This window comes from Lelliottia sp. (assembly GCF_045627565.1).
Lineage (GTDB): Bacteria > Pseudomonadota > Gammaproteobacteria > Enterobacterales > Enterobacteriaceae > Enterobacter.
Genome location: NZ_JAZQNX010000001.1, coordinates 114,100 through 226,449, shown reverse-complemented (window position 1 = coordinate 226,449; position 112,350 = coordinate 114,100). Strand labels below are relative to the sequence as shown.

The 112,350-nt window shown below is 52.7% G+C and carries 116 protein-coding genes, 2 tRNA genes, 1 other RNA gene and 3 pseudogenes (2 of these 122 cut by a window edge); 60 read left to right on the top strand and 62 right to left on the bottom strand.

What is annotated here, in order from left to right; genetic code table 11:
• Positions 1-1,202 carry the 3' portion of a phosphoenolpyruvate synthase gene (gene ppsA / locus ACKI5T_RS01180; RefSeq protein ID WP_012017139.1) on the top strand. Its footprint begins 1,177 nt before the window's first position, so 1,202 of the gene's 2,379 nt are visible here — the last part of the coding sequence; its start codon lies beyond the left edge, outside the window; its stop codon occupies positions 1,200-1,202.
• A gap of 78 nt (positions 1,203-1,280) precedes the next feature.
• Here the strand turns inward: ppsA and rprA are convergent.
• Positions 1,281-1,388, bottom strand: an RNA gene (gene rprA / locus ACKI5T_RS01175) — antisense sRNA RprA.
• A 184-nt stretch (positions 1,389-1,572) separates the two neighbouring features.
• Positions 1,573-2,688 carry an AI-2E family transporter YdiK gene (gene ydiK, locus ACKI5T_RS01170; RefSeq protein ID WP_407434998.1) on the bottom strand — a complete coding sequence of 372 codons (1,116 nt, stop codon included), beginning with the start codon at positions 2,686-2,688 and terminating at the stop codon, positions 1,573-1,575.
• 323 nt (positions 2,689-3,011) lie between these two features.
• Here ydiK and ACKI5T_RS01165 point away from each other — a divergent pair, with 323 nt between their 5' ends.
• The 6 genes from ACKI5T_RS01165 to fdnI all read left to right on the top strand — a co-directional run bounded on the left by ACKI5T_RS01165 (position 3,012) and on the right by fdnI (position 11,508).
• A complete protein-coding gene (locus ACKI5T_RS01165) occupies positions 3,012-6,068 on the top strand; it encodes an FAD-binding and (Fe-S)-binding domain-containing protein (protein WP_407434996.1) in 3,057 nt (1,018 codons plus the stop codon).
• Complete coding sequence (gene menI, locus ACKI5T_RS01160) at positions 6,065-6,475, top strand: 1,4-dihydroxy-2-naphthoyl-CoA hydrolase (protein ID WP_012017142.1); 411 nt, start codon at positions 6,065-6,067, stop codon at positions 6,473-6,475. The genes ACKI5T_RS01165 and menI overlap by 4 nt, the downstream gene beginning before the upstream one ends.
• A 95-nt stretch (positions 6,476-6,570) precedes the next feature.
• Positions 6,571-6,765 (top strand): YdiH family protein, encoded by a 195-nt coding sequence (locus ACKI5T_RS01155; RefSeq protein WP_012017143.1) that lies wholly within the window; start codon positions 6,571-6,573, stop codon positions 6,763-6,765.
• Between the two features lie 161 nt (positions 6,766-6,926).
• A complete protein-coding gene (fdnG, locus tag ACKI5T_RS01150; protein ID WP_407434994.1) occupies positions 6,927-9,977 on the top strand; it encodes a formate dehydrogenase-N subunit alpha in 3,051 nt (1,016 codons plus the stop codon).
• A gap of 12 nt (positions 9,978-9,989) precedes the next feature.
• On the top strand, positions 9,990-10,877 hold the full coding sequence (fdxH, locus tag ACKI5T_RS01145; protein ID WP_407434992.1) for a formate dehydrogenase subunit beta: 888 nt from the start codon (positions 9,990-9,992) through the stop codon (positions 10,875-10,877).
• Positions 10,870-11,508: a formate dehydrogenase-N subunit gamma gene (gene fdnI, locus ACKI5T_RS01140; protein WP_407434990.1), complete on the top strand. Its 639-nt coding sequence runs from the start codon at positions 10,870-10,872 to the stop codon at positions 11,506-11,508. The genes fdxH and fdnI overlap by 8 nt, the downstream gene beginning before the upstream one ends.
• A gap of 61 nt (positions 11,509-11,569) precedes the next feature.
• On the opposite strand, the gene fdhF is transcribed toward fdnI, so the two are convergent.
• From fdhF to ycgZ, 4 genes are all read right to left on the bottom strand, one after another.
• On the bottom strand, positions 11,570-13,720 hold the full coding sequence (gene fdhF / locus ACKI5T_RS01135) for a formate dehydrogenase subunit alpha (RefSeq protein ID WP_407434988.1): 2,151 nt from the start codon (positions 13,718-13,720) through the stop codon (positions 11,570-11,572).
• A gap of 203 nt (positions 13,721-13,923) precedes the next feature.
• Positions 13,924-14,202 (bottom strand): biofilm/acid-resistance regulator YmgB/AriR, encoded by a 279-nt coding sequence (locus ACKI5T_RS01130; protein WP_186754264.1) that lies wholly within the window; start codon positions 14,200-14,202, stop codon positions 13,924-13,926.
• 36 nt (positions 14,203-14,238) lie between these two features.
• Positions 14,239-14,559: a hypothetical protein gene (locus ACKI5T_RS01125; protein WP_407434985.1), complete on the bottom strand. Its 321-nt coding sequence runs from the start codon at positions 14,557-14,559 to the stop codon at positions 14,239-14,241.
• Positions 14,560-14,655: 96 nt separating this feature from the next.
• Positions 14,656-14,895 (bottom strand): regulatory protein YcgZ, encoded by a 240-nt coding sequence (ycgZ, locus tag ACKI5T_RS01120; protein ID WP_012017150.1) that lies wholly within the window; start codon positions 14,893-14,895, stop codon positions 14,656-14,658.
• 342 nt (positions 14,896-15,237) lie between these two features.
• Between ycgZ and ACKI5T_RS01115 the strand changes: the two genes are divergently transcribed.
• Both ACKI5T_RS01115 and ACKI5T_RS01110 read left to right on the top strand, forming a co-directional pair.
• A complete protein-coding gene (locus ACKI5T_RS01115; RefSeq protein WP_407434983.1) occupies positions 15,238-16,458 on the top strand; it encodes a diguanylate phosphodiesterase in 1,221 nt (406 codons plus the stop codon).
• Between the two features lie 187 nt (positions 16,459-16,645).
• Positions 16,646-17,383, top strand: coding sequence for a MerR family transcriptional regulator (locus ACKI5T_RS01110; protein ID WP_407434981.1), 738 nt, complete (start codon positions 16,646-16,648; stop codon positions 17,381-17,383).
• A gap of 30 nt (positions 17,384-17,413) precedes the next feature.
• Here ACKI5T_RS01110 and ACKI5T_RS01105 read toward each other — a convergent pair whose 3' ends face one another.
• Positions 17,414-17,686 carry a YqjD family protein gene (locus ACKI5T_RS01105; RefSeq protein WP_012017153.1) on the bottom strand — a complete coding sequence of 91 codons (273 nt, stop codon included), beginning with the start codon at positions 17,684-17,686 and terminating at the stop codon, positions 17,414-17,416.
• A 371-nt stretch (positions 17,687-18,057) separates the two neighbouring features.
• Here ACKI5T_RS01105 and sufA point away from each other — a divergent pair, with 371 nt between their 5' ends.
• From sufA to ACKI5T_RS01070, 7 genes are all read left to right on the top strand, one after another.
• Positions 18,058-18,426: a Fe-S cluster assembly scaffold SufA gene (gene sufA / locus ACKI5T_RS01100; RefSeq protein WP_012017154.1), complete on the top strand. Its 369-nt coding sequence runs from the start codon at positions 18,058-18,060 to the stop codon at positions 18,424-18,426.
• 8 nt (positions 18,427-18,434) lie between these two features.
• Positions 18,435-19,922 (top strand): Fe-S cluster assembly protein SufB, encoded by a 1,488-nt coding sequence (sufB, locus tag ACKI5T_RS01095; RefSeq protein ID WP_133632395.1) that lies wholly within the window; start codon positions 18,435-18,437, stop codon positions 19,920-19,922.
• A 16-nt stretch (positions 19,923-19,938) separates the two neighbouring features.
• Positions 19,939-20,685: a Fe-S cluster assembly ATPase SufC gene (gene sufC, locus ACKI5T_RS01090; protein WP_059178153.1), complete on the top strand. Its 747-nt coding sequence runs from the start codon at positions 19,939-19,941 to the stop codon at positions 20,683-20,685.
• Positions 20,660-21,931 carry a Fe-S cluster assembly protein SufD gene (sufD, locus tag ACKI5T_RS01085; RefSeq protein ID WP_407434978.1) on the top strand — a complete coding sequence of 424 codons (1,272 nt, stop codon included), beginning with the start codon at positions 20,660-20,662 and terminating at the stop codon, positions 21,929-21,931. Before sufC ends, sufD begins: the two co-directional genes overlap by 26 nt.
• Positions 21,928-23,148: a cysteine desulfurase SufS gene (sufS, locus tag ACKI5T_RS01080; protein ID WP_407434976.1), complete on the top strand. Its 1,221-nt coding sequence runs from the start codon at positions 21,928-21,930 to the stop codon at positions 23,146-23,148. The genes sufD and sufS overlap by 4 nt, the downstream gene beginning before the upstream one ends.
• Before the next feature lie 14 nt (positions 23,149-23,162).
• On the top strand, positions 23,163-23,579 hold the full coding sequence (gene sufE / locus ACKI5T_RS01075; protein WP_012017159.1) for a cysteine desulfuration protein SufE: 417 nt from the start codon (positions 23,163-23,165) through the stop codon (positions 23,577-23,579).
• A gap of 98 nt (positions 23,580-23,677) precedes the next feature.
• Positions 23,678-24,691 (top strand): L,D-transpeptidase family protein, encoded by a 1,014-nt coding sequence (locus ACKI5T_RS01070; RefSeq protein WP_407434974.1) that lies wholly within the window; start codon positions 23,678-23,680, stop codon positions 24,689-24,691.
• A gap of 64 nt (positions 24,692-24,755) precedes the next feature.
• On the opposite strand, the gene ACKI5T_RS01065 is transcribed toward ACKI5T_RS01070, so the two are convergent.
• From ACKI5T_RS01065 to ACKI5T_RS01050, 4 genes are all read right to left on the bottom strand, one after another.
• The gene (locus ACKI5T_RS01065; protein ID WP_012017161.1) at positions 24,756-24,992 is read right to left on the bottom strand and encodes a major outer membrane lipoprotein; all 237 of its coding nucleotides are present in this window, start codon (positions 24,990-24,992) and stop codon (positions 24,756-24,758) included.
• Positions 24,993-25,299: 307 nt separating this feature from the next.
• Positions 25,300-26,721 (bottom strand): pyruvate kinase PykF, encoded by a 1,422-nt coding sequence (gene pykF / locus ACKI5T_RS01060; RefSeq protein WP_012017162.1) that lies wholly within the window; start codon positions 26,719-26,721, stop codon positions 25,300-25,302.
• A gap of 378 nt (positions 26,722-27,099) precedes the next feature.
• The gene (locus ACKI5T_RS01055; RefSeq protein WP_407434971.1) at positions 27,100-28,245 is read right to left on the bottom strand and encodes a trans-sulfuration enzyme family protein; all 1,146 of its coding nucleotides are present in this window, start codon (positions 28,243-28,245) and stop codon (positions 27,100-27,102) included.
• Positions 28,246-28,255: 10 nt separating this feature from the next.
• Positions 28,256-29,626: a pyridoxal-phosphate dependent enzyme gene (locus ACKI5T_RS01050; protein WP_407434969.1), complete on the bottom strand. Its 1,371-nt coding sequence runs from the start codon at positions 29,624-29,626 to the stop codon at positions 28,256-28,258.
• A 398-nt stretch (positions 29,627-30,024) separates the two neighbouring features.
• On the opposite strand from ACKI5T_RS01050, the gene ACKI5T_RS01045 reads away from it, so the two are divergent.
• The 4 genes from ACKI5T_RS01045 (at position 30,025) to fumD (ending at position 32,871) form a co-directional block, all read left to right on the top strand.
• A complete protein-coding gene (locus ACKI5T_RS01045) occupies positions 30,025-31,047 on the top strand; it encodes an ATP-binding cassette domain-containing protein (RefSeq protein ID WP_133632386.1) in 1,023 nt (340 codons plus the stop codon).
• Positions 31,040-31,708, top strand: a complete 669-nt coding sequence (locus ACKI5T_RS01040) for a methionine ABC transporter permease (RefSeq protein ID WP_012017166.1) — start codon at positions 31,040-31,042, stop codon at positions 31,706-31,708. Before ACKI5T_RS01045 ends, ACKI5T_RS01040 begins: the two co-directional genes overlap by 8 nt.
• A gap of 36 nt (positions 31,709-31,744) precedes the next feature.
• On the top strand, positions 31,745-32,557 hold the full coding sequence (locus ACKI5T_RS01035) for a MetQ/NlpA family ABC transporter substrate-binding protein (protein WP_407434966.1): 813 nt from the start codon (positions 31,745-31,747) through the stop codon (positions 32,555-32,557).
• 104 nt (positions 32,558-32,661) lie between these two features.
• A complete protein-coding gene (gene fumD, locus ACKI5T_RS01030) occupies positions 32,662-32,871 on the top strand; it encodes a fumarate hydratase FumD (protein ID WP_012017168.1) in 210 nt (69 codons plus the stop codon).
• Positions 32,872-33,010: 139 nt separating this feature from the next.
• Here the strand turns inward: fumD and ACKI5T_RS01025 are convergent, their stop codons facing one another.
• Positions 33,011-33,265, bottom strand: coding sequence for a hypothetical protein (locus tag ACKI5T_RS01025; RefSeq protein WP_407434964.1), 255 nt, complete (start codon positions 33,263-33,265; stop codon positions 33,011-33,013).
• A gap of 34 nt (positions 33,266-33,299) precedes the next feature.
• Between ACKI5T_RS01025 and ACKI5T_RS01020 the strand changes: the two genes are divergently transcribed.
• On the top strand, positions 33,300-33,731 hold the full coding sequence (locus ACKI5T_RS01020; protein WP_407434962.1) for an autotransporter domain-containing protein: 432 nt from the start codon (positions 33,300-33,302) through the stop codon (positions 33,729-33,731).
• A gap of 12 nt (positions 33,732-33,743) precedes the next feature.
• Here the strand turns inward: ACKI5T_RS01020 and ACKI5T_RS01015 are convergent, their stop codons facing one another.
• The 5 genes from ACKI5T_RS01015 to ACKI5T_RS00995 all read right to left on the bottom strand — a co-directional run bounded on the left by ACKI5T_RS01015 (position 33,744) and on the right by ACKI5T_RS00995 (position 37,624).
• Positions 33,744-34,430 (bottom strand): amino acid ABC transporter permease, encoded by a 687-nt coding sequence (locus ACKI5T_RS01015; protein WP_407434960.1) that lies wholly within the window; start codon positions 34,428-34,430, stop codon positions 33,744-33,746.
• Positions 34,427-35,203 (bottom strand): amino acid ABC transporter permease, encoded by a 777-nt coding sequence (locus tag ACKI5T_RS01010; RefSeq protein ID WP_407434958.1) that lies wholly within the window; start codon positions 35,201-35,203, stop codon positions 34,427-34,429. Before ACKI5T_RS01010 ends, ACKI5T_RS01015 begins: the two co-directional genes overlap by 4 nt.
• Entirely contained in the window at positions 35,203-36,018 is an 816-nt protein-coding gene (locus ACKI5T_RS01005) for an amino acid ABC transporter ATP-binding protein (protein WP_407434956.1), read from the bottom strand. The genes ACKI5T_RS01010 and ACKI5T_RS01005 overlap by 1 nt, the downstream gene beginning before the upstream one ends.
• Position 36,019: 1 nt before the next feature.
• Positions 36,020-36,850: an ABC transporter substrate-binding protein gene (locus tag ACKI5T_RS01000; RefSeq protein ID WP_407434954.1), complete on the bottom strand. Its 831-nt coding sequence runs from the start codon at positions 36,848-36,850 to the stop codon at positions 36,020-36,022.
• Positions 36,851-37,483: 633 nt separating this feature from the next.
• Complete coding sequence (locus ACKI5T_RS00995; protein ID WP_072241814.1) at positions 37,484-37,624, bottom strand: hypothetical protein; 141 nt, start codon at positions 37,622-37,624, stop codon at positions 37,484-37,486.
• A 127-nt stretch (positions 37,625-37,751) separates the two neighbouring features.
• On the opposite strand from ACKI5T_RS00995, the gene ACKI5T_RS00990 reads away from it, so the two are divergent.
• Together ACKI5T_RS00990 and ACKI5T_RS00985 are read left to right on the top strand one after the other, a co-directional pair.
• Positions 37,752-38,543, top strand: a complete 792-nt coding sequence (locus tag ACKI5T_RS00990; protein ID WP_407434952.1) for an MBL fold metallo-hydrolase — start codon at positions 37,752-37,754, stop codon at positions 38,541-38,543.
• Positions 38,544-38,615: 72 nt separating this feature from the next.
• Complete coding sequence (locus ACKI5T_RS00985) at positions 38,616-39,251, top strand: carbonic anhydrase (RefSeq protein ID WP_059178136.1); 636 nt, start codon at positions 38,616-38,618, stop codon at positions 39,249-39,251.
• 135 nt (positions 39,252-39,386) lie between these two features.
• Here the strand turns inward: ACKI5T_RS00985 and ACKI5T_RS00980 are convergent, their stop codons facing one another.
• The 4 genes from ACKI5T_RS00980 to mdtK form a co-directional block, all read right to left on the bottom strand.
• On the bottom strand, positions 39,387-40,997 hold the full coding sequence (locus ACKI5T_RS00980) for an FAD-NAD(P)-binding protein (protein ID WP_407434950.1): 1,611 nt from the start codon (positions 40,995-40,997) through the stop codon (positions 39,387-39,389).
• Between the two features lie 163 nt (positions 40,998-41,160).
• A tRNA-Val gene (locus ACKI5T_RS00975) sits at positions 41,161-41,237 on the bottom strand.
• Positions 41,238-41,241: 4 nt separating this feature from the next.
• Positions 41,242-41,318 (bottom strand) — tRNA-Val (locus ACKI5T_RS00970).
• A gap of 153 nt (positions 41,319-41,471) precedes the next feature.
• Positions 41,472-42,845 carry an MdtK family multidrug efflux MATE transporter gene (mdtK, locus tag ACKI5T_RS00965; protein ID WP_407434948.1) on the bottom strand — a complete coding sequence of 458 codons (1,374 nt, stop codon included), beginning with the start codon at positions 42,843-42,845 and terminating at the stop codon, positions 41,472-41,474.
• Between the two features lie 227 nt (positions 42,846-43,072).
• Here mdtK and ACKI5T_RS00960 point away from each other — a divergent pair, with 227 nt between their 5' ends.
• Both ACKI5T_RS00960 and ACKI5T_RS00955 read left to right on the top strand, forming a co-directional pair.
• Positions 43,073-43,711, top strand: a complete 639-nt coding sequence (locus ACKI5T_RS00960; RefSeq protein WP_407434946.1) for a riboflavin synthase subunit alpha — start codon at positions 43,073-43,075, stop codon at positions 43,709-43,711.
• 458 nt (positions 43,712-44,169) lie between these two features.
• Positions 44,170-45,447, top strand: coding sequence for a PTS ascorbate transporter subunit IIC (locus tag ACKI5T_RS00955; protein WP_012017179.1), 1,278 nt, complete (start codon positions 44,170-44,172; stop codon positions 45,445-45,447).
• Between the two features lie 142 nt (positions 45,448-45,589).
• On the opposite strand, the gene cfa is transcribed toward ACKI5T_RS00955, so the two are convergent.
• Complete coding sequence (gene cfa / locus ACKI5T_RS00950) at positions 45,590-46,738, bottom strand: cyclopropane fatty acyl phospholipid synthase (protein ID WP_407434944.1); 1,149 nt, start codon at positions 46,736-46,738, stop codon at positions 45,590-45,592.
• A gap of 291 nt (positions 46,739-47,029) precedes the next feature.
• On the bottom strand, positions 47,030-48,235 hold the full coding sequence (gene punC, locus ACKI5T_RS00945; RefSeq protein ID WP_407434942.1) for a purine nucleoside transporter PunC: 1,206 nt from the start codon (positions 48,233-48,235) through the stop codon (positions 47,030-47,032).
• A 112-nt stretch (positions 48,236-48,347) separates the two neighbouring features.
• Here punC and punR point away from each other — a divergent pair, with 112 nt between their 5' ends.
• Positions 48,348-49,259 carry a DNA-binding transcriptional activator PunR gene (gene punR / locus ACKI5T_RS00940; RefSeq protein ID WP_235135426.1) on the top strand — a complete coding sequence of 304 codons (912 nt, stop codon included), beginning with the start codon at positions 48,348-48,350 and terminating at the stop codon, positions 49,257-49,259.
• Positions 49,260-49,277: 18 nt separating this feature from the next.
• Here the strand turns inward: punR and purR are convergent, their stop codons facing one another.
• Positions 49,278-50,303 (bottom strand): HTH-type transcriptional repressor PurR, encoded by a 1,026-nt coding sequence (gene purR, locus ACKI5T_RS00935; RefSeq protein ID WP_407434940.1) that lies wholly within the window; start codon positions 50,301-50,303, stop codon positions 49,278-49,280.
• Between the two features lie 296 nt (positions 50,304-50,599).
• Between purR and ACKI5T_RS00930 the strand changes: the two genes are divergently transcribed.
• Positions 50,600-50,689 carry a YnhF family membrane protein gene (locus ACKI5T_RS00930; protein ID WP_040075924.1) on the top strand — a complete coding sequence of 30 codons (90 nt, stop codon included), beginning with the start codon at positions 50,600-50,602 and terminating at the stop codon, positions 50,687-50,689.
• 164 nt (positions 50,690-50,853) lie between these two features.
• Positions 50,854-52,020, top strand: coding sequence for an MFS transporter (locus ACKI5T_RS00925; protein WP_407434937.1), 1,167 nt, complete (start codon positions 50,854-50,856; stop codon positions 52,018-52,020).
• 36 nt (positions 52,021-52,056) lie between these two features.
• On the opposite strand, the gene sodB is transcribed toward ACKI5T_RS00925, so the two are convergent.
• Positions 52,057-52,638, bottom strand: coding sequence for a superoxide dismutase [Fe] (gene sodB / locus ACKI5T_RS00920; RefSeq protein ID WP_186754236.1), 582 nt, complete (start codon positions 52,636-52,638; stop codon positions 52,057-52,059).
• Positions 52,639-52,760: 122 nt separating this feature from the next.
• Positions 52,761-53,531: a C40 family peptidase gene (locus ACKI5T_RS00915; RefSeq protein WP_407434935.1), complete on the bottom strand. Its 771-nt coding sequence runs from the start codon at positions 53,529-53,531 to the stop codon at positions 52,761-52,763.
• A gap of 338 nt (positions 53,532-53,869) precedes the next feature.
• On the opposite strand from ACKI5T_RS00915, the gene grxD reads away from it, so the two are divergent.
• Positions 53,870-54,217 (top strand): monothiol glutaredoxin 4, encoded by a 348-nt coding sequence (gene grxD / locus ACKI5T_RS00910; protein ID WP_133632367.1) that lies wholly within the window; start codon positions 53,870-53,872, stop codon positions 54,215-54,217.
• A gap of 44 nt (positions 54,218-54,261) precedes the next feature.
• Here grxD and rnt read toward each other — a convergent pair whose 3' ends face one another.
• From rnt to eptA, 5 genes are all read right to left on the bottom strand, one after another.
• The gene (gene rnt / locus ACKI5T_RS00905) at positions 54,262-54,924 is read right to left on the bottom strand and encodes a ribonuclease T (protein ID WP_407434933.1); all 663 of its coding nucleotides are present in this window, start codon (positions 54,922-54,924) and stop codon (positions 54,262-54,264) included.
• Positions 54,925-55,021: 97 nt separating this feature from the next.
• A complete protein-coding gene (gene gloA, locus ACKI5T_RS00900; RefSeq protein ID WP_059178124.1) occupies positions 55,022-55,429 on the bottom strand; it encodes a lactoylglutathione lyase in 408 nt (135 codons plus the stop codon).
• 99 nt (positions 55,430-55,528) lie between these two features.
• Entirely contained in the window at positions 55,529-56,626 is a 1,098-nt protein-coding gene (locus ACKI5T_RS00895; protein WP_407434931.1) for an alkene reductase, read from the bottom strand.
• Between the two features lie 53 nt (positions 56,627-56,679).
• Complete coding sequence (locus ACKI5T_RS00890; protein ID WP_407435134.1) at positions 56,680-57,279, bottom strand: TetR/AcrR family transcriptional regulator; 600 nt, start codon at positions 57,277-57,279, stop codon at positions 56,680-56,682.
• A gap of 38 nt (positions 57,280-57,317) precedes the next feature.
• Complete coding sequence (eptA, locus tag ACKI5T_RS00885) at positions 57,318-58,946, bottom strand: phosphoethanolamine transferase EptA (protein ID WP_407435132.1); 1,629 nt, start codon at positions 58,944-58,946, stop codon at positions 57,318-57,320.
• Between the two features lie 146 nt (positions 58,947-59,092).
• Between eptA and ACKI5T_RS00880 the strand changes: the two genes are divergently transcribed.
• The 3 genes from ACKI5T_RS00880 to sodC all read left to right on the top strand — a co-directional run bounded on the left by ACKI5T_RS00880 (position 59,093) and on the right by sodC (position 60,877).
• Complete coding sequence (locus ACKI5T_RS00880; protein WP_133632365.1) at positions 59,093-59,332, top strand: DUF1289 domain-containing protein; 240 nt, start codon at positions 59,093-59,095, stop codon at positions 59,330-59,332.
• 48 nt (positions 59,333-59,380) lie between these two features.
• The gene (locus tag ACKI5T_RS00875) at positions 59,381-60,277 is read left to right on the top strand and encodes an aldo/keto reductase family oxidoreductase (protein ID WP_407434929.1); all 897 of its coding nucleotides are present in this window, start codon (positions 59,381-59,383) and stop codon (positions 60,275-60,277) included.
• A gap of 81 nt (positions 60,278-60,358) precedes the next feature.
• On the top strand, positions 60,359-60,877 hold the full coding sequence (sodC, locus tag ACKI5T_RS00870; RefSeq protein WP_407434927.1) for a superoxide dismutase [Cu-Zn] SodC: 519 nt from the start codon (positions 60,359-60,361) through the stop codon (positions 60,875-60,877).
• On the opposite strand, the gene ACKI5T_RS00865 is transcribed toward sodC, so the two are convergent.
• Genes ACKI5T_RS00865 through ACKI5T_RS00855 form a run of 3 tightly spaced genes read right to left on the bottom strand, consistent with a single transcriptional unit; the run spans position 60,856 to position 63,988 of the window.
• Positions 60,856-62,889, bottom strand: a complete 2,034-nt coding sequence (locus ACKI5T_RS00865) for an FUSC family protein (RefSeq protein WP_407434925.1) — start codon at positions 62,887-62,889, stop codon at positions 60,856-60,858. The two genes, sodC and ACKI5T_RS00865, sit on opposite strands and share 22 nt — an antisense overlap.
• Positions 62,889-63,749, bottom strand: a complete 861-nt coding sequence (locus tag ACKI5T_RS00860; RefSeq protein ID WP_407434923.1) for an efflux RND transporter periplasmic adaptor subunit — start codon at positions 63,747-63,749, stop codon at positions 62,889-62,891. The genes ACKI5T_RS00865 and ACKI5T_RS00860 overlap by 1 nt, the downstream gene beginning before the upstream one ends.
• Before the next feature lie 2 nt (positions 63,750-63,751).
• On the bottom strand, positions 63,752-63,988 hold the full coding sequence (locus ACKI5T_RS00855; protein WP_012017198.1) for a DUF1656 domain-containing protein: 237 nt from the start codon (positions 63,986-63,988) through the stop codon (positions 63,752-63,754).
• Positions 63,989-64,168: 180 nt separating this feature from the next.
• Here ACKI5T_RS00855 and slyA point away from each other — a divergent pair, with 180 nt between their 5' ends.
• Positions 64,169-64,609 (top strand): transcriptional regulator SlyA, encoded by a 441-nt coding sequence (slyA, locus tag ACKI5T_RS00850; RefSeq protein WP_012017199.1) that lies wholly within the window; start codon positions 64,169-64,171, stop codon positions 64,607-64,609.
• Between the two features lie 34 nt (positions 64,610-64,643).
• Here the strand turns inward: slyA and ACKI5T_RS00845 are convergent, their stop codons facing one another.
• Both ACKI5T_RS00845 and slyB read right to left on the bottom strand, forming a co-directional pair.
• Positions 64,644-66,005, bottom strand: a complete 1,362-nt coding sequence (locus tag ACKI5T_RS00845; protein ID WP_407435130.1) for a GGDEF domain-containing protein — start codon at positions 66,003-66,005, stop codon at positions 64,644-64,646.
• Positions 66,006-66,200: 195 nt separating this feature from the next.
• Positions 66,201-66,668 (bottom strand): outer membrane lipoprotein SlyB, encoded by a 468-nt coding sequence (slyB, locus tag ACKI5T_RS00840; protein ID WP_012017201.1) that lies wholly within the window; start codon positions 66,666-66,668, stop codon positions 66,201-66,203.
• A gap of 254 nt (positions 66,669-66,922) precedes the next feature.
• Between slyB and anmK the strand changes: the two genes are divergently transcribed.
• From anmK to pdxY, 5 genes are all read left to right on the top strand, one after another.
• A complete protein-coding gene (anmK, locus tag ACKI5T_RS00835) occupies positions 66,923-68,047 on the top strand; it encodes an anhydro-N-acetylmuramic acid kinase (protein WP_407434920.1) in 1,125 nt (374 codons plus the stop codon).
• Positions 68,048-68,143: 96 nt separating this feature from the next.
• Positions 68,144-68,467: a C-type lysozyme inhibitor gene (gene mliC, locus ACKI5T_RS00830; protein WP_059178111.1), complete on the top strand. Its 324-nt coding sequence runs from the start codon at positions 68,144-68,146 to the stop codon at positions 68,465-68,467.
• 57 nt (positions 68,468-68,524) lie between these two features.
• The gene (gene pdxH / locus ACKI5T_RS00825; protein ID WP_407434918.1) at positions 68,525-69,181 is read left to right on the top strand and encodes a pyridoxamine 5'-phosphate oxidase; all 657 of its coding nucleotides are present in this window, start codon (positions 68,525-68,527) and stop codon (positions 69,179-69,181) included.
• Positions 69,182-69,306: 125 nt separating this feature from the next.
• Positions 69,307-70,581, top strand: a complete 1,275-nt coding sequence (gene tyrS / locus ACKI5T_RS00820) for a tyrosine--tRNA ligase (protein WP_407434916.1) — start codon at positions 69,307-69,309, stop codon at positions 70,579-70,581.
• Positions 70,582-70,644: 63 nt separating this feature from the next.
• Entirely contained in the window at positions 70,645-71,505 is an 861-nt protein-coding gene (gene pdxY / locus ACKI5T_RS00815) for a pyridoxal kinase PdxY (protein WP_407434914.1), read from the top strand.
• Between the two features lie 56 nt (positions 71,506-71,561).
• On the opposite strand, the gene gstA is transcribed toward pdxY, so the two are convergent.
• The 12 genes from gstA to blr all read right to left on the bottom strand — a co-directional run bounded on the left by gstA (position 71,562) and on the right by blr (position 81,954).
• Entirely contained in the window at positions 71,562-72,167 is a 606-nt protein-coding gene (gene gstA, locus ACKI5T_RS00810; RefSeq protein ID WP_235135443.1) for a glutathione transferase GstA, read from the bottom strand.
• Positions 72,168-72,276: 109 nt separating this feature from the next.
• Entirely contained in the window at positions 72,277-73,785 is a 1,509-nt protein-coding gene (gene dtpA / locus ACKI5T_RS00805) for a dipeptide/tripeptide permease DtpA (RefSeq protein WP_407434912.1), read from the bottom strand.
• A 619-nt stretch (positions 73,786-74,404) separates the two neighbouring features.
• A complete protein-coding gene (gene nth, locus ACKI5T_RS00800; RefSeq protein WP_407434910.1) occupies positions 74,405-75,040 on the bottom strand; it encodes an endonuclease III in 636 nt (211 codons plus the stop codon).
• The gene (locus ACKI5T_RS00795; protein ID WP_133632350.1) at positions 75,037-75,723 is read right to left on the bottom strand and encodes an electron transport complex subunit E; all 687 of its coding nucleotides are present in this window, start codon (positions 75,721-75,723) and stop codon (positions 75,037-75,039) included. The genes nth and ACKI5T_RS00795 overlap by 4 nt, the downstream gene beginning before the upstream one ends.
• 2 nt (positions 75,724-75,725) lie before the next feature.
• Positions 75,726-76,346 carry an electron transport complex subunit RsxG gene (gene rsxG / locus ACKI5T_RS00790; protein WP_407434909.1) on the bottom strand — a complete coding sequence of 207 codons (621 nt, stop codon included), beginning with the start codon at positions 76,344-76,346 and terminating at the stop codon, positions 75,726-75,728.
• Between the two features lie 9 nt (positions 76,347-76,355).
• A complete protein-coding gene (gene rsxD, locus ACKI5T_RS00785) occupies positions 76,356-77,408 on the bottom strand; it encodes an electron transport complex subunit RsxD (protein WP_407434907.1) in 1,053 nt (350 codons plus the stop codon).
• On the bottom strand, positions 77,409-79,622 hold the full coding sequence (gene rsxC, locus ACKI5T_RS00780; RefSeq protein WP_407434905.1) for an electron transport complex subunit RsxC: 2,214 nt from the start codon (positions 79,620-79,622) through the stop codon (positions 77,409-77,411). It lies immediately after the preceding gene.
• Positions 79,615-80,193 carry an electron transport complex subunit RsxB gene (gene rsxB / locus ACKI5T_RS00775; RefSeq protein ID WP_407434903.1) on the bottom strand — a complete coding sequence of 193 codons (579 nt, stop codon included), beginning with the start codon at positions 80,191-80,193 and terminating at the stop codon, positions 79,615-79,617. Before rsxB ends, rsxC begins: the two co-directional genes overlap by 8 nt.
• Positions 80,193-80,774, bottom strand: coding sequence for an electron transport complex subunit RsxA (gene rsxA, locus ACKI5T_RS00770; protein ID WP_012017215.1), 582 nt, complete (start codon positions 80,772-80,774; stop codon positions 80,193-80,195). The genes rsxB and rsxA overlap by 1 nt, the downstream gene beginning before the upstream one ends.
• 76 nt (positions 80,775-80,850) lie before the next feature.
• Positions 80,851-81,291: a DUF2569 domain-containing protein gene (locus ACKI5T_RS00765; protein WP_407434901.1), complete on the bottom strand. Its 441-nt coding sequence runs from the start codon at positions 81,289-81,291 to the stop codon at positions 80,851-80,853.
• Positions 81,292-81,378: 87 nt separating this feature from the next.
• Positions 81,379-81,594 (bottom strand): transcription modulator YdgT, encoded by a 216-nt coding sequence (ydgT, locus tag ACKI5T_RS00760; RefSeq protein WP_041689386.1) that lies wholly within the window; start codon positions 81,592-81,594, stop codon positions 81,379-81,381.
• Positions 81,595-81,828: 234 nt separating this feature from the next.
• Complete coding sequence (gene blr, locus ACKI5T_RS00755) at positions 81,829-81,954, bottom strand: division septum protein Blr (RefSeq protein WP_252688551.1); 126 nt, start codon at positions 81,952-81,954, stop codon at positions 81,829-81,831.
• Positions 81,955-82,200: 246 nt separating this feature from the next.
• Between blr and ACKI5T_RS00750 the strand changes: the two genes are divergently transcribed.
• The gene (locus tag ACKI5T_RS00750; RefSeq protein ID WP_407434899.1) at positions 82,201-83,241 is read left to right on the top strand and encodes an oxidoreductase; all 1,041 of its coding nucleotides are present in this window, start codon (positions 82,201-82,203) and stop codon (positions 83,239-83,241) included.
• A gap of 34 nt (positions 83,242-83,275) precedes the next feature.
• Here the strand turns inward: ACKI5T_RS00750 and add are convergent, their stop codons facing one another.
• From add to malX, 3 genes are all read right to left on the bottom strand, one after another.
• On the bottom strand, positions 83,276-84,274 hold the full coding sequence (add, locus tag ACKI5T_RS00745) for an adenosine deaminase (RefSeq protein WP_407434897.1): 999 nt from the start codon (positions 84,272-84,274) through the stop codon (positions 83,276-83,278).
• A gap of 97 nt (positions 84,275-84,371) precedes the next feature.
• Complete coding sequence (locus ACKI5T_RS00740; RefSeq protein ID WP_407434895.1) at positions 84,372-85,544, bottom strand: MalY/PatB family protein; 1,173 nt, start codon at positions 85,542-85,544, stop codon at positions 84,372-84,374.
• A gap of 50 nt (positions 85,545-85,594) precedes the next feature.
• Positions 85,595-87,187, bottom strand: coding sequence for a maltose/glucose-specific PTS transporter subunit IIBC (gene malX, locus ACKI5T_RS00735; RefSeq protein ID WP_407434893.1), 1,593 nt, complete (start codon positions 87,185-87,187; stop codon positions 85,595-85,597).
• A 177-nt stretch (positions 87,188-87,364) separates the two neighbouring features.
• Here malX and ACKI5T_RS00730 point away from each other — a divergent pair, with 177 nt between their 5' ends.
• Positions 87,365-88,393: a Mal regulon transcriptional regulator MalI gene (locus tag ACKI5T_RS00730; protein WP_407434891.1), complete on the top strand. Its 1,029-nt coding sequence runs from the start codon at positions 87,365-87,367 to the stop codon at positions 88,391-88,393.
• Positions 88,394-88,459: 66 nt separating this feature from the next.
• On the opposite strand, the gene ACKI5T_RS00725 is transcribed toward ACKI5T_RS00730, so the two are convergent.
• The gene (locus ACKI5T_RS00725; protein ID WP_407434890.1) at positions 88,460-90,004 is read right to left on the bottom strand and encodes a YdgA family protein; all 1,545 of its coding nucleotides are present in this window, start codon (positions 90,002-90,004) and stop codon (positions 88,460-88,462) included.
• 101 nt (positions 90,005-90,105) lie between these two features.
• Positions 90,106-91,281: a mannose-6-phosphate isomerase gene (manA, locus tag ACKI5T_RS00720; RefSeq protein WP_407434888.1), complete on the bottom strand. Its 1,176-nt coding sequence runs from the start codon at positions 91,279-91,281 to the stop codon at positions 90,106-90,108.
• A 199-nt stretch (positions 91,282-91,480) separates the two neighbouring features.
• Between manA and fumA the strand changes: the two genes are divergently transcribed.
• The gene (gene fumA / locus ACKI5T_RS00715; RefSeq protein WP_407434886.1) at positions 91,481-93,127 is read left to right on the top strand and encodes a class I fumarate hydratase FumA; all 1,647 of its coding nucleotides are present in this window, start codon (positions 91,481-91,483) and stop codon (positions 93,125-93,127) included.
• Between the two features lie 138 nt (positions 93,128-93,265).
• Positions 93,266-94,660 carry a class II fumarate hydratase gene (gene fumC / locus ACKI5T_RS00710; protein ID WP_407434884.1) on the top strand — a complete coding sequence of 465 codons (1,395 nt, stop codon included), beginning with the start codon at positions 93,266-93,268 and terminating at the stop codon, positions 94,658-94,660.
• On the opposite strand, the gene tus is transcribed toward fumC, so the two are convergent.
• Positions 94,661-95,590 (bottom strand): DNA replication terminus site-binding protein, encoded by a 930-nt coding sequence (gene tus, locus ACKI5T_RS00705; RefSeq protein WP_407434882.1) that lies wholly within the window; start codon positions 95,588-95,590, stop codon positions 94,661-94,663.
• A 240-nt stretch (positions 95,591-95,830) separates the two neighbouring features.
• Between tus and nikA the strand changes: the two genes are divergently transcribed.
• Genes nikA through nikR form a run of 6 tightly spaced genes read left to right on the top strand, consistent with a single transcriptional unit; the run spans position 95,831 to position 101,126 of the window.
• On the top strand, positions 95,831-97,402 hold the full coding sequence (nikA, locus tag ACKI5T_RS00700; protein ID WP_407434880.1) for a nickel ABC transporter substrate-binding protein: 1,572 nt from the start codon (positions 95,831-95,833) through the stop codon (positions 97,400-97,402).
• Positions 97,402-98,346, top strand: a complete 945-nt coding sequence (gene nikB, locus ACKI5T_RS00695; protein WP_407434878.1) for a nickel ABC transporter permease subunit NikB — start codon at positions 97,402-97,404, stop codon at positions 98,344-98,346. The genes nikA and nikB overlap by 1 nt, the downstream gene beginning before the upstream one ends.
• A 38-nt stretch (positions 98,347-98,384) precedes the next feature.
• Positions 98,385-99,176: a nickel ABC transporter permease subunit NikC gene (gene nikC, locus ACKI5T_RS00690; protein ID WP_407435128.1), complete on the top strand. Its 792-nt coding sequence runs from the start codon at positions 98,385-98,387 to the stop codon at positions 99,174-99,176.
• Positions 99,176-99,940: a nickel import ATP-binding protein NikD gene (gene nikD, locus ACKI5T_RS00685; protein ID WP_407434877.1), complete on the top strand. Its 765-nt coding sequence runs from the start codon at positions 99,176-99,178 to the stop codon at positions 99,938-99,940. Before nikC ends, nikD begins: the two co-directional genes overlap by 1 nt.
• Positions 99,937-100,743 carry a nickel import ATP-binding protein NikE gene (nikE, locus tag ACKI5T_RS00680; RefSeq protein WP_407434875.1) on the top strand — a complete coding sequence of 269 codons (807 nt, stop codon included), beginning with the start codon at positions 99,937-99,939 and terminating at the stop codon, positions 100,741-100,743. Before nikD ends, nikE begins: the two co-directional genes overlap by 4 nt.
• Positions 100,725-101,126, top strand: a complete 402-nt coding sequence (nikR, locus tag ACKI5T_RS00675; RefSeq protein ID WP_012017233.1) for a nickel-responsive transcriptional regulator NikR — start codon at positions 100,725-100,727, stop codon at positions 101,124-101,126. Before nikE ends, nikR begins: the two co-directional genes overlap by 19 nt.
• A 6-nt stretch (positions 101,127-101,132) precedes the next feature.
• On the opposite strand, the gene rstB is transcribed toward nikR, so the two are convergent.
• Entirely contained in the window at positions 101,133-102,431 is a 1,299-nt protein-coding gene (rstB, locus tag ACKI5T_RS00670) for a two-component system sensor histidine kinase RstB (protein WP_407434873.1), read from the bottom strand.
• Positions 102,432-102,456: 25 nt separating this feature from the next.
• Positions 102,457-102,666 (bottom strand): annotated as a pseudogene (locus ACKI5T_RS00665) (site-specific integrase); the annotation flags it as partial.
• A gap of 584 nt (positions 102,667-103,250) precedes the next feature.
• On the opposite strand from ACKI5T_RS00665, the gene ACKI5T_RS00660 reads away from it, so the two are divergent.
• On the top strand, positions 103,251-103,940 hold the full coding sequence (locus ACKI5T_RS00660) for a VIT family protein (RefSeq protein WP_407434871.1): 690 nt from the start codon (positions 103,251-103,253) through the stop codon (positions 103,938-103,940).
• A gap of 256 nt (positions 103,941-104,196) precedes the next feature.
• Here the strand turns inward: ACKI5T_RS00660 and ACKI5T_RS00655 are convergent, their stop codons facing one another.
• The 4 genes from ACKI5T_RS00655 to ACKI5T_RS00640 are packed head-to-tail and all read right to left on the bottom strand — an operon-like array spanning position 104,197 to position 106,964.
• A complete protein-coding gene (locus tag ACKI5T_RS00655; protein WP_407434869.1) occupies positions 104,197-104,817 on the bottom strand; it encodes a tetratricopeptide repeat protein in 621 nt (206 codons plus the stop codon).
• Positions 104,814-105,620 (bottom strand): SDR family oxidoreductase, encoded by an 807-nt coding sequence (locus ACKI5T_RS00650; protein ID WP_407434867.1) that lies wholly within the window; start codon positions 105,618-105,620, stop codon positions 104,814-104,816. Before ACKI5T_RS00650 ends, ACKI5T_RS00655 begins: the two co-directional genes overlap by 4 nt.
• Entirely contained in the window at positions 105,607-106,272 is a 666-nt protein-coding gene (locus ACKI5T_RS00645; RefSeq protein ID WP_407434865.1) for a TenA family transcriptional regulator, read from the bottom strand. Before ACKI5T_RS00645 ends, ACKI5T_RS00650 begins: the two co-directional genes overlap by 14 nt.
• Positions 106,269-106,964, bottom strand: coding sequence for an AMP-binding protein (locus ACKI5T_RS00640; protein ID WP_407434863.1), 696 nt, complete (start codon positions 106,962-106,964; stop codon positions 106,269-106,271). The genes ACKI5T_RS00645 and ACKI5T_RS00640 overlap by 4 nt, the downstream gene beginning before the upstream one ends.
• On the opposite strand from ACKI5T_RS00640, the gene ACKI5T_RS00635 reads away from it, so the two are divergent.
• The 10 genes and pseudogenes from ACKI5T_RS00635 to ACKI5T_RS00590 all read left to right on the top strand — a co-directional run.
• A complete protein-coding gene (locus ACKI5T_RS00635; protein WP_407434862.1) occupies positions 106,959-107,180 on the top strand; it encodes a hypothetical protein in 222 nt (73 codons plus the stop codon). The two genes, ACKI5T_RS00640 and ACKI5T_RS00635, sit on opposite strands and share 6 nt — an antisense overlap.
• A gap of 122 nt (positions 107,181-107,302) precedes the next feature.
• Positions 107,303-107,794: an Hcp family type VI secretion system effector gene (locus tag ACKI5T_RS00630; RefSeq protein ID WP_407434860.1), complete on the top strand. Its 492-nt coding sequence runs from the start codon at positions 107,303-107,305 to the stop codon at positions 107,792-107,794.
• Positions 107,794-108,342, top strand: coding sequence for a DUF2778 domain-containing protein (locus ACKI5T_RS00625; protein ID WP_407434858.1), 549 nt, complete (start codon positions 107,794-107,796; stop codon positions 108,340-108,342). The genes ACKI5T_RS00630 and ACKI5T_RS00625 overlap by 1 nt, the downstream gene beginning before the upstream one ends.
• Entirely contained in the window at positions 108,326-108,598 is a 273-nt protein-coding gene (locus ACKI5T_RS00620; RefSeq protein WP_407434856.1) for a hypothetical protein, read from the top strand. The genes ACKI5T_RS00625 and ACKI5T_RS00620 overlap by 17 nt, the downstream gene beginning before the upstream one ends.
• A 229-nt stretch (positions 108,599-108,827) precedes the next feature.
• Positions 108,828-109,079: a hypothetical protein gene (locus ACKI5T_RS00615; protein ID WP_407434854.1), complete on the top strand. Its 252-nt coding sequence runs from the start codon at positions 108,828-108,830 to the stop codon at positions 109,077-109,079.
• A 384-nt stretch (positions 109,080-109,463) separates the two neighbouring features.
• Positions 109,464-109,649, top strand: a pseudogene (locus ACKI5T_RS00610) (phage major capsid protein); the annotation flags it as partial.
• Positions 109,650-109,702: 53 nt separating this feature from the next.
• Positions 109,703-110,086 carry an HK97 family phage prohead protease gene (locus tag ACKI5T_RS00605; protein ID WP_407434852.1) on the top strand — a complete coding sequence of 128 codons (384 nt, stop codon included), beginning with the start codon at positions 109,703-109,705 and terminating at the stop codon, positions 110,084-110,086.
• A gap of 13 nt (positions 110,087-110,099) precedes the next feature.
• Positions 110,100-110,318, top strand: a complete 219-nt coding sequence (locus ACKI5T_RS00600) for an HNH endonuclease (RefSeq protein ID WP_407434850.1) — start codon at positions 110,100-110,102, stop codon at positions 110,316-110,318.
• Between the two features lie 264 nt (positions 110,319-110,582).
• Entirely contained in the window at positions 110,583-110,936 is a 354-nt protein-coding gene (locus tag ACKI5T_RS00595) for a phage terminase small subunit P27 family (RefSeq protein WP_407434848.1), read from the top strand.
• Between the two features lie 11 nt (positions 110,937-110,947).
• Positions 110,948-111,214, top strand: a pseudogene (locus ACKI5T_RS00590) (terminase large subunit); the annotation flags it as partial.
• Between the two features lie 91 nt (positions 111,215-111,305).
• Here the strand turns inward: ACKI5T_RS00590 and ACKI5T_RS00585 are convergent.
• The gene (locus ACKI5T_RS00585; protein ID WP_407434846.1) at positions 111,306-111,665 is read right to left on the bottom strand and encodes a hypothetical protein; all 360 of its coding nucleotides are present in this window, start codon (positions 111,663-111,665) and stop codon (positions 111,306-111,308) included.
• A gap of 43 nt (positions 111,666-111,708) precedes the next feature.
• Between ACKI5T_RS00585 and ACKI5T_RS00580 the strand changes: the two genes are divergently transcribed.
• Complete coding sequence (locus ACKI5T_RS00580; protein ID WP_407434844.1) at positions 111,709-111,945, top strand: cytochrome b; 237 nt, start codon at positions 111,709-111,711, stop codon at positions 111,943-111,945.
• Positions 111,946-112,243: 298 nt separating this feature from the next.
• On the opposite strand, the gene uspF is transcribed toward ACKI5T_RS00580, so the two are convergent.
• Positions 112,244-112,350: the 3' end of a universal stress protein UspF gene (uspF, locus tag ACKI5T_RS00575; protein ID WP_059178076.1), read on the bottom strand. It continues 328 nt past the right edge of the window; only the last 107 of its 435 coding nucleotides appear in the window; its start codon lies beyond the right edge, outside the window; the stop codon is at positions 112,244-112,246.

Below are 112,350 nucleotides of genomic sequence, written 5' to 3'. Positions count from 1 at the left end.
TGACGGACATGACCGACCCGGACTGGGAACCGATCATGAAAAAAGCCGCGGCTATCGTCACCAACCGGGGTGGTCGCACCTGTCACGCCGCAATCATCGCGCGTGAACTGGGCATCCCGGCCGTCGTGGGCTGTGGTGACGCCACCGAGCGCATGAAAGATGACGAAAAAGTCACCGTCTCCTGCGCCGAAGGCGATACCGGCTACGTGTATGCCGATATTCTGGACTTCAGCGTGAAAAGCTCAAGCGTCGATACCATGCCGGATCTGCCGCTAAAAATCATGATGAACGTCGGTAACCCCGATCGTGCCTTTGATTTTGCCTGTCTGCCTAACGAAGGCGTGGGCCTGGCGCGTCTGGAATTTATTATCAACCGCATGATCGGGGTGCATCCGCGCGCGCTGCTGGAGTTTGACGACCAGGACGCCGCGCTGCAAAACGAAATTCGCGAAATGATGAAAGGCTACGACTCACCAAAAGAGTTCTACGTAGGGCGTCTGACCGAAGGGATCGCCACACTCGGGGCGGCGTTCTATCCGAAGCGCGTGATTGTGCGTTTGTCAGACTTTAAGTCTAACGAATATGCCAATCTGGTTGGCGGTGAACGCTACGAGCCAGAAGAAGAGAACCCAATGCTGGGCTTCCGTGGCGCTGGCCGTTACGTGTCTGACAGTTTCCGCGACTGTTTCGCCCTGGAATGCGACGCGGTAAAACGCGTGCGCAATGAAATGGGTCTCACCAACGTCGAAATCATGGTGCCGTTTGTGCGTACCGTTGAGCAGGCGAAAGCGGTAGTGGAAGAGTTAGCGCGTCAGGGACTCAAGCGCGGCGAGAACGGGCTGAAGATCATCATGATGTGCGAAATTCCGTCCAATGCCCTGCTGGCAGAGCAGTTCCTGGAACATTTCGACGGCTTCTCTATCGGCTCCAACGATATGACGCAGCTGGCGCTGGGTCTGGACCGCGATTCTGGCGTGGTATCAGAGCTGTTCGACGAGCGTAATGACGCGGTGAAAGCGTTGCTGTCGATGGCGATTCGCGCGGCGAAGAAACAGGGCAAATACGTCGGGATTTGTGGGCAGGGTCCTTCCGATCACGAAGATTTTGCCGCATGGCTGATGGAGGAGGGGATCGATAGTCTGTCCCTGAACCCAGATACGGTGGTGCAAACCTGGCTGAGTCTGGCTGAACTGAAAAAATAATCTCATCTTGAATAAGCCCGGCGGCGTCATGCTTGCCGGGCTTTTTTTATGTCCTGGTGCGCACTCGCCAAAAAAAGCATAAAAAAAAGCCCATCGTGGGAGATGGGCAAAGACTACACACAGCAATTCGTTGTTTCACTCAGGGGATTTCCATGCTTATAAATCAAGGTGTTGATTTATAACCGTGAGCTAATAGTAGGCATGCTACGTTTTTGCGTCGATCAGATTCGTCTCAATAGTTTAAGAGGCGTGAAGATTTTGCGAGGGGAATGACGCAGTTAGGCGTGACGCAGCGGGTCAGACTCGTTTTGCGTATCAAAATTGATTAGTTTGGCTTATGTGTCAGGCGGGTTGCCCCGCCTGTAGAGAATTACTGCTTGTTTTTATCTTCCAGCGTTTCGAGTTCGTGCAACACCACATCCGGGTCGGTGGCCGGGGGCGGAATCTCATGCACCCATGCTGAGAACAAACGCCAGGTCACGGCCAGCAGAACCGGACCGATAAACAGACCAATCATGCCGAAAGCAATCAAACCACCAATCACGCCGGACAGAATCAGAATTAGCGGCAGATCGGCACCCATGCGAATCAGCATCGGTCGGATAACGTTATCCATCGTGCCGACCACGCAACTCCACACCAGCAGCACCGTGCCCCAGGTCGTATCGCCGCTCCAGTAAAGCCAGATAATGCAGGGGATCAGCACCAGCAGTGGCCCCAGTTGCACCAGACAGGTGAGGATCATGATGACCGTGAAAATGGTCGCATAAGGAACGCCAGAAATCGCCAGACCAACACCGCCGAGAACCGCTTGCACCAGCGCAGTCACCACCACACCTAGCGCCACGGCGCGTACCGCCTGTCCTGCCAGCAACACGGCTGCATCACCGCGCTGTCCTGCCAGGCGCGTGGCGAAATAACGCACACCGAGTGCCACCTGTTCGCCACGCCAGTAAAGCAGGGCGCTGAAGACCAGCATCAGGGCGCAATGCATCACGAAGCGGCCAACATGTGCCGCCTGACCCACAAACCAGGTGGTTGTGGTGCCGATATACGGCCGGACCTTGGTCATGATCGCGCTGCCGCCCATCTCCAGCAGGCTATGCCAGCCGCTGTAAAGCTTGGCGCCAATCACCGGCACACTGTTCAGCCAGGCGAGATCCGGAATGGTCATTTCGCCGCTGGTCACCGAGCGAATCACCGGCCCGCTGGTATCGACCAGACTGTTTACCAGCAGCGCAATCGGAATAATGAACACCAGGAAAAGAAACAGCGTCATCACCACAACCGCCAGTGAGCGACGACCAAACAGCAGTTTTTGCAGACGAATAAACAGGGGCCAGGTGGCGATAACGACCGTTCCGGCCCACGCAAAACCCAGCACAAACGGGCGTACAATCCATAGGCACGCAATAATGATGATGGCTAAAAACAGCACCGACAGCAGAATTTGCGCAACGTCCCTGGGCTGACGAAGATTGACCATATATAAAATTTACCTTTAATGAACACCAGCCGCGCTGGCGAAAACGTAAAACGCATCACTCTAATCATTAGTGATTTCAGCGGTTTTTGACAGTCGGATTCTGCCCGTAATTCTGCCGAGCGTATAAGAAAAAAATGTGATACAAACATTCAGACACAACGCAAACGATTATCTCCCGTCATATTTCATGCTGTAGGTGCGTTGGTTGGGTGCGTTTATCCCCGTTAAAGCATTAGCTCTACGCCAGGGTCCACGCCGTTACCAGCCGCAATCAGTGCGAACTATCCAGGGAGTTCACCACTTAATAATTAGGGTCGACAGTAATGATCCCATTGATTTCTCAGGCACCCGGCGTCGTTCAGCTGGTACTGAATTATTTGCAAGCACTGGAGCAACAGGGTTTTACAGGTGATACCGCCACTAGTTACGCCGACAGGCTAACGATGGCGACCGACAACAGTATCTATCAGTTACTTCCCGATGCCGTCGTTTTTCCGCGTTCTACCGCAGACGTGGCGCTTATTTCGCGTCTGGCAGCGCAGGAACGTTTCGCGTCGCTGGTCTTTACCCCACGCGGCGGCGGAACCGGCACCAATGGTCAGGCCCTGAATCAGGGCATCATCATTGATATGTCGCGCTATATGAACCGTATTATTGAGATCAATCCCGAAGAGGGTTGGGTGCGTGTTGAAGCGGGCGTGATAAAAGACCAGCTCAACCAGTTCCTGAAACCTTACGGCTATTTCTTCGCGCCGGAACTTTCGACCAGCAACCGCGCCACCATTGGCGGCATGATTAACACCGATGCCTCCGGGCAGGGGTCGCTGGTTTACGGGAAAACATCCGATCACATTCTGGGCGTCCGTGCGGTGCTGTTGGGCGGCGATATTCTCGATACTCAGGTGATGCCGGTTGAACTGGCTGAAACGCTCGGGAAAGACAATACCGCGGTCGGGCGAATTTACCGTACCGTGCTGGATAGCTGTCGCGATAACCGTCAGCTCATTATCGATAAATTCCCGAAACTCAACCGCTTCCTGACCGGTTACGACCTGCGTCATGTCTTCAATGACGATCTCAGTGAATTTGATTTAACCCGCATTCTGACCGGGTCCGAAGGCACGCTGGCGTTTATCACTGAAGCGCGTCTGGACATTACCCGGCTGCCGAAGGTGCGCCGTCTGGTCAACGTCAAATATAACTCTTTCGATTCCGCACTGCGCAATGCGCCGTTTATGGTCGATGCGCGTGCACTGTCGGTGGAAACCGTTGACTCTAAAGTGCTCAACCTGGCGCGGGAAGATATTGTCTGGCATTCGGTCAGCGAGCTGATTACCGACGTGCCGGATAAAGAGATGCTCGGGCTGAACATCGTTGAATTTGCGGGCGATGACGCGGATCTGATTGAAAGTCAGGTGTCGACGCTATGCAACCGTCTTGATGAGCTGATCGCCACGGGCGAAGGCGGCGTGATTGGCTGGCAGCTGTGCAACGATCTCTCGGGCATCGAGCGCATTTATGCGATGCGTAAAAAAGCGGTCGGTCTGCTGGGCAACGCCAAAGGGGCGGCCAAGCCGATTCCGTTTGCGGAAGACACTTGCGTACCGCCGGAGCATCTGGCGGATTACATCGTTGAGTTTCGCGCGCTGCTCGACGGCCATGGCCTGAGCTACGGCATGTTTGGCCATGTGGATGCGGGCGTGCTGCACGTCCGTCCGGCGCTGGATATGTGTGATCCTCAGCAGGAGATGCTGATGAAGCGCATCTCTGACGAGGTCGTCGCGCTCACGGCGAAATACGGTGGTCTGCTGTGGGGCGAGCACGGTAAAGGGTTCCGCGCAGAGTACAGTCCGGCATTTTTTGGCGAGCAACTGTATGGTGAACTGCGCAAAGTGAAAGCGGCGTTTGACCCGGATAACCGCATCAATCCGGGCAAGATTTGCCCGCCTGAGGGCGTTGACGATCCGATGATGCAGGTCGACGCCGTGAAGCGTGGCACCTTCGACCGGCAGATCCCGATCGCGGTGCGTTCATCCTGGCGCGGCGCGATGGAGTGCAACGGCAACGGTTTGTGCTTTAACTTCGATGTGAAAAGCCCGATGTGCCCGTCGATGAAAATCACCAGCAATCGCATTCACTCCCCGAAAGGGCGCGCGACGCTGGTACGCGAATGGCTGCGTCTGCTGGCGGATCGCGGTGTCGATCCGCTTAAGCTGGAAAACGCGCTGCCGGAAAAACGCGCGAGCCTGCGCACGCTGATTGAACGCTCCCGAAACAGCTGGCATGCCAGTAAAGGCGAGTACGATTTCTCGCACGAAGTGAAAGAGGCGATGTCCGGCTGTCTGGCCTGTAAAGCCTGCTCGACGCAATGCCCGATCAAAATTGACGTGCCGGAGTTCCGCTCGCGCTTCCTGCAACTTTATCACTCTCGCTATCTGCGCCCGATGCGCGATCATCTGGTGGCGACGGTTGAAATCTATGCCCCGCTAATGGCGCGCGCGCCGAAAACCTTCAACTTCTTTATCAATCAGCCGCTGGTGCGCAAGCTGTCCGAAAAGCATATCGGCATGGTCGATCTGCCGCTGCTCTCCACGCCGTCTCTGCAACGCGAGCTGGTCGGACACCGTTCGGCCAATATGACGCTGGAGCAGCTGGAAACCCTGAGCGACGAGCAAAAAGCCAAAACCGTGCTGGTGGTGCAGGATCCATTTACCAGCTATTACGATGCACAGGTGGTCGCCGACTTTGTGCGCTTAGTGGAACGCGTGGGCTATCAGCCGGTGGTCCTGCCGTTCTCACCGAATGGCAAAGCGCAGCATATTAAGGGTTTCCTGAATCGGTTTGCCAAAACGGCGCAGAGAACGTCTGACTTCCTGAATCGCGTTGCGCAGCTTGGGATGCCGATGGTGGGCGTCGATCCGGCGCTGGTGCTGTGTTATCGCGATGAATACAAACAAACGCTCGGCGATAAGCGCGGCGATTTTAACGTCATGCTGGTACACGAATGGCTGCCAGCGGCGCTGCAACATGTTGCGACGCAGGAGACCAGCGGCGAATCCTGGTATCTGTTTGGCCACTGTACCGAAGTGACCGCGCTGCCTGCTGCACCTGCGCAGTGGGCGTCTATCTTCGCCCGCTTTGGGGCGAAGCTGGAAAACGTCAGCGTTGGCTGCTGCGGCATGGCCGGGACGTATGGGCATGAAGTGAAAAATCACGCCAATTCACTCGGGATTTACGAGTTATCATGGCATCAGGCGATGCAGCGTTTGCCGCGTAACCGCTGTCTGGCGACGGGATATTCCTGTCGCAGCCAGGTGAAACGCGTCGAAGGTAGCGGGGTTCGCCATCCGTTGCAGGCTTTACTGGAGATTATGGGATGATCTGGAAACGCGAAGTCACGTTACACGCGCTCAATGCCATGGGCGAAGGCAACATGGTCGGGTTGCTCGATATTCAGTTTACGCGTATTGGCGCAAACGATATTGAGGCCACCATGCCCGTGGATCACCGCACGCATCAGCCGTTCGGTTTGCTGCACGGCGGGGCGTCGGTGGTCCTTGCCGAAACGCTGGGATCGGTTGCCGGGTATCTGTGTACCGAGGGCGAGCAAAAAGCCGTCGGGCTTGAGGTGAACGCCAATCACATCCGGTCTGTGCGCAGTGGACGCGTGCGGGGAGTGTGCCGGGCTTTGCATGCGGGAGGCCGTCATCAGGTGTGGCAAATTGACATTTTCGATGAGCAGGATCGTCTGTGCTGCTCTTCACGGCTGACGACCACCGTGGTTTAAGTAACGGTAAACATCTGCAACAAATTGTCTCTGGTCAAAAAGTGGGCAGTAAAAAGTGTTATACTGGTCAGGTTTTGTACACAAGAGAGGATGTTATGGATACCGAATTGAACCCAGCCATACTGGCAGTAGAATTTTTACGTCGCGATAAGAGCAACTTGTCTCCGGCACAGTACCTGAAAAAGCTTAAACAGCTTGAACTGGAATTTGCCGACTTGCTCGCGCTCTCTTCGAATGAATTAAAAGAAGAGATCTATTTTGCCTGGCGGTTGGGCGTTCACGTCCATTAATGTTCGATACCTGATAAAAAGGTCGCTGAGGCGGCCTTTTTTGTTTTTTACTCCCATGTGATCTCACCTCTTATAACCACAAATAGATAATGGTTTATCCAGCTTAATAACCCTATAATCTCCGTCCCTTTTCCCGTCTTAAGTTTTAAGCTGGAGGATACATGGAGTTTAGCCGGAGGCAGTTCTTTAAGATCTGCGCGGGCGGTATGGCAGGAACAACTGTTGCATCTCTCGGATTTTTATCATCTTTTTCCGCGATCGCGGAAACACGTCAATACAAACTCTTAAAAGCAAAAGAGACGCGTAATAACTGTACATACTGCTCAGTGGGCTGCGGCATGATCATGTATAGCCTCGGAGACGATGCCAAAAACGTCAAAGAAAGTATCTATCACGTCGAAGGCGACTCGGATCACCCGGTCAGCCGTGGCTCGCTTTGCCCGAAAGGGGCAGGGGTACTGGATTACATTCACAGTGATACCCGCTTGCTATATCCCGAATACCGCGCGCCAGGGTCTGATAAATGGCAGCGCATTTCATGGGATGACGCCATTGAGCGCATCGCCCGCCTGATGAAAGCGGATCGTGACGCTAACTTTATCGAAAAGAACGCCCAAGGGCTGACGGTCAACCGCTGGACGACCACGGGCATGCTCTGTTCGTCGGCGGCCAGCAATGAAACCGGTATTCTCGACGGAAAATTTGCCCGCGCGCTGGGCATGGTGGCGATCGACTGTCAGGCGCGCTTGTGCCACGGTCCAACCGTTGCCGCGCTGGCACCGACCTTTGGTCGCGGGGCGATGACCAATAACTGGGTTGATATCAAAAATGCCAACGTGGTGTTGATCATGGGCGGCAACGCGGCGGAAGCCCATCCGGTCGGCTTTAAATGGGTTGTTGAAGCGCAGACCAAAAACGACGCCACGGTGGTAGTGGTCGATCCGCGCTTTAACCGCAGCGCGGCGGTGGCCGATCTGTATGCGCCTATTCGTGCCGGGTCTGACACTGCGTTTCTGCTGGGGGCCATTCGCTATTTGATCGCACATGACGCCATCCAGCACGAATACGTCCGCGCCTACACTAACGCCAGCCTGATTATCCGCGACGACTATGCGTTCGATGACGGTCTGTTCAGCGGCTATGACGCCGAAAAGCGTCAGTACGATAAATCGAGCTGGTTCTATCAACTGGACGAGCAGGGCCACGTGCAGCGTGACGATACGCTTAGCCACCCGCGCTGCGTCTGGAATCTGCTTAAAGCGCACGTCGATCGCTATACGCCGGAGATGGTGAACCGCTTGTGCGGCACGTCGATTGATGATTTCAACCGCATTTGCGCGATCCTCGCCAGCACCAGCGTACCAGACCGCACCGCGACAATCTTGTACGCACTGGGCTGGACGCACCACTCGGCGGGGGCACAGATAATACGTGCGGCGGGTATGTTGCAACTGCTGCTGGGCAATATCGGCATGGCAGGCGGCGGCGTCAACGCCCTGCGCGGTCACTCCAATATTCAGGGCTACACCGATCTGGGGTTGCTCTCGACCAATCTGCCGGGTTACATGCCGCTGCCGTCCGAAAAACAGCCGGATTACCAGACCTATATCTCGCAGATCACGCCGCCATCGCTGGGGCTGAACGAAGTGAACTACTGGCAAAACACGCCGAAGTTTTTTATCAGCATGATGAAAAGCTTCTGGGGTGAGCATGCCACGGCGGACAACAACTGGGGCTACGACTGGTTGCCGAAATGGGATCGTTTGTATGACGTAATGACCCAGGCCAAGCTGATGCTCGACGGCAAAATCAACGGTTACATCGTTCAGGGCTTTAACCCGCTGGCGGCGTTCCCGGATAAAAACAAATCGTCCCGCGCGCTCTCGAAGCTCAAATACATGGTGGTTATCGATCCGCTGGTCACCGAGTCGTCGACCTTCTGGCAGCATCACGGTGAGATGAACGACGTGAATCCGGCAGATATTCAGACCGAAGTCTTCCGCCTGCCATCGTCCTGTTTTGCGGAAGAAGACGGCTCGATTGCCAACTCTGGCCGCTGGCTGCAATGGCATTGGGCGGCTGCTGAGCCACCGGGTGAAGCGATGCACGACGGCAAAATCCTTGGTCGTCTGTTTACGCGCCTGCGCGAACTCTATCAGGCCGAAGGCGGGGCAAACCCGGCGCCGGTGCTGAACATGTCCTGGGATTACAAAAATCCGCGCGATCCGCATCCGGAAGAGATTGCCCGCGAAGCCAACGGCATGGCGCTGGTGGATTTGTTTGATGACAAAGGCCAACTGGTGGCGAAAAAAGGCCAGCAGCTCAGCAGTTTTGCGCAGTTACGCGATGACGGCACCACCAGCAGCTTCTGCTGGGTGTACTGCGGAAGCTGGACCGAGCAGGGCAACCAGATGGCGAACCGCGATAACAGCGATCCGTACGGGCTGGGCTGTACGCCAGGCTGGGCGTGGTCGTGGCCGGCAAACCGTCGCATTCTGTACAACCGCGCCTCTGCCGACGCGGCCGGGAAACCCTGGGATGCCAAACGTGCCTTGCTGCACTGGGACGGTAAAAAGTGGACCGGTCAGGACGTGGCGGATTACAACGCCTCGGCACCGGGTAGCAACGTCGGGCCGTTTATCATGAATCCAGAAGGGGTGGCGCGCCTGTTCTCCATCGACAAGATGAACGACGGCCCGTTCCCGGAACATTACGAACCGATTGAATCGCCGATTGGCACCAACCCGCTGCATCCGAATGTCATCTCTAGCCCCGTCGCGCGCATCTTCAAAGAAGACCTGCCGAATATGGGCAAAGCGGATGATTTCCCGTATGTCGCCACTACCTATTCGATCACCGAGCTGTTCCGTCACTGGACTAAGCATGCGCGGCTCAACGCAATTGCACAGCCGGATCAGTTTGTCGAAATTGGCGAAGCGCTGGCGCAAGAGAAGGGCATTGTTGCCGGGGATGAAGTGAAAGTGATGTCGAAACGAGGCTTTATCAAAGCAAAAGCGGTGGTTACTAAACGCCTACAAACCCTGACCATTGATGGTCGCAAGGTCAACACCGTGGGCATTCCGTGTCACTGGGGCTTTGAGGGGGCAACGCGTAAAGGCTTCCTGGCCAATACGTTGACGCCATCCGTGGGGGACGCCAACTCGCAGACGCCGGAGTACAAGGCGTTTTTAGTCGACATCGAGAAGGCGTAAGGGAGGCCACGTATGTCCATGCAATCACAAGATATTATCAAGCGCTCGGCCACTAACGTCTTCACGCCTCCGCCCCAGGTGCGGGACTTCAAAACCGAAGTCGCGAAGCTTATCGATGTGTCGACCTGCATCGGCTGTAAAGGCTGTCAGGTCGCCTGTTCCGAATGGAACGATATTCGCGACGAAGTGGGGGTGTGCGAAGGTGTCTACGACAACCCAATGGATTTGAGCGCCAAATCCTGGACGGTGATGCGTTTTAGCGAAACCACGCAAAACAACAAGCTGGAGTGGCTGATCCGCAAGGACGGCTGCATGCACTGCGCGGACCCTGGCTGTCTTAAGGCCTGTCCGTCTGCCGGAGCGATTATTCAGTACGCCAACGGGATCGTGGATTTTCAGTCCGATCACTGCATCGGGTGCGGATACTGCATCGCCGGGTGTCCGTTCAACATTCCCCGTCTGAATCCTGACGATAACCGCGTCTACAAATGTACGCTGTGCGTGGATCGCGTGAGCGTCGGCCAGGAGCCGGCGTGCGTCAAAACCTGTCCGACAGGCGCGATTCATTTCGGCAGCAAAAAAGAGATGCTGGAGAGGGGGGAGACGCGCGTGGCGCAGCTCAAAAAGCGCGGCTATACGAATGCGGGTATCTACAACCCGCAGGGCGTCGGCGGTACGCATGTAATGTACGTTCTGCACCATGCCGACCAGCCGGAGCTGTATCACAATCTGCCCAACGATCCGAAAATCGACGTCCCGGTCAACCTGTGGAAAGGCATTCTCAAGCCGCTCTCCGCAGCCGGATTTGTCGCTACGTTTGCCGGGCTGATTTACCACTATATCGGTGTGGGGCCCAACAAAGAGACGGACGACGATGAAGAGGAGAACGATCATGAGTAAGAGCAAAATGATCCTGCGCACCAAGTTTATCGATCGCGCCTGTCACTGGACGGTGGTGATCTGCTTCTTCCTGGTCTCGCTCTCCGGGATAGCACTCTTTTTCCCGACGCTCCAGTGGCTCACTCAGACCTTCGGCACACCGCAAATGGGGCGTATTCTGCACCCGTTTTTTGGCGTGCTGATTTTCTTCGCATTGATGTTTATGTTTGTACGTTTCGTGCACCACAACATCCCGGATAAACAGGATCTGCCCTGGATCAAAGGGATTGTTGAAGTGCTGAAAGGCAATGAACACATAGTGGCGGACGTCGGTAAATATAACGCCGGACAGAAAATGATGTTCTGGAGCATTATGAGCATGATTTTTGTGCTGCTGGCGACGGGCGTGATTATATGGCGTCCCTATTTTGCCCATTATTTCCCGATGACGGTGGTACGCTGGAGTCTGTTAATCCACGCCACGGCGGCGATTATTTTGATCCACGCCATCCTGATCCACATGTATATGGCGTTCTGGGTGAAAGGGTCGGTCAAGGGGATGATTGAAGGGAAGGTGAGTCGTCGTTGGGCGAAAAAACACCATCCGCGCTGGTATCGCGAAGTTGAAGCGAAAGAGCAACACAAAGAGTAAGCGATAAAAAAGAGGCTCGCACTGGCGAGCCTCTTTGCTGTTCATTCCCGTGAATTCTCTGCTAAACGTTTACCGCACTGATTAACCGCGATTTCATCGATTGATAGGCCGACGCGGCATAATCTTCCGCCCAACGCTGATCGTCGATCGGCTCAAGTTTAACCGCACAGTATTTGGTTTCGGGCGTTTTGGAAATCGGATCGAGATTATCCTGGGTCAGTTCATTGCACGCCCCAATCCACCACTGATAGGTCATGTAGACCGCACCGGCGTTGATACGCTCGCTGACGCTGGCACGGGTAATCACTTTCCCACGACGCGAACGCACCCACACCAGTTGTCCATCCGCAATGCCCAACGCGTCGGCATCCGCCGGGTGAATCTGCACGCGCCCCGGCTCATCGGCCAGACTTTGCAACGCCGCGCAGTTACCGGTCATCGAACGGCAGGAGTAATGGCCGACTTCACGCACGGTGCAGAGTACCAGCGGATAATCCGGGTCCGGCACTTCGGCAGGCGCACGCCACGGGGCGGCGAACAGCTGACCTTTGCCGCTCGGCGTATCGAACTGATTATCTTTGTACAGGTACGGCGTACCCGGGTGATCCAGCGTCGGGCACGGCCACTGAATATGCCCCATCTCGCCCATTTTTGCGTAGGTGACGCCGTAAAACAGCGGGCACAGCTCACGCATTTCGTCCCAGATTTGCTGGTTGGAATCGTAATGCATCGGATAGCCCATTTCGCTGGCCAGCAGGCTGATGATCTCCCAGTCGCGTTTGACGTTGCCAGTGGCATCGATCGCTTTGCCAAAACGCTGGAATCCGCGGTCGGCGCAGGTGAATACTCCGCCGTGCTCTCCCCAGGACGTCGCAGGCAACAGCACGTCCGCCACTTCCGCCGTTTTGGTCATGAAGATATCTTGCACCACAACGAAATCGAGTGCCTCGAACCCGCTGCGCACCAGACCCAAATCGGCTTCGGTCTGTAGCGGATCTTCACCCATGATGTAATAGGCTTTCACTTTGCCTTCCAGCGCCAGATGCGGGACTTCGGTGATGCGAATGCCTGGCTCATCGTCCATTTTGTTGGCGTCGATTCCCCACGCGTCAGCAAATTTCTGCCGCATTTCGGGATCGGTGACATCCTGATAGCCCGGGAACATGTTGGGCAGCACGCCCATATCACACGCCCCCTGCACGTTATTTTGGCCGCGAACCGGGCCGACGCCAACGGCTGGGCGACCGAGATTTCCGGTCAGCAGCGCCAGGCTGGAAAGCCCTTTTACCACATCTACCGCTTGCCCAAACTGCGTCACGCCCATGCCCCACATCACCGTGGCTGACGGTGCCGCTGCAAAGGTGCGCATCGCCTGACGCACGTCCCGCGCGGGAATGCCGGTCAGGTGCTCAACCTTTTCAGGAGCATAATCTTTAACGGTCTCACGATAGGCATCGAGACCCTCAGTAAAGCGTGCGACGTAGGTTTTGTCGTACAACTCCTCTTCCAGTAGCACGTAGCCGAACGCATTGACCAGCGCCATATTGCTACCGTTTTTGAGCGGTAGATGTTGATCGGCGATGCGGGCGGTTTCGATACGACGCGGATCGCAAACGATGATTTTCGCGCCGTTCTGGCGCGCTTTCAGCACGCGGCGCGCCACGATAGGGTGAGAATCTGCACAGTTATAGCCAAACACCAGCAGGCATTTTGAGTTCTCGATATCGTTAATGGAGTTGCTCATCGCCCCGTTACCGAGCGTTTGCTGCAAACCTGCAACGGACGGGCCGTGACATACGCGCGCGCAGCAATCCACATTGTTGGTGTTCAGTACGGCGCGAGCAAATTTCTGCATCACGTAGTTGGTTTCATTACCCGTTCCGCGCGATGACCCGGTGGTCATAATGGATCGTGGGCCGAATTGTTCTTTGATCGTTTTCAGTTTGCTGGCGGTGTAACGAATCGCCTCTTCCCAGGTGACAGGCGTAAAGGCATCACCTTTGTTGTAGCGGATCATCGGTTGGGTCAGACGAGGGGTGAGGAGCCGGGTATCGTTCAGGAAATCCCAGCCGTAAAAACCTTTCAGGCACAGCGTACCCTGGTTGGTGACGCCATCGGCGGCTTCGGCACGGATAATACGATTGTTTTCGACAACGAGATTTAGTTTACAGCCTGCACCGCAGTAAGGGCAGACGCTTGCGACTTTTTTCATCAATAACAGACCTGTTAAGAAATGAAGAGAGGTTCACCAGGACACACTCTCGAAAGCAAGACATAAGCAGAATCCATGCCATCTATTCATTGCTTTGATATATCAGGGTTTATTGATGGGTTTGTTGCTAAGAAGCGCGTGTCATCGTCATGATGCTCGACACATTTGACGATGACACGTAAACAGGGAGTGACGTGCGGGCCTTAAATATCATCCATGGTATAGCCAACAACGATTTCCAGCGTTTTGCGAATCACATCGGCGCGAACCACATCGCTGGTTGATTCGAGAGCATGAATCAGCCATAAAATGAGTCCTTTATTGGTGACATGCCCATCACTGGCCAGAACGCCGCGCACCGCAGCGGAAAAAATTGCAGCCTCATCGGCAAACCGATCGCCTGCGGTACGAAAATATTCTGCAACTGCACTGTCGAAGCTTGCTGTCGTAAATTCGGGCTGAACCTGAATATTCTGTCTCATTTATTCTCACCGTGATGGTTAAGTGGCGGTTGGCAGTCAATGTATTTTCTTTGGATCAGCAGGCTTTCCGTTGCTAAATAAAGGAACAACATTGTTTTTATTGGTCCGTTGAGATCCCTCTCGATTCGCTGGGTTTTGCACGGCTTTGTAATGTTTAAACGCCACATCACTGCCGCTTATTTCCGCAATAACCTCTGCTATGGCTTCCCGCCGCTCAGGATCCTTTTCATGAACTTTCATGTTCCGTAATCTTTGCGTTAATGCATGCGTATTGATGGGGCCGTTCTCTTTCAACAGCGAAAGAACGGCTTCACCAATAAGCTCGTCAACCATTTTGTCTACACGACGTCTATTCATAACAGCATCTCTGATCGCCTGGTCTTTGTTAGCCTTCAGCGCTCCCTCGTCCCGTTGACTGACAAACCAGGAAATCTGTTAATTGTTTTGCGAACTTCAGCGATCAAACAGTAAACCGATAAGTGTTTGATAATGTTTCTCTTCTTCCACATCCGATGCATCTTCAAGACGGCACAGGAGCTTGGCACACAGCGTCTTGCGATTCAGGCTACGCCCGTCACGCAGGATTTCGACTACCACCTGTCCGAGCGTCTCCTGCTGGGTAGGCAGGGCGGCCTTGTCAAAGTACTGTGCAATGGCAGTGGCGGCATCGGGTTGATATCCGTTCTGGCGCATGTTTCGATCCTGTAAAAATGAGTAATCAGTAACGTTACAAATAAGGTATACACTTTTCTTAAATCTGTACATTAAAAATGTACAGATTTTTCATATTTCTTCACTTTTTATAACATGATTTATATAAATCAATACGTTACGTTTATCAGGAATGCAGGATTATGCAAAGGATATATTGTACAACGTATATGCCAAAACAAAGTTGTACAAGCCGGAAAAACGGAGCAAAAAAACACCTAAATCCTTGAGCTGTAAATTATTTGTTAAGCAACTAATATGGTATAACAAGCGATATTCACACCATTTGCATGTGTGACCCACTCAAAGACACCCTGGAAAATCATGCTCACAACCATTATTTACCGCAGTCATCTCTGCGCGAACGTTCCAGTTAAATCTCTGGAAAAAATGGTCGAGGCAGCCGCCGATAAGAACCGGCACTCGGACGTCACAGGGATTTTATTATTCAACGGAATGCACTTTTTCCAGCTGCTCGAAGGGCCGGAAGAAAGCGTCAGGCGTATCTACGAGCATATTTGCCAGGACACCCGGCACTACAATCTGGTGGAGTTGCTTTATGACTACGGTCCGTCAAGACGATTTGGTCATGTCGGCATGGAACTCTTTGATCTGAGGCGCTACGACAGGGAAGAAGTGCTTCAGCAGGTGCTGAATAAAGGCACAACCCGCTATCAGCTTACGTACAACGATCGTGCGCTACAGTTTTTCCGCACCTTTGTCGAAGCCACTGAAAAAGAAAACTATTTCGAAATCCCACCTGGCGATACCTGGGAATTTATCCCCGAAGAGGATGCGTTTTCGCGCCAGCCCCCGGTGATTGCTAAAGGGGCAGACTGTAGCTTTGCGTTTCAGCCCATTGTTGACCCGCTGACGCAACAGGTTGTCTCCTGGGAAGCGCTGCTGCGTACGCCGTCTGGTGGTTCACCGGCCGTCTATTTTGAGTCGCGGACCGGGAATGCGATTTACGAGTCGGATCTCAAAAGCAAGCAGGTCGCGCTGTCGATGGCGAGTGCGCTGGGCCTTGAAGGGCAGACGTTATCCCTGAATCTGTTGCCGATGACGCTGGTCAATGTGCCGAATGCCGTCGATTTCTTGCTGAAAGAAATCGCCGCCAATGGTCTGGTGCCCGAGCAAATCATTATTGAATTCACCGAAAGTGAGGTGATTTCGCGGATCAACGAATTCAAAGGGGCGGTCCGACAGCTTAAGAGCGCCGGGATCAGCGTGGCGATCGATCACTTTGGTGCCGGTTTTGCGGGCTTGCTGCTATTGGCGCAATTCCAGCCTGACCGTATCAAGATCAATCGCGAGCTGGTTGCGGATGTGCATAAAAGCGGTCCGCGCCAGGCGATTGTTCAGGCCATTATCAAATGCTGTGCCTCGCTGGAAATTCAATTTTGCGCCGTGGGTGTTGAAAAGGCGGAGGAGTGGATGTGGCTAGAATCCGCTGGAATTTCCGAGTTTCAGGGGCATCTTTTTGCCAGTCCGAAACTGGGAGGCATTCCGCCGATTGCCTGGCCAGAAAAGAAATTCGATTTCTAACGTTGCCGTAAATCTCCCTCATGCTAAGCGATACATGTCGTAAAGTTTGTACAACAATGCATAAACCTAATCCGGGTTTGTAAGACTAATACTTGCTGTCATCCGGGTTCTTAGTTATACATTTCGTTTGTACAATCTGATAAGGTTAGTTAGTTTTAGTATGGAAGTATTGAGCGTGAGGGAGCTAATGGCCTATTACAGTATCGGCGAAGTCGCCGAACGATGCGGAATCAACCCAGTAACCCTGCGTGCATGGCAGCGTCGCTATGGTTTGTTGAAGCCCCAGCGCAGTGAAGGCGGCCATCGCCAGTTCGATGAAGAAGACATTCTGCGCATCGAAGAAATCAAACGCCTGATGAAAAGCGGCGTTTCGGTTGGCAAGGTGAAACCCCTTTTGGGTGCGCAGGAACTGGTCACTGAGAGTAGCTGGACGGCATATCAGGAAGAGATGATGCTGGTTTTACGCTACGCCAGCCCGGCGAAATTGCGCGCCAAACTTGCTGACTTCCGTCGCGAACATTCCGTTGAAGCCCTTATCGATAATATTCTTGTTCCCGTCCGCCAACGCATGAGCCACGATCAAAATACGGTTCGCCACATGGCAAGTCTGTTAGACGGTGTACTCATTGAGGTTGCGGCGGCTTCCCTGGCGGAATCACGTAAAAAGTCAGGAAAAGACGCGCTGTTAATCGGTTGGGAATGTGAAGACCGCACACGCTTGTGGCTTGAGGCCGCCCGGCTTTCTCATAAAGGGTGGCATATTGACGTGTTAGCAGAGCCGATTGATTCCCCACGTCCGGAACTGTTCCCGGGGCAAAAGATTTTTGTCTGGACGGGTAAAGCCGCTACAGCACGTCAGCAGGAGCAGCTGGATCACTGGAGAGAGCAGGGGTTTGCGGTGTCGTTCCACGAAGTAGGATTGTAAAAAAGGCCCTTGCGGGCCAGAGTGAATGTTTTATTTACGCCCCATCAACAGGCCAATAATCAGGCCAATGGCACCTGCGGCCATCAATCCCGTCAACGGATTATCACGCACTCTTTCAGACACATCATCTGCAACATCCGACGCTTTGGCGGCATATTTTCGTGCTGCGCCTTTAAGCTGATGTTTAGGTGAGTCAACCGCAGCGCCAAACTGGGATTGTGCTTCTCCAGCAAGTTCGTCAGCTTTGTTAAAGGCTTTGTTCGCCAGGCGATCGGCTTCATTCTCAAAATCATGTGATGACATAGATAATCTCCTTTTGGTGTCTCCTAAAGTCTAGCGTCTGACGGCCAATTCGCTCGCGCAGCGCGCCATTTTCGCCCTGTTTCAGTATTTTCCTGGAAATTCTGCTCTGCCTATTTTAAAAATAGACATTTTCTATGCATCTTATGTAGGTTAACCCGTTGCCCCGATTAGCTTTTGCTAATCCATTATTTATCAATGTATTGGATTATTTTAACCAACGCTCCTGCCTGACGCGGCAGGGTCTATGCTTAAGTAAAGTAGCCAAAAAGGGCGATTAAGCCGAAAGCCCCTGCTGTCAGGGGGTTGAAGTGATAATCGTTATCACTAACATGGTGTTATGCCAGTAGTGGCTCAATAGATGAGGTGGACCTATGGAACTGCATTCAGAAACCTTTAACCCTGCTGATTTCGCCTGGCGTGGATTGACGCTGACGCCAACAGCGGCGGCGCAGATTCACGAATTAATCGATAAAAAACCGGAAATAGTGGGTTTGCGTTTAGGCGTGAAACAGACTGGCTGTGCGGGCTTTGGCTACGTGCTGGGTACGGTCACCGAGCCTGAGAAAGACGATCTGGTATTCGAAACGGACGGCGCGAAGCTGTTTGTCGCCCTCCAGGCCATGCCGTTTATCGACGGAACAGAAGTCGATTTCGTGCGCGAAGGCTTAAACCAGTTATTCAAATTTAATAACCCGAAAGCCCAGAACGAATGCGGCTGCGGCGAAAGCTTTGGGGTATAGGCGGTACTATGTCTCGTAATACTGAAGCAACTGACGATGTTAACACCTGGAGCGGCGGGCACCTCAATTACAAAGAGGGGTTCTTCACCCAGCTACAAACTGATGAGCTCGCAAAAGGCATTAACGAAGATGTCGTGCGGGCGATCTCGGCAAAGCGTAACGAACCTGAGTGGATGCTCGAGTTTCGCCTGAGCGCATTTCGCGCATGGCTGGAGATGGAAGAGCCGCACTGGCTGAAGGCGCACTATAAACATCTGGACTATCAGGATTACAGCTATTACTCCGCACCGTCCTGCGGGAGCTGTGACGATACCTGTGCCTCGCAGCCCGGCGCTGTGCAGCAGACCGGGGAAAACAGCTATCTGAGTAAAGAGGTGGAAGAGGCGTTTGAACAGCTCGGCGTGCCGGTCCGCGAAGGACGCGAAGTGGCGGTCGATGCGATTTTTGACTCGGTGTCTGTCGCCACGACCTATCGCGGCAAGCTGGCGGAGCAGGGCATCATCTTCTGTTCATTCGGCGAAGCGATCCACGATCACCCGGATCTGGTGAAAAAATACATCGGCACCGTTGTGCCGAGTAACGATAATTTCTTTGCCGCGCTTAATGCCGCCGTGGCCTCCGATGGGACGTTTATTTACATCCCGAAAGGCGTGCGTTGCCCAATGGAGTTGTCGACCTATTTCCGTATTAACGCCGAAAAAACCGGACAGTTCGAACGCACCATTCTGGTGGCCGACGAAGGCAGTTATGTCAGTTACATCGAAGGGTGTTCTGCGCCCGTGCGTGACAGCTACCAGCTGCACGCGGCCGTCGTGGAAGTGATCATCCATAAAGATGCGGAAGTGAAATATTCCACCGTGCAAAACTGGTTCCCTGGCGATGGCAATACTGGCGGTATTTTGAATTTCGTCACCAAACGCGCGCTGTGCGAAGGTGAAAACAGCAAGATGTCCTGGACGCAATCGGAAACTGGCTCAGCCATTACCTGGAAATACCCGAGCTGCATTTTGCGCGGCGATAACTCCATCGGCGAGTTCTACTCCGTGGCGCTGACCAGCGGACATCAGCAAGCCGACACCGGCACCAAGATGATTCACATCGGCAAAAACACCAAATCGACGATCATCTCGAAAGGGATCTCCGCCGGGCACAGCCAGAACAGCTATCGCGGCCTGGTGAAAATCATGCCGACGGCCACCAACGCACGCAACTTTACCCAGTGCGACTCGATGCTGATTGGCACTGACTGCGGCGCACACACCTTCCCGTATGTGGAATGCCGGAACAATACGGCTCAGCTTGAACATGAAGCCACCACCTCGCGCATCGGGGAAGATCAGCTGTTCTACTGCCTGCAACGTGGGATCAGCGAAGAAGACGCCATTTCGATGATTGTGAACGGCTTCTGTAAGGACGTGTTCTCTGAACTGCCGCTGGAGTTCGCCGTGGAAGCACAAAAACTGTTGGCAATCAGCCTCGAACACAGCGTCGGTTAAGGATTAAGGAAAGCACATGTTAAGCATTAAAGATTTACAGGTCAGTGTGGAAGATAAAGCGATCCTGCGCGGGCTAAACATTGAGGTTCGCCCAGGAGAAGTGCATGCCATTATGGGCCCGAATGGTTCCGGTAAAAGCACGCTCTCGGCCACGCTGGCCGGACGTGAAGACTATGAAGTCGTCGGCGGAACGGTTGAATTCAAAGGCAAAGACTTGCTGGAGTTGTCACCGGAAGACCGCGCGGGTGAAGGCATTTTTATGGCTTTCCAGTACCCGGTTGAAATCCCAGGTGTCAGCAACCAGTTCTTCCTGCAAACCTCTCTGAATGCGGTGCGAAAATACCGCGGCGAAGAAGAACTGGATCGTTTTGATTTTCAGGATCTGATGGAAGAGAAGATCAAACTGCTGAAAATGCCGGAAGATTTGCTCACCCGCTCGGTGAACGTCGGTTTCTCCGGCGGTGAGAAAAAGCGTAATGATATCCTGCAGATGGCAGTGCTTGAACCTGAGCTGTGCATTCTGGATGAAACCGACTCCGGGCTGGACATTGATGCGCTAAAAATTGTCGCTGACGGCGTGAATTCCCTGCGTGACGGCAAACGTTCGTTCATTATCGTCACCCACTACCAGCGCATTCTGGACTATATCAAACCGGATCACGTCCACGTGCTGTACCAGGGCCGTATTGTGAAATCGGGTGATTTTACGCTGGTCAAACAACTGGAGGAGCAGGGCTATGGCTGGCTTACCGAACAGCAGTAACGCGCTGCAACAGTGGCATCGCCTGTTCGAAGCGCAGGGCGAAACGCGTTCGGAATACGCGCAGCAGCATCTGCAGCACATGCTGCGCCTGGGCCTGCCCACGCGTAAGCACGAGAACTGGAAGTACACTCCGCTGGACGGCTTGCTGAACAGCCAGTTTGTCACGCGGCTGGCGGATGTCAGCCCGGCTCAGCGCGATGCGCTGGCGTTGAACATTGACGCCGTTCGCCTGGTGTTTGTTGACGGGTGCTTTAACCCGGCGCTCAGCGATAACACCGAAGGCAGCGGTTTTGATGTCGAGATCAACGATAATCGTCAGGCCTTGCCCGCACCCGTGCAGCCAGACGTGTTCCTGCATCTGACCGAAAGCCTTTCTCCGAGCGTGACGCACATTCGCATCAAGCGTAATCAGCGTCCGGCAAAACCGTTGCTTCTACTGCATATCACGCAAGGGCTTGAGGGCGACGAGGTCAACACCGCGCATTACCGTCACCACGTTGAATTGGCCGAAGGGGCCGACGCGACGGTTATTGAGCATTACGTCAGTCTTAATGAAACCGCACATTTCACCGGTGCGCGAGTGACGATGAACGTGGCGGCGAATGCGCATCTGCATCACATCAAGCTGGCGTTTGAGAACCCGGCGTGTCATCACTTTGCCCATAATGATCTATTTATGGCGGCCGATGCGGCGGCGTTTAGCCACAGCTTCCTGCTCGGCGGGGCGGTGCTGCGTCATAACACCAGCACCCAACTGAACGGCGAAAACACGACGCTGCGCATTAACAGCCTGGCGATGCCAGTGAAATCTGAAGTGTGCGATACGCGCACCTGGGTTGAGCACAACAAGGGCTACTGCAACAGCCGTCAGATGCACAAAATTATCGTCAACGACAAAGGCCGTGCGGTGTTTAACGGCATGATCAACGTTGCGCAACACGCCATCAAAACTGACGGGCAGATGACCAACAACAATTTGCTGCTGGGGCGTTTATCTGAGGTGGATACCAAGCCGCAGCTGGAAATTTACGCCGATGACGTGAAGTGCAGCCATGGCGCGACGGTCGGTCGTATTGACGACGAACAGATGTTCTATCTCCGTTCACGTGGGATCGATAAACAGGCCGCGCAGAAAATGATCATCTACGCGTTTGCCGCGGAGCTGACGGAAGCGCTCGGCGATGAAGAACTCAAACAGCAGGTGTTGGCGCGTATTGGTCAGCGTCTGCCTGGAGGCAAAGCATGAGTTTCCCGGTAGAGAAAGTGCGGGCGGATTTCCCTGTCCTGACCCGTGAAGTCAACGGTTTGCCGCTTGCCTATCTCGACAGCGCCGCCAGCGCGCAAAAGCCGAATCAGGTGATTGACGCCGAGATGGAATTTTACCGCCACGGCTATGCGGCCGTGCATCGCGGGATCCATACCCTGAGCGCAGAAGCCACTCAGCGCATGGAAAATGTCCGCACGCAGGTAGCGGCATTCCTGAACGCTCGTTCACCGGAAGAGCTGGTGTTTGTGCGCGGCACAACCGAGGGGATCAATCTGGTCGCCAATAGCTGGGGCAATGCGCAGGTGCATGCGGGCGATAATATCGTGATCACCCAGATGGAGCACCACGCCAATATCGTGCCGTGGCAGATGCTCTGTGAGCGCTCAGGCGCACAGCTGCGCGTCATCCCACTTAACGTGGACGGCACGTTGCAGCTGGAACAGCTCGACGCGTTGCTTGACGCGCGTACGCGACTGGTGGCAATGACGCAGATATCTAACGTTCTTGGCACCGCGAATCCGGTCGCAGAAATCATTGCGAAAGCGCATCAGGCTGGCGCAAAAGTGCTGGTGGATGGCGCACAGGCCGTTATGCATCACACTATTGACGTGCAGGCGCTGGACTGTGATTTTTACGTGTTTTCCGGTCACAAGCTGTATGGCCCAACCGGAATCGGTGTGCTGTATGTGAAAGACGATATTTTGCAGGCGATGCCGCCGTGGGAAGGGGGCGGATCGATGATTGCGACCGTCTGCCTGACGCAAGGCACGACCTACGCCAAAGCCCCGTGGCGCTTTGAAGCGGGTACACCGAATACGGGCGGGATCATCGGGCTGGGTGCGGCAATCGACTACGTTTCCACACTCGGATTGGATGCTATCGCCGAGTATGAAGCGTCGCTGATGCGCTATGCGCTGGCGGAACTGGTCAGCGTCCCGGATCTCACGCTGTACGGCCCTGACGCGCGTAAAGGCGTTATTGCCTTTAATCTGGGCAAACATCATGCTTACGACGTGGGCAGTTTCCTTGATAATTATGGCGTGGCGGTACGAACGGGTCACCACTGCGCAATGCCGCTGATGGCATTTTACCAGGTCCCGGCAATGTGCCGCGCGTCGCTGGTGATGTATAACACGACGGAAGAGGTCGACAGGCTGGTGACGGGGCTCAAACGCATCCATCATCTCCTGGGATAAGAGAGAGGCAAGACATGGCCGCGTTGCCGGACAGAGATAAGCTGTTGCGTAACTTTACCCGTTGCGCCAACTGGGAAGAAAAGTACCTGTACATTATTGAGCTGGGCCAGCGACTGCCGGTTCTCAGCGAAGAGGCGCATAACCCGGAGAATATTATTCAGGGCTGCCAGAGCCAGGTATGGATTGTGATGCGCCAGAACGACGATGGCGTGATCGAACTGCAGGGCGATAGCGATGCGGCGATTGTCAAAGGGCTGGTGGCCGTCGTTTTCATTCTGTATCACCAGATGTCCGCGCAGGATATTGTCGCCTTCGATATTCGCCCGTGGTTCGAACAAATGGCCCTGACCCAGCATTTAACCCCCTCCCGTTCACAGGGGCTGGAAGCGATGATCCGCGCAATCCGCTCCAAAGCCGCCAACATTAGCTAAACTAACAAAACAGCATTCATTCATGTTTCGCGAGGTGGTTCCCATCTCGCGGGTTTTTCAGCTTTCTGGCGTCCTGTCAGTGAATAAGGAATCTCAGCATGAAGCGCGCATCTCTTATTACTCTTTTACTGATTAGCTCTTTCGGTGGCCTTCATTCTGTCAGCGCGATGGATTACCCATTGCCGCCAGCGGGAAGCCGTCTTATTGGACAAAATCAAACCTATTCCATCCAGGAAGGGGACAAAAACTTGCAGGCCATTGCCCGACGATTTAATACGGCGGCGCAGCTGATCCTCGAAACCAATAATACGATTGCGCCAGTTTATCCAGCGCCGGGGACGGTGATTACTATCCCATCGCAAATGCTGCTGCCCGATACGCCACGCGAGGGCATTGTGGTGAACCTGGCGGAACTGCGGCTCTATTATTTCCCACCGGGTGAAAATATCGTCCAGGTCTATCCGCTAGGAATAGGGCAATTAGGGCTGGAGACGCCGGTCAGCACCACGCGTGTTAGCCAGAAGATCCCTAATCCTACGTGGACGCCTACAGCGGGCATCAGAGCGCGCTCACTGGCTCAGGGCATCAAATTGCCGCCGGTAGTACCGGCAGGGCCTAATAACCCGTTAGGGCGCTTTGCGTTGCGTCTGGGGATAGGTAATGGGGAATATCTTATCCACGGCACCAGTGCGCCGGATAGCGTCGGGCTGCGTGTCAGTTCTGGGTGTATGCGAATGAACGCGCCTGATATTAAAGCGCTGTTTGCGCAGGCTCGCGTGGGGACGCGCGTGCAGATCATCAATGAACCCGTGAAGTTCTCGGTAGAACCGGATGGCAGACATTACATTGAGGTGCACCGTCCTCTGGCTCAGGTAGAGGGCGAGAACCCGCAAACCACGCCAATCATCCACAACGCGGACTTTGCATCGTTTGCTTCTCAGGAAGGGAATGACAAGGCGCTGATCGACAAAGCGTTAACGCGTCGCGCGGGGATCCCGGTCGCGGTATCGGCCGGTAATGGCCCTTCTGCGAACAGTGCGGTGTTGTCGGTGCAGAACAATCGTGTTTCAGCGGCAGTCACTGAAGGCGAGCAGGACGTGGTGATGCAGTAGGTGTTCGCGGATAACAGGCAAAAAAAATGGCGCACAATGTGCGCCATTTTATTAACAGGTACTATTACTTACGGTATTTAGTAGCCTGGTTGTCCAGACGCTGGTTAGCGCGTGCTGCGTCGTCTTTAGCAGCCTGAACGTCAGAACGCATTGCGTTCACGTCGTTGCTCAGCTGGTCAACTTTAGCGTTCAGAGTCTGAACGTCAGAAGACAGTTGGTCGATTTTAGCATTGCTAGAACAACCAGCCAGCATAGTAGAAGCCAGGATTACCGCGCCCAGTACCAGTTTAGTACGATTCATTATTAATACCCTCTAGATTGAGTTAATCTCCATGTAGCGTTACAAGTATTACACAAAGTTTTTTAGGTTGAGAATATTTTTTTGATGGGAATACACCTATTTTTGATCGTTCGCTCAAAGAAGCAACGAATCTGGGCAATTCTTTAAAAAAGCTATGTAAAAAAAGAGAATTTTCATCGGATTCATCTTAGATAAATCGCTCTTAAATAGAAAAACCCGATTTGCTTTTTAAATAATTATGTTATTGCCACAAATAAAAAAGCGCCCCGAGGGGCGCTTTTTGCGAAAACAATTCGTTTGTTAATGATTACAGCACGTGAACAGATGCCGTATTGGTGGTGCCACTTGGAACCAGTGCACCAGAAACCATCACAACAACGTCGCCTTTACGTGCCAGACCACGATCAACCAACTGCAGAGCAACTTCTTTACCCAGACGGTAGAAATCGTCGGTAGACGCGATCTCTTTTACCAGGTGCGGAATCACGCCTTTGCTCAGAACCAGCTGACGCGCAGTGGTTTCGTTGGTGGTCAGCGCCAGGATGGTCGCGCTTGGGAAGTATTTACGCACGGCTTTCGCAGATTTACCGCCCTGGGTCGCCACAACGATCAGTGGCGCGTCCAGTTTTTCAGCAGTTTCTACAGCACCACGGCAAACGGCTTCGGTGATGCGCATCTTACGGCTGTCGTTGTTGCTGTCCAGACGGCTGGTCATCACGCGGTCAGTACGCTCGCAGATGGTTGCCATGATGGTCACAGCTTCCAGCGGGTATTTACCCTTCGCGGATTCACCAGACAGCATTACTGCGTCGGTACCATCGATGATGGCGTTCGCGACATCGCCGGCTTCAGCACGGGTAGGACGCGGGTTTTTGATCATAGAATCAAGCATCTGTGTCGCGGTGATCACCACTTTACGCGCACGAACACATTTTTCGATCATCATCTTCTGCGCGAAGATAACTTCTTCAACCGGGATCTCAACGCCCAGGTCGCCACGCGCAACCATGATGCCATCTGACGCTTCGAGGATTTCGTCGAAGTTGTTCAGGCCTTCCTGGTTTTCAATCTTGGAGATAATCTGGATGTTCTCGCCACCGTGCGCTTTCAGGTGTTCACGGATTTCAACAACGTCAGAACGCTTACGGATGAAAGAAGCCGCAACAAAGTCAACGCCTTGTTCGCAACCAAAGATCAGGTCCTGTTTGTCTTTTTCAGCCAGCGCTGGCAGAGCGATAGAAACGCCTGGCAGGTTAACGCCTTTGTTCTCGCCCAGGTCGCCGTTGTTCAGCACTTTACAAACAACGTTTTTGCCTTCGATCGCGGTAACTTCCATACCGATCAGACCATCGTCTACCAGTACGGTGTTGCCAACAGACAGATCGCTGGTGAAGCCTTCATAAGTCACAGCCACGATGTCGCTGTTACCCACAACGGTTTTATCCGTGGTGAAAGTGAAGGTCTGACCGGCTTTCAGGGAGACGTCATTACCGCCTTCCAGTTTGATGGTGCGGATTTCTGGGCCTTTGGTATCCAGCAGGATGGCTGCTTTTTTACCAGACTTGCTCATCACGTTGCGCAAGTTCTGAATACGCTGACCGTGTTCAGCATAGTCGCCGTGAGAGAAGTTCAGACGCATTACGTTCATGCCGGCGTCCAGCATTTTGCTCAGCATCTCTTCAGATTCGGTTTTCGGGCCGATGGTGCAAACAATTTTCGTCTTTTTCATGACAGTCTTAGTCTTTTAAGTTGGGAAGGATATGGGAATCTCGCTCCGGGGGCGCACTGCCGCGGAGTCAAACCTGTGTTGCGAAATTTTAAATGGCACGCACTAAGGATAGGTGACATCAAATGAGCGTGCAGAAGAAAGTGTGCCTGAGTATCAGCCCAACGAAGGAGAGGAGAAATTTTACGTTGTTTTTTGTATTCCAAGGGCTGAAACCATTCACCAGGGATTAGGCGCGCATTATACGCTGATTTTCAGACAAAAGGAAAATGGAAACGGCGTTTCAAAAATAATCTGTGCAGATTCACATAAGATTGTTATCAACGCGTTAAGGTGCAAGAGCAGGTTGTTGCGGCAGATTAGCACTCTGCCGCGAAATGCTTAAATTGTCAGCGCCTGCTCCAGGTCGGCAATCAGGTCGCTCGCATCCTCTATTCCGACAGACAGGCGAATCAGTTGCGGAACAATACCGTTTGCCAGCCGCTGTTCGAGGGGAATGGACGCGTGCGTCATGCTGTAAGGCTGGCTAACAAGGCTTTCTACACCGCCCAGGCTTTCGGCCAGCGTAAACAGCTTCAGCTTACGGATAATGTCCGTTGCCCGTTGCGCATCGCCTTTCACCACCACCGAAATCATCCCGCCGGGCAGTGCCATCTGGGTGCGGGCCAACTGATAATGGGGATGAGATTCCAGCCACGGGAACCAGACTTTTTCAATTTGTGGATGCTGCTCCAGTCGTTGCGCAATCGCCAGCGCATTCGCACTGTGCTTTTCCACGCGCAACGCAAGAGTACGAATCCCGCGTAAGGTCAGAAAACTGCTGAATGGATCGAGGACGCCGCCAATCGCGTTTTGCAAATAGCCCAGCTTTTCTGCCAGAGCGCTATCACTGCCGACCACCGCCAGCCCTGCGACTACGTCCGAGTGGCCGTTGAGGTATTTCGTCGCGGAATGCACCACGATATCAAAACCAAACTCCAGCGGACGATGAATAACCGGTGATGCAAAGGTGTTATCCGCGACGCTAATAATGTTATGGCGACGGGCGATAGCGGCGATCCCCGCTAGGTCGGCCAGTTTCAGCAGGGGGTTGGTCGGCGTTTCCACCCAAATCATTTTGGTCTCGGGGCGGATGGCCGCGTCCAGCGCGGCAAGATCGCCGGGCTTCACCCAGCTAACCTGTAAGCCTGTACTGCGTTTGCGCACATTTTCGATCAGGCGATACGTTCCACCGTACACATCGTCAATCGCGACGATATGGCTGTCTTTATCCAGCAGTTCCAGCACGGTGGCGATGGCCGCCAGTCCTGATGCAAACGCAAATCCGCGTGTACCGCTCTCCAGTTCAGCGATGGCGGTTTCCAGCGCATGACGAGTCGGATTTCCGCTGCGGGAATATTCGTATCCGGTGTGCTCGCCGGGCGAGGGTTGCGCAAACGTCGAAGTGGCATAAATCGGCGGCATCACCGCGCCGTGCTGATCGTGAAACTCGCCGCTGTGGACGCTTAACGTGGCCAGTGTTTTCATGGTGTTCTCCTTATTGTTGTAGACGGTTGCGCCAGACGGTGAGGACATCGCTGCGCGTAATCAGGCCGAGAAAACGGTCGCTGTCATGAATGACTGCCACCAGGCCGCGATCGAAAATCGGTTTCAGCTCGCTCTCAGGCGCATGTTTATCCAGCACTTCAACGTGGCGGGTCATGGCTTGCGTGACGGGCAGGGCGAAACGCGCTGCGTCGCCCGCGATATGGCTGACCAGATCCCATTCGTCGACGATACCGACGACCTTGCCGTTCTCCAGTACCGGCAGCTGTGAAATGTCATACAGGCGCATTCGCGCCAGCACGGTGGCGAGCGTGTCATCCGGCGCGGCGGTCACGGTGGCACCTTCGTCATGACGCAGGGCAATATAGTCAGACAGATCGCCCGATTGTGGGCGCGCGATCAGCCCTTGCTGGCGCATCCAGTCGTCATTAAACATTTTCGAGAGGTATTTGTTGCCGCTGTCGCAGGCAAACGTCACCACCCGTTTGGGCGTGGTTTGCGCCTGGCAATAGCGCAGCGCGGCCGCCAGCAGCGTGCCGCTCGACGAACCGGCCAGAATACCTTCGGTTTTGAGCAGTTCGCGCGCGGTGGCAAAGGCTTCCCGGTCGGTTACGCGATACGCCTGTTGCACCCCTTCGATGTGAGCCAGCGGCGGAATAAAATCTTCGCCGATGCCTTCCACCAGCCACGAACCCGCCTCCTGATAACGACCCGATTCCACCTGATCGGCCAGCACCGAACCGGCCGGATCGGCGAGGACAAATTCAGTGTGTGGCGAGTGTTCGGCAAACCACGTCTGCAATCCGCCCAGCGTTCCACCCGATCCCACGCCAACGACAATGGCGTCGATTTTGCCGTCAAGCTGTTCAAACAGCTCCGGCGCGGTGGACGTGCGATGGGCCAGCGGATTTGCCTCGTTATTGAACTGGTCAATATAAAAGGCGCCAGGCGTCTCATCTGCCAGCCGTTGGGCGTAATCCTGGTAATAGGCGGGATGACCTTTATTCACATCAGACCGCGTCAGGACAACCTGCGCACCCAGCGCCCGCAGATGGAAGATTTTTTCGCGGCTCATTTTGTCGGGCACCACCAGAATCAAGGCATATCCTTTTTGCGCGGCAATCAGCGCCAGCCCGAGTCCGGTATTTCCGGCGGTGGCTTCAATAATGATACCGCCCGGTGCGAGCAGCCCCTTGCGCTCGGCTTCGGTAATCATCGACAGCGCCACGCGGTCTTTGATAGAGCCGCCTGGATTCTGGTTTTCAAGTTTCAAAAAGAGCGAGCACATACCGGTATTCAGCTTATGCAACTGAATCATCGGCGTGCGGCCAATCAGTTCGGTAACGGAGTGATAAATCGCCATGGTCTTTTCCTGAAAGGGAACATGGCAGGATGATAGGACTATGAAATTTTCTCAATAAAGAACCTTTCACTGCCTTTTAGAACGGAAAGTAATATAAATGACGTTTTCGGCGGTAAGGACTGCAAGCCGTCAAGTGGTCTGGATGGGAGGATGTCTATCTAAGGGCAAAATGCTGCAAAAATGCGCTCTTTTACGTCAGCTACGCCGTCATATATGCATCTGGCAGATAATCATTGCTGAAAATAAGCTATTCCCTCTGCGCCTGGTTGCCACGCTACATATTTCCGTAGGTTATAAGAAAGACTATTTTGTTCATTTAAAACATGATAACGTCAGATTATTATCGTTTGGACATCCATACTGCTAAACCGCTATATGCGTAACGGATAAGTAAAATAATGATTGTTCTCAGGAATATTTCGAAGGTTTTTGACAACGGGAAAGTGTCGCTCACCGCTGTTGATAACGTCAATTTGACGGTTGAGCAGGGACAGATTTACGGAATTATTGGCTATAGCGGTGCCGGAAAAAGTACGCTGATTCGCCTGCTGAACGGCCTGGAAAAACCGACGTCTGGCAACGTGACCATTAACGGCCATGACATCTCATCTGCGAAGGGCGAAGCATTGCGCCAGGCGCGTCTGAAAATCAGCATGGTGTTCCAGCACTTTAACCTGCTGTGGTCGCGAACCGTCAGCGAGAACATTGCTTTTTCCATGCAAATCGCGGGCGTACCGAAAAACAAAATTACGGCGCGCGTAGCGGAACTGGTGGAACTGGTGGGCCTGACGGGTCGTGAAAATGCCTATCCGTCCCAGTTGAGCGGTGGGCAAAAGCAGCGCGTCGGCATTGCCCGTGCGCTGGCCAATAACCCGGATGTTTTGCTTTGCGATGAGGCAACCTCGGCGCTCGACCCGCAGACAACCGATCAGATCCTTGACCTGCTGCTCGATATTAACCGTCGCTTCAAGCTGACGATCGTGCTGATTACGCATGAAATGCACGTTGTGCGCAAAATCTGCGACCGCGTGGCGGTGATGGAAAACGGTCAGGTGGTGGAAGAGGGCGACGTCCTGAGCGTCTTCACACATCCGCAAAAACCGATTACCCAGCAGTTCGTGCGTCAGGTGAGTCAGTATCACGAGGAGGACGCGTTCAACCCGGAACTGGCAAATGAACTTGAAGGTACCGTTATCAAGCTGACGTTTACCGGACATAGCACGCACAAGCCGATTGTCGGTGAGCTAACGCTGCGTTACGGCCTGCCGTTTAACATCCTGCACGGCAAAATGACGCAAACCGCCCACGGTGTGTTTGGCCAGCTCTGGCTACACGTGGTGGCGACAGAAGAACAATTGAACAATATCCTCGCCGACCTGAAGCACAGCGATATTGACGGTGAGGTAATTAAGCATGGCTGAGACACTTTTCCCGCATCTGAAATGGGATCAACTCTGGGCGGCGACGCTCGAAACGTTGTACATGACCGCGCTGTCTGGGGTAGCAACCTTTGTGCTCGGCATTGCGCTGGGTCTGGCACTGTTCTTAACCGCGCGCGGCGGGTTGTTTCAGAACCGTACTCTGTATAGCGTGATTTCGATTGTGGTGAACGTATTCCGCTCCATCCCGTTCATCATCCTGATCGTTTTGTTGATTCCCTTCACCAAAACGATTGTCGGCACCATTCTTGGCGCGAACGCCGCACTGCCTGCACTGATTGTCGGCGCGGCCCCATTCTATGCGCGTTTGGTCGAGATCGCCCTGCGTGAAGTGGACAAAGGGGTTATCGAAGCGACGCGTTCGATGGGCGCACGCCTGAGTACCTTAATTTTTCGGGTTTTATTGCCGGAATCATCCCCTGCGCTGGTATCAGGCATCACGGTGACGCTGATTGCCCTGGTGAGCTACAGCGCCATGGCCGGGGTGATTGGGGCTGGCGGTTTGGGAAATCTGGCTTATCTGGAAGGATTCCAGCGCAACCACGGTGACGTCACGCTAGTGGCAACGGTGACCATTTTAATCATCGTTTTCATTATCCAGTATTGCGGCGATGTCATGACTTCTTTGCTCGATAAACGCTGAAAACACACATACTAAAAACACACAGGAACCGACATCATGAAAAAAACACTGACACTGATTGCCGCTGCAACCCTGAGCGCCCTGAGCTTTGCGTCCTGGGCGGACACCTTGACCGTGGGGGCATCCAACACGCCACACGCCGAAATTCTGGAGCAGGCCAAACCGATTCTGGCAAAACAGGGTATCGATCTGGAAATCAAACCGTTCCAGGACTATATCCTGCCGAACACCGCGCTAGCGGGCCGTGACATCGACGCGAACTATTTCCAGCACATTCCTTATCTGAACAGCGTGCTGAAAGATCATGCAGGCGATAAAGATTACGATTTCGTCAGCGCAGGCGCGATCCACATCGAGCCAATCGGCATTTACTCGAAAAAATACAAGTCGCTGAAAGACCTGCCGGAAGGCGGCAAAATCATCATGCGTGATGCGGTGTCAGAAGAAGGCCGTATTCTTTCCATCTTCGAGAAAGAAGGCGTTATCAAGCTGAAGCCGGGCATCGATAAAGTGACGGCGCGCATCAGCGATATCGTTGAAAACCCGAAAAAACTGAAATTCACCCCGAACGTCGAAGCTGCTCTGCTGCCGCAGATGTATAACAATGACGAAGGCGACGCGGTAGTGATTAACGCCAACTATGCCATCGACGCGGGTCTGGACCCGGTTCACGATCCTATCGCCGTAGAGAGCGGAGAAAATAACCCGTACGCCAACATCATTACTGTCCATCGTGGCGATGAGAAGAAGAAAGATATCGTGGCGCTGGTGAACGTACTGCATTCAAAAGAAATTCAGGATTGGATCCGCACCAAATATAAAGGCGCGGTTATTCCTGTAAACCATTAAACATTTATTTTTTATTAAAGCCCGGCACATTCTGCCGGGCTTTTTCTTTGTATAGATTCAGCGAATCCTTTAAGCTAGGCGAAAAGGCCAATGGAGTGAGCAAAATGGGCAATATCACCAAAGACGAAGCGCTGTATCAGGAGATGTGCCGGGTTGTCGGTAAAGTGGTTCTTGAAATGCGCGATTTAGGCCAGGAGCCAAAACACATTGTTATTGCAGGCGTATTGCGCACTTCGCTGGCAAACCAGCGCATTAAGCGCAGCGAGTTAACCACGCAGGCGATGGAAACCGTCATCAAATCGCTGGCGGGATAATCCCGGCAGCGTTTCTGGTTTGCAATAATAATACCCAGGGTTATTTATTTTCAGATATCACGTCTGAAAATCAACGTTAAAAATGAAGCGCGCATGGTGTTTACATTTAAATAAAATGTGCGAGTCATTATTCATCAAATCAAAAATGTTTTAATCGACAGCACTGTGAAATCCAAAAATTATCTAATACTTGAGTCGTATTCACGACTTTGGCTTTTTTTATGTTTTGCGCGATCTTTATCTGAGCGACACCGCGCAGGTTGGCAGCATTATTAACAGCGGTTTTATTGTCGGTAATAGCGCGGGCGTGGTGTTTGCTGATAACAGTAATACCAATCTGTTTCTTAACCGCGGCGTAAAACGGTGCGCTCGCCAGCACGATTTGTGCGGTCACGTCGTCCAGCACTGCGGCACAGGTGCATAAAAATGTGGCGCAGCTCGCGCCGCTGATGGATGGCAGCATGCCGTATATTGAGCTGAACAATCTGCGCGCATTTGGCAACATTGTGGGCGATCGTCAGGAATCCGTGCGTGGACAAGGCTACAACAGCGAGTTCAACCCGGAAAAATATCTCTGGCTCCGCCCGGTTGGCCGCTGGGATAACCAGTCGATCCGCGGGGATTACACCGGCTATAACGCAGACACGCGCGGGATTGCGATCGGGGCTGACGGATTGATCATCGACCAGACGCGACTCGGCCTGGCGCTCGGTATGAGCCGCACAGACGTGAATGACACTTCCAGCGAGATTCGCCACGATGCCCGCGTAGTAAGCTGGAACGCGCTGGCTTACGGTGGGTACGATTTCACGCCGGATACCAGCCAGAGCGTGAGTATGAAAGTGCGTTACGCATTCTAATCAGGCACGTCCTCAAAGCGCTGGCCGGGTCACCCGCCAGCGTTTTGCTATCTGCTCCAGGGCGCAGCAAAGCAGGTAATACACCACGCCGGTGAAGATAAAGATCGCTGCCGGGTAAATCTGCACCCGGTTATTGACCTGTCCGGCCACGGTCGTTAGCTCTGGAACGTTCACAATAAACGCCAGCGACGTGTCCTTTAGCAGACTGATAAATATCCCCAAAAGCGACGGCAAAATGGTGCGTAAGACCTGCGGGAGCAAGATCAGCCACAGCGTTTGCTGCGTGCCAAAACCCTGCGTCAACGCCGCTTCGTACTGCCCGGTCGGCAGTGCGCGAAGACCCGCTAACACCGAGTGCATCACCGCCGCCGCGGTAAACCATGCCAGCGCAAGGGTCACGGTGACGGCACCGGGTAAATCCCCACCGGTTAACAGCGGCAGCAAATACCACATCCAGAAAATCACAAAAATAAGCGGAATACCGCGAATCACTTCTGCCCATACATAAAGCACCTTGCGCACCATGCCTGGAAAACGCCAGGCGAGGCTCGCCAGGACAATACCCGCAGGCAGAGCCAGAACCGCTGCGCCCAACGCCATCAGCAACGTCAGCAGCACGCCGCCGGGCTGGCCTGCAGACAGACGCCCCCACAGCAAGTAATCCAGGTTATCGGTTATCGCAGCCAGTCCGGCGATCATGCGTTTTCACTCCCTGTGGCAATCGTGATTTTTTGTGCGCGCTGAATACGTTTTGCGGGAGAGGGGCCGAGTTTGCCCAGCAGCAGACCCATCAATACGCCGGTCAGCAGGTAAAGCACCGTACCGACGGTAAAGGCTTCCAGCGCATGCGCGTTATAACTTTCAATTTGCCGTACCTGATAGGTCAGCTCGGCAAAGCCAATGCCGCTGGCAAGCGAGGAGAGTTTCATTAAGTTCAGGTACTGGCCAACAACCGGCTGCCACGCATGTGCCACACCTTGTGGGAGCAAGATAAAGCGGAAGAGCTGCCATGAGGAAAACCCTTGCGCCAGCGCTGCCTGCCGCTGCCCGCGCGAGACGGCCTGTAATCCGGATTCAATCTCTTCAACCAGAAACGCAGAGGTGAACACGCCAAGCCCCCAGGCGGAACATAAAAACTCAGGCGTGAACCACCAGACGTCGCCTGGCAAAATCGACCAGGTGTGTTCGCCATTGATGTAATCGCGAAGCGTAAACGGTAGCCAGTTCCACGCCGCAAAATACCAGAACAGAAGTTGCACCAGTAACGGCGTATTGCGGAACAGCGAAACCCAGACGGAAACGACGGCTTTGCCCGTTTTACCGCCCGCCGTGCGCAACAGCAGAAACAGAATCGCCAGGCCGCTGGCGATGACCATTCCCGCCAGCGTCACCCACAGCGTGGTCAGGAAGCCGGATAAAATCCACTGCACAGGTTGTCCGGTCAACACACCTTGCCAGTCGAGAGCGGGCATTACGGCTGCTCCTGATGAAGGGGGTTTAACACTTTTTGCAGGAAACGGCGGGTGCGAGGATGTTCCGGATGCTGGAAAAATTGCGCCGGTGGGGCGGTTTCGAGGATCTCGCCGCCGTCAATAAACACCACCCGATCGGCAATTTCACGCGCGAACTGCATCTCATGCGTCACCACAATCATGGTGATCCCGCTGTGGGCGAGGGATTTCATGACCTGCAATACCTCGCCGATCATCTCGGGATCGAGCGCGGATGTCGGCTCATCAAACAGGATAATTTGAGGTGATGATGCCAGGGCGCGCGCAATGGCCACGCGCTGCTGCTGACCACCGGAAAGCTCCGCCGGATAATGGTGTGCTTTTTCTGCCATGCCGACTTGTTCGAGCAAGGCCAGTGCGCGCACCTGAGCCTGCGGCGGCGTCCAGCCGTGCACTTTTTCAAGCGCCAGACTGATGTTCTGAGCGGCGCTGAGATGGGCGTACAGATTGAATTGCTGGAACACAAATCCCACGCGGCTTCTGAGTTGGCGAAGGGCTGTGCCGGTCAGCGCGCGGGTGGGTTTATTATCAATCAGTATTTCGCCACCGTTCAGGGACTCAAGCTGATTAATGAGACGGATCAGGGTGGATTTACCGGAACCCGAGGGGCCGAGGATGGCCACCACTTCGCCGGGTGCGACGGTGAAATTTATCCCGTTAAGCACCTGATGATCGCCGTAGCGTTTGACCACATTTCGGAACTCAACGCTAGCATGTTCCAGATGTGAAAAATCCGCGGCACGAGCCGCGGAGCGTGATAATAGACCTGAGAGCATTTTACTGGGCTTCTATTTTAAAGGCGCGGGGCTGCGGTGACTGGGTTTGCGGCCCGAACCAAACGTCATAGATTTTGGCCGCTTCGCCGTTTTTCTCAAGATTAACCAGCTCGCTGTTGACGACGTTGAGCAGGGCGGTTTCGCCTTTTTTCACGCCGACGCCGATCTCTTCTTTACTGAGCAGGTCCGGCAGGATTTTGAAGTTGGCTTTATCGGGGGCTTGCGCCAGCAAGCCCGCCAGAATGGTGCTGTCCTGCGTAATCGCCTGGACGTTACCGTTACGCAGCGCGGTCAGCGCCAGCGGAATATCATCATAGGAAAGCACGCGGGATTTCGGGAAACGTTGATGCAACGCCTGTTCGCCAGTGGTCCCTTTAACCGCGCCAATGCGTGCTTTGCTGTAATCGTCGAGTTTATCCGCAGATTTTACCGGAACCAGGAATTGCTGTCCGGTCACGAAATAGGGCGTTGAGAAATCAATAACCTGAGCACGCTCCGGGGTGATGGTAATGTCCGCGACAATAAGATCGGCTTTGCCAGATTGCAGCAAAGGGATGCGGTTGGCGGGATTCGTCGCCACCAGTTCCAGCTTAACGCCCAGGGTTTTGGCGAGCGCTTTCGCAAAATCAACGTCATATCCGACGATGTCATGTGTTTTCGCATCGATGGAGCCGAACGGCGGATTCGCGTCAAAAGTGGCGACTTTCACTACCCCTGCGGCTTTGATATCCGCGAGCTGATCGGCATGAGCCTGTGTCGATAAAATGCCGCCTGCCGTCAATAAACCAAGTGCCAGTACGAGTTGCTGATAATGTTTTTTCTGCGTTGCCATAGATTCCTCTGCTTTCCCGTTGTTTTTTGTTTTGTCCCGTTACGCTCCCATAAGCGTTCGCTATCGCCAAATAAGAAATCGTTCTTTGCTATATGCAAAAAGGCATTAGTGAACAATGTGTTATCGACAAGTAGCGGAAATGAATGCATTTGCAGATAGCGCAAATCGTCTGCCGATATTGGTATTTCCATTGCGGCGAAAACGGGTGTTTAACTGAGGTCAGACAAAACGGTGGGGAGTCAGAATCATGCAAAACTGGGTGAATACGTTACGGCGGTTCTTTGCAACACCATCCGAGAGCGCGGAGAACAGTGCGCAACGTGTTATCGAGTCGGTGCTTCCGATTGCCAGTCTTTACGGCGTCGATGTCGCGAACATCGATCCGGAGTGGTTCCATGACAAAACATCACGCTGAATTACGCCAGACGCGCGTGACTTACTGGAACGAGCTGTGCAACTGCTACCTTAACGTATCAACGCATCTGCTGTGGCGTAACCGCATGGGTTACCGATGAAAGAGAAAGAGGGTGTGAAGGGGGATGGGTTTCGTCTGCACGCAACCGGCGAGCGATTGCCTGAATAAATGTTGAAAAAAAAGCACCGGAACCTGTCCGGCGCTTTGGTATTGAGAGATTAGATTTTGCAGGCGTCGCCGCAATCATCGTCAGCTACAACCGCCTGCGCTTTTTTGTCCGCGTCTTCCAGACGTTCAGCGTTGCGCTCTTCAGCTTCATCCAGGCCGTTAAACACCAGATTATCGAGATCAATTTCCATCATTTACCTGCTTTGTTCGTTTTTGTTCCTGGAACATTATAAGGCAAAAATGGACGATGAAGTACATCACCGCACGTAAGGCCAATCCCTGTCATACTCTTTCTCTGATGACATAACGGGAGAGCCCATGATTATTCTCTGCAAAACCTGTGGGACGTCTTATGACGCGCCACGGGCGACGGTTGAGCAGTGCAAAATTTGTGAGGACGAGCGCCAGTATGTTCCGGTGAGCGGCCAGGCCTGGGTCGATTTTAACACCGTAGCGACGACGCACAGCAATAAATGGCAGCAGCTTGAACCGTATCTTCTGAGCCTTAAAACGGTGCCCAAATTCGCGATTAATCAACGTGCTTTTCTGCTGAGAACCCCGCAGGGCAACGTGCTGTGGGACTGCATTGCAAACCTGGATGCCGCAACCCAAACGCTGATTGCCGCGCTCGGCGGAATCAGCGCTATCGCAATTTCTCACCCTCATTACTACACGACCATGCAGGACTGGGCGGCGGCGTTCGATGCGCCGGTTTATCTCCACGCCAGCGATCAAGAATGGGTGATGCGAGACAGCCCGGCACTGCATTTCTGGGACGAGGATGTTCTGGATATTCTGCCGTCCGTGAGGCTCATGCGGCTGGGCGGGCACTTTGCAGGTGGGACGGTGTTGCACTGGCACGAGGGTGACGGTGTGTTGCTCGCCGGTGATATTTTGCAGGTGACGCCAGGTGCGGATCGTGTCTCGTTTATGTGGAGCTATCCGAATATGCTGCCGCTGCCGGGCGCAGTGGTTGAGGATATCGCGCGCCGCCTGAGCCTCGTCAAATTTGACCGCCTGTACGGCGCGTTTGAAGGCCAGAACATCAACGCGAACGCGCATGAAATCGTGATGCATTCGAGTCAGAAATATATTTCTTGTCTCAAGTGAAGCGCGGTGGGTAAACTTCAGGAGCGTGATCCAGATCATGCCTAAACTAAAACAGATAAAAGAGACATTGCTATGCAACATATTATTGAAGGTTTTCTCAGCTTTCAAAAAGAGGTTTTCCCGCAACGTAAAGAACTCTTCCGCAGTTTAGCGTCCAGCCAGAATCCCAAAGCGCTTTTCATTTCCTGCTCGGATAGCCGCCTGGTTCCCGAACTGGTCACCCAGCAGGAACCCGGACAGCTCTTTGTCATTCGTAATGCGGGAAATATCGTACCGTCGTTCGGGCCAGAGCCGGGTGGCGTGTCAGCCACCATTGAGTACGCCGTTGTGGCGCTGGGTGTGACCGACATCGTGATTTGTGGTCACTCCAACTGCGGTGCGATGAAAGCCATTGCTGACAACGCGAATCTTGATCCTATGCCGGCTGTCTCCCACTGGTTGCGCTATTCCGACGCCGCGAAAGCGGTGGTTGAGCAGAAAACCTGGGACAACCCAACGGACAAAGTGAACGCGATGGTTCAGGAAAACGTCATCGCTCAGCTAAATAACGTCAAAACGCACCCGTCGGTCGCTGTTGGCTTGCGTAACAATGCCATCCGCCTGCATGGCTGGGTTTATGATATTGAAAGCGGCGATATTCGTGCGCTGGACAAAGACAGCAAAAGCTTTGTATCGCTGTCTGATAATCCGCAGGTTTACTTCGAGTAAGTGATCGGCGTTTCAGGGTGGGGAATTATCCCACCCTGAGTTTCATTCCCTTTCGCTGCGTTCTGTTGTCGCCTCAACCCATACACGCGTGTTGAAACAAGCACTCCAGGACGACCTCACCAAAATCAGAGCGCTTTACATCTCAATAAACGGCAGCCGTTTTCGCGTTTTTGATGTCTGGCGAACGACCGCATGGGCGATGGCTTCTCCAATTTCAGCACTGACCACCAGACCCTGTACGAAAGGCTGGTCATGCATGAGATAGGGCAACGCACCAAACGCAATTTTCCCACGAACATAGTCAGGCTCCAGTAACGTGTAATCATCGCCAACGTCCGGAATCGCATCGCCCGTGGCCGCAATTTGTTTGCGCAACGTCGGGAACGGAAGATCTTTCGTCTTCAGCGGTTTTTGCCCACGAGCATCGATAAACACATCGAATTCATAGGTTTTATCCTGCGTTCGAATCACCGTCAGATTCTCTTTTACCTCCATGTCGTAATCCGCGCCCAGCGCCACAACGCTGATGATACCTGCCTCGCGTAACGCCAGCAGCCTGCGAATCGACTCAGACGGGATGGCCGCATAATTGTCGATGAAAATGCGTGCGAGACCCGCATCAAAACGCTTTCTGTCCATTTCATTAAGATGCGGGACAATGTCCTGCACGACTTCATGCAGCCTTAGAATCGTGTAGCGCCACGGCACCGTGCGTTTGTCGCGTTTATTGCGTTCAACTTCTTCGAGGTTGGACTCAGCCCAGCAGAACGGATCGTGCCTGTGCCGCTCGGCAAACCAGGCATCGTGGAAACTGTCGGCATTCAATGTGTTGAGTGCAATGGTTTTGCTCCAGTGCGGATCGGCATGTTCAAGTTCCTGAACTATAAGGGAAAATGCACGATCCAGGAGGCCATCTGCGCCCGTCGCAATTTCGTTTTCAATGGCCTGTTCGGTCGCGAAGGTTAACGGCTCATAGGGGATAGGGCAGTAGAAATCGGCTTCTGGCAGGATACCTGAGCGAGAGGCCAGGACGATGTTAAGCGACTCGCTCCCTTCATCCAGGCGGAAAGTCACAGAATGATTATCCGTTTCAGTGAATGTACCATGCTGAATGACGACAGCCATCGCAGCATCAAGCCCACTCAGTGAGGTGCCTAAAATACCGACATTACAGGCGCTGATGTCCGCCGCCATCAGACCGGACCAGGGGCTGGGAAAGAAGGCGCGCGTAGCGGTGTCATCTTCGGGCCAGACGTGTCCGGTGGCGATAACCGCGAGATCGAAAACCTCAGGCCGGGATTGGTTTTCAGCCCATAGGGTGACGCCGTCTGACAACGCCTCCAGGTCAGTGACCTGGCATGACTCGATCACATTGACCTCAAAACCACTTTCCCGGGCCTGCTGAACGAGTTTCAGGAACTGGTCGCGGAAATACTCGCCGAGCAGAATTCGCGGCAGGAACTGCCGGACATGAAGGGATGCTTTATCCACACCGTAGCGTGTGAGGTGCCCAGTATCCTGAGTCCGCAACCAGTCAATATAAGTTGAGAAAAGAGGCGGTATTTCTATGCTGGCGATATTCGCCAGCATCATCCGGGAATTATCTTCACCGCTGTACGGCATCCCGACACCGGCTTCTTCGGCTTGCTCGTAGATCGTTACGGAAAGTGGCGTCTTGTGTTTGAGCAGAGAGAAAAACGTGTAGATACCCGTAGGCCCGGCTCCAATTATCGCAATTTTCTTCATCGTGACTTACCTGTTTTATTGTACCGACTCCATGGGAAATAATGGCCATGCAGAATAATTGTGGTAGAAAACGGGTAATGAGCAAATGAAGCGATGGGAGGAATTTAGCAAACGAATGAATTAGGACTGAAAAGAGGAGATGTGCACCATTTCAGAGCTGAAATGGTGCGTCCGAGTGGACTCGAACCACCGACCCCCACCATGTCAAGGTGGTGCTCTAACCAACTGAGCTACGGACGCAAAATGGTGCGTTCAATTGGACTCGAACCAACGACCCCCACCATGTCAAGGTGGTGCTCTAACCAACTGAGCTATGAACGCAACGTGTTGTCTGGGACAACGGGGACGAATATTAGCGGCACCGGGGAGATCAGGCAAGAGGGAAATCGCGATTTTCTTTCGGATTTCACGCGATTGCGGAATTACCGCGCAAAGTGAAGAGAAAGTAGCCGCCCGCAGGCGGCCATCGGTGATTTAGCGTGCCGCGCGTTGTAAAATGACGCTGGACGGCTGGCGTTGCAGGAAGCGCATCCGCAGCATCATCAGGATAGCAGCGGACGTCAAACCGATGATAAAGCCCATCCAGAATCCGGCTGGTCCCATGCGGTCAACGACCAGATCCGTCAGCGCCAGAATATAACCGGTGGGCAAGCCCAATACCCAGTAAGCGGTGAACGTAATAAAGAAGATCGAACGCGTATCTTTATAGCCACGCAGGATGCCGCTGCCGATAACCTGAATAGAATCAGAAAGTTGATATATCGCGGCTAACAGCATGAGCTGCGATGCCAGGGTAATCACTTCCGGATTGTCATTATAGAGCAGGGCGATTTGCTCGCGCAGCGTGACGGTAAAGAGTGCCGTGCAGAACGCCATACAAACCCCCACACCCAACCCCGTGCGCGCAGCAGTTTGTGCATCGAGCGTTGAACCTTGTCCCAAGCGGTAGCCCACGCGAATAGTCACCGCAGCGGCCAGCGACATGGGCAGAACGAACATCAGGGAGCTGAAATTCAGCGCGATCTGGTGCCCTGCAACATCCACAATTCCCAGCGGCGAAACCAGCAGAGCGACCACGGCAAACAGCGTCACCTCGAAAAAGAGCGCCAGAGCGATAGGTAAACCCAACTGTGTCAGGCGTTTCAGAACATCCATATCTGGTTTGCTGAAGCGTTGTTCATTGCGAATGTCACGCATGGAACGCGCGCGCTTCACATAGGAAATCATGCAAAAGAACATAACCCAATAAACAGCAGCCGTTGCCACGCCACAGCCCACGCCGCCCAGTTCAGGCATGCCGAAATGACCATAAATGAAGATGTAGTTGACCGGAATGTTGACCAGCAGGCCGATAAAGCCCATCACCATACCCGGTTTTGTTTTGGCCAGGCCTTCGCACTGATTTCGCGCGACCTGAAAGAACAGATAGCCGGGAGCACCCCAGAGCAGGGCGCGTAAGTAGCCGACGGCTTTATCCGCCAGCGCGGGATCGATGTTATCCATGGAGCGAATGATATAACCCGCATTCCACAGCACCACCATGATCAGAATGGAGACAAATCCGGCCAGCCAGAAACCCTGACGCACCTGATGAGCGATCCGCTCGCGACGTCCTGAACCATTCAGCTGCGCAATAACGGGCGTCAGCGCGAGCAGCAGGCCGTGACCAAAGAGAATCGCGGGGAGCCAGATAGAGGTACCGATCGCCACGGCAGCCATGTCGGTGGCGCTGTAACCACCGGCCATCACCGTATCCACGAATCCCATTGAGGTTTGAGCGACTTGCGCGATGATCACTGGTATTGCCAGTGCCAATAACTGACGCGCTTCAAGCATGTACTTCTGCACGTGAACACCTTTTATATTGTTGTTATTTGAAAGACTACAAAACCCGCCATAACTGGCAGCAAGAAGAAAATGCAGGGGGGATGCCAGCTATTGTAGCGGGGTTTATTCATTTATCTAGTGAAAAAATCGTCAGGAAATGCGCTCTACTGGCAACCTGTTTTTCCACCTGTTATTGTGATGCGATTAAACGGTGTCAAAGCCGCGCGGATAAAAAAGGAGTGATAAGCATGTTTACTGGTATCGTGCAGGGCACAGCAAAACTGGTGTCTATCGATGAGAAACCCAATTTCCGTACCCATGTTGTGGAGCTGCCGGAGCATATGCTCGACGGGCTGGAAACAGGTGCATCGGTTGCGCACAACGGTTGCTGTCTGACGGTAACGGAGATTAACGGTAATCGTATTAGCTTTGATCTGATGAAAGAGACGCTGCGTATTACCAATTTGGGTGAACTGGTCGAGGGCGATACGGTAAACGTTGAGCGCGCGGCAAAATTTAGCGATGAAATTGGCGGCCATTTAATGTCAGGTCATATTATGACCACTGCTGAGATTTCGAAAATTCTCACCTCTGAACACAACCGCCAGATCTGGTTTAAGCTCCAGGATCCCACTCTGATGAAATACATTTTGTATAAGGGATTTATCGGCGTAGATGGGATTAGCCTGACGGTTGGCGAAGTTACCCCAACGCGTTTCTGTGTGCATTTGATTCCAGAAACGCTGCAGCGCACCACGCTTGGCAACAAAAAGCTCGGTCATCGCATCAATATCGAAATTGATCCGCAAACTCAGGCGGTAGTCGACACCGTCGAGCGCGTACTGGCCGCTAAACAAGCTGCAAGCCAATTCAGCGCAGAAGAATAACTCAGTACTTTTATCTGTAGTGCCGGGCGTTTAGTTATTTGGGACGCCCGCATAATTCATCCGGAAATGGTCATCGTTTCCGGATTTTTTATGCGTGCTACTCAGCGATACGCTCCATTTTGCCTCAACGTTTATCAGCGCAGCCTGAGTGGTCTCAACGCTTTTTTAAACCTGATCCGTCTCATGCGCATCAAACCTATTTTTTGAAAACACGTTCGTCACAAAAAAACATTCTCGCTTGACTAGAATGGCAGTTACAAAATCATAACGCTATTCCTTGGTTTGGAAACCTATCCATAACAATTAAAATGAAACATTATTTTAATTTAAAGTTAACTGCGTTTCTTTTGTGATTTAGTTATCAGTTAACCCGTTGGGAGTAGTGCTAGTATGCTGGCGATTTGAGTTTCTTATAAAACGCTCGCCATGAGCATAAAATATCTGACTGGGATACGATAATGGATATACTATTAGGGTTAGTGAAAACGCCCGCCGTAATAATAGCGATTGTGGCATTTCTTGGTTTGTTATTCCAAAAGGCATCGGTATCAAGACTGATAACCGGGACGGCGCTTTCTTTTATTGGCTTTACAATGATAAAAGTGGGCGGCAGCATTTTAATGAAAGTGCTGACAGCGTTCAGTTCACTGTTCTCAAAAGCTTTTGATATCGTGGGTGTGGTTCCCAGCAATGAAGCGATTATGGCCGCAACAATTGATAAATTAGGGGCGACAGCGGCGCTTATTCTTCTGTTTTCGATGATTCTTAATATTATTTTGGCGCGATTCACACGCTTCAAGTTTATTTATCTTTCCCTGCATCTCGTCTTATTTATGGCCTTCGCGCTCACTGCGGTATTAATGCAATTTGGATTTAGTAATTACCAAATGGTGATTATATGTTCAGGGCTGATCGGGACTTACATGGCGGTGTCACCCTTTATCCTTAACCGCTTTAGCCGTGAAATTATCGGTTCGGATGAGTATGCCATTTCCCATGCGGCCATCTCATCTTATATTATTGGCTCATACATGGGGAAATGGTTTGGTAACAAAAGTACTGATACTGAACATCTGAAAATCAGTAATAAATTTGATTTTATTCGTGAGCCGAATATCGCCACGCTATTAACCATGCTGGTTTTACTGCTTATCTCTTGTTTATTTGCGACCCAACCTCAAGTCAAAGACGCTATGACGATGGTTTACGGCCCAGGCGCAGGCGATAAAAACGTTGTTATTTTCATTCTTGAGCAATCCGCTATTTTTGCCTGCGGTCTCTATCTGGCTAAAGCGGGTGTGAATCTGTTTACTGCCGAAATTGTTCCCGCCTTTAAAGGCTTTGCTCGCGTGTTCGCCCCAGGTGCTGTGCCTGCCGTTGATGTCATGGTGCTGTTTACCAAAGCGCCAAACGCAACGTTAATCGGTTTCCTGATAAGCTTTATTGTTGAACTGGTTTGTATCTTAATTTTCCCGGTCATTGGTCTTCCTATTATTGTACCAGGCATCATGGCAAGCTTTATTACGGGGGGCGCGGCGGCTATCTTTGGTAACGCAACCGGTGGTTTCCGAGGGGCAGTGATTGCCAGCGGAATTAACGGTTTGCTGTTATGCGTTTTGCCCGCGCTGACGCTGCCGATTTTCTCTCAGCTGGGCGCTCACGGCGTCACATTTGCTGACCCGGACTTCACCATTCCTTCCCTTATTTTGGATTATATTTTACGCCTCTTCAGCTAATGCTTTTATGGCCGGTCGGTTAAAGTCTTGTTGGCCGGTATGAACGGCTGAGGGGCAATAAACTCACCGTTCATATGGCAAAAAAAATCCGGGAATGGTCATCGTTTCCGGATTTTTTATTGTGTTCTATGACGCGTAATAACTATCGCGGTACGCGCAGGCCGTGCTCCACACCTCTGCTAAATACCACCTGCCACAGCTGGATATCGCGGGCGCGAAATGCCCCCGCACAAGCGTTCAAATAATAACTAAACATCCGCCTGAAACGATCTGAATAGTTATCGGCAATGTCAGGCCAGGAGGCCTGAAAACGCGTATGCCAGGCCATCAAGGTGGTATCGTAATCTGCGCCAAAATTATGCCAGTCTTCCATCACGTAAAAAGGCTCGCTGGCTTTCGCAATCTGGCGGACCGAAGGGAGACAGCCATTCGGGAAAATGTACTTATTGATCCACGGGTCGACTGTATGGTCCGTTTTTTTGGAACCGATTGTGTGGAGTAGGAAAACGCCGTCTGGCTTGAGATTGCGATCGGTGACGCTGAAATAGGTATCGTAATTTTTGGGCCCGACGTGTTCAAACATCCCAACAGAGACGATGCGATCAAACTGATCGTGGAGGTCTCGGTAATCCTGCAACAAAATAGTCACGTCCAGACCCTCGCAGCGGACCTGAGCCATTTTTTGCTGTTCGGCGGAAATGGTCACGCCCACCACGCTGACACCGTAATTTTTGGCCATGTAATACGCCAGTCCCCCCCAGCCGCAGCCAATGTCCAGCACGCGCATGCCGGGTTGTAACTGTAGTTTCTCGCAGATGAGGTGGAGTTTGGCCAACTGAGCCTCCTCGAGCGTTGAGGCATCTTTCCAGTAAGCGCAAGAATACTGCATCAAGGGGTCCAGCATACGCGTGAACAGGTCATTGCCGAGGTCGTAATGTTCCTTCCCGACAATCCATGCGCGCTTTTTACTTTGCAGATTAAACAGGCGTGCGGAGGCGATGCGTAAAGTGTCTCTCAGGTGATGAGGGAGCTGACTATCAAGGCCGGCGCGCAGGACGTTGTTGAAAAAAACATCCAGCCGCTCACATTCCCACCAGCCGTCCATAAAGCTTTCGCCCAATCCGAGGGAGCCCTCCTGTAACACGCGCTTAAAAAAATCGGGATGTTTGACCTGGATATCAGAAGGGGCAGGCCCGTTGACGGTAATGCCCGCACGACTCAATAACTCACTGACGATTCGGGACCAATTGTCGTCCCGAAGGCTGACTTCTTCTATGCACGATGAACTCATAGCTTCTCCATCACCTGATGTGATCAGAACCTTCAAACAGCGTAGCCGCTTTTTATGGTTTGTGAGAAGTCTCACGGAATTATCCGTAAGGCTAGTATCCGACGTAGAACAGAGGAAGGGAGATAACCCTTGCCGAAAAGCCTTCCATGGTAAAACGGGAGCACTCCGGCTCCCGTTAACAGAGAGTATTTATCGTATTTATATGAACCAAATTTAGTATAGGCTTCAAAAATTACGCATTCAACTGAAAGTTGTTAGCAGCCTAATCACGCATAAATCACATAATTACGTTCACGACGATGCTTGCGACGATTCTATCGGCGTTCCATTTGGCGTGTTTTCAGTTGCCGAAACTTGCATGCGATAACCGAGTGCAGCAAGCGCGACCGTCACCAGCATCACGCTGGTGGTCGTCATCAGCGGCGTGGCGATCAACGCCGAGACAATCAGGCTTGAGAGGAAACACAGACCCAGTTGCAGCGTGTTTTGTAACGCCGCAGCACGACCTGTCGCATGAGGGAACGGACGCAACGCCTGGGCAACCACGATCGGATAGATAGCACCGTTAGCGACGGCCATCACGCAGAACGGGATTAAGATTTCAGCCAGGCCGACGTTTGGAATAAACCCGACAGCCCAGGTGCCGATGACGCTCAGGGCGTACAGCACCAGCAGCCAGGGCAGCATCTTTTGACCCTCCCATTTTTGCAGCGCTGCGCGACAGCCATAACCACCGACCAGGAAAGCGATGGTCTGCGGCACGTAGCTCAGGCCAATCACTGCAGGGGTGTAACCCATGTCGTGCAAAATGAACGGTGACCCGGTGAGCCAGGCAAAGAAGCTGGCGGAACAGGCCGCGTAAATCAGCACATTTCCGCGATAAGCGCGGGAACGCAGCAGTGACATAAAGGTGACGCGAGCCGCATTGTTCTCGACTGGTTTGGCTTGAGCGGGTTTGAGCGCAAAAGCGGGCAGCATCAGAACCAGGGTGATGATAAACAGCGTGGCAAAGATCGCCTGCCAGTCAAAATGCACCAGAATCCAGCTCCCGATCAGCGGAGCCAGGGCCGGCGAAAGCCCCACGAGCGGCATGATGGTCGCAAAAATGCGGTTAACGCGCGATGCGGGATAATAGTCGGTGACCAGCGCCTGCCAGGTCACGGCAGCAGCACACACGCCAAACGCCTGTACAAAGCGCAGTACCAGCAGCCAGGTTGCATCGCGCACCCACAGCATGCCCAGACAACCCAGCGCAAAAATAGTTAAGCCAAGAAGAAGAATAGGCTTGCGACCATAACGGTCAGAGAGCGGTCCCCACAACAGTTGTGCAAGCGCAAAACCGGCCAGGAATACGCTGAGGCTGGCGCTGATCGCGGCAGCAGGTGTCTGCAAATCTTGCTGCATCGCGGCAAACGCCGGCAGATACATGTCGGTAGCCAAAAAGCCCAGCACGCTCAAACCGCCGAGCCAGACTAAGAATCCTTTGTTGGGTTGCATTGTTATTTCCTAATGAAAGCAGGTGTACATTGGCGCAGATTGTAGGGAGTGCAATCTGGCTTGTGAAACGCTAATATTTGGCGGTTGCGTTCAAAAATTTTGCAGGCAAAAAATGTGGTCTGAATATTCTTTAGAAGTCGTGGATGCTGTCGCCCGAAATGGCAGCTTTAGCGGAGCCGCGCAGGAACTGCATCGCGTACCTTCTGCCGTAAGCTATACGGTGCGTCAGATGGAGGAGTGGCTGGCGGTACCGCTGTTCGAACGCCGTCATCGCGATGTCGTTCTGACCCCCGCTGGCGTATGGTTTTTGAAAGAAGGCCGATCTGTTATCAAAAAAATGATGATCACGCGTGAACAGTGCCAGCAGATTGCCAATGGCTGGCGCGGTCATCTTTCTATTGCGGTGGATAACATCGTAAAACCTGAACGGACGCGGCAGATGGTGGTTGATTTCTACCGGCATTTCTCAGATGTAGAACTTCGCGTGTCCCAGGAAGTGTTTAATGGCGTATGGGATGCGCTATCGGACGGCAGGGTGGAGATGGCGATCGGCGCGACGCAGGCCATTCCCGTCGGGGGGCGTTACGCCTTTAGGGATATGGGAACGCTGAGCTGGAGCTGCGTGGTGGCAAGCGATCATCCTCTGGCTGCGATGGACGGGCCGCTGAGTGACGACGTGTTGCGCAACTGGCCGTCGCTGGTGATGGAGGATACGTCGCGCTCGCTGCCAAAACGCATCACCTGGCTGCTTGATAACCAGCGGCGGGTCGTCGCGCCAGACTGGGAATCATCGGCAACCTGTTTGTCGGCTGGGCTGTGTGTGGGGATGGTGCCCGTACATTTCGCGCGTCCACGGATTGATCGCGGAGAATGGGTGGCGCTTGAGCTTGAAAATCCGTTCCCGGATGCGGCCTGCTGCCTGACATGGCAGCAAAACGATATGTCTCCTGCGCTGGCCTGGCTGCTGGATTATTTGGGGGATAGCGAAACGTTGAACAGAGAGTGGTTACGGGAGCCGGAATAACCGGCCCCGTAGAAACGATTAACGACGGTAATCGCGGAACGGACCGTCAGCGACGGAGCGACGTTCAATCAGGCGCGGATGGACTTCAATTGATTGAGACTCTTCACGTTTGCTGACGATACGATCCATCAGCATGTTGAATGCCGTTTCACCCAAAGAGTCTTTCGGCTGGTGAATCGTCGTCAGCGCGGGAGTAAAGTAGCGAGCGTTGCGCACGTTATCATACCCGATCACGGAAATATCCTGCGGGACGCGCAAACCAAGCTCATCGGCGGCGCAAAGCGCGCCCATTGCCATAATATCACCGCCACAGAATACGGCAGTCGGACGATGCGGCTGCGAAACGATCTGCTGCATTGCGCGGTAGCCTGATTCCGGTTCAAAGTCACCCTGGACAATCCAGTTTTCCGGAACGGTAATCAGCGCTTCTTCCATGGCTTTCATAAAGCCCGCCAGGCGGCCTGCACCGGTATTACGCTCCAGCGGACCGGGGATGACACCAATCTCGCGATGACCGCGTTCAATCAGGTAACGGCCAGCCATGTACCCGCCTTCAAAGGCGTTATCGTTGACGGAATCGGTAAAATCAGCGCGCGTATCGCCCCAATCCATCACCACCATCGGGATATGACGGTACTCTTCCAGCATCGACAGCACGGATTCAGGGTATTCAGAACACATGACCAACAGGCCATCGACGCGCTTTTGCGCCAACATCGACAGGTAAGCGCGCTGTTTTTCCTGGCTGTTCCAGGCATTTCCCAGAATCAGGGTATAGCCTTTCTGGAAGCAGTTTTTTTCTACTGCCTCGATAATTTCGGCGAAATAGGCGGCTTCGCTGCTGGTCGCCAGCAGACCAATCGACTTGGTGTGATTTACTTTCAAGCTGCGAGCCACGGCGCTAGGGGAGTAGTGCAATTCTTTGATTGCGGCCCAAACGGCGTTGCGCGTCTCTTCCGCCACGAAACGGGTTTTGTTAATTACATGTGATACGGTTGTAGTGGAAACGTTTGCGCGTTTCGCTACATCTTTAATTGTTGCCATTAGCTGTCACTCCAGACCATATCCTAAGCTCCTGATAAATTGAGAGGTAAACGTTTGCCTTCTCTCACCCTAATCTCGCAAATTGAATTGCGATACGCCGGGAAAACGACACAGGACGTCAGGAGGGGGTCAGTGGCCGGTACGCTTATAAATTTAGCGTGGAATTTTGTCCTATCTTGATGAAAAGGGGAAGCGCAAAAACGGTTATGAGCCTAAATCGAGGAAGATTTTTGAGCGAAACTGTGTAAAAATGAGCAAGCTCACTTTTCATGTGGGGATTAAAAGGAGAAAAATTGATGAATACCGATCTTAAGTTTTCGTTAACGACCACGATTATCGTGCTGGGTTTGATTGTTGCGGCAAGTTTTACGGCTATTCTGCACTGATTCAGGCGGGGGAGAGCCTTCTCCCTCGTTTTCTTCCTTCGATTGTTACTCTCCCGACAATAATCTTTTGCCAATTTGTTAACTTCTCATTTTTTGTGATTGCTGTCATGCTTTCGACATGTTTTTTCTGTGTCGCGTAATGACACGGTTTCCGGAGTTAATGAATGAAAATCAATTTTCCACTGCTGGCCCTCGCGATTGGCGCATTTGGGATTGGCACCACCGAGTTCTCCCCAATGGGGCTGCTACCGGTTATTGCTAAAGGGATGGATGTTTCTATTCCTGCGGCGGGAATGCTGATCAGTGCTTATGCCATTGGCGTGATGATCGGTGCGCCTTTGATGACGTTACTGCTTTCGCATCGCGCGCGTCGAAATGCGCTTATTTTCCTGATGGCCATTTTCACATTGGGGAATGTGCTTTCGGCACTCTCTCCGGACTACACCACCCTCCTGTTGTCGCGCATTTTGACCAGCCTCAATCATGGCGCATTCTTTGGCCTGGGGTCGGTGGTGGCCGCGAGCGTAGTGCCTAAGCACAAGCAGGCCAGCGCGGTCGCCACGATGTTTATGGGGCTCACGATAGCGAATATTGGCGGCGTGCCGGCGGCGACCTGGCTGGGTGAAGTCATCGGCTGGCGTATGTCGTTCCTCGCCACAGCGATGCTGGGTGTCGTGGCGATGATCGCGCTGTTCTTCTCGTTGCCGAAAGGTGGGGCAGGCGAGCGTCCGGACGTACGCAAAGAGCTGTCGGTTCTGCTCCGCCCGCAGGTGCTGTCAGCGCTGTTGACGACGGTGCTGGGCGCTGGAGCCATGTTTACGCTCTATACCTATATTTCACCCGTGCTGCACGACATCACGCATGCCACACCGTTCTTTGTGACGGCAATGTTGGTATTGATTGGTGTGGGCTTCACCATCGGCAACTATCTGGGCGGCAAGCTGGCCGACCGTTCGGTGAGCGGCACGTTGAAAGGATTTTTAACCCTGCTGATCGTCATCATGGTCGCCATTCCGTGGTTAGCACGTAATGAGTTCGGAGCCGCTATCGCCATGGTGGTTTGGGGCGCAGCCACGTTTGCGGTGGTACCGCCGTTGCAGATGCGAGTGATGCGTGTAGCTCACGAAGCACCAGGGCTTTCGTCTTCAGTCAATATCGGGGCGTTTAACCTGGGCAATGCGCTTGGCGCAGCGGCGGGGGGCGCGGTGATCTCCGCGGGGCTGGGTTACAGCTTTGTTCCGGTTATGGGAGCGATCATCGCCGGGCTGGGTCTGCTGTTGGTGCTGTTGTCCGGGCGCAAACAACCGCAACCGGATTGCGCAACAGAGTGATAAAAACGCAGAAGGGTTACCCCTTCTGCGTGTCTTTTACGCGGCGAAGTTCTTCGCAACAAATTCCCAGTTCACCAGCGCCCAGAAATGTTCCAGATAGTTTGGGCGAGCGTTACGGTAATCAATATAGTAAGCGTGTTCCCACACATCGACGGTCATCAGCGGTGTGGCAGCAGTGGTCAACGGTGTTCCTGCGTTGGACGTCGACACGATCGCCAGTTTGCCATCCGCTTCTTTGACCAGCCAGGTCCAGCCTGCACCAAAGTTCTTAACCGCCGCATCCGTAAACTTCGCTTTAAAGTCTGCAAAGCTACCGAAAGCGTTATTGATGGCAGTTGCCAGCTCGCCAGTCGGCTCTCCGCCTGCGTTTGGCGCCAGACAGTTCCAGTAGAACGTGTGATTCCAGACCTGCGCGGCGTTATTGAATACACCCCCCTCTGAGCTGCGTACGATCTCTTCCAGGGTTTTCCCTTCAAAGGCCGTATCTTTGATCAGATTGTTCAGGTTGGTGACATAGGTCTGATGATGTTTGCCGTAATGGTACTCCAGGGTTTCCACGGAAATATGGGGGACCAGGGCGTCTTTTGCATACGGTAATGCAGGTAATTCGAACGACATTGCTTCTCTCCTTATTATTTTATGCACACCCAATAACCCTATTGAGTGTAAGGGTAGAGTAGCAAATTGAAGGGATCGGCAAAAGAGGAACTTACCCTGCCGACAGCGCGACAGGGCAGGGATTAGCGGATGGTTTTCGGCGTCATGACACGGCGCGCGCCAACGTAGTGGCGGACCCAATAATCTTCGCTAAGGGAGGTTATCTGAATATCCTGGCCGCTGCGTGGGGACTGAATGAATTTTCCGTTGCCCACATAAACGCCAACGTGATCGGCGGTGCCGCGACCCTGAGTACGGAAGAACACTAAATCGCCGCTCTCCAGTTCGCCACGATTGACGGATGCCGCATCACGCAGGTGGTACATCTCATTCGCGGTACGTGGGATGCGGAATTTCACTAAATCTTTGTAGGCGTAATAAACCAGGCCGCTGCAATCAAAACCGGTACGCGGCGAGGTGCCACCCCAACGGTAAGGCTTGCCAATTTGTCCCATCAGTTTATTCATGGCCGTTTTTTGTGCCTTCTGCACACGGACTTTATGCACTTCTGATAGTTTCGCCGTTTTCCCCACTTTCAGACAGTTTGATTTATGCCCTTTTCGCACGGTGCATTTTTCAGTGACGAGAGTTGAGGCAGTACGGGAGGTTTTGCGGGTTTTCTTGGCGGCAGGCTTGCTGGTCTTGTTGGAAACGGTTTGCTGCTTGTGATTCGCTGTTTTTTTCTTTTCGTTTTTGGTAGTGGTTTTTTTCTTACGTTCTGTGCTTTTCGCCAGATGCGTTTTTTGTACGGCCGAATGCCGCGCCTGCTCAGAGGCGTTAGCCATCGGCGTGAATGAAAGTGTTGTAAACAGTAAAGCACAGAGCGTGATCGAGATTTTATTTATCCGCGCCACTGGGCATTCCCCTGGTTGTTGCAGGTCATCAATAATACCTGCGTGTGATTTACAAAGCCCGTCGATTCTAATCTATATAAACCTAATTCGTTAAGTCTCTTTTTAGATCTAAAATCGCGTTTCGCTAGCAAGTGCAAATATTTTCGCCAAACTGAAGCGCTTTTGCTCACACTATGAGCAAGGCCACAGACAACGCAGGGTTAAACTATATTGCGAATGCAACTTCTGCAGACACACGTTAAGATATATAAACGTGACAAAAATGTTATTTTCCGATATTGGTCTGAACCGCTACAATGTCAGACGATTGCCGTAACAGAAGTTTAAGGAAGCAAGAAATGACCACGACTATTGAAAAAATTCAGCGCCAGGTTGCTGAAAACCCGATCCTGCTGTACATGAAAGGTTCTCCAAAGCTGCCAAGCTGCGGCTTTTCCGCGCAAGCGGTACAGGCGCTTTCAGCGTGTGGCGAGCGTTTTGCTTACGTTGATATCCTGCAAAACCCGGATATCCGTGCTGAAATGCCGAAATACGCTAACTGGCCGACCTTCCCGCAGCTGTGGGTTGATGGTGAGCTGGTTGGCGGTTGCGACATCATGATCGAAATGTATCAGCGTGGCGAACTGCAGCAGTTGATCAAAGAAACCGCGGCGAAGTACAAAACCGAAGAACCTGACGCAGAGTAACGTTTTGCATCAGACATAAAAAAGCGACCCTTCGGTCGCTTTTTTTATTCTTCGCTATCGTTGTCGCTTTCAGCCATCGGCAACGGCCAGCCGCCAAGGCGTTTCCAGCGGTTCACTATTTCACAGAATAATTCCGCAGTGCGTTCCGTATCGTACAGCGCGGAGTGCGCCTGCGTACCGTCAAAATCAATGCCCGCCGTGATACAGGCTTTAGACAGCACCGTTTGCCCCAGTGCCAGGCCGCTCAGCGCGGCGGTGTCGAAGGTCACAAACGGGTGGAACGGGTTGCGTTTCAATGATGCGCGTTCAGAGGCCGCCATCATAAAGCTGTGATCGAACGTAGCGTTATGCGCCACCATGATCGCGCGATTGCAATTGCTGTCCTTCATCCCTTTGCGCACCATTTTATAGATGGCGTGTAACGCGTCATATTCGCTTACTGCGCCGCGCAAGGGGTTATGCGGATCGATGCCGTTAAAAGCCAGCGCTTCGGGTTGAAGATTGGCGCCTTCGAAAGGATCTACATGGAAATGTAGCGTGGTGTCCGGAGTAAGCCAGCCCTGTTCATCCATTTTCAGCGTGATGGCAGCAATCTCGAGCAGCGCATCGGTTTTAGCGTTAAATCCAGCTGTTTCAACATCAATAACAACAGGATAAAAACCACGAAAACGGTCGCACAGACCGGTAAGTTGAGCGTTATCGGACATCAGGGTCTCTTACAAGGGGAAAAAAAGCAGTGCGCATTATGGCAAATTTTGAGAGGGGATGCAGTAAAACAACGGGCGCAAAATGCGCCCGGAGGGATTAATCGCCCAGACCGCGACCGGCGTCTTTGGCTTCGATCAGTTCGATTTTATAACCGTCTGGATCTTCAACGAAGGCGATGACGGTGGTGCCGCCTTTTACCGGACCGGCTTCGCGAGTGACGTTACCCCCGTTGCTGCGGATGCGTTCGCAGGCTTCAGCGGCGTTATCCACTTCCAGCGCGATATGGCCGTAGGCGGTGCCCAGCTCATAGCTGTCGACATCCCAGTTATAGGTCAGCTCGATAACGGCTTCATCGCTTTCCGGGCCGTAGCCCACAAACGCCAGTGAATATTTGTATTCCGGGTTTTCGCTGGTGCGCAGCAGTTGCATACCCAAAACGTTTGTGTAGAAATCGATAGAACGTTGCAGGTTGCCAACGCGCAGCATCGTGTGAAGTAGGCGCATAATTTCCTCTTAACCAACTCAATGGCATATCTTTTTGAACAGAAACGATGTTTTAGTATAGCGGCGAATCATCGCCGCTATCAATGGACAGCAGAGGGATTATAAAGAAGGGTAGTCAGTGTAGCCTTCAGCGCCGCCGCCATAGAAGCTCTCAGGGCGCTGCGGGTTTAATTCCACTTTACGCTCAAGACGTGCCACCAGGTCAGGGTTCGCGATGTAATCACGACCAAAGGCCACTGCGTCGATCAACCCTTTGTTAATCAAATCTTCTGCTTTCTCTGGCGTGTAAGCGCCTGCACCGATGATCACACCGTGAAAACGTGCGCGGACTTTTTCACGGAAGGCATCAGAGTACGGCTCGCCGCCTGCCCAGTCTGGTTCGGACATATGCAGATACGCGATTCCGCGTTTCGCCAGCTCTTCAATCAGGTACAGCGCGTCAGCTTCTTCGTTTGGACCGTTATCCACATTCTGGAAAGAACCGATTGGAGAAACACGAATACCGATACGGTCCGGGTTCCATTCCTGACACACGGTGTCAACCACTTCCAGCACCAGGCGCGCGCGGTTTTCAACGCTACCGCCGTACTGATCGGTACGCTGGTTAGATGATGGTGACAGGAACTGGTGCAACAGATAACCGTGCGCAGAGTGCAGTTCCACTAAATCAAAGCCTGCTTCACGCGCATTAGCCACCGCCTGACGGAAATCGTTAACGATGCCTGGGATTTCGTCGAGTTCAAGTGCGCGCGGCGTAGAGGTATCGACACGAATCGCCTGGCCGTTTTCATCACGCAGAGAAGTGCGCGTGCCTGCATTTAACGCGGAGGCTGAAACAGGGGCTTCGCCGCCAGGTTGAATGCTGCTATGTGAGATACGACCGGTGTGCCACAGCTGAACGGCAATACGGCCATCTTCAGCGTGAACGCCCGCGGTGATTTTTTTCCACGCTGCGATTTGCTCTGGGCTGTGCAGACCCGGTGCGCCGGCATAACCTTTTGCTTGTGCGGAGATCTGCGTTGCTTCGGAGATGATCAGACCGGAGCTGGCTCGCTGGCGATAATATTCACCCATCAGCGGGGTAGGAATATCACCCGGCTCAATACTGCGCAGACGGGTGAGTGGGGCCATAAACACGCGATTCGGTGCAGTGACCGCGCCCACTTTCAGTGGGGTGAATAATTTTTCTGCTGACATTGTGACTCCTGAGTAGACCGGTCGTCTAGTGATTTAATAAATAAAAACGCCTGTTAAACGACAGGCGTCGTAATGCAGTTTTCCACATGTGCCAGTGCGCTTTCGAGCGGCACGGCGCTGCGGGATATCTTAGCTTGCAGGTTTGCGCCCAACCACAGGGCATACAGCACCTGTGCCTGGGTCAAAGCATCGCCGGTAAAGCTCAGCGTTTTTTCATCGCGACCTTTTTCCAGCGCCTGGGCCAGCAGGGCGATAACGCCGCTGGCTCCCTTGTCCATCGCCGTGCGCATATCTTCAGAAAGATCGCACACTTCGGCAGACAGTTTGACGGTCAGACAACCACTGATAATGCCTTTCTGGCAAAACTGTCTCAGTGTTTCCTGATAATAGTTAAGAACACGATCGCGATAGCTGCCTTCACCACTCGCAAAGTGGGTGGCGAGTCGCTGATGGTAACAGGCATAGTGCCGTTCCAGCATTGCGACGCCAAACGCCTCTTTCGAGCGAAAGTAGTGATAAAACGAACCTTTAGGAACCTCAGCGGTTTTGAGTAACTCGCTAAGGCCCATACCCGTAAATCCGCGATGCATACAAAGTTGCTCGCCGGTTGCCAGTAAATGTTCGCGCGTATCGTGTTCAGTATTTCTGCTCATGTCGCCACTGTAATAGACCGTTCGGTCTAATGCAAGCGTCATGATGTGCGGCACGGTGCCAGAATGTCCATCTGCGGCTGATAAACCGATGATTTTATGTTCATCATACCCAGCGCCGTCGAGAATAAATTATCCTGCGATACGGTCTCTTTTGCCGCTTGATCGCGCAGACATGTCTCATTGACGCCAAAGTTCTTAACGTAATCCGGGGAGAGCCAGAACATAAACGGAATATGCGTTTGTTGCTCAGGCGCTAACATATACGGCGTACCGTGCAGGTACACGCCATTTTCACCCAGGGATTCACCGTGATCGGACAGATAAATGAGCGCCGTGTTCATCGTCGTTTGGCGTGCTTTTAGGGTATCTATCGCTTTCCCAAGCACGCTATCCGTATAAAGAATGGTGTTGTCGTAGGTGTTGATCAGCGCCTGGTGATCGCAATCCTGGATTTGGTTGGTGTCACAGGTCGGGGTGAAGCGACGGTAAGCCTGCGGGTAGCGCTGATAGTAGGCGGGTCCGTGGCTGCCCATCAGGTGGACCACCAGTACGGTGTCCTGCTTAAGGCCGTCCAACACGTTATCGAGCCGATTGAAGTTCACGTCGTCAATGCAGGATTTGTCTTTGCAAAACTGATCCAGTTTCCACTGCGTCATATCGGTATGCGGCACGCGATTACATGCGCCTTTGCAGCCGCCATCATTTTCACGCCAGAGAACATTGACGCCAGCATGCGCCAGCACGTCCAGTAACCCTTCCTGATGATGTGCCAAATCGGCGTCATATTTTTTACGCGGCATACCCGAGAACATGCAAGGAACGGAAACCGCCGTTTCTGTACCGCACGATGAAGCATGCGGGAAGTTAATGACGTTTTGTTGCTTCAGTTGTGGATTGGTGTCGCGTTCATATCCGTTCAGGGAATAGTTCGCTGCACGTGATGCTTCGCCAACCACCAGGATCAGTACGGTTTTTTTCTTTTGGGCAAGGATTGCCGGACCTTTATGGGCATCTTGTCCGATGCGCACCAGCGTTTGGTCGCCCGCAAACCAGCGTTCCTGGCTGTACTTCATCATTGCGCTGACGTAATTGGCAGGGGTGACCATTTTGACAATGCTTTTGTTGTTGCGAAACAGCGAGGCGTAATCCTTATAAAAAACGGAGGCCACCAAAATGATCACCATTAATGCGCCAAGTAGCGCGGCAAAACGCATCAGCAGCGCGTACCACCATTTACCGGAGCGAACACGAATAAACAGTAACGCGATGGAAGGGAGTAGCCCAATACCTGCAATCCACAGCAGCATCTGCGGTGTCACGAGTGCGGTGGCTTCCTGCGAGTTAGTTTCGAAGACATTCACCATCATGTTCTTATCGATAACCGCACCGTAGGTGTGCATGAAGTAGGTCGCACCGGCGCATCCCAGCGTCAACAAAATCAGCAAAGGTTTGCGAATAAAAGGGAGACTTATTACGCAAAAAATGATCACCCACCCGCAAAACAGCACCAGCGGCACCGATGCCGCGAATAACAGGTCGTGGAAATGTGCAGGAGCGATAATGCTCCAGCTGCGGCTGATAAACATCGCATTGAGAAGGGTAAAAAATAGGGCACAGCCCAGGGTGAAGGTTAAATCGCTACACTGTAACTTTTTCACTGACCACATCATTGAGAAACCAACTGTTTTATTGATGAGGCGAGTATACGCAGAGAAGATTAGTGAAACCTTAATGCCATGTTTCTACGTAAATCTCTTGCGGACGGGGCGTTTAGCGGCTTCACTGTAGATGAGAATGGTTTCAGGAGGTGTGTGTGGCAGAGCAACTGGAGTTTTTCCCCGTCCAGAGCCCATGCCGGGGCATTTGCCAGTCAGACGAGCGCGGTTTTTGTCGAGGCTGCATGCGCAGTCGTGACGAGCGTTTTAACTGGCAAAGAATGAGCGATGCGCAGAAGCAGGACGTGATCCGCCTGTGCCGTCAGCGTTTGTTGCGTAAATTACGCGCAAACAAACCTTCCGAAACCGAAGAACCCCAGCAACCTTCACTTTTTTAGCGGCACAAATGCGTATACTCATAACATTACTTCCTTGAGGAAATTGTTATGGTTCAGCGTATTGCCCTTGCCCCGCAGGGCCCGGAATTTTCACGTTTTGTCATGGGTTACTGGCGTTTGATGGACTGGAATATGTCCCCGCGCCAGCTTGTGAGTTTTATCGAAGAACATCTCGACCTGGGGATCACTACCGTCGATCATGCTGATATTTATGGCGGTTATCTCTGTGAGGCCGCGTTTGGCGAGGCGATGAAGTTAGCACCTGCGCTGCGTGAGCGTATGGAGATTGTCACTAAATGCGGCATTGCCACCACGGCGAATCCTGACCATGCGCTGGGTCATTACATCACTGATAGCGATCACATCATTAAAAGTGCCGAGCAGTCTCTGGTAAATCTGGCGACAGACCATCTTGATCTGCTGCTGATCCACCGCCCGGACCCGCTGATGGACGCCGATGAAGTTGCTGCTGCGTTTCTCAATCTGCACCAGAGCGGTAAAGTGCGTCACTTTGGCGTTTCGAACTTTACGCCTGCGCAGTTCTCGCTGCTTCAATCCCGTCTGCCGTTTACCCTTGCGACCAATCAGGTTGAAATCTCCCCAGTACACCAGCCGCTGCTGCTCGATGGCACGCTCGATCAACTGCAACAGCTGCGTATTCGTCCTATGGCGTGGTCTTGTCTCGGCGGTGGACGTCTGTTCAATGACGACGCTTTCCAGCCGCTACGTGATGAGATTCAAACCGTTGCTCGTGAACTCAATGCCGAAAGTATTGAGCAAGTCGTGTACGCCTGGATAATGCGCTTGCCTTCACAACCGCTGCCGATTATCGGCTCGGGCAAAATTGAGCGTGTGCGTTCGGCAATAGCGGCTGAAGATCTGCAAATGACGCGTCAGCAATGGTTCCGAATTCGTAAAGCTGCGCTGGGTTACGACGTCCCTTAATAACGTTTATTGGCGACTTTCCGGTGAAAATGCTGCCCCTGGTATAAACTTAAGGGGCAAAAAATAACCCGTGGAGGTCTCATGAAGCATTTTGCTCTGGCAGCGATCGCGCTGGTTGTGTGTGCAGGCGCGCAGGCAGCCAGCGATAAAGTTGAAATAAATCTCGTCACCTCTCAGGGGATAGGCCAGTCGATCGGGACAGTGAACATTACTGAAACCGACAAAGGGCTGGAATTTACCCCCGATCTTAAAGCCCTCCCTCCCGGTGAACATGGTTTTCATGTTCACGCGAAGGGCAGCTGTCAGCCAGCGCTCAAAGACGGTAAAGCGTCTGCGGCTGAAGCGGCTGGCGGCCATTTAGATCCTCATCAAACCGCTAAACACGAAGGGCCAGAAGGCATGGGGCATACCGGCGATCTCCCGGTATTAGTGGTCAATAATGACGGGAAAGCAACAGAGGCTGTTGTTGCACCGCGGCTGAAAAAACTCGATGACGTAAAAGGTAAAGCGCTGATGATCCACGTGGGCGGCGATAACATGTCCGATCAGCCTAAACCCTTGGGCGGCGGCGGGGCGCGTTATGCATGCGGCGTGATTTGATCGGCAATAGTGCCGGGTGGCGGTGCTTGTTCCAGCTGTGAAAGCGAGCAGTGTAACCGCCAGATGATTGACGCCAGATCGCGCGCTGCCGGCTGATGGTGGCGCGCGAGAGTCTCGCAAATTCGCTGTAACTCGTTAAGCGTCACCGCCAGCGGACGCTGCTGAACACCGCGTTCACTCATGACATCCCGCAGCAATGCAATGCACACATCACGCACCTGTGAAAGCGGGTCTGAACGCGTTTCCCATGATCGCAACTGCCACACCACATGTGAGCAATTCAGCAGCACGACGCCCCAGCGCAGTAGCCAGCGCCGGGATAATTCATCCTGACTGCCGTTTAACTGGCTAACGTGATGGTAAACCAATGATTCATATTCATTTTCGCGAAGATACGGCTTGCGGCTGAGCTGGTCAACAAAACCCCGCCGTAGTTCACGGATATGCCGTCGACTTTTACGCGCATCGGAGCCTGGTCGCAGTACGGCAAACGCCAGCCATGCCAGCCCAACACCCAGAATTTTCGCCAGATTATCATTCAGAAAATCTGCAAAGTCATAGACCGGCGGATTCGTCACTGCGATGAATGACCCCATAAAGACGATCAACTGTCCCCATAACCCTGCAAATTTCAGCATCTGCAATTTCAGGAGTTGCATTGTGGTGAGTAGCGGGAACAGGAATAACAGAAATTGCCACAGATCGGTTATCTGTACCATCAAGCCAAATTTCACCACAAAACTGAAGAGCGAAAGCAGCACCAGCGTGCGTAGCAGCAATGTGAGAGAGTTAAAGGGGGAGGCGACAACGGAGTAAAGCACACAACTGATCGCTGCCAGCGTCAGTGCCGCGCTACCTGACTCCCACTGGGTGACGATGCTCCAGGTACCCACCAACATAAGCGCGCAGAAGGTGCGAAAACCGCTCCAGAGTGCCTCAAGATTATCGGTATGTCTTGTCAGCGAGGGGCTGGCGGGAACGGCGAACTCAGTGATTGGCGTCGCGTCTTCAAGGATTTTGATCCAGCGACTGCTGCGTAAATACAGGCGACAAAAATACTGAAGCCGCGACCAGAAAGCGCGATGTCGATAATCATACTCATCGACTGGCGCGAGCGGCGCAATAATGCGCGCGACTGTGTACATATCGGCATTGGGATGCGCCAGCGCCACTAAAACATGTTCAATGATTTGACGCGTATTTTCTGGCGGATTGGGCCAATTCAACAGAATTCTGCGCAAGCCTGAAATGGCGCTGGTCATTCTGAGCTGCTGGTGGAGCAAATAATTCAGTAACCTGTTCTGACGGCGGAAGCGGTAGTGACTCCAGAAAGCCTGAATGCGCAGCAGATTCGTGGTCAGGATTTGTCCAATTACTTTTTCATGAGCAAGCCGGATGGTGTCGTTGGTGTCGGGTTGCCAGAGCAAACTCGCGTGTTCGAGCAGCCGCGTGTGCAGGGTTTTTAGCGCGGAGATAAGCGTCGTACCATCAGAGGTGCTCGGCAGAATCATCATCATGACGCCACCACACAGAATACCGATGATGACTTCACACACGCGAGCCTGGGCGATATCCCAAAGTTCTGTTGTATCCAGAATATTGACGACCGGGAAAGCAATAATGGCCGCCGTGTATCCTGCAAGCTGGAATGCGTAAGCAACATTATTGGTGAAATGCGCGCAGGCCCAGGTGCAGAGCCCCAGCCAGGCAGCCATGCTCAGTAAAAAGAGCCAGGGATCGTTAAGCGTATTCCCGGCAATGATCAGCGCCGCCATGGCACCCAATAAACTGCCCGCCACACGTCCCAGACTTTTGCTTATCACGCCGCCCACGGTCGGAAAGCTGACGACCGCCGCAGACGTCATTGCCCAGTAAGGTTCATCAAGATTCAGATAATAGGCGACGCTAAGTGCAAGACACATGGCAATACCATTGCGCAAAGCGTATCGCCACTGCGGGCGAGTGGCGTTGAGCCATGGCAAATGACGCCATGAGAGCGCGGCCAGTTTCATTAATGCTTCCCGATGGATACGGTACACGTCGTCCCGGACACCAGCGTCACGTCTTTGGGGAGAGCGGTGAACTCAACGCGTACTGGAACGCGCTGGGCGAGGCGCACCCATGGCACGTTAGGTTTGATATCGGGAACCAAACCCGAATCGGTCTCAACGCTTTGATCGTAGATCGCGCGGCCTATGCTGCCTACGTGACCCTGTAACGTCACGGAGCTACTGTAAAGCGTGATTTGCGCCGGTGCGCCTTCGCGGATGTGGCGGAGTTTAGTCTCCTCGAAATACCCGATAACGTAAAACGAGTGACTGTCCACCAGCGCAAATACCGGCTTGCCCTGCGTTGCATAATCGCCCACACGGGTCGAAAGATTCGTTATCCAGCCATCGACCGGCGCTTTGACCACGGTTTGCGTCAACTGCCATTGCGCTTGCTTCAGCGTCGCTTCGGCCACTTGCACACTCGCCTGCATCGCCTTGACGTTAATATTCGCGGTATCGAGATCTTCAGCGGAGATGTAATTCTGTGAAAGATGACGGCGGCGACTGGCTTCGTTATTGGCTTTAGCCAGATCTGATTGCGCTTTAGTAAGCTGCGCCTCGGCGTTCAGCACCGCGATATTGAACGGTGTCTCATCAATTCGAAATAAAACGTCACCTTGTTTCACGTACTGATTATCTTTAATGAGAAGCGTGGTGATACTGCCGGAAACTTGAGGCGTAATGCTGACCTGCTCGGCACGAATTTTTCCATCGCGCGTCCAGGGTGACTGCATGTAAAAATTCCACAGCCACCAACCCGCGACGAGTGCCAGCGCAAGAACAAGGAGAGTAGAAAAGTATTTTAGCGTTTTCAGAGACATATTCACCACGCAATCAGTAAAGCCAGACCCAGAGAGACGGAAAGGGCGAAGAGCGAAAGATCCATGAGCATCGGATGCCAAATCTCGCCGGAATACATCCAGTCACGAAGCACTCTGTGCGCGACAAGCCAGATAAGAAAACCCAGCATCACCGCTTTAAAAAGGGGAGGGAAATAGACAGAAGCACCAACAATCAGGTCCTGTAGGGGGAATCCCGCAGAGCTAAATGAGAACTTCACAAGCAGAGATCCTTTGCAGTGGAAAGTGGCCTGAGGGACTAAACACGATGAACAGCCTTCATTAAGGTTAAATTATATGTCCAAAGTGGAGGAATGCAGTATTGCATTTGTTTTGGCAATATAATTGCTGCACACTATTCTAAAATCAGTATAATAACTTAGCAAGCTAATTATAAGGAGATGAAATTGGAATCGCCATTAGGTTCTGATCTGGCCAGGTTGGTACGCATCTGGCGTGCTCTGATTGACCATCGCCTGAAACCTCTGGAATTGACGCAGACGCATTGGGTTACGCTGCATAACATCCATCAGTTGCCGCCTGAGCAGTCGCAAATTCAACTGGCAAAAGCGATAGGAATTGAACAGCCGTCTCTGGTGCGAACGCTCGATCAACTGGAGGAGAAGGGGTTAATTTCCCGGCAAACCTGCGCCAGCGATCGTCGTGCCAAACGTATCAAACTGACTGACAAAGCGGCACCTATCATCACCGAGATGGAAGCCGTCATCAGTAAAACACGTGGGGAAATTCTGTCGGGTATTTCGCCTGCGGAACTGGAACAACTCATCGGAATGATTGCTCGTCTTGAGCAAAATATTAACGAGTTGCAAACCCGCGACTAACGTCATGAAAAGCCTTGCCTCGCAAGGCTTTATTTTACTTATACACCACCACTCGATTTCGACCCGTCTCTTTTGCCTCATACATCGCCTTATCCGCACGCTCTACACACTCCTCAGCGGTCACCGGCAACGTGGTTGCGGTGTAAATGCCCATACTGATGGTAACCCATTCCGGCAGCATTCCTTCCGTTGTGATCCGATCAAAGCTGCTTAAGCGGAGGCGAATACGCTCTGCCACGAGCCTGGCGGCCTCGGAATGTGTGTTACTCAGCAACAACACAAACTCTTCTCCCCCAATCCGTGCGGTAATATCTTGCGGACGTACTGAATCCATCAACAAATTAGCGACGAACTGCAGCACTTTATCGCCTTGCAGATGGCCATAGTTGTCGTTAATCCGTTTGAAATAGTCGAGATCGCACACGATAACGGAAACCGGATGACTGTCCGTTATCTTACCGAGCGCCTGATTCAGGCTCTCGTAAAAGTAACTGCGATTGTAGAGTCGCGTTAGCGCATCTCGAATTGAATTCTGATAAGACTGCTGGTATTTGATGTGGGAATTTCGATAAAGACTGAAGACATCATGCAGTAGGGTTAAAATGATCAGCAATGACGCGGTGGTTTCAAACAAACGCGCGCTATACCAGACGGAACCCCCAATGAAATCGGCGGGCAATAAGGTGATTAATATAATCACATAGCAAGTACATAAGAACGTTCCACTCGCCCAGAATAGATTGCGCAATCGGGTAATGATTAACAGCGTCGTGAGCGCAATAAGCCATAATATAATCAACGCCCCATTAATTATCTGCTTCCATAACGCCGTGAATTGTCGAGTCGTATTATTGATAAGATCGAGCGGGAACAGCTCGCTATGACCTGAATAAAACCATGCCACGGTCACCATCGTCAGCGTAAAAAACAATAATCCAGCAAAGGTCAGGTGACGCATCAGGCGTGTTAGAGGGGAATGGCGGAAAATAAACAGCACGCCGGCAAGCGTAAACAAAACAGCCATCATGACGTTGCGCATCATGAAGAAAATCATCGCGCCGCTGTAATTGACGTGAGGCATGTCGGGTTGCATCAGCCAGACGGGAAAACAGGTGAGTGTGGCGAGTAATAGGACAGTTGAGCCTGTAAAGGCGAACGCGATCGCGAGATGATAAATGCGCTTTTTGTCACACCAATATTTCATCACCATAAAACAGGCAATGAATAAATGAAAAACCGCCAGGAAACTTGTTAATAGCGGAAAGAGTAACGGCGAGAAGGCAGGGGCGAAGTTCAGCAGTTTTACAGAAAGAACGTGTAATGCCACAAAGAAAAACAAACAGAAAAAGGTAAAGGCAACATATCTGTTTCTCAGTCGTGGACTTATCGTAATCATAGGTGTTCTTAAGTGAGAAATCAGTTTAATGCAGAAAGAGTAAAAAGAGAGACTATCGGTTTTCGACGGAATTACTTTGCGCTGGGACAATATAAAAGGAGGTGCGTCAATTAAACATTTTGCATGCTTAATATTATGTAACGAATGAATAATAGATATTAGAGAATGTGGTCCGAAGACCACATTCCGATGATATTAGCGTGGCGAAACAGTCACCTGGCCGCCATTGCTTGCCAGCACGACACGCTGGCCGTTGGCAAACTGAGTTTTGCCTTGTTTCTGAACCACCATAATGGTGTTGCCGTCATCTTTACGGATTTCGAGTTCAACACCCTGCGTTTTGTTCATTGAGCCTTGAACGCCCTGGCCTGCGACGCCACCCGCAACAGCACCCGCAGCGGTTGCCAGTGAACGTCCGGTACCGCCACCGACGGTGTTACCGAGGAATCCACCCAGCACTGCACCACCGATTGCGCCAATAACGTTATTGTCATCGCCACCCTGAATCTGAACCGGGCGAACGTTTACAACAGTACCGTAAGTCACGTTTTGAACTTGTTTAGCTTCAGAAGCGGTATAAACATCGCCAGAAAGCGAGTCGTTGTTTACACAACCTGCAAGAGTTAATCCAATCAGCGAAACGCCCAGTACACGTAAAATCATTTGAATCTCCTGTTCACCCAAAACGCTCAAATTGAGCATCCGTTATGGCTAAATTATATGGCATTGGGAGCCATAGATCATATCTTTGCACTAACAATAGGAAAATTGTACTTGAATTTGACTTAACGAGACATAAACGAAGCGCGGCCACTGCTCTGCCTCTGACATTGTTAAAAAATATTAACCCGTCGTAGAAATGCCCATCTGTTTATGGTGGAGTGAGGCAATTAGCCCACGCAATTTAAGGAAAGCGCATGAAATCGGGTCGCTATATAGGCGTTATGTCGGGCACGAGCCTGGACGGTGTCGATGTTGTCCTTGCCGCAATTGATGAAAATATGGTGGCGCAGCAGGCCAGCCTGACCTGGCCGATTCCCGTAGCGTTAAAAGAAGCGATTCTGAGCATTTGCCAGGGGCAACAACTCACGCTTTCGCAACTGGGGCAGTTAGACGTCAGGCTCGGGGCACTGTTTGGTGATGCCGTCCTGGCGCTCATGCATCAGGAAAATCTGCATCCTCAGGATATCGTGGCGATTGGCTGCCATGGACAAACCGTGTGGCATGAGCCGACGGGGGATGCGCCGCATTCGCTGCAAATCGGCGACAATAATCAGATCGTGGCGAAAACCGGTGTGACCGTTGTGGGGGATTTCCGCCGCCGTGATATTGCGCTGGGTGGGCAGGGCGCGCCGTTGGTTCCTGCTTTTCACGAGGCGTTGCTGGCGCACCCGGTTGAACGCCGTATGGTGTTGAATATTGGCGGGATTGCTAATTTGTCCATGCTCATTCCGGGCCAACCGGTGCGCGGCTACGATACGGGTCCCGGAAATATGTTAATGGATGCCTGGATCTGGCGTCAGCGCCGTATGGCTTACGATAAAGATGCACTGTGGGCGCGTGAAGGGAAAGTCATTATCCCGCTGCTGCAAACGTTTTTAAGCGATCCCTATTTTGCGGCCCCTGCGCCAAAAAGCACCGGGCGTGAGTATTTCAATTACGGCTGGCTCGAGCGTCAGCTGGCACAATTCCCCGGCCTCGCTGCGCAGGATGTTCAGGCCACGCTGGTTGAACTCACGGCGATGTCGATTTCTGAACAGGTGCAGTTAAGCGGGGGCTGTGAACGACTGCTTGTCTGCGGCGGCGGAAGCCGAAATCCGCTGGTCATGGCACGCCTCGCCGGACTGTTGCCTGGGACAGAAGTCACCACGACTGATGAAGCAGGTATCAGCGGGGATGACATGGAAGCGCTGGCGTTTGCCTGGCTTGCCTGGCGTACAGTAGCTGGGCTGCCGGGAAATTTACCGTCCGTGACGGGCGCACGTGAAGCCAGCGTATTGGGGGCCATTTATCCGGCAAATCCTCGTCATAATCAGAGTTAACTTAATTTCAGCACGCACCGTTGGCGGTAAAATAGAGACGAATACAGGAGGGTGAATTCGCCCTCCACAGACCTGGATAGTCTTCGGAACCCGCCCATGAAAAAACTGCTCGTTGCTTTTGCCCCTCTTTTACTGGCCAGTTGTAGCTACTACAACCAGTTTGTCGAACGTATGCACACCGATTCCCTGGAATACCGCTGCGACGAAAAACCGTTGACCGTCAAGCTGAACAATACGCGCCAGGAAGCCAGTTTTGTTTACGACAATACGTTGCTGAACTTAAAGCAAGGCATGTCAGCGTCTGGCACGCGTTACACCGATGGAATCTATGTGTTCTGGTCTAAAGGCGACAGCGCGACAGTCTACAAACGTGACCGCGTAGTACTGAACAACTGCGAGCTTCAAAATCCGAAGCGTTGAGATTTTTCCAGGGGCGGCGCACAATAGCGCCACCTAATTCTCATTTCTGCTAACGCCATGTCCGATAACGATGAATTGCAGCAAATTGCGCATTTGCGCCGTGAGTACACTAAAGGCGGTCTCCGTCGTCAGGATCTTCCCGCTGAGCCTCTGGATCTGTTTGAGCGCTGGCTGAAACAAGCCTGCGAAGCCAAACTGGCCGATCCTACGGCCATGGTTGTGGCAACGGTCGATGAAAACGGTCAACCGTATCAGCGCATCGTCCTGCTTAAACATTACGACGAAAAAGGGCTGGTGTTTTACACCAATCTCGGTAGCCGTAAAGCGCATCATCTTGAGAATAATCCTCGTATCAGCCTGCTGTTCCCGTGGCACATGCTGGAGCGTCAGGTCATGGTGACGGGCAAAGCGGAACGACTCTCAACGCTGGAAGTGCTGAAGTATTTCCACAGTCGTCCGCGCGACAGCCAAATTGGTGCCTGGGTGTCAAAACAGTCGAGCCGCATTTCTGCGCGTGGCGTGCTGGAGAGCAAATTCCTCGAGCTGAAGCAGAAGTTTCAGCAGGGTGAAGTCCCTTTGCCGAGCTTCTGGGGTGGATTCCGTGTTTCTGTCGAACAGATGGAGTTCTGGCAGGGCGGTGAACATCGTCTTCATGACCGCTTTTTATACCAGCGCGACAATGCTGCGTGGAAAATCGACCGTCTGGCCCCGTAATCCCCGAAATTTGTTGTGTTAAGCGCTGGCGCTACAGGTGTCAGCGCTTTATTCTATGTACCTTTCGCACCAGGCGAAAAGTCGTGTACCGACAGAGGTGCAGTCGTTTATACATGGAGAATTTGATGGCAAGCAGTAACTTGATTAAACAATTGCAAGAGCGGGGCCTCGTGGCTCAGGTGACGGACGAAGACGCGTTAGCAGAGCGACTGGCGCAAGGCCCGATCGCGCTCTATTGCGGCTTCGATCCCACCGCTGACAGCTTGCATTTGGGGCATCTTGTTCCATTGTTATGCCTGAAACGCTTCCAGGAGATGGGCCATAAGCCTGTTGCACTGGTAGGTGGCGCAACCGGTCTGATTGGTGACCCAAGCTTTAAAGCCGCCGAGCGTAAACTGAATACGGAAGACACCGTACAGGAGTGGGTGGACAAGATTCGCAAGCAGGTTGCACCGTTCCTCGACTTCGATTGCGGTGAAAACTCAGCCATTGCCGCGAATAACTATGACTGGTTTGGCAACATGAACGTGCTGACCTTCCTGCGTGACATCGGCAAGCACTTCTCCGTCAATCAGATGATCAACAAAGAAGCGGTCAAGCAGCGACTGAACCGGGACGATCAGGGCATCTCCTTTACCGAATTCTCTTACAACCTTTTGCAGGGTTATGACTTTGCCTGTCTGAATGAACTGCATGGCGTTGCGTTGCAGATCGGCGGCTCCGACCAGTGGGGTAACATCACCTCCGGTATCGACCTGACCCGTCGTTTGCACCAGAACCAGGTCTTCGGTCTGACCGTTCCACTGATCACCAAAGCGGATGGCACGAAATTTGGTAAAACTGAAGGCGGCGCGGTATGGCTGGATCCGAAGAAAACCAGCCCGTACAAATTCTACCAGTTCTGGATTAACACCGCAGACGCTGACGTTTATCGCTTCCTGAAATTCTTCACCTTCATGGACATTGAAGAGATCAATGCGCTTGAAGAAGAAGATAAAAACAGCGGTAAAGCCCCACGTGCACAGTATGTGCTGGCCGATCTGGTCACCCGCCTTGTTCACGGTGAAGACGGTCTGGCGGCAGCAAAACGCATCACTGCAAGCCTGTTTAACGGAACCCTGAGCGATCTGAGCGAAGCGGATTTTGAACAATTGGCGCAAGATGGCGTGCCAATGGTTGAGATGGAAAAGGGTGCGGACCTGATGCAGGCGCTGGTGGATTCCGAGCTGCAACCGTCGCGCGGACAGGCGCGTAAAACTATCGCCTCTAACGCCATCACCATTAATGGCGAGAAGCAGGCGGACCCGGAATACACGTTCGTCGATGGCGACCGCCTGTATGGTCGTTATACGCTGCTGCGTCGCGGCAAGAAAAATTACTGCCTGATTTGCTGGAAGTAATTGTCAGGACATAAGGGGCGTGGGAAACCACGCCCCTTTATTTTTAGGGTTGTGATAACAAAAATGAATAACATCCTCGCCATTCAGTCCCACGTTGTTTTTGGACATGCAGGCAACAGCGCCGCGGAATTCCCGATGCGCCGTCTTGGGGCCAACGTCTGGCCGCTTAATACCGTACAGTTTTCTAACCATACGCAATATGGCAAATGGACGGGCTGCGTCATGCCGCCAGCGCATTTGACTGACATCGTGCAGGGGATTGCGGATATCGATCAGCTCAAGCGCTGCGACGCCGTGTTAAGCGGGTATCTGGGGTCTGCGGAGCAGGGTGAGCAAATTCTTGGTATCGTTCGTCAGGTTAAAGCTGCGAACCCCTCTGCGAAGTATTTTTGCGATCCGGTGATGGGGCATCCTGAAAAAGGGTGCATCGTTGCGCCGGGCGTCGCTGAGTTTCATGTTCGTCATGCGCTTCCCGCGAGCGACATTATTGCGCCCAACCTGTTAGAACTCGAAATCCTCTGTGAACATCCCGTTAACAACGTTAAAGACGCGGTCGCCGCATCACGCGAACTCATTGCGCAGGGCCCCGATATTGTGTTGGTTAAACACCTGGCTCGCGCCGGTTTGAGCCTGGATCGGTTTGAAATGCTGCTGGTGACAAAAGATGAGGCCTGGCATATCAGTCGACCGCTGGTGGATTTTGGATTTCGTCAGCCGGTGGGTGTGGGAGATGTGACCAGCGGCTTGCTGTTGGTGAAACTGCTGCAAGGCGCAGCGCTGCGTGAGGCGCTAGAACATGTCACCGCAGCGGTTTATGAAATCATGATCGCCACGAAAAATATGCAGGAGTATGAATTGCAGGTTGTGGCGGCACAGGATCGCATCGCAAAGCCAGAGCATTATTTCAGCGCCACTGAGTTGTAAATTTTGACTTGCCGGGTAAGGCGTAACCCTTACCCGGCACAGCAGTATACGTTAAATCAATTCAACCCTTCAGCTTTCAGCGCTGCGGACACCGCAGGACGCTCTGCAACACGCGCCATATAGCTATCAATATGATTCAACCCTTCCATATTGAGCTTCACGGCACGCGCCCAACGCAAGACCGTAAACAGATACGCATCTGCGATGGTAAAGCGCTGGCCGCTGATCCACTGATCATCCTTCAGCGACTCGTTAATGTACTGCAGCTTTTTCTCAAGCAGGGCGCGTACGGTAGGTTTGTACTCTTCTGGGGTATCCGGGCGGAACAGCGGCGTGAAGCCTTTGTGCAGTTCTGTGGCGATGTAATTCAGCCATTCCAGCGTTTTATAGCGTGATGCGCTGCCGGTCTGTGCCAGCAACTGGCGATCGGGAACCGTGTCGGCCAGGTACTGCATGATAGCCACACCCTCAGTGAGCAGCGTACCGTCGTCCAGAACAAGAGCCGGAACCTGTCCCTTCGGGTTGATTGCGAAAAAGTCTTCGCCATTTTCCAGACGCTTTTTCATCAGGTCTACGCTATCAAGCGTAAAATCTTTCCCGCTCTCGCGCAGGGTGATATGGCAGGCAAGAGAGCAGGCGCCCGGTTTATAGAACAGTTTCATCGGTAACTCCTTTTTGCTGAGGTTATAATGATGTTAACGCCAGGTAGAATAAAAAAAAAGCCGCTAACGCACAGTTAGCGGCTTCTCTTCAGTCGTTTCCCGATGGCAATTATGCAGTCGCGGTATCTGTCGCTTTTGCAGCCTTGTCGTCTTCCAGCGTCATACGATTCAGCTTCGGTGCAGTCAGCAGCATCAGAACAGCAATAACCGCTGTCGCAATACCGATCTGCATGAATACGCGACCGTAGACTTCCAGTGAGACCAGAGGGTCAGTCACGTTTTCTGGAACGGCCATCAGGTTCGCGATTTTACCTGCAATAAGTGCGGCACCGGCAGTCGTCAGGAACCAGCTACCCATGATGAAGCCCATCAGACGCTGCGGAACCAGCTGTGCAACCATCGCCAGACCCAGACCTGAAATCATCAGCTCACCAATTGACTGCAGCGCGTAGCTCAGAATCAGCCAGTTCACAGACACGATACCTGCGTCAGTAGCAAATTTGGTCCCCAGCGGCAGCACGAGGAATGCACCAGAACACAGCACCATGCCGATCGCAAATTTGTGCGGCATTGGCAGACGATCGCCCATTTTGTTATAGATAGCGGCCAGAATCGGGCTACCAATCATGATCCAGAATGGGTTCAGTGCCTGGAACTGTTCCGGCTCGAACGCGATACTCAGAATCGAGTGCTCAACGTTACGAATCGCGAAGAAGTTCAAAGACGTTGGCATCTGGCTGTAAAGCACGAAGAATACAACTGCCTGCAGCATCAGAATGAAGGCCACAATCATCTTACGACGTGCAGCGCCCTGCATGGCGAATGCTTCTTTAGCAAAGATGCAGATAATACCAAGTGCCACCACGCCCAGTACGGCACGCGCCACGCCCTGGTTATGCAGCAGCCAGGTCGCGATCGTTGCCAGAATGACTACACCGGCTATTGTGGCCAGCAGTTTACCCATGTGAACCGGTTCGAAATCGGGTTTTGAACCGTAGTTTTTCACCCAGCTGCGGCAGAACAGGAAGTTCACCACGGTGATCAGCATACCCACAAAGCTCAGCGCAAACGCCACACTCCAGCCGAATTTAGCCGCGAGCCATGGGGTTGCCAGCATTGAGAAGAATGAACCGATGTTGATGGACATGTAGTACATGGTGAATGCACCGTCCAGACGTGGGTCATCTTTGTTGTAGCAGGTAGAGAGCAGGGAAGACGGGTTGGCCTTGAACAGGCCGTTACCGACGGCGATAGTCGCCATACCCATATAGACCACCGCTGCATCGTGACCAGACCACGCAACCAGACCATAACCGATCGCCAGAACAACGGCGCCCAGCATGATAACGCGTTTGGTGCCGAGGACTTTATCGCCCAACCAGCCGCCAACGGCGACCAGACCGTAGACCAACGCACTAAAAGAAGAGAACAGTGTGATCGAATCCGCTTCGGACATACCCAGTTGTTTGACCAGGTAGACAGCCATAATCCCTTGCAGGCCGTAAAAACCAAAACGTTCCCATAATTCGATAGAGAAGATGAGATAAAACGCTTTAGGTTGTTTGAAGGCGTTTAAACTAACGCTTTCATCTGTTGGTTTATTGTTTGCAGTAGACACTTATACCTCTTTTTTTACATCCCATATTAACGGGGGTGTTCACGGCGTAATGACCGAAGTTCATTCGCCTTATAGTTATATTGGGAGGGGGAAACGGCGGGTAATGTTCACTATCTTGGCGCGTCTGGCAATACATTTGCAATATTCTGTTACATATAACGATGGCGGCATAATGCAGTGGTCAGGTAAATGTTATTCAGCGTTAAATCTTTCATCATCTGAAATGACGGTTTTTTTCACTACTAAATCCCCGTTCATGACGCGGTAAGGAGATATGTTCTGCTGATAAGCTATTCATCCAGTGATATAGCCCATAATCTGAAAAATGAATGGTTTAATCTTTTGTTAATGAAGGGCTAGGGCCTGTCTGGACAATGGCTTGGGGCGCATTTTTAAACAAAAATTCAACATCACGTTATCAGGGTGATCGCGATCACAAATGTATAGAAATTTTCGCTCACGAAAAAACAATTAACCTGCATGAGTGTTAATGAACCGGATCATCGACAGGTTAAGAAGGCAGGGCGACGGATAATTGTTCGGGAAATGAGGGGAATGCGGTAAAGCCCGGCCTAAGTAAGAAAGCGCAGACAGCAAAATCAGGCCCGCGCCTTCTCTATCAGGAATAGACTTTCTCTTTGAACTCGCACAAATCTTCAATAATGCAGCTGCCGCAGCGCGGTTTCCGCGCGATACAGGTGTAACGCCCATGCAGGATCAGCCAGTGGTGGCAGTCGACTTTAAATTCAGCAGGAACGACCTTCAGCAACTTATCTTCAACCTGTTCGACGTTCTTCCCCGGCGCAAAGTTTGTGCGATTACAGACGCGGAAGATATGGGTGTCGACGGCAATTGTCGGCCAGCCAAACGCGGTGTTGAGCACCACGTTCGCGGTTTTACGCCCCACGCCTGGCAGGGCTTCCAGTGCGGCTCTGTCTTCGGGGACTTCGCCTCCGTGCTGTTCCAGCAAGATACGACACGTCTTGATGACGTTCTCCGCCTTGCTGTTAAACAGGCCGATGGTTTTGATATAGGATTTCACGCCCTCGACGCCCAGCTCAAGAATGGCCTGTGGCGTGTTAGCGACAGGATATAGCTTCGCCGTCGCTTTGTTGACGCTGACATCGGTCGCTTGCGCGGAAAGAAGGACTGAAATCAGCAACTCGAAAGGGGAGTTGAAGTTCAGCTCTGTCGTCGGATGAGGATTCTCATTGCGCAGACGCGTCAAAATCGTGAGGCGTTTCTCTTTATTCATGACGCTTTCTCTGGCATCCCTTCCTGCACGCTACGTTCAGCGGCGCGGCGTTTACGTTTTTCATCGATCAGGTATTTTAACGCCAGCATCATGCCAAGGCCAATAAAGGCACCGGGCGGCAGCATCGCTAACAGGAACGGTGTGTCGGTATGGAACACTTCGATACGCAGTGATTTTGCCCAGCCACCCAACAGCGCATCCGCGCCATCAAATAGCGTTCCGTTCCCCAGAATTTCACGCATCGATCCGAGGACGAACATCGCACAGGTCGCGCCCATCCCAATCGCGAAACCGTCGAGAGCAGAGATCAGCGGATCGTTTTTGACTGCGAAGGCTTCGGCACGGCCCACCACGATACAGTTTGTGACGATGAGCGGGATAAAAATCCCCAGCGACTGGTACAGGCCAAAAGCGTAGGCGTTAATCAGCATCTGCACGATGCTGACGACTGACGCGATGATCATGACGTAAATCGGGATACGAATTTCCGACGGCGTCCAACGACGCAGCGCCGATATTGATAAGTTGGTGAGCGTCAGCACCAGTGTCGTCGCCAGGCCCAGCCCAAGGGCATTAGTAGCGGTGGATGTCACGGCCAGTAGCGGGCACATTCCCAGTAGCTGGACCAGCGCGGAGTTGTTCTTCCAGAGACCCTGGACGATAACGTCTTTAACCTGGCTCATTGTTATTCCTCACACGCTGGAAGTTGGTTGAGTTGCGACGGGAGCGTCTCGGCATACAGTCCGGCGCGCTTCACGGCGTTCACGACTGCACGTGGAGTGATCGTGGCACCGGTAAACTGATCAAACTCACCGCCGTCCTTTTTCACCGCAAAGGCAGCGTCATTTTCGCCGTGAATGATTTTCCCGGCAAAGTGCAAAATCCAGTCACTTAAACGCACTTCGATTTTATCACCCAGGCCCGGCGTTTCGTGATGCTCTGTCACGCGCGTACCCAGAACCGCACCAGAAAAATCAGTGCCCACGAGCAGCTGGATAGCGCCGGAATAGCCGTCTGGGGCAGTAGCTTCCATCACCGCGCCTACGGCTTTATCACCTTTACGGGCGATAAACACGCGATGGTTGCCTTTGCCTAGCTGCGGAGCCTGAACGACAAAGCAGCTTTCCTGCAAATTATTGTCATAGAAATCAGAGGGAATCACCTGATCGAATAATGCTTTTTGCTGCTTCGCGGCCTGTGCGTCAATAGTGGTTTTAGTCAGCTCGTTGACCAGGGCTGTCAATCCGGTCAGGACTGCCGCGAAAATGGCCAGCGTCATGCCGTGTTTTTGCATTGTCTTCAGCATGGCAATTCCTTAACGGTGGCCGTACACACGAGGACGCGTGTAGTAATCGATTAACGGCACGGTAATGTTGGCCAGCAAAACAGCAAACGCAACGCCATCCGGATACCCCCCGAAACTGCGAATCAACCAGACCAGCAGGCCAGCCAGCACGCCAAAGATGAGACGCCCACGGTTAGTGGTGGAGGCGGTGACAGGGTCGGTCAAAATAAAGAATGCGCCCAGCATCGTCGCACCAGAGAGAAGATGAATCTCCGGGCTTGCCATTGATTCAGGCGAAAAGAGCCAACCCAGCGTTGAGCAGAACGCCAGTGTCGCCAGGAAGCTCACCGGAATATGCCAGCGAATCGCTTTGTTCCACAGGAGGAATACCCCGCCGAGCAGATACGCCAGGTTGACCCACTGCCAGCCCGCCCCTGCCAGAACGCCGCTATAGATAGGGTATTGCATGATCTGATCGACGCTATGACCGGCATGCAGCGACGTTTTAAAGGTGTCGAGCGGCGTGGCCTGGCTGATACCGTCTACGCCCATTTTCAGCGTGGCCATGTCACCCCCCGTGGCGGTGTGCCCGGTAAAGATCACCTGCAGCGCATCCATCAAGCCAGGCACGGTCGCCGCAATCTCCTGCGGCGGTAACCAACTGGTCATTTGCACCGGGAAAGAGATAAGTAGCACCACATACCCGATCATGGCTGGGTTAAACGGGTTATGCCCAAGGCCACCGTACAACTGTTTTGCGATGATGACGGCAAATACTGTGCCCAGGACCACCATCCACCACGGTGCAAAGGGCGGGATACTGATCGCCAGCAACAAGCCCGTCAGCAATGCGGAGTTGTCCGCAAGAATGCGCGAGACCGGCATTTTGCGCAGCTTCAGAACAAGCGCTTCTGCCCCGAGTGCACTGACACAACCGAGAATAATTTGAAACAGCGTCCCCCAGCCAAAAAACCAGAACTGAACGGCAATGCCTGGCAATGCGGCCAGGCAGACCAGCATCATGATGCGTGATGTCTGGCGCTGGTTATGGGTGTAGGGGGAGCTTGCGATTCTGAAAACCATTTAATCCTCGTTTACTACCTGCTGTGCGGCTTTCTTAGCCTGAACGCGTGCAATCGCGGCGGCGACTGCGGCTTTGCGTGGGTCGTCATTTGCTGCGGGTTCCGCTTCTTGTGCCGCGGCTTTGCGCGCTTTAGCACGTGCGATAGCCGCTTCAACCGCAGCTTTTCGCGGATCGACAGGCGTCTCTTTCACGGCTGACTCTTCGGATGCGCCAGCTTTACGCGCTTTAGCGCGCGCAATAGCCGCTTCAACCGCAGCTTTTCGCGGATCGACAGGTGTCTCTTTCACGGCTGACTCTTCCGATGCGTCAGCTTTACGTGCTTTGGCACGCGCGATAGCCGCTTCAACCGCAGCTTTGCGCGGATCGACAGGTGTGTCTTGCGCGGCTGACTCTTCCGATGCGCCAGCTTTACGCGCTTTAGCTCGCGCGATAGCCGCTTCAACCGCGGCTTTACGCGGATCGACAGGCATCTCTTTCGCGGCTGACTCTTCCGATGCGCCAGCTTTACGTGCTTTGGCACGCGCGATAGCCGCTTCAACCGCAGCTTTGCGCGGATCGACATTTGCATCTGTCGCTAAAGTTTGTGCTTTTTCTGCCTGATGCGCACGCGCCTGTGCTTTACGTGCTTCACGCGCGGCAATCACTTCGCGGTTGTCAGGCTTCTCACCGGCAGGAATAACCACAACCTCTGCGGCAGTCGCTTTTTTCTCACGAACACGCGCCAGCGCGGCGTTAATCGCTTCCTGATCTTTCTCGGCAGGCTGAACGGCTGCTTTCTTGTGACGTTCCTGACGGGCGATTTTGTCGCGTTCAAGGCGTGCCTGGCGCGCTTCAAAGCGTGCTTTTGCTTCGGCTGCGCGTTTATCTTCCAGCGAAATGGCGTAGATCTCGGCCTTTTCCTGACGGAAGTATTGCACCAGCGGAATGCTGCTCGGACACACCCAGGCGCAAGCGCCACACTCGATGCAGTCGGCAAGGTTGTGGGCCTTCGCTTTATCGTGAAGCTGACCTTTGCTGAACCAGTACAACTGCTGCGGCAGTAAATCCGCCGGGCAGGCATCTGCGCACGCACTGCAACGAATACAGCCTTTTTCTTCCTGCTCTTCGCCCATCTCGCTGGCCGATGGCGCCAGCAGACAGTTGGTGATTTTAACCACCGGAACATCCAGCCACGGCAGGGTAAAGCCCATCAGCGGACCGCCCATAATGACCATTTGCTCGCTGCCCGGAGAGAATCCTGCGTTTTCCAGCAGATGGCGAACCGGTGTACCCAGGCGCGCCCAGACGTTACCGGGCTGAGAAACCGCTTCACCGGTGAGCGTCACCACGCGTTCGGTCAGGGGTTCACCATCGATAATCGCGCGTTTTACCGCATACGCCGTCCCGACGTTTTGCATCAGCACGCCAATATCGGAGGAGCGTCCGCCATGTGGGACCTGTTTTCCGGTCAAGATTTGCGTGAGCTGTTTCGCACCGCCAGACGGGTATTTGGTAGGAATCACGCGCAGGCCAATATCGTGACTGCCTGCCAGCACCGCACGGAGCATTGAAATGGCTTGCGGTTTGTTATCTTCAATACCGATCAGCACTTCGCGGGGTTGCAAAATATGCGCGAGAATGCGGATGCCTTCTACGACCTGTGCTGCGCAATCCTGCATCAGACGGTCGTCGGCGGTAATATAAGGCTCACATTCCGCGGCATTGATGATTAGCGTCTGGATCTTGTCGCCACCGCCGCGCAGCTTTGTGCCGGTCGGGAAGCCAGCGCCGCCAAGACCCGCAACGCCAAACTGATGAATGCGTTCAATCAACGCTTCGCGGCTTTGCGCGCGATAATCATTCCAGCCTTCACGATCGATCCAACGGTCTTCGCCGTCAGGCTCAATCATGACGCTCAATTCCGCCAGCGCAGAAGGGTGAGCTACCGTATGGGGCGCGATCGCCACCACCGTTCCGGACGTTGGGGCGTGAACCGGGAGCATGCGTCCGCGACCAAAGGTAAGCTGTTGGCCACGCAAAACGGTATCGCCCACATTGACGCACAGTTCTCCCTCAGCGCCGATGTGCTGTTTTAGCGGCATAACAAAACGGTTCGCCAGCGGAATCTGGCGCAGCGGTGCGCCGCTGGACTGGGATTTCATCTCTGGCGGATGAATGCCGCCATCAAAATCCCAAATCTTCTCTTTTCTGAAAGCAGAAAATAACTTAAGCATGGTGTTCCACAGGAATTATGCGAACTGGAATGGTTTGAAGATCCCACTTCCAGCTTTCGGTAGTCGTTTCGACCGGGCGCAGGTCAATACATTGCGTCGGGCAGGGGGCAACGCAGAGGTTACAACCCGTACACAAATCCGCCATGACGGTGTGCATAGCACGCGTTGCGCCGACGATCGCATCAACAGGGCAGGCCTGGATGCACTTCGTACAGCCAATACAGTTGGCTTCGTCAATAACGGCCAGCAGACGTGCTGGCTCTTGCGCGCTTTCATCGCCATCAACAGGCTGAGGGTCAACGTTAAGCAGCGTGGCTATTTTCAGCATCACGGCTTCGCCACCCGGCGCACAACGGTTAATGTTTTCGCCCTGACTGCCCACCGCCTCAGCGTAGGGGCGACAGCCAGGGTAACCGCATTGCCCACACTGGCTTTGCGGTAACAGTTCATCGATTTTTTCGACGACCGGATCACCCTCGACCGCAAAACGGCGCGACGCGTAACCCAAAATGATGCCAAAAATTAGCCCCAGAATGCTGATGGCGATGATGGCAATCCAGATAGCGTTCATTACAACTTCACCAAACCACTAAAGCCCATAAAGGCCAGAGACATCAAACCGGCAGTCACGAGTGCGATGGCGTTACCTTTAAAAGGAGCCGGAATATCGGCGGCGGCCATCCGTTCGCGAATGGAGGCAAACAGCACCATCACCAAGGAAAATCCGACCGCGGCGGAAAAACCGTACAACGCGGATTGCAGGAAATTATGTCCGAGATTGATGTTCAGAAGTGCAACGCCGAGAACGGCGCAGTTTGTCGTGATCAGCGGCAAGAAGATACCGAGCAGACGGTACAGCGCAGGGCTGGTTTTACGTACCACCATTTCGGTAAATTGCACCACAAATGCGATAACCAGAATAAACGCGAGCGTTCTCAAATAGATCAAGCCCAGCGGGATCAATATCCAGGTATCAATCCACCAGGCGCAAATAGAGGCCAGCGTCATCACAAAGGTGGTTGCCAGGCCCATTCCCATAGCGGTTTCCAGTTTTTTGGAAACCCCCATAAATGGGCACAGGCCAAGAAACTTCACCAGCACGAAGTTGTTAACCAGCACCGTTCCGACGAAGAGCAGTAAGTAATCTGTCATTATTCAGCCTGAAATAAAAAAGCCGCCTATTATCGGATAAACCACACCAGGCGACAACAGGATAACTGTAAGGTTATTACGGGTTCACAAAGGTCTCCTTCACGCGAGCAGAGCGCCTGAAGTAAGGTGCAAACAGTGAGGCTGCCAGCAGCGGAAACAGCAATTGGCGCACCGCTAATCCGTCTGAAACCGGCGAAAAGGCAAAGGCTTTTAACGCCAGCAGCACAGAAATCAGCAGCCAGATAATATAGTGTTTAGGCACTTTCTGACGTCGCTTAAAGAAAGCAATGGTCAGCCAGAGGGTGTAGTACCACATCGCAATCGCAAAGCCGAAAGAAATAAACCACATGGCGATATTCATTGTGCTTTGTGAGGTTAAATTTTTGAGTGCGTAGGGTGTAACGAGCGCGGTGGAATAAAGCAGCAACGCCAGCGAGGCACTTAATAATGCAACCAGCAACCAGGCAAGTGGAGCGAATAACCAGCCTCCGATTTTCTCTCCAGGCAATGTGGCCATGTTATCTCCCAAAATTCTGCGCGAAATGAAACCCTGCAAATTTGCCGGGGCGTGAGTATATAACATTTCGCGCGGATGGGTATCTTCTTAGAGCACGTAGCGCCAAACGGTTTTCGGAACCTCGCCGACATTGAACAGGCGTCCGCCAGAAACTAACTCTGCGCGACGGTGATCGGCTGCACGGTACATATTGATGATTTCCTGATTGTCGGTCAGCGTATAGTTCAGATGATCAAACAGTTTTTCCAGGCTCTCGAGAGAACTGATTTTGCGAAATTTTAATAAATAGTCCTGAACTGTCATATTAATAAGTTTCCATTTTAAAGTAAGTCGTACCGCATACCTGTAGGGTAATTCGCACGAATAATAAACGGATAAAGAAAGGCGTAAATGGCCCATTCAAATGTTGAGGCTAAATTAGGAGTTTTCTTTGGAGAAAACAGGCGTCGGACGACACCTGGAAAAGAAGGTTAACCCTGATTAACATCCCAGGCAATATGCAACTGACAACATGTGTCACTCTTTTGGCGGGGGAGGTTACTTCGCCTGCGAGGCTGCAATCGGTTCAGGTGGCTGGTAGTTATCAATATGACTCGCCACGCCGAGAAGAACGACGGAAACACCCAGGACAACCCATCCTGCTAACTCAATGATTCTATTGATTATTGACGCCATGATTCGAGTTTGTAATTTATCCATAAACACAGAGCGTGAATGTTACAGCGTGACTTTCTGCATCGCAAGTATTTTGAAGAGGGTTTACCTCCAGCAATTCAGTGAGTTATCGGAATAAGTCTGGCTCATGAGTGGAAGCATGCTATTTTTGTTTATGTAATCCATTACAAAATGATTGTGACGCCATTGTTGATAGTGTGAAAATGCGCGTACGACAAGACAAGAGGCAACGACATGAGTGACAAAATTCGCGTTGGATTAATTGGTTACGGATACGCCAGTAAGACCTTTCATGCGCCGCTGATTGCGGGTACGCCCGGGATGGAACTGGCCATCGTATCAAGTAGCGATGCGTCAAAAGTGCATGCGGACTGGCCAACCGTCGCCGTAGTTTCTGAACCTAAAAAACTCTTTGACGATCCCAATATCGACTTGATTGTTATTCCTACGCCAAATGATACCCACTTCCCGCTGGCCAAAGCGGCGCTCGAAGCGGGCAAGCATGTGGTGGTTGATAAACCGTTCACGGTAACGTTGTCGCAGGCGCGTGAGCTGGATGCGCTGGCAAAAAGCCTGGGGCGCTTGCTGTCCGTTTTCCATAACCGTCGCTGGGACAGTGATTTCCTCACGGTCAAAGCGCTGATCGGCGAAGGAACATTGGGGGAGGTGGCTTACTTCGAATCCCACTTTGACCGTTTTCGCCCTCAGGTGCGCAACCGCTGGCGTGAGCAGGCTGGTCCGGGCAGCGGAATTTGGTACGATTTGGCTCCGCATCTGCTTGACCAGGCGGTAAATCTGTTCGGTTTGCCGGTCAGCATGACGGTCGATTTGGCGCAACTGCGTCCAGGCGCACAGGCCACGGACTATTTCCACGCCATTCTGAGCTATCCGCAGCGTCGCGTGGTGCTTCACGGCACCATGCTGGCAGCAGCAGAATCTGCGCGCTATATCGTTCACGGCACGCGCGGCAGTTACGTTAAGTTTGGTTTAGATCCGCAGGAAGACCGCCTCAAAAACGGTGAGCGTTTGCCGCAGGAAGACTGGGGATATGACATGCGCGACGGCGTGTTGACGCGCGTGGAGGGCGAAGAACAGGTACAGGAAACCTGGCTGACGCTACCGGGCAACTATCCGGCCTATTATGCGGGTATCCGCGATGCGCTTAACGGCACGGGCGAAAACCCGGTGCCAGCCAGTCAGGCCATTCAAATTATGGAGCTGATTGAACTGGGGATTGAATCCGCTAAGCATCGCTCGACGCTCTGCCTGGCATAAAAAAGAAGGCCGGCATTATGCCGGCCTTTTTCAATCATCCTGCGGCTAATTCGCGCAGCGCTTGTTTCTCCGATGGCGTTAAGAACGCAATTTCCAGCCCGTTCATCTGCGCCTGACGAATCTGTTCACGGCTCAGACCCGCCTGCGGTGCCGCAACATTGTACTCGTGAATAATATCGACACCCTGTACTGCCGGATCGTCAGTGTTCAGCGTGGCCAGTACGCCATGTTCAAGGAACGTTTTTAGCGGATGCTGCGCCAGAGAAGCGACAGTGCTGGTCTGGATATTAGACGTCAGGCAGGATTCGATGCCAATACGTTGTTCCGCCAGGAAATCCATCAATGCGCGATCTTCAACGGCTTTTACACCATGGCCGATACGCTCAGCGCCCAGCTCGCGAATAGCCTGCCAGATGCTTTCCGGGCCTGCCGCTTCCCCGGCATGAACCGTAATATGCCAGCCTGCGTCGCGTGCACGGTTGAAGTGAGAGAGGAACAGACTGCCCGGGAAGCCCAGCTCATCGCCCGCCAGATCGACAGCCGTAATATGGTCACGATGGGCCAGCAAACCCTCCAGCTCCTGCAGACATGCCGACTCGCCGAAGGTGCGGCTCATAATCCCGATTAAACGCGCCTGAACATTAAAGGCTTTGCAGCCTTCGCGTACGCCTTCGATGACCGCCTCTACCACGCCTTCTACCGGCAGGTTGTGGGTCATGGCCATATAGCCTGGGGAAAAACGTAATTCGACGTAATGCAGGCCGTTACGCGCGGCGTCTTCGATATTCTCAAATGCCACACGGCGACAGGCATCCAGAGACGCCAGCACTTTCACACCCCAGTCGAGTTTACTCAGGAAACTCACGAGGTCCGGTTCGTTAGCGGTCACCTGTACATGGGGAATTAATGACTCAAGAGTTGCTGCGGGAAGTGACAAATTAAACTGACGGCCAAGGTCGAGAATAGTCTGGGCGCGAATGTTGCCGTCAAGATGACGGTGAATGTCCGTTAACGGTAGGCGTGTATCGATCATGGTCGCACTCTTTTTCTGGTTAAAGTGCGGCTCATTATAAAAACAAAACGGGGTAAAAAGCTATTTGCGCAACGGAATATTCTATTGCGCAATGTGATTACAGCAGGGCGTTAATCCCGGCAATGAGGCGTTGGACACCTTGCTCAAGCTTGCTGCGGGGGCAACCCGCATTCAGGCGCACAAATCCTTTTCCTTCATCACCGTAAGTAAATCCAGGCATAATCGCGACTTTTTGCTGCGCGATCAGCACTTTTTGCAGCGCGTTATCATCAATGTTTAATGGACGAAGATCGATCCACGCCAGATAGGTGGCTTCTGGCGGCTGCCAGTGAAGATTCGGAAAAGTGCTGTTTAATTTTTCAGCGATATAGCGAAGATTACTTTCCAGATAGTCTCGCAGCGCATCCAGCCATGGCTCGGCTTGCTGATATGCCGCGATATGTGCCGTTAGTGCCAGAACAGAAGGGGAAGAAAGTCCATCGCGCCCCTTTAATGCACTCAGATAGGCGTTACGGCTTTCGTCATCGCCAATCAAACCATACGCGCCAGTCAGCGCCGGAATATTAAAACTTTTCGACGCCGAGGTCAGAAGCGCCCATTTGCTGCGCGCCTCTTCATTCCACGGCGTATGACGATGATTTCCCCAGACCATGTCCATGTGAATTTCATCGCTGATGACCGCAACGTCGTGACGGTCGCACAGTTCAGCCATCGTCTGTAACTCGTCGCGCGTCCAGACTTTACCTGTCGGATTTTGCGGGCTGCACAGCAGTAAAACTGTGTTTGAAGGCTGAGAGAGCGCCGCTTCGAGTTTGGCCATATCGCATTGCCAGCCTGAAGCCTGCTTTTCCATCGCCACGGGCACAACGTGACGATCATTGCCTTCAATGGCCTTATAGAAGGCATCATAAGCGGGCGTATGGACCACGATACCCTCACCGGGTGTTGACCAGAGGCGGATCAGCTCCGAAACCATGTAGATAACAGACGGCCCATATACAATCGCGTTCGTATCGATGCGACTGTTAAAACGTTGCTGGAACCAGTGCGCGACGGCGGCCAGAAACTCGTCATTTTTCCAGCGGCTGTAACCTAATACGCCGTGGTTAATGCGTTGGTGCAATGCCTCGGTGATGCAGGGCGCGGTGGCGAAATCCATATCGGAGATGGTAAATGGCAGCAGGTCGGCAGCACCAAAACGGTCGGCCACATAATCCCACTGTGTACACCAGGTTCCGTGCCGATCAACCACCGTTGAAAAATCAAACATATATGCTCGTCCTTTAGGTGAAAACCCCCTTTGGCGAAGGGGGCGAGACGTCAGGCTTCTACCGTTCTCATCAGGGTTGATAGCTCATCCTTGACCGATTGCACCTGCGGGCCAATGACCACCTGCAGGTTGTGTTGGTTGAGCTGGACCACGCCGATGGCGCGATTTGCTTTCAGCGCGTTGGTGTCGACTTTCGACATATCGCTGACCGACAGACGTAAACGGGTGATGCAGTTATCCAGCGAGGTAATATTATCCGCGCCACCGAGTGCCGCCAGAATAGCCGGGGTGTTATAGCCTGATTTCCCGACCGTGCCCACGACAGCCGTTTCAACGCTGCTGGCGGTATCCGTATCGCGGCCCGGCGTTTTCAGGTTAAAGCGAGTGATCGCGAAGCGGAAGATCGCGTAGTACACCGCGAACCAAATTGCCGCGACCACCGGCACCAGATACCACTTGGTTGACAGGCCATGCAGAATGCCAAACACCACGAAATCGATCACGTTGCCGTCGGTGTTGCCGATGGTGACACCCAGAACTGCCATGGTGGTAAAGCCAAGGCCCGTCAACACGGCGTGAATGAGATACAGAACCGGGGCCACGAACAGGAACAGAAACTCGATTGGCTCCGTTGTTCCGCCAACGACGCACGCGATCACGCCAGAGATCAGCAGACCCTTAATCTTATGACGGTTTTCAGGGCGAGCACAGTGGTACATCGCCAGCGCCGCACCCGGTAAACCGCCCAGGAAGGCTGGCATTTTACCCTGTGACAGGAAGCGCGTAGCGCTCTCGGAGAAACCATGCGTGGTTGGGCAGCTTAGCTGCGCCTGGAAGATAGTCAGCGCGCCGCTCACATCGTGGCCGCAGACGTCCATTGTGCCGCCTGCTTCGGTAAAGCGGATCAGCGCCACCAGAATATGCTGCAAACCAAACGGTAGCAGCAGGCGTTCACCGGTACCAAAAATCATCGGCCCAAAATCGCCCGCGCTATTGATAATATGACCAATACCGGTGATGCCCAGGGCAAAGACCGGCCAGACCAGCGGGATCACCAGACCAAACAGGCCCATCACCACCGTGGTAATGATCGGCACAAAACGGGTTCCACCAAAGAAGGCCAGCGCATCCGGCAGACGGATATTATGAAAACGCTCGTGCAGCATCCAGATAATCACTCCCGCGATAACCGCGCCGAGAATACCGGTGTCGATCGACTGAATGCCAATGACGTTCTGGATGTTGTTGGCTTTAAGAATCGCCGCATCGGTGGTCGGCAGAATACCCTTCGCCGTTAGCCAGAAGTTCACCGCCAGATTCATAACGGCGTAACCGACGAAACCGGCAAACGCCGCGACGCCTTTGTTCTCACGCGCCAGACCCAGCGGGATAGCAATACAGAACATCACGGGCAGGAAGCTAAACGCGAAGGAGCCAACTTTGCTCATCCAGACAAAGATCGCCTGCAGCACGGGATTGCCCAGGAACGGAATCAGCGTCACGACATCGTGGCTGCTTAATGAACTGCCGATCCCCAGCATGATCCCGCAAAAAGAGAGGAGCGCCACGGGTAACATAAAGGTTTTACCCAGTTGCTGGAAAAACTCCCACAGCGATATTTTTTGTGCTGCTTTCGCCGTCATAAAACGACTCCTTTATTGTTAAAATAAATGTTACGTCTTCATTGCAGCGAAAGATAAAACGTTTTACCAAAGTTTAGTGCGCTCTGAATCACATTCTCATGCTTTAATTCGCAGTATAAAGATAACGTATTGATAAAACGTTTTACCGGTCTGAACATCAGGGAGTTACGCGTTCACATGTCTGTTGCGAAAAAAATCACCATTAATGACGTTGCGCTGGCGGCGGGCGTGTCGGTTAGCACCGTGTCGCTGGTCTTGAGTGGGAAAGGACGAATTTCTGCCGCCACGGGCCAGCGCGTCAATGATGCGGTTGAGCAACTCGGGTTTGTGCGTAACCGTCAGGCGGCATCGCTACGAGGGGGGCAAAGTGGCGTGATCGGCCTGATTGTCCGCGATCTGACGTCCCCTTTTTATGCTGAACTGACCGCGGGGCTGACCGAAGCGCTGGAAGCGCAGGGGCGGATGGTTTTTCTGATGCACGGTGGCCGCGAGCCGGAACAGCTGCTGTCTCGTCTTGATATGCTACTCACTCAGGGGGTGGACGGCGTGATTATTGCCGGTGCTTCTGGCGCGGGGAGCGAACTTTGCGCACGCGCCGCCGACAAAGGTATTCCGCTGGTGTTTGCTTCACGCGCCAGCTATCTCGATGAGGCCGACACGCTGCGTCCCGACAACATGCAGGCGGCGCAAATGCTGACCGAACATCTTATTCGTCGCGGTCATCAGCGCATTGCATGGCTAGGCGGAAAAAGTTCTTCGCTGACCCGCGCCGAGCGCGTCGGCGGTTACTGCGCCACGCTGATTAAATACGGTTTGCCTTTCCACAGCGAATGGGTTGTCGAATGCGAGTCCAGTCAAAAGAAAGCGGCGGAAGCGATGGGCGCATTACTCAGCAGCAACCCAACCATCAGCGCGGTCATTTGTTATAACGACATTATTGCGATGGGGGCATGGTTCGGATTGATTCGTGCGGGCCGTCAGACGGGTGAGGGCGGGGTTGAGGCGTTCTTCGATCATCAGGTGGCGCTGGCGGCATTTGCAGACGTGGGAGAAAACGCGTTGGATGATTTACCCATCGTCTGGGCGACGACCCCAGCACGCGAGATGGGCTATACGCTGGCGGATCGCATTATGCAGCGTATTGATAAATCGGAAGTGCAGGCAGGCCATCAGATTGTGTCGGCGCGGCTGGTGACGGTGAAATAGCGGGATGTTTCTGAGCGAAGGGCGTTTCGGGCAAATAAAAAGCCCCTCAACAGAGGGGCTTTAACATTACTGCTGCGGTACGGCAGGCATTGCGGGTGCTGCCGGTTCGGCAGGTGCATTCTGGCCCGGCAAGCCGAGGGTCGGCATACCGAACATGCCGACAAAATCTTCCAGTGGCATTTTCTGACCGTTGAGTGTGACCTGGCCATTGGCATACTGCAGGCTGGTCCCAATCACGTTGTCTTCAAGCGTAGTGATACGGAACATCTGGCCCATAGCCGCCATGCCTTTCACCTGCTGGCTCGCCAGTTTTGCAGCGTCCGCTTCGTTATATCCTTCCAGCTTCGCAATCTGCGTCATGAACTCAGTCGCCATATCCACTGGAATGGTCAGCTTGCTTTCAAGCGATTTCACGCTGCGATCCACTTCCTGCGCCAGCGTTTGAGCTTCGCCAGTTGCGGTCGCCGGATCTTTCAGGAACAACGACAGGTTAAAGTTGGTTTCGCCTTTGCTGTTTTTCCAGCTCAGCGGCGCAATCGTAATAACCGGTTCGCCTTTTAACAGAATCGGCAAATTACTGACCAGTGCATCCATCGCTTTCTGCTGGTACAGCTCAGGATTGTTGGTCATTAGCTCTTTATCCGCGAGCAAAGCCTGGCTCTGCGCACGATACTGCTGGCTAAACTGGTGCCACGCCTGGCCATCGATATTGCCCACTTTCGCGGTCAGTTTGCCGGAACCCAGATCCTGACCCTGCACCTTCAGGCTTTTCAGGGTGTAATCCAGTTGGCTGTCGATATTCTTGCCATCTTTAGAAATCTCAGATTTACCGTTGAGATCCATCTCTTCCAGCACGGCCATCTCTTTCCCTTCAACGCCGATTGCCAGCTTACCGAGGGAGATTTTCTGATCGCCAATACGTTCGTCAAAGCTGGTGAGGCGGCTATTACCGTCAGTTTTCAGATTATTAAAGGTCAGCTGAACCTTCTGGCCGTATTCATTCACCGCGTTAACCAGTCCGCTTTCTGCGCTACCCGTCAGTGAGAATTCGTTACCTTCGCGATCGGCATCAAGCTGGAAATTACCGCCGCTGAAGGCCACTTTCTCATCGCCTTTTTCGTAGTTCAGGGCTTTAAGGGCAATATCAGAGCGGGTATCACCGGCATAGCTAATGCGCGTATCAATAACAAACGGTGATTCGTTCTTCGCGAGATCGAACAGCGGCTTAGACGCTTCGTTGTTCACCAGGGTGGTTTTCACCGACGCCATGGAAGGGATCAGATTGAAATGCTTCAGTTGTGCAAACGGGAACGGACCGTGATCGATAACTTCATCCAGCACAACGCTTTGCCCGGCTTTCAGCCAGGTATTTTCTGTCCCGGCGACGGGCTTCACGATCAGTTGCATATGGCTGGTAAACACGCCGCGTTGATAATCCTGATAGCTCAGTTCCAGCCCGGCTTCCGGGGCGGTGCGTTTCATTTCGCTGTTGGCCTGCGCCACCATCTCTGCCAGACGACTTTCCAGTTGCTTACCGGTGAACCAGGACGCGCCTGTCCAGACCACACCTAACGCCACTACAACCCCAACCGCTATAACCGATTTTTTCATCGTCATTATCCCTAAAATGAAACCAGGCGGAGTTAACCGCCTGGCAATGTAAGAAGTCTCTGTCTAGCTTAGCAAGAGTTGTTAAAAACGTCAGTAAGTTGCTAGAACTTATTGAAAACTCTGGCCAGACGGCCTGTGCCACTTATCGCAATCGGTGACTCATTCGCCGCAATAAAGGCTGACTCGCCCGGTTTAAGCACCAGACGTTGTTCACCTTTCTTCAGCACGGCTTCACCGTCGACGCAGAACAGGATCGCTGCGCTCTCCTGTGCAACGGTCGTTTCTGTGTGGCTGAGATCGTGCAAGGAGAATGCGAAATCCTCGACCGGGATCGGGAAATCCAGTTCCGCGCCGTTTTTCACCGGCTGGGTCAGCAGTTCTGCCGCCGGTTTGGCCACAAATTTGACGTTAGCGACCAGTTCCGGGATATCGATATATTTTGGCGTCAGGCCCGCACGCAGCACGTTGTCCGAGTTCGCCATCACTTCCAGCGCCACGCCCTGTAAATAGGCGTGTGGCGTTTCGGCGAACAGGAACATGGCTTCGCCAGGATTGAGCTTCACCACGTTCAACAGCAGCGGGGAGAACAGGCCGCTGTCGTCCGGATAAAATTCAGAAATCACGCGGATGGTCTGCCAGGGTTCACCTTGCTGGTTGTTGAGGGCGGTTTTTAAAATCGCCAGCGCGTGAGACTTTTCGTCACCCTGCATATTCAACAGGCTGGCAAAAAGCTGGCTCAGGCTTGCGGCGTCAGGGTTTTCAAGGAAATGCGCGATCGCTGTATGCGCACCGGCAACCGGCTGCAATAAAGAGACAATCTCAGAAAACTCGCGGAAGGCGTTCATGGCCAGGAATGGCGTCAGTGCGAAAACCAGCTCCGGCTTATGGTTCGGATCTTTGTAATTACGTTCGGCTGCATCGAGTGGGATACCCGCTGCGTTCTCTTTCGCAAAGCCCAGCTCAGACGCCTTCTTGTTCGGATGAACCTGAATCGACAGCGGCTGATCGGCGCACAGCACTTTAAAGAGGAAGGGCAGTTCGCCGAAACGGTCAGCAACCGCGTTACCCAGCAGCGCGTTTTTATCCGCATCGATCACATCGCGCAGCGAGCGCACATTGCCGCTGGCATCTTCAATTTTTGAGCTGCTCTTCGGATGCGCGCCCATCCACAGTTCTGCCATCGGCAGATTATCTGGATTGGCGATCCCGTAGAGATCCGTTAACGCAGTTTGACTTCCCCAGGCGTAGTTCTGCACTGAGTTGATGAGTTTTTGCATTATCAAGCCCTGTTTCAAATGTGGAATTATCTGCCTGTATTAAAGCAATAAACCGCATAGAAGTAACCTGCGCGCACAAAAAGTCGTACTAGTCTCAGTTTTTGTTAAAAATTTGTGTAGGATAAGCCAACGCGTTTTTAAGCAGGGTAGACAAAGATCTGCCTGGATCAGAATGTGCAATGTCGTCAGTGAGAGCAAAATGTCGAACAAACCCTTTCATTACCAAAATCCTTTCCCGTTAAGTCAGGATCAGACCGAATACTATCTGTTAACCCGCGACCACGTTTCTGTCTCTGAATTTGAGGGGCAGGAGATCCTCAAAGTTGAGCCACAGGCGCTGACGCTTCTGGCACAGCAGGCGTTTCATGATGCCTCATTTATGCTGCGTCCCGCGCACCAGCAGCAGGTCGCCGATATCCTGAGCGATCCGCAGGCCAGCGAAAACGACAAATATGTGGCCCTGCAATTCCTGCGTAACTCTGATATCGCCGCGAAAGGCATTTTGCCGACCTGTCAGGACACCGGCACGGCCATCATCACCGGTAAAAAAGGCCAGCGCGTCTGGACGGGCGGCGGTGATGAGGCGGCCCTGGCGCACGGCGTGTACAACACCTATATCGAAGATAACCTGCGCTATTCACAAAACGCAGCGCTGGATATGTATAAAGAGGTCAACACCGGCACCAACCTGCCTGCACAAATCGACCTCTACAGCGTGGACGGCGATGAGTATAAATTCCTCTGTATCGCCAAAGGCGGCGGTTCGGCGAACAAAACCTATCTGTATCAGGAAACCAAAGCACTGCTTTCACCGGGTAAACTCAAAAATTATCTGGTCGAGAAGATGCGTTCCCTTGGCACGGCAGCTTGTCCGCCGTATCACATTGCGTTTGTGATCGGTGGAACGTCTGCTGAAAGCACCCTAAAAACGGTCAAACTGGCCTCGACCAAATATTACGACGGGCTGCCGACCGAAGGTAACGAACACGGTCAGGCGTTCCGCGATATTCAGCTCGAACAGGAACTGCTGGTCGAGGCGCAAAATCTTGGGCTTGGCGCGCAGTTTGGCGGCAAATATTTTGCCCACGATGTCCGCGTGATTCGTCTGCCGCGTCATGGCGCATCGTGCCCGGTCGGCATGGGCGTATCCTGTTCAGCTGACCGTAATATCAAAGCCAAAATCAACCGCGACGGTATCTGGATCGAGAAGCTGGAAAACAACCCAGGGAAATACATCCCTGAAGCACTGCGCAAGGCAGGTGAGGGCGAAGCGGTTCATGTCGATCTCAACCGTCCGATGAAAGAAATTCTGGCTCAGCTGTCGCAGTATCCGGTTTCAACGCGTCTGTCGCTGAATGGCACCATTATCGTCGGGCGTGATATTGCCCATGCAAAACTTCAGGAGCGTCTGGATAACGGCGAAGGGCTACCGCAGTATGTGAAAGACCACCCGATTTACTACGCAGGACCGGCCAAAACGCCAGAAGGATACGCCTCGGGTTCACTTGGGCCAACCACCGCAGGGCGTATGGACTCCTACGTCGATCAGCTGCAGGCCAACGGCGGCAGCATGATCATGCTGGCGAAAGGCAACCGCAGCCAGCAGGTGACCGACGCCTGTCACAAACACGGCGGCTTCTACCTCGGCAGTATCGGCGGTCCGGCCGCGGTGCTGGCGCAGGGCAGCATTAAGAGCCTGGAGTGCGTAGAGTATCCGGAGCTGGGAATGGAAGCTATCTGGAAAATCGAAGTAGAAGACTTCCCGGCGTTTATCCTGGTGGATGATAAAGGCAACGACTTCTTCAAACAGATCCAGTCGTCCCAGTGCTCAGCCTGCGTAAAGTAAGTTAATCGCGATGCCCGGTCACGCCGGGCATCGATAAGAGCGCACAAAGCGCCATGCAGCAAATTGATATCCAACAATACTTATCCTGAATGACATGTGAGCAATGTCGCCAACTTCATTGGTATCAAGGAGAAAGTAATGACAACGCATCGCAGTGAGAAAGATTCCATGGGCGCTATCGACGTCCCCGCTGACAAACTCTGGGGCGCGCAAACCCAGCGTTCGTTAGAGCACTTTCGCATCTCGACCGAGAAAATGCCCGTCTCGCTGATCCACGCGCTGGCGCTCACCAAACGCGCCGCGGCGAAAGTTAACCAGGATTTAGGCCTGCTTCCCGCCGAAAAAGCGACGGCGATTATTCGTGCCGCCGACGAAGTGCTGGCCGATAAACACGTTGACGAATTTCCGCTCGCTATCTGGCAAACCGGCTCCGGCACCCAAAGCAACATGAACATGAATGAAGTGCTGGCAAACCGCGCGAGCGAACTGCTGGGCGGCGTGCGCGGTATGGAACGTAAAATTCACCCGAACGACGACGTGAACAAAAGCCAAAGTTCCAACGACGTGTTCCCGACGGCGATGCATGTGGCGGCGATCGTGGCCCTGCGTGAACATCTTATTCCGCAGCTGAATGTGTTGAAAAAAACGCTCGCCGATAAATCACAGGCGTTTAGCGATATCGTCAAAATTGGCCGTACGCATCTGCAGGACGCCACACCGCTGACGCTCGGGCAGGAGATTTCCGGCTGGGTGGCGATGCTGGAACATAATCTCAGACATATCGAAAACAGTCTTCCGCATCTGGCCGAGCTGGCATTAGGCGGGACGGCGGTGGGCACCGGTCTAAACACCCATCCAGAGTATGCTGTGCGCGTCGCCAAAGAGCTGGCGGAGATAACCCATCAGCCGTTTGTCACGGCGCCAAACAAATTTGAAGCGCTCGGCACCTGCGATGCCCTGGTTCACGCCCATGGCGCACTGAAAGGGCTGGCGGCATCCTTGATGAAAATCGCCAATGACGTGCGCTGGCTGGCATCGGGTCCGCGCTGCGGCATCGGTGAAATCAGCATTCCTGAAAACGAACCTGGCAGCTCCATCATGCCTGGGAAAGTGAACCCAACGCAGTGCGAAGCCCTGACTATGCTGTGTTGTCAGGTGATGGGAAACGACGTTGCGGTGAATATGGGCGGGGCGTCCGGTAACTTTGAGCTGAACGTTTACCGTCCGATGGTTATCCATAACTTCCTGCAGTCGGTGCGCCTGCTGGCGGACGGCATGGAGAGTTTCACTGCGCATTGCGCCGTCGGCATTGAGCCAAATCGTGAACGAATCAGTCAGCTGCTGAATGAATCGCTGATGCTGGTGACGGCGTTGAATACGCATATTGGTTACGATAAAGCAGCCGAAATAGCCAAAAAAGCGCATAAAGAGGGGCTGACTCTAAAAGCGTCTGCGCTGGCGTTGGGCTATCTTACCGACGCAGAATTCGATGCCTGGGTGCGTCCTGAAGAGATGGTCGGCAGCCTGAAATAATCACTCCGCCACATACAGGTGCAGCCGCGGAATAATCAACCGCAGCGGCTGTGCCTGAGGCTTATAACGATGCTGAATATTATCAGCATCGTAATTCAACAGTTCCCCAATATCGGGCACCATCGCACCTTGCTCCGTATCAAACAGCGCAATCATTGGCGTCGGGCAGGCATACTGCACCTGTTTTTGCTGACCGGCATACCAGACGCGGGCGATCGGTTGAACCTTCACTGGGCGTTTGATTTTGAGACGGGTGTCCGCCGGAAGGGCGGCGATATTTTCGTACTCCTCCTCGAGCCGTTCAATCCACTGTTCGCGAGACCACGGCGCCACGGTGCGCGGCGATTTCAGGCTTTTTTCCAGCAGCGAAAGCACGTCGTTGCGGGTGAAATTCTTAATAATGTGTTTATTCGCCCAGCCAAATCGCAGGGTTGCCGGTTGGCGCAACACCGTCAGCGAGCGATATGCGTTCAGCGTAATAAGCCCTGGCAACTGGCGATGGACCCATTCGAAACGCGCGGCGGGAGGTAACCCGGACTCTTCGGTGATGATTTTTTCAAACGCCATCTTGAGCGTATTAATATGCGCTATCTGACTTTCAATCTCTTCGCGCAACGCGCCATCGCATTGCAGGCAAATCACCCCCGGCAAGCGCACGGCGGCTTTACTGCTGCGTTTCTCCGACTGCTGGTGGATAAACAGATGACGGTAGTGGGCGAGCGTCAACGCCACGGCCTCTTGACCGATATGCTGTTCCACTTCAATGGTGTTTAGCTCGTCGTGCTCTGCACCTTTGGCAACGTCCGGCAATGTAAAAACGCGCGCGGCCAGCAGCCGACAGCCCTTTAAACGTTCAGTAAGAGTGACCAGTTCCAGCTCAATCTGGCGGAAAGTGGAATTCAACCGTTCGATAAGATCGTAAGTCGCCATAAGATACTCTCATTAGTTACAACATACTTTTTTATAACACAGTACGCCGGGTCAGGCAAAGGTGCGGTTGGTGTCCAGCAGGGCAAGGGAATGCTTATTGATCGCTGATGAATCATACGGTTTTTGTATATTTAGCGACACGTGCGGCCCCTCAGTTGATCCAGAGCAGGTTAAAAGTATGATGAATTATTAAAATCGTCACACGTTTTTCCTACTCCTTAATGATGAGAGGCAACTATTTTGTCCAGACCTGGCCGAATCGTCTGTGCGCTGCTGGCAGGTGCATCCTTCTTCTCGCAGGCCTCCGCACCTGATGAAATCACCACGGCATGGCCCGTCAACGTTGGACCGCTCAATCCGCATTTTTACACGCCCAATCAGATGTTTGCCCAAAGCATGGTGTATGAGCCGCTGGTGAAGTATCAGGCTGACGGAACGGTTACGCCGTGGCTGGCGGATAGTTGGAAAACCTCGGCGGATGGGAAGGTATGGATATTCACTCTGCGTGACGGTGTCACATTTTCCAACGGTGAGTCGTTTACAGCGCAGGCCGCAGCGGAGAATTTTCGCGCCGTACTCGACAACCGTAAGCGCCACGCCTGGCTTGAACTGACCAACCAAATCACCGACGTTAAGGCCCTGAGTCAGAACACGCTGCAAATCACGTTAAAAAGCGCCTATTACCCTTTTTTACAAGAACTCTCGCTGCCACGCCCTTTCCGGTTTATTGCTCCGTCACAGTTTAAAAATAATGAAACCCTGAATGGAATCAGTGCGCCGATCGGAACGGGGCCGTGGGTGCTGAAAGCGTCGAAACTGAATCAATACGATGTGCTGGTGCGTAACGAGCATTACTGGGGCGAAAAGCCACAGATTCGTCAGGTGACGGTTAACGTGATTCCCGATCCCACCACGCGCGCCGTGGCCTTTGAAACGGGCGATATCGATCTGCTGTATGGCAACGAAGGGCTGCTCCCGCTCGATACCTTCGCGCGCTTTAGCCAAAATCCTGCCATTCGCACCCAGCTTTCGCAGCCTATTGAAACGGTGATGCTGGCGCTCAATTCCACTCACGCGCCGACCGATGAACTCGCCGTGCGTGAGGCACTTAATTATGCGGTGAATAAAAAATCACTGATCGAAAATGCCCTGTACGGCACGCAACAGGTAGCGGACACGCTCTTTGCCCCGACGGTTCCGTACGCCAATATCGGCCTAAAGCCGCGTCAGTACGATCCGCAGCAGGCAAAAGTGTTGCTCGACAAAGCGGGCTGGGCACTCCCTCAAGGACAACAAATCCGTGAAAAAAACGGTAAGCCACTCCGAATTGAGCTGGCCTTTATTGGCACCGATGCGCTCAGTAAATCGATGGCGGAAATCATTCAGGCCGATATGCGTCAGGTTGGCGTCGAGGTGGCGCTGGTTGGGGAAGAAGAGAGCAGTATTTATGCGCGTCAGCGTGACGGCCGTTTTGGCATGATTTTCAACCGTACCTGGGGCGCACCTTACGATCCTCATGCCTTTATGAGCGCCATGCGCGTCCCGTCACACGCCGATTATCAGGCTCAGCGTGGCCTGGCGGACAAAGCGGTGATCGATAAAGAGATCGGCGAAGTGCTTTCCACCACGGACCAAACACAGCGCCAGTCGCTGTACCGCGATATCCTCACGCGCCTGCACAATGACGCCGTCTATCTGCCCATCAGCTATGTGTCGATGATGGTGGTGGCGAAACCTGAACTGGGCGTAATCCCGTTCGCCCCAATTGCATCAGAGATTCCCTTCGAGCACATACAACCGGTGAAACGCTGATGATCCGTTACATCTTGCGGCGTATCGTGCTGCTGATTCCGATGGTGCTGGCGGCCTCGGTAATTATCTTTCTGATGCTGCGCCTGGGAACAGGCGACCCGGCGCTGGACTATCTACGGCTGTCGAACTTACCCCCGACGCCGGAAATGGTCGCTTCAACTCGCGTGATGCTGGGTCTGGATCAACCGCTCGTCGTCCAGTACGGCACCTGGCTTTGGCAAGCACTGCATCTGGATTTTGGCATCTCGTATGCCACCCAGCGTCCGGTGTTGGATGATGTGCTGCATTTTCTGCCCGCGACGTTGCTGCTGGCGGGTGCGGCGCTGGTTTTGATTCTGCTCACGTCCGTGCCGCTGGGCATTTGGGCCGCGCGTCATCGCGATCGTTTGCCGGATTTCATCGTACGTGCGATTTCGTTTCTCGGCGTGTCGATGCCCAATTTCTGGCTCGCTTTTTTGCTGGTGATGTTTTTCTCAGTGCATCTCAAATGGCTACCCGCGATGGGCTACGGCGACTGGCAGCATCTGATTTTGCCTGCCGTGTCGATTGCGTTTATGTCGCTGGCGATTAACGCCCGTCTGCTGCGCGCCAGCATGTTGGATATCGCCGGACAGCGCCATGTCACCTGGGCCCGTCTGCGCGGATTAAGCGACAAACAGACCGAGCGCCGGCACATTTTGCGCAATGCCTCACTGCCGATGATTACTGCGGTCGGAATGCATATCGGCGAGCTGATTGGTGGAACGATGATTATCGAGAATATTTTTGCCTGGCCAGGTGTGGGGCGCTACGCCGTGTCGGCCATTTTTAACCGTGACTATCCGGTGATTCAGTGCTTTACGCTGATCATGGTGGCGGTGTTTGTCATCTGTAATCTGACGGTGGACGTGCTTAACGCGGCGCTCGACCCGCGTATTCGTCGTCATGAAGGAGCGCACTCGTGAGTTTCTTGCGCACGGCGCGATGGCCGGTTCGTCTGGCGATGATCATCATCGTGTTGCTCGCGGCTATCGCACTCACCAGCCAGTGGTGGTTGCCGTACGATCCGCTCGCCATTAATTTGCCCGCGCGTTTGCTGTCACCCGACAGCCAGCACTGGCTGGGGACCGATCATCTCGGGCGCGACATTTTCTCCCGTCTGCTCGCGGCAACACGCGTATCGCTGGGATCGGTGATGGCCTGTCTGTTGCTGGTGCTGGTGCTGGGCCTGACGATAGGCGGCGCGGCAGGGCTGTTGGGCGGGCGAGTCGATCAGTTGACCATGCGTGTGGCCGATATATTTATGACCTTTCCGACCTCCATTCTGTCATTTTTTCTGGTGGGCGTTCTGGGAACGGGGCTGACCAACGTCATTATCGCTATCGCGCTGTCGCACTGGGCCTGGTATGCGCGCATGGTCCGCAGTCTGGTTATTTCGCTGCGGCAGCGGGAATTTGTGCTGGCGTCGCGTCTTTCTGGGGCGGGGCACGTGCGTGTCTTTATCGATCATCTGACGGGTGCCGCGTTGCCGTCGCTGCTGGTGCTGGCGACGCTGGATATCGGACACATGATGCTGCATGTCGCCGGGATGTCGTTTTTAGGGCTGGGCGTGACGGCGCCTACCGCGGAATGGGGCGTCATGATTAACGATGCGCGCCAGTATATCTGGACTCAGCCGCTGCAAATGTTCTGGCCCGGTCTGGCGCTGTTCATCAGCGTGATGGCCTTTAATCTGGTGGGTGACGCGCTGCGCGATCACCTTGATCCTCATCTTGAGACGGAGCATGCCCACTGATGCCCCAGCAGATCGAATTACGCAATATAGTGATTGATGCGGACAAACCGCTGGTAAAGGGCGTATCGCTCACGCTTACGCGGGGGCGCGTGCTGGCGCTCGTGGGCGGCAGCGGCTGTGGTAAATCACTGACCTGCGCCGCCGCGCTCGGCGTGTTGCCTGCGGGCGTTCGCCAGACATCAGGCCAGGTGCTGGCTGAAGGTACACGGATTTCCCCGCAATCGCTGAGAGGGAAAACGGTCGCCACGATTATGCAAAACCCGCGCAGCGCGTTTAATCCGCTGCATTCCATGGCGACTCATGCGCGCGAGACGTGTCTGGCAGTGGGCCAGCCCGCTGATGACAACGCACTTCTCGCTGCTTTACGCGCCGTCGGGCTGGAAGATGTGCATCGCGTCTTAACGCTTTACCCTTTCGAGATGAGCGGCGGGATGTTGCAGCGAATGATGATCGCGATGGCCTTGCTGTGCGATGCCCCGTTTATTGTCGCCGATGAACCGACCACCGATCTGGATGCCGTCGCCCAGGCACGAATCCTGGATTTGCTGGATTCCATCATGCAAACGCGCGCCCCAGGAATGCTGCTGGTCACGCATGACATGGGCGTTGTGGCGCGTCTGGCGGATGACGTCGCGGTCATGGACCACGGTGTGATTGTGGAGCAGGGCGACGTTGAGGCCGTGTTTCATGCGCCGAAGCATCGCGTCACGCGCAATCTGGTGGCCGCACATCTGGCGCTTTATGGCATGGAGTTGGCATCATGACGTTACTTTCTGTCTCCGCGCTTTCACATGCGTATACGCCGTCACAGACGGTATTACGCGACGTGTCGATGAGCCTGGCATCCGGTGAAACCGTTGCGTTGCTTGGGCGCAGTGGATGTGGGAAAAGCACGCTGGCGCGTTTACTGGTGGGGCTGGAATCACCCCGTCAGGGCGAAGTGTTCTGGCAAGGGGAGTCTCTTGCGTGCCTCAGCCGGGCACAACAGAAAGCCTTTCGCCGCGATGTGCAGATGGTTTTCCAGGATTCAATCAGCGCCGTGAATCCGCGTAAAACGGTGTGCGACATTCTGCGTGAACCGATGCGTCATCTTCTGACGTTATCTAAAGCCGAACAACTGGCGCGTGCCAGGTCGTTGTTACAGGCGGTGGATTTGGACGACAGCCTTTTGTCTAAACGCCCGCCGCAGCTCAGCGGGGGACAGTTGCAGCGTGTTTGCCTGGCGCGTGCGCTTGCCGTTGAACCCAAACTGTTGATCCTTGATGAAGCCGTTTCCAATCTCGATCTGGTGCTTCAGGCGGGGGTGATTAGTCTGCTCAAAAAACTCCAGCAGCAGTTTGGCACCGCCTGCCTGTTTATTACCCATGATTTACGGCTAGTGGAGCGTTTTTGTCACCGCGTGATGGTCATGGATCAGGGGCAAATCGTTGAAACCCAAGCCGTGGGTGAGTCACTCACGTTTTCATCCGTTGCCGGAAGAATGCTGCAGAACGCGGTGCTTCCCGCTTATCCCGTGCGCCGTCGCGCGCCTCAAGAGACTGAAACCCGATGCAACGTGTCACCATAACGCTTGATGATGATCTCCTGGAGACGCTGGATAGCCTGAGCCAGCGCCGCGGATACAACAACCGCTCGGAAGCGATTCGCGATATTTTGCGCGGAGCGCTGGCGCAGGAAACCGCTCAGCAACACGGCACGCAAGGGTTTGCGGTGCTGTCTTACGTCTATGAACATGAAAAGCGCGATTTGGCGCGGCGTCTGGTGTCGACCCAACATCACCACCACGATTTGTCCGTCGCGACGCTGCATGTTCACGTCAGTCATGAAGATTGTCTGGAAATCGCGGTGTTAAAAGGCGATATGGGCGATATTCAGCATTTTGCTGATGATGTTATCGCCCAGCGCGGTGTGCGCCACGGTCACCTGCAGTGTCTGCCTGACGACGAATAGCCGGCATCAGACCGTGGCAGGCAGAGCAATGTGGTGATAGACCGGCCAGTTAAAGCAGAATTTCGCGCCGCCCAGATCGCTGACTTCGCAGCTGACGTGCCCGCCCATGGCCTGAGAGATCGAGTGGACAATCGCCAGGCCCAGTCCGCAGCCGCCAGTGGCACGGTCACGACTCGGGTCGAGACGCACGAAGGGTTCAAATACGCGATGGCGCTCTTCGGCCGCGATCCCTGGTCCATCGTCCTCGACAGATAAACTCGCCTCGCTGCCGTTCAGCTGTAAACGAATTCGCAGCCGGTTCTCGCTATAGCGCAGGGCGTTATTCACCAGATTGTCCAGCACGCGTTCCATCAGGCGTATATCCAGCGCGCCATAATCACCGGGATGATTGTCCAGTAGCAGCTCACGCTGCGGATTGACGCTCTGCACGTCCTCAACATAGCTGCTTATCCACGCCGAAAAATCTGGTGTGCTGAGTTTGAGTTCGTTTTGCGGACGATCCAGACGGGCGTAGGTCAGTAGCTCTTCGATCAGCGCTTCGAGCTGGCCGATATCGCGATTAAGCGCCACCAACTCAGCAGCGGTCAGGTTTTCACTCATCTCCAGACGATAGCGCAGGCGCACCAGCGGCGTACGTAGTTCATGCGCGATGCCGTCAATAAGCGCCTTTTTACTGGCAATCAGGGCGTTAATATTATCCGCCATCTGGTTGAAGGCGACGCCCAGCCGTTCAAAGCTGGAGGCGCTGTCGAAATGTATGCGTTCCGTCAGATGCCCCTCGCCAAAGCGCTGCGCAGCAGCCTCCAGCCGCAGCATGTCCTGCCAGTGCGGACGCATCCAGATAAACACCGGAAAGGCCAGTGAAATGGCGATAAAGGCCATCAACGCCATGTCCAGCAGTCGCATCTGATGTAAAAAATAGAGATACGGAACTGGGCCGACAGCCAGTACGTAATGGCTGCGCGGGATTCGCTGGATAAAGGTGTACTGGTCGTCCAGCGCCACAATATCGCCTTCGCGCAGGCGCTGAGCGGTGGGGGCATCCAGACTGTAATTTTTAAGCGGTTCGATGCGCATATTAAACGACAGATTCAGATCCAGCTCTTTCAGCGTGCGCGCCCAGTCGTGCGGCGGAATTTCACGTAATTCGCTGCGCATTAAATAAAGCGAGCTTTTCATCAGGTCATCCAGAGACTGTTTGCCTGCGCGTTCGGCGGTGAATTTATAGACCAGCCCGACCAGCATGGTCATCACCAGAAAACAGACAAACAGCAAAAGATAAAACTGCACAAACAGCTTTTTCATGAAATCACACCATTAATACAATGAGTTAGCTAAACTTCTTTACGGCCAGAGGTACTATGGGGGCAGTGTTGTATTCGTCTGTGCGCTTGTTGAGGAACGCAGTCTTATCGCCGTTCAAAGCATGTATCCAGGCAGAATCAACGCAATAAACTCTCTGTGCATTTTTATGTCCCATTTGAGTTGCTATGAAAGCAGGGTTTGCTCCGGCTGACAACATCCAACATGCAAACGTATGACCCTGGCCTGTTCCACGCTGATTAACACACCGCGATGTCAGTAATGCCTTCATTCGCCACATGTAGACATCCTCTTTAAGAAGCATTTTCCGAAGAACAGATCATCAGTCTCCTTCGCGAGGCCGAAACTGGGGGGGCTGCCTGAGAGCATGCTATCTCAGTCGCAATCTTTATACCCGGCGCAAGAAATTTGGCGGCATGAAGATTCCTAAGTGAAGCGGCTTGCTGAAATGTGTATCTCATGCTTTGAGCAGGTCACAACCACTAAATCTGAGAAAGAATGAATGCCATCAGCAATCAAACTTTGAGTCCCTGAAAATATACCTGTCACGAATCTTTATTAATAATACATTAAGCTAAAATTATACTGATTAATATGCTCTTGCAGCCATTATTAAAAGTCCATGATATCTATTATCATTTCTCATTAAAACATTAAAGTTCAAAGGTGAAAGCAGATTGAGGGTTATACTTGCGCAATCTCAATAACTTGTTAAAAATGATAAAATGAAATAGGTTATGATGAGTTTATTCTCATCAGGCATGGTTTTATTAAATAGTTGTTTAACCGGGGGGCTTAATAATGCATCTCGAACGACATAGTATCCAAAGCGTGGGATGGCTTAGGGCTGCTGTTCTAGGGGCTAATGATGGCATTGTTTCGACCGCGAGTCTTGTACTTGGCGTTGCTTCAGCGAATACTTCTTCATCGGGTATTCTACTTGCCGGGGTTGCAGGGCTTGTGGCAGGTGCAATGTCGATGGCAACAGGCGAGTATGTTTCTGTTTCTTCACAGGTTGATACTGAGAACGCAGCTCTTGCTCAGGAGAAAGGTGAGCTGGAAAATGATTTTCAAGGAGAGACACAGGAACTTACTTCTCTGTATATAAAACGCGGTCTCAATCCGACTCTGGCGCGTGAGGTTGCTGAGCAACTAATGGAGAAGGACGCTTTGGGGGCTCACGCTCGTGAAGAACTAGGATTAACGGATACTAATTCTGCGCAACCACTGCAAGCCGCTCTCTTCTCGGCAGTCAGTTTTTCTGCTGGGGCCATTTTACCCTTAATCGTTGCGTGGTTAGCGCCGCAAACGTATATTTCTACATTCATCATTCTTACCACGCTTTTTTCACTTGCAATTCTTGGTTATATTTCGTCGGTAGTTGGCAATGTATCTCCGGTAAAGGCCATAATAAGAATTACTTTCTGGAGTGCCATGGCAATGGGCTTATCGATTGGTGTTGGGCATTTCGCGGGTCAGAGTTTGATTTAAAAGCATGGAGCGAGAAGGGGGGTAAACGACCAGAGTGATTTGTTCTATTATTTAACCTTTGGTGAAGTTGAACTGATATTTAATTTGAATATTTTGAACAGTTCAAACATTTAGTCTGGACTCTGATAACAAATGGTGAGCGACAATTAATTTATATTTTTAGCTCTATCGCACTTCTTTGACTCGTCGTAGGCAGAGATGCCGTTCTCATGTTACTCATCAAACGGCATCCTGAGTTCTGTTACGAAAGATGTTTTTACTGGATGCTCTCCAGGTCTCTCGCAATATCGCGGCGGCGACCACTGTCAGCGATTTCACGCCCGGGACGATCTGGGGCTTTAAGTGCTTTGGTTAGGTAGCGCCTGGCTTCATCTGTTTTTTTCTCTTTAAGAAGATAATCACCGTAGAAGTAGTTAGGGTCTATACCATCCGGGTTAATGGCCAGCGCTTTTTTCAACATAGCGTCTGCTTTTTCTTTATCACCAAAGCCAATTGGCCAGCCGGGAACCTGGTAATACAGAGCGCCCAGACTGGTCCAGGCTGATCCCTGGAGGGCGGATGGGTCAATTTCAATCGCTTTTTCGAGGTTGCTGCGGGCTTCTTTAACAAGGCTTAGCGCGCCCAGACCGCCTTTAGCGCCAGCCCAGCTACTGTCGATGATGGCTGACCAAATCAAAAGTGGCGCGTTACTGTTTTTTTGTGCCTGACTGGCATGATGGGCTTTCTGGCTAACTGTACTGAAGCAGTTCTCTTTTTTGGCTTCCAGCGTTTGATACTGACAGATGGACCAGTCGTGTTGTAAATCCCCAAGTGTCGTATCCGCCAGTGCTGACGCGGGTGCCGCTGTAACAAGCAAGATTGCGTACAGGGTTTTCATTTGTTGTCTCCTCTGACCGATTTTCTGGCGAATTCCTGAATTACAGGCAATTTTTTGCCTAATGCTCCGTCGACGACGGTGGGAAACCAGGCATTAATCTTGACGAAAAGACGTTCCATCATGCCAAAGCGATAACATTTCTGTTCTTTTTCAAGAAGGCGTGCAAGTCGGGCAGCCACATACACTGGTGAATCAGTGTTATTACCGAGTTTCCGGTTCAGGGCATACACGTGGTCGTTGTTCAGTAAGGTTTCTGTTGCGCGTGGCGCGGCATACAGAACGGTAATACCACTGCCCTGTAATTCCCTGCTAAGGGCTTCGGAAAAACGGTGGGTCGCAGCCTTGGTCGCACTATAGACACTCCATGCTGGATGGCCTATTTCACCAAAAATTGAACCAATATTAAGCACGATACCCGGTGTATTCATTTTATCGAGTAAGGCCCGGGTCAGTAGGGCTGGAATCTCGATATTGGTTCGGATCTGCTCACGAATATCATCAAATGATTGTTCTTCAAACAACGCAAAGCAACTGCTCCCAGCGTTGTTGATCAGGATATCCAGCCCACCATCCTTTAAAAACCTGGCGGCAAGCGCCGATATCTCTTCGTCAGAATAGCTACGCATCAGCGCGATATTGTGTCGCTCCGGGTAAGGGAGGGTATTTTGTAGAAGAGCCATTGCCTTTTCGTTGCGGCCCACGAGAAAGAGTCTCGCCCCTTTTTGTGCCAGTTCTCTGGCCAGCGCCTGACCGATTCCTCCGCTGGCACCGGTGAGCAGAACGGTTTTGTTAAGCAGATCCATATGCACTTTCTCCCAACTGATCAAGCATCTGCCCATAAAGATGATAAATACGGCGCGCGGTGTGGATAATGGCGTCCTGGTCACTCTTATCAGTGACTGAATCCATGAGGGATGCAAAGAATTGCAGATGGCCCTGATCGAGTTCTCCGTGAGAGCGCAGGTAGGTTGTTGCCTGTTGAGGTAGGGCCAGCGTATTCTCCAGTTGAGCCGCAACAGCTGTTGCAATTGCCACGCTGGTACCTTCCAGCACGAGCACCATACCAAATATGCTCATCGGATTTACCCGCTCGATACGGTAGTAAAGATAAGCAATCATCATTTCGATGGGCAGGCCCGGCATACCCTCTCTAACTGCCTCAGGATTACCACCACATGCTCGAATATCATTGAGGATCCATTCCTGATGCCCATATTCTTCATCAATATATTCAGCTATTGCTCCGCGCACTGCTTCGTGCGTTGAAGGAAGCCGACCGCCAGCACACATCAGCAGTGGAACGGTATGGCTGACGTGATAATAAGCTTGCGTCAAAAATGCTATATACATCTCCGGCGAGATATCGCCTGTTTTACACCGGGCGATAGCAGGGGACGAAAGTAAATGTTGACGTTCAACAGCGGTCTGATCCTGTAATTCTTGATAAAAGCTCATGCGTCTTCCTCCTCACTGCAGGTGAGAATATTTTCTTTTAGGGACTGCCAGATGGCGCTCCGTTTAGGGCGACCATTAGCGGTAATCATTTCGGGAGAAGATATTTCGGACGTGAATAGTAGTCGATGAAATTGGGCGTAGTCAGGCAAGTGTGCGCAAACCCCCATAAGCTGCTCACGCGCCAGATCCTGCTGTCCTTCAAAAGCATCTACGAGAGCAACGTTACCTTTCAAACCGTCACCGAAAATCACATCTGATAACCCATAACCTTCAAAAACGGGTAAACCTGTATGTGTTGCCATCTCCATTAATGGCGCAGGGACCTTTCCTCCACCAACGGCGACAAAGCTCAGGGAACGGGTACTGTCAGGAACCGTCTGGTGCAGATGTAGTAACACCCGCAATATTTCTGGTACCAGAACAAGACTTTGCGGACCCCATCTCATCAAAGCCTGTAAAAATTTTCTGGGGTTAAACTGGCTGGAACCTTCAAAACCTGTACTGGCCGAGGGCAATATCACTGTCTGTGCACCCAGCAGTAACGGGATATAGATACCGCACAAGTTTTCCAGCAGGATGCTGAGTGGAAGGCTGACAAGATGCCTTTCCGGTCTGAACATATTCAGAGCATCAGCCAGCGTTTTTGCTGTCCAGAACCGAACGACATAGATCCTGACTTGGCTAATGTGCATAACCTAACAGGGAACCACGCCGCGTTATGGCAATGCATCCGCAGCCGTAAGGCCAAAGGGGAGCCGTGCAACCGATCGGTACTGCGCGACGATATGATCGCGATGGTTGGCGAGAACGGCCGGAAAGGATTCACCCGCTGGCTGGAAAAGCTGGCGCGTGACGAGCTAATTGAAGTGGACGACGCCGGAGAAGTAACAATTCTCGGAAGGGGGTAAAAGTGCGCGGAAGAATAATCTATGCTCTGATAAATTTCCTGTTATGGATAGCATTTTTAGATTAAGAGTTGGCGTGATTAAGGAGTAATAAAGCTTTAGCATTAACATAATTAAGGATGAAAATGGCTGTTCCCGCATATATTTGGCTTTATAACTCCACCGGAACCCTGATTCAGGGAAGTAGTAACGTCCTGTTACGCGAGGGCGCTATTGAAATGCAAAGTTTCAATCATGGTGTGCATATCCCTTACGACCATACTTTTGGAAAACTAACCGGTACGCGCGTCCATGACCAGTTAAGTTTTACCAAAGAACTGGATAAAGCCACGCCATACCTGAATCGTGCAGTTTGCCAGGGGGAGACACTCCAACAAGGAATCATTAAGTGGTATCGGATTAATGACGCGGGTGTAGAGGAGGAATTCATGCACATCATTCTGAAAAACGTCAAAGTGGTGGCCGTCACGCCAGTGATGCACAATTTTAAAAATACTGGCGGTCAAATGAACAACCCGACTGAATCCGTTTCGCTGGCGTATGAAAGCATTACCTGGTTATATCTCGACGGGAATATTTCTTACACAGACTCATGGAATCAGCGAGTGGTGGCCTGATGATCAGTTGCCGGGTTGATTTTAACCATCTTTACGATGAGGGCCGCGTGGCCCGTTTGGATGTTGGCGGGGTAGGTTCATTTCCGGTGTTTTCTGGGCTGGGCGATCTCGCCAACAAACCGGAATGTTCGTACATGACAAATGCCACCGTCCCGCCAGGTAGTTACTGGATCGTAGATCGTCCGTCAGGTGGATTATTTTCTCACAGCCAGACATGGTTCAAACACGCGTTTACCGGAAATAACTATTACGACTGGTTTGCCCTGTTCCGCAAAGACGGCGTAGTGGATGACTACATGACCTTTGATGTTGACAGTTCGCATCACTATCAGCGAGGCCACTTCCGCCTGCATCCACCACGTCCGGATGGTTCAGGAATCAGTGAGGGCTGCATTACCTTCTTTCTTTCGCGTGATTTTTACATGGTACGAGCTGCTCTATTGAAAGCTCACCGGCACCGGATTCTGCAGGGGGATAAACTCTGGGCTTATGGTGATATTACGGTGATTGGTAATGCCTCAGGGAGTTGCGATGTCACGCTCCGCTAAGTGGTCGTTACGCCTGCTGATGTTTCTGACTATCACGTTTGCGCTGATGCTCTCAGGGGTATTTGATCCACTGACCGACAGCCTGAAATATACCGTCACGGATCTCATGAATTACATCCCGACAGAAAAACCGGAGCCTTACCCTGATCGTGTAGAGGATAACTATTTTACGATGTACATCATGTTTAATGCGTTTGCGGCAGCTTTTGCAGCGCTCATCGGGGAAAAAGTAATCTGGCTGGTTAGAAATAAATGAGGTAGCGAGGCGATCATTATGCCGCTTTGAAAAAATTAGAATAGTGCTGTTAAGTGTCTTACTAGCCCGGCCCATTATGAAGGATGTGCTACTTTCAAGTTTTGGACTACTGGACAGAAAAAATATCCCTATAAAACTCAACCGCCCGGCATTCTGATGGGTATTTTTTCGAGAAATAACATTAGAGAGTCGGGGGTGTTCTTTTGTAACCTCTAAAGGTGGTGGAACAATGAATTATAAAGAATTGGAATGGTCTAGGAAATTTTACGATATAAAAAAATTTGCTCAAGTTCTGAACGTTGGCGAATATTCCCGCGCACTGGAAAAAGAGGCGATAGTGCAGGTTGATTCGCATGGTTACCTTGTGGATTCGTTCACAGGAATGTCGCTGACAGCAGATGCAGAGCAATTGAGTTTACTTATTGCACATATGGAACGCTTAATGAGTGAAGTAAATAAAAAATACCGCGAGGTAATGTAAATTAATCGTTCGGTATTGTTTGTTTCTGTTTTGGAAATTAGTAAGTTATTTACTATTGCTTTGGAATGCATATCTTAAATAGTGGCACTCAGACGTGAGCGGCCACCCAAGGCCGTTTAACACCCTGCGCGATGCCGGGAAATTCTTCACCTCAAGAACTGTTATTCGGCCTGCCCTTCCTCTCCGCGCTGGTTTCACGTCTTAATTTTTTTTCTTTACGAGAAACCACATGAAAAAATTAATTGAATTACGTCGTAAAAAATCCGAACTCGCAGCGCAGCTCCGCACCATTCTGGAAAAAGCTGACGCCGAAAACCGCAGCCTTAACACCGAAGAACGCACGCAATTTGACGACCTGAAAAAACAGGCCGAAGAACAGCGCCAATTGCCTTTGGTGACTTCAAGCGCGGTTATTACATCGTTGACCATGAAACGGGTGTACGTACCCGCCCGGACAATATCACCGAGCCGGGATTTTATAAGGTCTATTCCGCCAAATATCTGGGCGGTGGTGTGGTGGATTTCAGCGCCATTAAATTGCTCGAAATGGCGCCGGGTGCCTCCAGCTAAAAAAATACCTGAGGGCTACGGCCCCTTTTTTGTTTGCACCAAATGGTGAGCATATGAATAAAGATTTTGAGATCCGATCCGCCGCCGTCAGCGTGGAAGAAAATAAGTTGGTGGGTTATGTCGTCCCATGGAACAGCCGTTCACAACTGATATGGGGGGAATTTTACGAGGTATTCGCCCCGTATGTTTTCAAAGACAGCCTGGCGACCGGCAGCGACGTTCGCGCGCTGTATGAACATGATTACCGTGGGCTGCTGGGCCGTGGTGATATTTCTGGAATGTCGTTTGGATTCCGCGCCACGAAAGAAGCATGGGATTTTAAACAGGATCCATGCGTGCGCACCGTCACCGCCTCAGAGCTGCTGGAGATAACGTTTACCGCAACACCGGCGTACACCGAAAGCGATGTGGAGAACGGCTGCGCAGCGAGGATATAACCATCGCTAGCAGGTGTATCGCGCGAAATACCTACGGGCTAACCCGCTGTGTGTAATTTGCTTGCGTGAGGGGAAATTTACCCCGGCAACAGTGGTGGACCATATCACCCCAATCAGTGGGCAATCCGATCCATTGTTCTGGAAGCCAACCAATCACCAGCCATTGTGTCACGACTGCCACAACTGGAAGACCGGAGTGATAGACCGACGCGGATATGGTGCAAAGGCGTGAGCTATAGCGGGATGAAGGTGGCAAGGTTGTTCAGATCCTTAACGTGCTGACCACCAACTAAACGCCACCAGAGGCAGCAGGATGAGGGCGACATGACCACCGACCCACACCAAGGGCAGGGAGGCGCGACCCGCTCAGGGGCCGCCTGAGCGGGTGGGGTGGCTCGAGCTGGAGTCGCTTGCCTCCAGACCGCCCGCCCCTCGAATTTTTACGCACGCCAATTTTTTTAATTTGCAGTAAGTTTTTAAAATGAGGTTTCAAAATATGGCAAGACCACCAAAACCGCCCGCATATCTGAATGAGATAGCCGCCCAGCAATGGAAACTCAAATCAAAGCAACTTGCCGAACGTGACGATCTGACCGCTGCCGACTGGAGCAACCTCGAACTGTATTGCGTGAATTATTCGCTATACCGGAAAGCCGTTGAAGATATTGCCCTGCGCGGATTTTCGGTTGAAGGTTCGCGGGGGGCAACAACGAGCAGTCCGGCATTAAAAGCAAAATCAGATGCAGAGCGCATCATCATCAAAATGTCCAGTTTGCTGGGGTTCGACCCGGTATCACGCCGCCGTAATCCGCCAGAAAAAGACGAGAATGACGGCTTTGACGACGTGTAAGGCAGGCTCACATGCAGGTAATACACGCCTGGCACCAGTACGTGATCGACGTGAAAGAGGGGAAAATACCCGCCTGTGATGCCCTGAAACGAGCCGTTGAACGGTATTTTGCAGACCTTACCAGCCCCGTTTACGTGTTCGACCATGCAGCCGTTGAGCGTTTTATAAAATTTTCTGAATATTGCCGCACGTAAAGGGGCCGTTACGCGGGAAGCCCATAAATCTGGAGCCATGGCAGCAATTCGCCTTTGCCAACATTATGGGGATAAAGTTGAGGTCATTGGCCGAAATACGTTTGGCATCAATTATCATTCCGTCGCCAAAGCTAGCTAAGGTTTGTAAGTCCAATACTGTCAACATTTTATACTCCTAGTTAATTTTAAGTGGGAATTCATTAGGAAAAGAAGCGTGTAATTGGATTAGTTCATTGGTCCAAGCCAACATAAGGCAAAGGCCTAAATTCCGCACGCCCCATTTCCTGGATTCATTTCCAGCATAACCGTTATAAAGGCTATTCATTCTGCTTTCATATTCTTCCTCAAAACTCGCGTCAGCATCTAAATGTAAACTTAAATCTATATCTCTCCCGCAGCGTTTTTTGATGAAACGTAAAAGAGATTTTTTTTCAATTGCATTATGGATGTCATCAATAGTTATGTCGTTATGTTTTCCAGAATCTATCAATGAATTGAGGTGAAAAATTAGCAAGGTTAAATAAGTTAATTTCATTAAACACTCCTGCGATTTATACAAAATATCTTTTAAACTACCTATGAGAGGCGTGTATTGCAATGTGTATTGCTTTCGAAAACAGCTTGCCTCACAAAATGTAATTTTTCCCTTATGGCGTAATAGGTTAAAAAGTACTTGCAATAGATACCATGAACTTATCGCAAATGCCGGATATTTTCTTATCGGGTTTCATGCTCTTGCTGCGTTATTCCATCATTACATTGAGCGCGACAACACGCTTGAGAGAATGTTACCGCTGTTAAATCGACAGAAATGAAATTAAGACTTCTTTACTGTGAACCTGTTTTTTATTAAAAAATGAACTCCATGCCGAACACTTGCGTTATTATCAATAACAACCTCAATATACAAATAAAAATAGTTCGTTGCTGCAAGCTTTGTGGTGTGGTGGAGAAGAAAAAGACCCGATTTCATCACCTCGATTGCAGCACTGAACAGACAGGAACTGACCAGACAGGCTATGGATTCAGGAATTAAGGCGCAGGTTATTTCTCAGTTAGCTACCCCATGAGCGATGACAAAAAAGTAGCCTGCGACATGCAGGCTACTTAATTTTATCTAACGACCAGCACAGGGCATTTGGCATGTCGTACAACTGCTGCAGCATTTGAACCTAACAGATACGTTGATATATCAGGTTTATGGGATGCAATTATAATTA

What these genes read in the sequence shown, in the direction of transcription:
- add (WP_407434897.1), bottom strand. Translation starts at nt 84,274, where the DNA reads ATGATCGATACACGCCTACCGTTAACGGACATTCACCGTCATCTTGAC.
- fumA (WP_407434886.1), top strand. Translation starts at nt 91,481, where the DNA reads ATGTCGAACAAACCCTTTCATTACCAAAATCCTTTCCCGTTAAGTCAG.
- punR (WP_235135426.1), top strand. Translation starts at nt 48,348, where the DNA reads ATGTGGTCTGAATATTCTTTAGAAGTCGTGGATGCTGTCGCCCGAAAT.
- ACKI5T_RS01040 (WP_012017166.1), top strand. Translation starts at nt 31,040, where the DNA reads ATGGCTGAGACACTTTTCCCGCATCTGAAATGGGATCAACTCTGGGCG.
- sodC (WP_407434927.1), top strand. Translation starts at nt 60,359, where the DNA reads ATGAAGCATTTTGCTCTGGCAGCGATCGCGCTGGTTGTGTGTGCAGGC.
- tyrS (WP_407434916.1), top strand. Translation starts at nt 69,307, where the DNA reads ATGGCAAGCAGTAACTTGATTAAACAATTGCAAGAGCGGGGCCTCGTG.
- rstB (WP_407434873.1), bottom strand. Translation starts at nt 102,431, where the DNA reads ATGAAAAAGCTGTTTGTGCAGTTTTATCTTTTGCTGTTTGTCTGTTTT.
- ACKI5T_RS00930 (WP_040075924.1), top strand. Translation starts at nt 50,600, where the DNA reads ATGAATACCGATCTTAAGTTTTCGTTAACGACCACGATTATCGTGCTG.
- mliC (WP_059178111.1), top strand. Translation starts at nt 68,144, where the DNA reads ATGAAAAAACTGCTCGTTGCTTTTGCCCCTCTTTTACTGGCCAGTTGT.
- rsxC (WP_407434905.1), bottom strand. Translation starts at nt 79,622, where the DNA reads ATGCTTAAGTTATTTTCTGCTTTCAGAAAAGAGAAGATTTGGGATTTT.
- ACKI5T_RS01165 (WP_407434996.1), top strand. Translation starts at nt 3,012, where the DNA reads ATGATCCCATTGATTTCTCAGGCACCCGGCGTCGTTCAGCTGGTACTG.
- ycgZ (WP_012017150.1), bottom strand. Translation starts at nt 14,895, where the DNA reads ATGCGCCAGAACGGATATCAACCCGATGCCGCCACTGCCATTGCACAG.
- pdxY (WP_407434914.1), top strand. Translation starts at nt 70,645, where the DNA reads ATGAATAACATCCTCGCCATTCAGTCCCACGTTGTTTTTGGACATGCA.
- ACKI5T_RS00725 (WP_407434890.1), bottom strand. Translation starts at nt 90,004, where the DNA reads ATGAAAAAATCGGTTATAGCGGTTGGGGTTGTAGTGGCGTTAGGTGTG.
- gstA (WP_235135443.1), bottom strand. Translation starts at nt 72,167, where the DNA reads ATGAAACTGTTCTATAAACCGGGCGCCTGCTCTCTTGCCTGCCATATC.
- ACKI5T_RS01050 (WP_407434969.1), bottom strand. Translation starts at nt 29,626, where the DNA reads ATGGCGATTTATCACTCCGTTACCGAACTGATTGGCCGCACGCCGATG.
- tus (WP_407434882.1), bottom strand. Translation starts at nt 95,590, where the DNA reads ATGGCGACTTACGATCTTATCGAACGGTTGAATTCCACTTTCCGCCAG.
- ACKI5T_RS01005 (WP_407434956.1), bottom strand. Translation starts at nt 36,018, where the DNA reads ATGCTCTCAGGTCTATTATCACGCTCCGCGGCTCGTGCCGCGGATTTT.
- ACKI5T_RS00740 (WP_407434895.1), bottom strand. Translation starts at nt 85,544, where the DNA reads ATGTTTGATTTTTCAACGGTGGTTGATCGGCACGGAACCTGGTGTACA.
- eptA (WP_407435132.1), bottom strand. Translation starts at nt 58,946, where the DNA reads ATGTGGTCAGTGAAAAAGTTACAGTGTAGCGATTTAACCTTCACCCTG.
- rsxD (WP_407434907.1), bottom strand. Translation starts at nt 77,408, where the DNA reads ATGGTTTTCAGAATCGCAAGCTCCCCCTACACCCATAACCAGCGCCAG.
- ACKI5T_RS01065 (WP_012017161.1), bottom strand. Translation starts at nt 24,992, where the DNA reads ATGAATCGTACTAAACTGGTACTGGGCGCGGTAATCCTGGCTTCTACT.
- sufS (WP_407434976.1), top strand. Translation starts at nt 21,928, where the DNA reads ATGAGTTTCCCGGTAGAGAAAGTGCGGGCGGATTTCCCTGTCCTGACC.
- ACKI5T_RS00895 (WP_407434931.1), bottom strand. Translation starts at nt 56,626, where the DNA reads ATGTCAGCAGAAAAATTATTCACCCCACTGAAAGTGGGCGCGGTCACT.
- malX (WP_407434893.1), bottom strand. Translation starts at nt 87,187, where the DNA reads ATGACGGCGAAAGCAGCACAAAAAATATCGCTGTGGGAGTTTTTCCAG.
- fdxH (WP_407434992.1), top strand. Translation starts at nt 9,990, where the DNA reads ATGTCCATGCAATCACAAGATATTATCAAGCGCTCGGCCACTAACGTC.
- ACKI5T_RS00890 (WP_407435134.1), bottom strand. Translation starts at nt 57,279, where the DNA reads ATGAGCAGAAATACTGAACACGATACGCGCGAACATTTACTGGCAACC.
- punC (WP_407434942.1), bottom strand. Translation starts at nt 48,235, where the DNA reads ATGCAACCCAACAAAGGATTCTTAGTCTGGCTCGGCGGTTTGAGCGTG.
- ACKI5T_RS01055 (WP_407434971.1), bottom strand. Translation starts at nt 28,245, where the DNA reads ATGAAAACACTGGCCACGTTAAGCGTCCACAGCGGCGAGTTTCACGAT.
- sodB (WP_186754236.1), bottom strand. Translation starts at nt 52,638, where the DNA reads ATGTCGTTCGAATTACCTGCATTACCGTATGCAAAAGACGCCCTGGTC.
- ACKI5T_RS00595 (WP_407434848.1), top strand. Translation starts at nt 110,583, where the DNA reads ATGGCAAGACCACCAAAACCGCCCGCATATCTGAATGAGATAGCCGCC.
- nikE (WP_407434875.1), top strand. Translation starts at nt 99,937, where the DNA reads ATGACGTTACTTTCTGTCTCCGCGCTTTCACATGCGTATACGCCGTCA.
- ACKI5T_RS00795 (WP_133632350.1), bottom strand. Translation starts at nt 75,723, where the DNA reads ATGAGCCAGGTTAAAGACGTTATCGTCCAGGGTCTCTGGAAGAACAAC.
- ACKI5T_RS01115 (WP_407434983.1), top strand. Translation starts at nt 15,238, where the DNA reads ATGCTCACAACCATTATTTACCGCAGTCATCTCTGCGCGAACGTTCCA.
- sufC (WP_059178153.1), top strand. Translation starts at nt 19,939, where the DNA reads ATGTTAAGCATTAAAGATTTACAGGTCAGTGTGGAAGATAAAGCGATC.
- ACKI5T_RS01110 (WP_407434981.1), top strand. Translation starts at nt 16,646, where the DNA reads ATGGCCTATTACAGTATCGGCGAAGTCGCCGAACGATGCGGAATCAAC.
- grxD (WP_133632367.1), top strand. Translation starts at nt 53,870, where the DNA reads ATGACCACGACTATTGAAAAAATTCAGCGCCAGGTTGCTGAAAACCCG.
- ACKI5T_RS00980 (WP_407434950.1), bottom strand. Translation starts at nt 40,997, where the DNA reads ATGAAGAAAATTGCGATAATTGGAGCCGGGCCTACGGGTATCTACACG.
- ACKI5T_RS00955 (WP_012017179.1), top strand. Translation starts at nt 44,170, where the DNA reads ATGGATATACTATTAGGGTTAGTGAAAACGCCCGCCGTAATAATAGCG.
- ACKI5T_RS01045 (WP_133632386.1), top strand. Translation starts at nt 30,025, where the DNA reads ATGATTGTTCTCAGGAATATTTCGAAGGTTTTTGACAACGGGAAAGTG.
- nikB (WP_407434878.1), top strand. Translation starts at nt 97,402, where the DNA reads ATGATCCGTTACATCTTGCGGCGTATCGTGCTGCTGATTCCGATGGTG.
- ACKI5T_RS00585 (WP_407434846.1), bottom strand. Translation starts at nt 111,665, where the DNA reads ATGAAATTAACTTATTTAACCTTGCTAATTTTTCACCTCAATTCATTG.
- sufD (WP_407434978.1), top strand. Translation starts at nt 20,660, where the DNA reads ATGGCTGGCTTACCGAACAGCAGTAACGCGCTGCAACAGTGGCATCGC.
- ACKI5T_RS00990 (WP_407434952.1), top strand. Translation starts at nt 37,752, where the DNA reads ATGATTATTCTCTGCAAAACCTGTGGGACGTCTTATGACGCGCCACGG.
- ACKI5T_RS01125 (WP_407434985.1), bottom strand. Translation starts at nt 14,559, where the DNA reads ATGAATAGACGTCGTGTAGACAAAATGGTTGACGAGCTTATTGGTGAA.
- ACKI5T_RS00865 (WP_407434925.1), bottom strand. Translation starts at nt 62,889, where the DNA reads ATGAAACTGGCCGCGCTCTCATGGCGTCATTTGCCATGGCTCAACGCC.
- ACKI5T_RS01015 (WP_407434960.1), bottom strand. Translation starts at nt 34,430, where the DNA reads ATGATCGCCGGACTGGCTGCGATAACCGATAACCTGGATTACTTGCTG.
- ACKI5T_RS00605 (WP_407434852.1), top strand. Translation starts at nt 109,703, where the DNA reads ATGAATAAAGATTTTGAGATCCGATCCGCCGCCGTCAGCGTGGAAGAA.
- sufB (WP_133632395.1), top strand. Translation starts at nt 18,435, where the DNA reads ATGTCTCGTAATACTGAAGCAACTGACGATGTTAACACCTGGAGCGGC.
- ACKI5T_RS01000 (WP_407434954.1), bottom strand. Translation starts at nt 36,850, where the DNA reads ATGGCAACGCAGAAAAAACATTATCAGCAACTCGTACTGGCACTTGGT.
- fumD (WP_012017168.1), top strand. Translation starts at nt 32,662, where the DNA reads ATGGGCAATATCACCAAAGACGAAGCGCTGTATCAGGAGATGTGCCGG.
- ACKI5T_RS00645 (WP_407434865.1), bottom strand. Translation starts at nt 106,272, where the DNA reads ATGAGCTTTTATCAAGAATTACAGGATCAGACCGCTGTTGAACGTCAA.
- rsxG (WP_407434909.1), bottom strand. Translation starts at nt 76,346, where the DNA reads ATGCTGAAGACAATGCAAAAACACGGCATGACGCTGGCCATTTTCGCG.
- pykF (WP_012017162.1), bottom strand. Translation starts at nt 26,721, where the DNA reads ATGAAAAAGACGAAAATTGTTTGCACCATCGGCCCGAAAACCGAATCT.
- ACKI5T_RS00625 (WP_407434858.1), top strand. Translation starts at nt 107,794, where the DNA reads ATGATCAGTTGCCGGGTTGATTTTAACCATCTTTACGATGAGGGCCGC.
- fumC (WP_407434884.1), top strand. Translation starts at nt 93,266, where the DNA reads ATGACAACGCATCGCAGTGAGAAAGATTCCATGGGCGCTATCGACGTC.
- ACKI5T_RS00875 (WP_407434929.1), top strand. Translation starts at nt 59,381, where the DNA reads ATGGTTCAGCGTATTGCCCTTGCCCCGCAGGGCCCGGAATTTTCACGT.
- ACKI5T_RS01130 (WP_186754264.1), bottom strand. Translation starts at nt 14,202, where the DNA reads ATGAGACAGAATATTCAGGTTCAGCCCGAATTTACGACAGCAAGCTTC.
- rsxA (WP_012017215.1), bottom strand. Translation starts at nt 80,774, where the DNA reads ATGACAGATTACTTACTGCTCTTCGTCGGAACGGTGCTGGTTAACAAC.
- ACKI5T_RS00650 (WP_407434867.1), bottom strand. Translation starts at nt 105,620, where the DNA reads ATGGATCTGCTTAACAAAACCGTTCTGCTCACCGGTGCCAGCGGAGGA.
- manA (WP_407434888.1), bottom strand. Translation starts at nt 91,281, where the DNA reads ATGCAAAAACTCATCAACTCAGTGCAGAACTACGCCTGGGGAAGTCAA.
- ACKI5T_RS01105 (WP_012017153.1), bottom strand. Translation starts at nt 17,686, where the DNA reads ATGTCATCACATGATTTTGAGAATGAAGCCGATCGCCTGGCGAACAAA.
- ACKI5T_RS00730 (WP_407434891.1), top strand. Translation starts at nt 87,365, where the DNA reads ATGTCTGTTGCGAAAAAAATCACCATTAATGACGTTGCGCTGGCGGCG.
- cfa (WP_407434944.1), bottom strand. Translation starts at nt 46,738, where the DNA reads ATGAGTTCATCGTGCATAGAAGAAGTCAGCCTTCGGGACGACAATTGG.
- ACKI5T_RS00985 (WP_059178136.1), top strand. Translation starts at nt 38,616, where the DNA reads ATGCAACATATTATTGAAGGTTTTCTCAGCTTTCAAAAAGAGGTTTTC.
- anmK (WP_407434920.1), top strand. Translation starts at nt 66,923, where the DNA reads ATGAAATCGGGTCGCTATATAGGCGTTATGTCGGGCACGAGCCTGGAC.
- ydiK (WP_407434998.1), bottom strand. Translation starts at nt 2,688, where the DNA reads ATGGTCAATCTTCGTCAGCCCAGGGACGTTGCGCAAATTCTGCTGTCG.
- sufE (WP_012017159.1), top strand. Translation starts at nt 23,163, where the DNA reads ATGGCCGCGTTGCCGGACAGAGATAAGCTGTTGCGTAACTTTACCCGT.
- ACKI5T_RS00640 (WP_407434863.1), bottom strand. Translation starts at nt 106,964, where the DNA reads ATGCACATTAGCCAAGTCAGGATCTATGTCGTTCGGTTCTGGACAGCA.
- ACKI5T_RS01035 (WP_407434966.1), top strand. Translation starts at nt 31,745, where the DNA reads ATGAAAAAAACACTGACACTGATTGCCGCTGCAACCCTGAGCGCCCTG.
- purR (WP_407434940.1), bottom strand. Translation starts at nt 50,303, where the DNA reads ATGGCAACAATTAAAGATGTAGCGAAACGCGCAAACGTTTCCACTACA.
- nikR (WP_012017233.1), top strand. Translation starts at nt 100,725, where the DNA reads ATGCAACGTGTCACCATAACGCTTGATGATGATCTCCTGGAGACGCTG.
- ACKI5T_RS00765 (WP_407434901.1), bottom strand. Translation starts at nt 81,291, where the DNA reads ATGGCCACATTGCCTGGAGAGAAAATCGGAGGCTGGTTATTCGCTCCA.
- ACKI5T_RS01010 (WP_407434958.1), bottom strand. Translation starts at nt 35,203, where the DNA reads ATGCCCGCTCTCGACTGGCAAGGTGTGTTGACCGGACAACCTGTGCAG.
- ACKI5T_RS01155 (WP_012017143.1), top strand. Translation starts at nt 6,571, where the DNA reads ATGGATACCGAATTGAACCCAGCCATACTGGCAGTAGAATTTTTACGT.
- ACKI5T_RS00620 (WP_407434856.1), top strand. Translation starts at nt 108,326, where the DNA reads ATGTCACGCTCCGCTAAGTGGTCGTTACGCCTGCTGATGTTTCTGACT.
- ACKI5T_RS00615 (WP_407434854.1), top strand. Translation starts at nt 108,828, where the DNA reads ATGAATTATAAAGAATTGGAATGGTCTAGGAAATTTTACGATATAAAA.
- ACKI5T_RS00630 (WP_407434860.1), top strand. Translation starts at nt 107,303, where the DNA reads ATGGCTGTTCCCGCATATATTTGGCTTTATAACTCCACCGGAACCCTG.
- nikC (WP_407435128.1), top strand. Translation starts at nt 98,385, where the DNA reads ATGATCATCATCGTGTTGCTCGCGGCTATCGCACTCACCAGCCAGTGG.
- ACKI5T_RS00845 (WP_407435130.1), bottom strand. Translation starts at nt 66,005, where the DNA reads ATGATTACGATAAGTCCACGACTGAGAAACAGATATGTTGCCTTTACC.
- nikD (WP_407434877.1), top strand. Translation starts at nt 99,176, where the DNA reads ATGCCCCAGCAGATCGAATTACGCAATATAGTGATTGATGCGGACAAA.
- nth (WP_407434910.1), bottom strand. Translation starts at nt 75,040, where the DNA reads ATGAATAAAGAGAAACGCCTCACGATTTTGACGCGTCTGCGCAATGAG.
- ACKI5T_RS00995 (WP_072241814.1), bottom strand. Translation starts at nt 37,624, where the DNA reads ATGGAAATTGATCTCGATAATCTGGTGTTTAACGGCCTGGATGAAGCT.
- ACKI5T_RS01070 (WP_407434974.1), top strand. Translation starts at nt 23,678, where the DNA reads ATGAAGCGCGCATCTCTTATTACTCTTTTACTGATTAGCTCTTTCGGT.
- slyB (WP_012017201.1), bottom strand. Translation starts at nt 66,668, where the DNA reads ATGATTTTACGTGTACTGGGCGTTTCGCTGATTGGATTAACTCTTGCA.
- ACKI5T_RS00960 (WP_407434946.1), top strand. Translation starts at nt 43,073, where the DNA reads ATGTTTACTGGTATCGTGCAGGGCACAGCAAAACTGGTGTCTATCGAT.
- fdnG (WP_407434994.1), top strand. Translation starts at nt 6,927, where the DNA reads ATGGAGTTTAGCCGGAGGCAGTTCTTTAAGATCTGCGCGGGCGGTATG.
- pdxH (WP_407434918.1), top strand. Translation starts at nt 68,525, where the DNA reads ATGTCCGATAACGATGAATTGCAGCAAATTGCGCATTTGCGCCGTGAG.
- sufA (WP_012017154.1), top strand. Translation starts at nt 18,058, where the DNA reads ATGGAACTGCATTCAGAAACCTTTAACCCTGCTGATTTCGCCTGGCGT.
- fdnI (WP_407434990.1), top strand. Translation starts at nt 10,870, where the DNA reads ATGAGTAAGAGCAAAATGATCCTGCGCACCAAGTTTATCGATCGCGCC.
- ACKI5T_RS00925 (WP_407434937.1), top strand. Translation starts at nt 50,854, where the DNA reads ATGAAAATCAATTTTCCACTGCTGGCCCTCGCGATTGGCGCATTTGGG.
- rnt (WP_407434933.1), bottom strand. Translation starts at nt 54,924, where the DNA reads ATGTCCGATAACGCTCAACTTACCGGTCTGTGCGACCGTTTTCGTGGT.
- menI (WP_012017142.1), top strand. Translation starts at nt 6,065, where the DNA reads ATGATCTGGAAACGCGAAGTCACGTTACACGCGCTCAATGCCATGGGC.
- fdhF (WP_407434988.1), bottom strand. Translation starts at nt 13,720, where the DNA reads ATGAAAAAAGTCGCAAGCGTCTGCCCTTACTGCGGTGCAGGCTGTAAA.
- gloA (WP_059178124.1), bottom strand. Translation starts at nt 55,429, where the DNA reads ATGCGCCTACTTCACACGATGCTGCGCGTTGGCAACCTGCAACGTTCT.
- rsxB (WP_407434903.1), bottom strand. Translation starts at nt 80,193, where the DNA reads ATGAACGCTATCTGGATTGCCATCATCGCCATCAGCATTCTGGGGCTA.
- ACKI5T_RS00580 (WP_407434844.1), top strand. Translation starts at nt 111,709, where the DNA reads ATGAGAGGCGTGTATTGCAATGTGTATTGCTTTCGAAAACAGCTTGCC.
- ydgT (WP_041689386.1), bottom strand. Translation starts at nt 81,594, where the DNA reads ATGACAGTTCAGGACTATTTATTAAAATTTCGCAAAATCAGTTCTCTC.
- slyA (WP_012017199.1), top strand. Translation starts at nt 64,169, where the DNA reads ATGAAATTGGAATCGCCATTAGGTTCTGATCTGGCCAGGTTGGTACGC.
- ACKI5T_RS00860 (WP_407434923.1), bottom strand. Translation starts at nt 63,749, where the DNA reads ATGTCTCTGAAAACGCTAAAATACTTTTCTACTCTCCTTGTTCTTGCG.
- ACKI5T_RS00655 (WP_407434869.1), bottom strand. Translation starts at nt 104,817, where the DNA reads ATGAAAACCCTGTACGCAATCTTGCTTGTTACAGCGGCACCCGCGTCA.
- ACKI5T_RS00660 (WP_407434871.1), top strand. Translation starts at nt 103,251, where the DNA reads ATGCATCTCGAACGACATAGTATCCAAAGCGTGGGATGGCTTAGGGCT.
- ACKI5T_RS00750 (WP_407434899.1), top strand. Translation starts at nt 82,201, where the DNA reads ATGAGTGACAAAATTCGCGTTGGATTAATTGGTTACGGATACGCCAGT.